105 protein-coding genes and 1 riboswitch (2 of these 106 running past the window's edge) are annotated in these 115343 nt (G+C 46.7%); of the genes, 17 read left to right on the forward strand and 88 right to left on the reverse strand.

What is annotated here, in order from left to right; all coding sequences use genetic code 11:
• From BM358_RS04840 to BM358_RS04860, 5 genes are all read right to left on the reverse strand, one after another.
• On the reverse strand, window positions 1-1166 hold the 5' portion of the coding sequence (locus BM358_RS04840; protein ID WP_023987577.1) for an HlyD family secretion protein. Its footprint begins 199 nt before the window's first position; 1166 of the gene's 1365 nt are visible here — the first part of the coding sequence; its start codon is at window positions 1164-1166; its stop codon lies beyond the left edge, outside the window.
• A 23-nt stretch (window positions 1167-1189) separates the two neighbouring features.
• Window positions 1190-1774, reverse strand: coding sequence for a TetR/AcrR family transcriptional regulator (locus BM358_RS04845; RefSeq protein WP_023987576.1), 585 nt, complete (start codon window positions 1772-1774; stop codon window positions 1190-1192).
• A 255-nt stretch (window positions 1775-2029) separates the two neighbouring features.
• Window positions 2030-3394: an ABC transporter substrate-binding protein gene (locus tag BM358_RS04850; RefSeq protein ID WP_028543064.1), complete on the reverse strand. Its 1365-nt coding sequence runs from the start codon at window positions 3392-3394 to the stop codon at window positions 2030-2032.
• 125 nt (window positions 3395-3519) lie between these two features.
• The gene (locus tag BM358_RS04855) at window positions 3520-4341 is read right to left on the reverse strand and encodes a carbohydrate ABC transporter permease (protein WP_023987574.1); all 822 of its coding nucleotides are present in this window, start codon (window positions 4339-4341) and stop codon (window positions 3520-3522) included.
• Entirely contained in the window at window positions 4338-5303 is a 966-nt protein-coding gene (locus BM358_RS04860) for a carbohydrate ABC transporter permease (protein WP_028543065.1), read from the reverse strand. Before BM358_RS04860 ends, BM358_RS04855 begins: the two co-directional genes overlap by 4 nt.
• A 192-nt stretch (window positions 5304-5495) precedes the next feature.
• Here BM358_RS04860 and BM358_RS04865 point away from each other — a divergent pair, with 192 nt between their 5' ends.
• Complete coding sequence (locus BM358_RS04865) at window positions 5496-5816, forward strand: hypothetical protein (RefSeq protein WP_023987572.1); 321 nt, start codon at window positions 5496-5498, stop codon at window positions 5814-5816.
• Window positions 5817-5931: 115 nt separating this feature from the next.
• Here the strand turns inward: BM358_RS04865 and BM358_RS04870 are convergent, their stop codons facing one another.
• Complete coding sequence (locus tag BM358_RS04870) at window positions 5932-6306, reverse strand: PH domain-containing protein (RefSeq protein WP_023987571.1); 375 nt, start codon at window positions 6304-6306, stop codon at window positions 5932-5934.
• 371 nt (window positions 6307-6677) lie between these two features.
• Between BM358_RS04870 and BM358_RS04875 the strand changes: the two genes are divergently transcribed.
• Window positions 6678-7466: a polysaccharide deacetylase family protein gene (locus BM358_RS04875; protein ID WP_023987570.1), complete on the forward strand. Its 789-nt coding sequence runs from the start codon at window positions 6678-6680 to the stop codon at window positions 7464-7466.
• Window positions 7467-7704: 238 nt separating this feature from the next.
• Here BM358_RS04875 and BM358_RS04880 read toward each other — a convergent pair whose 3' ends face one another.
• The 3 genes from BM358_RS04880 to BM358_RS04895 form a co-directional block, all read right to left on the reverse strand.
• Window positions 7705-9033, reverse strand: a complete 1329-nt coding sequence (locus BM358_RS04880) for a prolyl oligopeptidase family serine peptidase (RefSeq protein WP_028543066.1) — start codon at window positions 9031-9033, stop codon at window positions 7705-7707.
• Between the two features lie 100 nt (window positions 9034-9133).
• On the reverse strand, window positions 9134-10015 hold the full coding sequence (locus BM358_RS04885; protein WP_028543067.1) for an AraC family transcriptional regulator: 882 nt from the start codon (window positions 10013-10015) through the stop codon (window positions 9134-9136).
• Between the two features lie 1051 nt (window positions 10016-11066).
• A complete protein-coding gene (locus BM358_RS04895; protein ID WP_028543069.1) occupies window positions 11067-11474 on the reverse strand; it encodes a MerR family transcriptional regulator in 408 nt (135 codons plus the stop codon).
• Between the two features lie 172 nt (window positions 11475-11646).
• On the opposite strand from BM358_RS04895, the gene BM358_RS04900 reads away from it, so the two are divergent.
• Window positions 11647-12768, forward strand: a complete 1122-nt coding sequence (locus tag BM358_RS04900) for an NADH-dependent flavin oxidoreductase (RefSeq protein WP_028543070.1) — start codon at window positions 11647-11649, stop codon at window positions 12766-12768.
• A gap of 463 nt (window positions 12769-13231) precedes the next feature.
• On the opposite strand, the gene BM358_RS27100 is transcribed toward BM358_RS04900, so the two are convergent.
• Complete coding sequence (locus tag BM358_RS27100; protein ID WP_028543071.1) at window positions 13232-13477, reverse strand: WGxxGxxG family protein; 246 nt, start codon at window positions 13475-13477, stop codon at window positions 13232-13234.
• 151 nt (window positions 13478-13628) lie between these two features.
• Here BM358_RS27100 and BM358_RS04910 point away from each other — a divergent pair, with 151 nt between their 5' ends.
• On the forward strand, window positions 13629-14150 hold the full coding sequence (locus tag BM358_RS04910; RefSeq protein WP_028543072.1) for a DUF3231 family protein: 522 nt from the start codon (window positions 13629-13631) through the stop codon (window positions 14148-14150).
• 171 nt (window positions 14151-14321) lie between these two features.
• On the opposite strand, the gene BM358_RS04915 is transcribed toward BM358_RS04910, so the two are convergent.
• From BM358_RS04915 to BM358_RS04945, 7 genes are all read right to left on the reverse strand, one after another.
• A complete protein-coding gene (locus tag BM358_RS04915) occupies window positions 14322-15737 on the reverse strand; it encodes a helix-turn-helix transcriptional regulator (protein ID WP_028543073.1) in 1416 nt (471 codons plus the stop codon).
• A gap of 218 nt (window positions 15738-15955) precedes the next feature.
• Window positions 15956-16147: a hypothetical protein gene (locus BM358_RS04920; protein WP_226887785.1), complete on the reverse strand. Its 192-nt coding sequence runs from the start codon at window positions 16145-16147 to the stop codon at window positions 15956-15958.
• Complete coding sequence (locus BM358_RS04925) at window positions 16147-16926, reverse strand: M15 family metallopeptidase (RefSeq protein WP_028543074.1); 780 nt, start codon at window positions 16924-16926, stop codon at window positions 16147-16149. Before BM358_RS04925 ends, BM358_RS04920 begins: the two co-directional genes overlap by 1 nt.
• Window positions 16880-17371, reverse strand: a complete 492-nt coding sequence (locus BM358_RS04930; protein WP_028543075.1) for a phage holin family protein — start codon at window positions 17369-17371, stop codon at window positions 16880-16882. Before BM358_RS04930 ends, BM358_RS04925 begins: the two co-directional genes overlap by 47 nt.
• A 77-nt stretch (window positions 17372-17448) precedes the next feature.
• Window positions 17449-17640, reverse strand: a complete 192-nt coding sequence (locus BM358_RS04935) for a CD1375 family protein (RefSeq protein ID WP_028543076.1) — start codon at window positions 17638-17640, stop codon at window positions 17449-17451.
• A gap of 58 nt (window positions 17641-17698) precedes the next feature.
• Complete coding sequence (locus tag BM358_RS04940; RefSeq protein ID WP_028543077.1) at window positions 17699-18091, reverse strand: hypothetical protein; 393 nt, start codon at window positions 18089-18091, stop codon at window positions 17699-17701.
• 14 nt (window positions 18092-18105) lie between these two features.
• Window positions 18106-18873: a phage tail protein gene (locus tag BM358_RS04945; protein WP_143109549.1), complete on the reverse strand. Its 768-nt coding sequence runs from the start codon at window positions 18871-18873 to the stop codon at window positions 18106-18108.
• Between the two features lie 658 nt (window positions 18874-19531).
• Here BM358_RS04945 and BM358_RS04950 point away from each other — a divergent pair.
• Window positions 19532-20254, forward strand: coding sequence for a site-specific integrase (locus BM358_RS04950; RefSeq protein WP_049828514.1), 723 nt, complete (start codon window positions 19532-19534; stop codon window positions 20252-20254).
• Between the two features lie 99 nt (window positions 20255-20353).
• Here the strand turns inward: BM358_RS04950 and groL are convergent, their stop codons facing one another.
• The 7 genes from groL to BM358_RS04985 all read right to left on the reverse strand — a co-directional run bounded on the left by groL (window position 20354) and on the right by BM358_RS04985 (window position 25708).
• Window positions 20354-21982, reverse strand: a complete 1629-nt coding sequence (gene groL / locus BM358_RS04955; RefSeq protein WP_013309215.1) for a chaperonin GroEL — start codon at window positions 21980-21982, stop codon at window positions 20354-20356.
• Between the two features lie 73 nt (window positions 21983-22055).
• Window positions 22056-22337 carry a co-chaperone GroES gene (groES, locus tag BM358_RS04960; protein WP_007429271.1) on the reverse strand — a complete coding sequence of 94 codons (282 nt, stop codon included), beginning with the start codon at window positions 22335-22337 and terminating at the stop codon, window positions 22056-22058.
• A 360-nt stretch (window positions 22338-22697) separates the two neighbouring features.
• Window positions 22698-23465 carry a twin-arginine translocase subunit TatC gene (gene tatC, locus BM358_RS04965; protein WP_028543078.1) on the reverse strand — a complete coding sequence of 256 codons (768 nt, stop codon included), beginning with the start codon at window positions 23463-23465 and terminating at the stop codon, window positions 22698-22700.
• Between the two features lie 111 nt (window positions 23466-23576).
• The gene (locus BM358_RS04970) at window positions 23577-23828 is read right to left on the reverse strand and encodes a twin-arginine translocase TatA/TatE family subunit (protein ID WP_013309213.1); all 252 of its coding nucleotides are present in this window, start codon (window positions 23826-23828) and stop codon (window positions 23577-23579) included.
• Window positions 23829-23931: 103 nt separating this feature from the next.
• The gene (locus tag BM358_RS04975) at window positions 23932-24414 is read right to left on the reverse strand and encodes a MogA/MoaB family molybdenum cofactor biosynthesis protein (RefSeq protein ID WP_013309212.1); all 483 of its coding nucleotides are present in this window, start codon (window positions 24412-24414) and stop codon (window positions 23932-23934) included.
• Window positions 24415-24527: 113 nt separating this feature from the next.
• On the reverse strand, window positions 24528-25016 hold the full coding sequence (gene moaC, locus BM358_RS04980) for a cyclic pyranopterin monophosphate synthase MoaC (RefSeq protein ID WP_013309211.1): 489 nt from the start codon (window positions 25014-25016) through the stop codon (window positions 24528-24530).
• A 38-nt stretch (window positions 25017-25054) separates the two neighbouring features.
• Entirely contained in the window at window positions 25055-25708 is a 654-nt protein-coding gene (locus tag BM358_RS04985) for a 5-formyltetrahydrofolate cyclo-ligase (RefSeq protein WP_028543079.1), read from the reverse strand.
• Between the two features lie 270 nt (window positions 25709-25978).
• On the opposite strand from BM358_RS04985, the gene BM358_RS04990 reads away from it, so the two are divergent.
• Window positions 25979-27943, forward strand: a complete 1965-nt coding sequence (locus BM358_RS04990; RefSeq protein WP_028543080.1) for an ABC-F family ATP-binding cassette domain-containing protein — start codon at window positions 25979-25981, stop codon at window positions 27941-27943.
• A gap of 547 nt (window positions 27944-28490) precedes the next feature.
• Here the strand turns inward: BM358_RS04990 and tsaD are convergent.
• Genes tsaD through tsaE form a run of 4 tightly spaced genes read right to left on the reverse strand, consistent with a single transcriptional unit; the run spans window position 28491 to window position 31404 of the window.
• Entirely contained in the window at window positions 28491-29555 is a 1065-nt protein-coding gene (tsaD, locus tag BM358_RS04995) for a tRNA (adenosine(37)-N6)-threonylcarbamoyltransferase complex transferase subunit TsaD (RefSeq protein WP_028543081.1), read from the reverse strand.
• Window positions 29552-30067 (reverse strand): ribosomal protein S18-alanine N-acetyltransferase, encoded by a 516-nt coding sequence (gene rimI, locus BM358_RS05000; RefSeq protein WP_023987470.1) that lies wholly within the window; start codon window positions 30065-30067, stop codon window positions 29552-29554. Before rimI ends, tsaD begins: the two co-directional genes overlap by 4 nt.
• 17 nt (window positions 30068-30084) lie before the next feature.
• Window positions 30085-30921: a tRNA (adenosine(37)-N6)-threonylcarbamoyltransferase complex dimerization subunit type 1 TsaB gene (gene tsaB / locus BM358_RS05005; RefSeq protein WP_028543082.1), complete on the reverse strand. Its 837-nt coding sequence runs from the start codon at window positions 30919-30921 to the stop codon at window positions 30085-30087.
• Between the two features lie 3 nt (window positions 30922-30924).
• A complete protein-coding gene (gene tsaE / locus BM358_RS05010) occupies window positions 30925-31404 on the reverse strand; it encodes a tRNA (adenosine(37)-N6)-threonylcarbamoyltransferase complex ATPase subunit type 1 TsaE (RefSeq protein ID WP_028543083.1) in 480 nt (159 codons plus the stop codon).
• A gap of 134 nt (window positions 31405-31538) precedes the next feature.
• Between tsaE and BM358_RS05015 the strand changes: the two genes are divergently transcribed.
• The 5 genes from BM358_RS05015 to BM358_RS05035 all read left to right on the forward strand — a co-directional run bounded on the left by BM358_RS05015 (window position 31539) and on the right by BM358_RS05035 (window position 36021).
• Window positions 31539-32069, forward strand: a complete 531-nt coding sequence (locus tag BM358_RS05015; protein ID WP_028543084.1) for a cysteine hydrolase family protein — start codon at window positions 31539-31541, stop codon at window positions 32067-32069.
• Between the two features lie 612 nt (window positions 32070-32681).
• Complete coding sequence (locus tag BM358_RS05020; protein ID WP_028543085.1) at window positions 32682-33866, forward strand: acetyl-CoA C-acetyltransferase; 1185 nt, start codon at window positions 32682-32684, stop codon at window positions 33864-33866.
• A 55-nt stretch (window positions 33867-33921) separates the two neighbouring features.
• Window positions 33922-34662 carry an acetoacetate decarboxylase gene (locus BM358_RS05025; protein WP_023987465.1) on the forward strand — a complete coding sequence of 247 codons (741 nt, stop codon included), beginning with the start codon at window positions 33922-33924 and terminating at the stop codon, window positions 34660-34662.
• Between the two features lie 40 nt (window positions 34663-34702).
• Window positions 34703-35368: a CoA transferase subunit A gene (locus BM358_RS05030; RefSeq protein ID WP_023987464.1), complete on the forward strand. Its 666-nt coding sequence runs from the start codon at window positions 34703-34705 to the stop codon at window positions 35366-35368.
• A complete protein-coding gene (locus BM358_RS05035; protein WP_023987463.1) occupies window positions 35365-36021 on the forward strand; it encodes a 3-oxoacid CoA-transferase subunit B in 657 nt (218 codons plus the stop codon). Before BM358_RS05030 ends, BM358_RS05035 begins: the two co-directional genes overlap by 4 nt.
• A 240-nt stretch (window positions 36022-36261) precedes the next feature.
• On the opposite strand, the gene BM358_RS05040 is transcribed toward BM358_RS05035, so the two are convergent.
• The 3 genes from BM358_RS05040 to BM358_RS05050 all read right to left on the reverse strand — a co-directional run bounded on the left by BM358_RS05040 (window position 36262) and on the right by BM358_RS05050 (window position 37471).
• The gene (locus BM358_RS05040) at window positions 36262-36441 is read right to left on the reverse strand and encodes an H-type small acid-soluble spore protein (protein WP_023987462.1); all 180 of its coding nucleotides are present in this window, start codon (window positions 36439-36441) and stop codon (window positions 36262-36264) included.
• Between the two features lie 56 nt (window positions 36442-36497).
• Window positions 36498-36737: a hypothetical protein gene (locus BM358_RS05045; RefSeq protein WP_023987461.1), complete on the reverse strand. Its 240-nt coding sequence runs from the start codon at window positions 36735-36737 to the stop codon at window positions 36498-36500.
• 335 nt (window positions 36738-37072) lie between these two features.
• Window positions 37073-37471, reverse strand: a complete 399-nt coding sequence (locus BM358_RS05050) for a RidA family protein (protein ID WP_028543086.1) — start codon at window positions 37469-37471, stop codon at window positions 37073-37075.
• 422 nt (window positions 37472-37893) lie between these two features.
• Between BM358_RS05050 and BM358_RS05055 the strand changes: the two genes are divergently transcribed.
• Entirely contained in the window at window positions 37894-38808 is a 915-nt protein-coding gene (locus BM358_RS05055; RefSeq protein ID WP_013309197.1) for a non-homologous end joining protein Ku, read from the forward strand.
• A 22-nt stretch (window positions 38809-38830) separates the two neighbouring features.
• Here the strand turns inward: BM358_RS05055 and BM358_RS05060 are convergent, their stop codons facing one another.
• The 8 genes from BM358_RS05060 to BM358_RS05090 all read right to left on the reverse strand — a co-directional run bounded on the left by BM358_RS05060 (window position 38831) and on the right by BM358_RS05090 (window position 47688).
• Window positions 38831-40636 carry an ABC transporter ATP-binding protein gene (locus BM358_RS05060; protein WP_028543087.1) on the reverse strand — a complete coding sequence of 602 codons (1806 nt, stop codon included), beginning with the start codon at window positions 40634-40636 and terminating at the stop codon, window positions 38831-38833.
• Between the two features lie 142 nt (window positions 40637-40778).
• The gene (locus tag BM358_RS05065) at window positions 40779-42275 is read right to left on the reverse strand and encodes a nucleotidyltransferase domain-containing protein (RefSeq protein ID WP_028543088.1); all 1497 of its coding nucleotides are present in this window, start codon (window positions 42273-42275) and stop codon (window positions 40779-40781) included.
• 28 nt (window positions 42276-42303) lie between these two features.
• Window positions 42304-42792 (reverse strand): lasso peptide biosynthesis B2 protein, encoded by a 489-nt coding sequence (locus BM358_RS05070; protein ID WP_028543089.1) that lies wholly within the window; start codon window positions 42790-42792, stop codon window positions 42304-42306.
• Window position 42793: 1 nt separating this feature from the next.
• Window positions 42794-43096, reverse strand: a complete 303-nt coding sequence (locus BM358_RS05075) for a lasso peptide biosynthesis PqqD family chaperone (protein ID WP_025720436.1) — start codon at window positions 43094-43096, stop codon at window positions 42794-42796.
• On the reverse strand, window positions 43083-44126 hold the full coding sequence (locus BM358_RS05080; RefSeq protein ID WP_028543090.1) for a dephospho-CoA kinase: 1044 nt from the start codon (window positions 44124-44126) through the stop codon (window positions 43083-43085). The genes BM358_RS05075 and BM358_RS05080 overlap by 14 nt, the downstream gene beginning before the upstream one ends.
• A gap of 190 nt (window positions 44127-44316) precedes the next feature.
• Window positions 44317-44445: a paeninodin family lasso peptide gene (locus tag BM358_RS26180; RefSeq protein ID WP_023987454.1), complete on the reverse strand. Its 129-nt coding sequence runs from the start codon at window positions 44443-44445 to the stop codon at window positions 44317-44319.
• A gap of 52 nt (window positions 44446-44497) precedes the next feature.
• Window positions 44498-46423, reverse strand: a complete 1926-nt coding sequence (locus BM358_RS05085) for an asparagine synthase-related protein (protein WP_028543091.1) — start codon at window positions 46421-46423, stop codon at window positions 44498-44500.
• Entirely contained in the window at window positions 46420-47688 is a 1269-nt protein-coding gene (locus BM358_RS05090) for a sulfotransferase family protein (RefSeq protein WP_028543092.1), read from the reverse strand. Before BM358_RS05090 ends, BM358_RS05085 begins: the two co-directional genes overlap by 4 nt.
• A gap of 214 nt (window positions 47689-47902) precedes the next feature.
• Between BM358_RS05090 and ligD the strand changes: the two genes are divergently transcribed.
• A complete protein-coding gene (gene ligD, locus BM358_RS05095) occupies window positions 47903-48805 on the forward strand; it encodes a non-homologous end-joining DNA ligase (RefSeq protein WP_013309189.1) in 903 nt (300 codons plus the stop codon).
• Window positions 48806-48874: 69 nt separating this feature from the next.
• On the opposite strand, the gene BM358_RS05100 is transcribed toward ligD, so the two are convergent.
• On the reverse strand, window positions 48875-49819 hold the full coding sequence (locus BM358_RS05100; RefSeq protein ID WP_023987451.1) for a YitT family protein: 945 nt from the start codon (window positions 49817-49819) through the stop codon (window positions 48875-48877).
• A gap of 195 nt (window positions 49820-50014) precedes the next feature.
• A complete protein-coding gene (gene cls, locus BM358_RS05105; protein WP_028543093.1) occupies window positions 50015-51445 on the reverse strand; it encodes a cardiolipin synthase in 1431 nt (476 codons plus the stop codon).
• A gap of 146 nt (window positions 51446-51591) precedes the next feature.
• Between cls and BM358_RS05110 the strand changes: the two genes are divergently transcribed.
• Complete coding sequence (locus tag BM358_RS05110; protein ID WP_028543094.1) at window positions 51592-52623, forward strand: M23 family metallopeptidase; 1032 nt, start codon at window positions 51592-51594, stop codon at window positions 52621-52623.
• 45 nt (window positions 52624-52668) lie between these two features.
• A complete protein-coding gene (locus BM358_RS05115) occupies window positions 52669-53130 on the forward strand; it encodes a bactofilin family protein (protein ID WP_028543095.1) in 462 nt (153 codons plus the stop codon).
• 39 nt (window positions 53131-53169) lie between these two features.
• On the opposite strand, the gene BM358_RS05120 is transcribed toward BM358_RS05115, so the two are convergent.
• The 16 genes from BM358_RS05120 to BM358_RS05195 all read right to left on the reverse strand — a co-directional run bounded on the left by BM358_RS05120 (window position 53170) and on the right by BM358_RS05195 (window position 70132).
• Complete coding sequence (locus BM358_RS05120; RefSeq protein WP_023987447.1) at window positions 53170-54255, reverse strand: AI-2E family transporter; 1086 nt, start codon at window positions 54253-54255, stop codon at window positions 53170-53172.
• Window positions 54256-54498: 243 nt separating this feature from the next.
• Window positions 54499-55281 carry an ABC transporter permease gene (locus BM358_RS05125; RefSeq protein ID WP_023987446.1) on the reverse strand — a complete coding sequence of 261 codons (783 nt, stop codon included), beginning with the start codon at window positions 55279-55281 and terminating at the stop codon, window positions 54499-54501.
• Window positions 55274-56194 carry an ABC transporter ATP-binding protein gene (locus tag BM358_RS05130; protein WP_023987445.1) on the reverse strand — a complete coding sequence of 307 codons (921 nt, stop codon included), beginning with the start codon at window positions 56192-56194 and terminating at the stop codon, window positions 55274-55276. The genes BM358_RS05125 and BM358_RS05130 overlap by 8 nt, the downstream gene beginning before the upstream one ends.
• Window positions 56195-56303: 109 nt before the next feature.
• Window positions 56304-56795, reverse strand: coding sequence for a hypothetical protein (locus BM358_RS05135; protein ID WP_028543096.1), 492 nt, complete (start codon window positions 56793-56795; stop codon window positions 56304-56306).
• Window positions 56796-56926: 131 nt separating this feature from the next.
• Window positions 56927-57904, reverse strand: a complete 978-nt coding sequence (locus BM358_RS05140) for an LCP family glycopolymer transferase (protein WP_028543097.1) — start codon at window positions 57902-57904, stop codon at window positions 56927-56929.
• A 14-nt stretch (window positions 57905-57918) separates the two neighbouring features.
• A complete protein-coding gene (locus tag BM358_RS05145) occupies window positions 57919-59259 on the reverse strand; it encodes a UDP-glucose dehydrogenase family protein (protein WP_028543098.1) in 1341 nt (446 codons plus the stop codon).
• A gap of 51 nt (window positions 59260-59310) precedes the next feature.
• Window positions 59311-60120: a WecB/TagA/CpsF family glycosyltransferase gene (locus tag BM358_RS05150; RefSeq protein WP_028543099.1), complete on the reverse strand. Its 810-nt coding sequence runs from the start codon at window positions 60118-60120 to the stop codon at window positions 59311-59313.
• Entirely contained in the window at window positions 60098-61339 is a 1242-nt protein-coding gene (locus tag BM358_RS05155) for a glycosyltransferase family 4 protein (protein ID WP_028543100.1), read from the reverse strand. The genes BM358_RS05150 and BM358_RS05155 overlap by 23 nt, the downstream gene beginning before the upstream one ends.
• A complete protein-coding gene (locus BM358_RS05160) occupies window positions 61336-62577 on the reverse strand; it encodes a glycosyltransferase family 4 protein (RefSeq protein ID WP_028543101.1) in 1242 nt (413 codons plus the stop codon). The genes BM358_RS05155 and BM358_RS05160 overlap by 4 nt, the downstream gene beginning before the upstream one ends.
• A 698-nt stretch (window positions 62578-63275) precedes the next feature.
• Window positions 63276-64538, reverse strand: coding sequence for a hypothetical protein (locus BM358_RS05165; protein WP_028543102.1), 1263 nt, complete (start codon window positions 64536-64538; stop codon window positions 63276-63278).
• Window positions 64525-65868: a flippase gene (locus tag BM358_RS05170; protein WP_028543103.1), complete on the reverse strand. Its 1344-nt coding sequence runs from the start codon at window positions 65866-65868 to the stop codon at window positions 64525-64527. Before BM358_RS05170 ends, BM358_RS05165 begins: the two co-directional genes overlap by 14 nt.
• Window positions 65869-65945: 77 nt before the next feature.
• Window positions 65946-66935: a GDP-mannose 4,6-dehydratase gene (gene gmd, locus BM358_RS05175; protein WP_023987436.1), complete on the reverse strand. Its 990-nt coding sequence runs from the start codon at window positions 66933-66935 to the stop codon at window positions 65946-65948.
• Between the two features lie 21 nt (window positions 66936-66956).
• Window positions 66957-67895: a GDP-L-fucose synthase gene (locus tag BM358_RS05180; RefSeq protein ID WP_023987435.1), complete on the reverse strand. Its 939-nt coding sequence runs from the start codon at window positions 67893-67895 to the stop codon at window positions 66957-66959.
• A 36-nt stretch (window positions 67896-67931) separates the two neighbouring features.
• Complete coding sequence (locus tag BM358_RS05185; RefSeq protein WP_028543104.1) at window positions 67932-68630, reverse strand: sugar transferase; 699 nt, start codon at window positions 68628-68630, stop codon at window positions 67932-67934.
• A gap of 85 nt (window positions 68631-68715) precedes the next feature.
• A complete protein-coding gene (locus BM358_RS05190; RefSeq protein WP_023987433.1) occupies window positions 68716-69402 on the reverse strand; it encodes a CpsD/CapB family tyrosine-protein kinase in 687 nt (228 codons plus the stop codon).
• Entirely contained in the window at window positions 69383-70132 is a 750-nt protein-coding gene (locus tag BM358_RS05195) for a YveK family protein (protein ID WP_023987432.1), read from the reverse strand. Before BM358_RS05195 ends, BM358_RS05190 begins: the two co-directional genes overlap by 20 nt.
• 327 nt (window positions 70133-70459) lie before the next feature.
• On the opposite strand from BM358_RS05195, the gene BM358_RS05200 reads away from it, so the two are divergent.
• Entirely contained in the window at window positions 70460-70828 is a 369-nt protein-coding gene (locus tag BM358_RS05200) for a helix-turn-helix domain-containing protein (protein ID WP_023987431.1), read from the forward strand.
• A 53-nt stretch (window positions 70829-70881) separates the two neighbouring features.
• On the opposite strand, the gene BM358_RS05205 is transcribed toward BM358_RS05200, so the two are convergent.
• The 24 genes from BM358_RS05205 to thpR all read right to left on the reverse strand — a co-directional run bounded on the left by BM358_RS05205 (window position 70882) and on the right by thpR (window position 102583).
• Window positions 70882-71064 carry a hypothetical protein gene (locus tag BM358_RS05205; RefSeq protein WP_025720481.1) on the reverse strand — a complete coding sequence of 61 codons (183 nt, stop codon included), beginning with the start codon at window positions 71062-71064 and terminating at the stop codon, window positions 70882-70884.
• A 311-nt stretch (window positions 71065-71375) separates the two neighbouring features.
• The gene (locus BM358_RS05210) at window positions 71376-73670 is read right to left on the reverse strand and encodes a PD-(D/E)XK nuclease family protein (protein ID WP_028543105.1); all 2295 of its coding nucleotides are present in this window, start codon (window positions 73668-73670) and stop codon (window positions 71376-71378) included.
• A 48-nt stretch (window positions 73671-73718) separates the two neighbouring features.
• The gene (locus BM358_RS05215) at window positions 73719-75299 is read right to left on the reverse strand and encodes a glycosyl hydrolase (RefSeq protein WP_028543106.1); all 1581 of its coding nucleotides are present in this window, start codon (window positions 75297-75299) and stop codon (window positions 73719-73721) included.
• 13 nt (window positions 75300-75312) lie between these two features.
• A riboswitch (cyclic di-GMP riboswitch) is annotated at window positions 75313-75393 on the reverse strand.
• Between the two features lie 155 nt (window positions 75394-75548).
• Window positions 75549-76925, reverse strand: coding sequence for a sugar phosphate nucleotidyltransferase (locus tag BM358_RS05220; protein WP_013309163.1), 1377 nt, complete (start codon window positions 76923-76925; stop codon window positions 75549-75551).
• Between the two features lie 660 nt (window positions 76926-77585).
• Window positions 77586-78914, reverse strand: a complete 1329-nt coding sequence (locus BM358_RS05225) for a UDP-glucose dehydrogenase family protein (protein WP_028543107.1) — start codon at window positions 78912-78914, stop codon at window positions 77586-77588.
• 5 nt (window positions 78915-78919) lie between these two features.
• Complete coding sequence (locus tag BM358_RS05230) at window positions 78920-80020, reverse strand: glycosyltransferase (protein WP_023987424.1); 1101 nt, start codon at window positions 80018-80020, stop codon at window positions 78920-78922.
• A gap of 28 nt (window positions 80021-80048) precedes the next feature.
• Window positions 80049-81197: a glycosyltransferase family 4 protein gene (locus BM358_RS05235; protein WP_028543108.1), complete on the reverse strand. Its 1149-nt coding sequence runs from the start codon at window positions 81195-81197 to the stop codon at window positions 80049-80051.
• Window positions 81194-82381 (reverse strand): glycosyltransferase family 4 protein, encoded by a 1188-nt coding sequence (locus tag BM358_RS05240; RefSeq protein WP_023987422.1) that lies wholly within the window; start codon window positions 82379-82381, stop codon window positions 81194-81196. The genes BM358_RS05235 and BM358_RS05240 overlap by 4 nt, the downstream gene beginning before the upstream one ends.
• The gene (locus tag BM358_RS05245; RefSeq protein WP_023987421.1) at window positions 82368-83207 is read right to left on the reverse strand and encodes a glycosyltransferase family 2 protein; all 840 of its coding nucleotides are present in this window, start codon (window positions 83205-83207) and stop codon (window positions 82368-82370) included. The genes BM358_RS05240 and BM358_RS05245 overlap by 14 nt, the downstream gene beginning before the upstream one ends.
• 22 nt (window positions 83208-83229) lie before the next feature.
• On the reverse strand, window positions 83230-84609 hold the full coding sequence (locus BM358_RS05250) for a lipopolysaccharide biosynthesis protein (protein WP_013309157.1): 1380 nt from the start codon (window positions 84607-84609) through the stop codon (window positions 83230-83232).
• Window positions 84610-84614: 5 nt separating this feature from the next.
• Window positions 84615-86057, reverse strand: a complete 1443-nt coding sequence (locus BM358_RS05255; protein ID WP_023987420.1) for an O-antigen ligase family protein — start codon at window positions 86055-86057, stop codon at window positions 84615-84617.
• A 5-nt stretch (window positions 86058-86062) separates the two neighbouring features.
• Window positions 86063-86833 carry a WecB/TagA/CpsF family glycosyltransferase gene (locus tag BM358_RS05260; protein WP_028543109.1) on the reverse strand — a complete coding sequence of 257 codons (771 nt, stop codon included), beginning with the start codon at window positions 86831-86833 and terminating at the stop codon, window positions 86063-86065.
• A 4-nt stretch (window positions 86834-86837) separates the two neighbouring features.
• Window positions 86838-88175 carry an O-antigen ligase family protein gene (locus BM358_RS05265; protein ID WP_023987419.1) on the reverse strand — a complete coding sequence of 446 codons (1338 nt, stop codon included), beginning with the start codon at window positions 88173-88175 and terminating at the stop codon, window positions 86838-86840.
• A gap of 10 nt (window positions 88176-88185) precedes the next feature.
• Window positions 88186-89121, reverse strand: coding sequence for a glycosyltransferase (locus BM358_RS05270; protein ID WP_028543110.1), 936 nt, complete (start codon window positions 89119-89121; stop codon window positions 88186-88188).
• Window positions 89121-89819: a sugar transferase gene (locus BM358_RS05275; RefSeq protein ID WP_013309152.1), complete on the reverse strand. Its 699-nt coding sequence runs from the start codon at window positions 89817-89819 to the stop codon at window positions 89121-89123. Before BM358_RS05275 ends, BM358_RS05270 begins: the two co-directional genes overlap by 1 nt.
• Before the next feature lie 16 nt (window positions 89820-89835).
• Window positions 89836-90729 (reverse strand): UTP--glucose-1-phosphate uridylyltransferase GalU, encoded by an 894-nt coding sequence (gene galU, locus BM358_RS05280; protein WP_013309151.1) that lies wholly within the window; start codon window positions 90727-90729, stop codon window positions 89836-89838.
• A gap of 39 nt (window positions 90730-90768) precedes the next feature.
• The gene (locus tag BM358_RS05285; RefSeq protein WP_028543111.1) at window positions 90769-91407 is read right to left on the reverse strand and encodes a CpsD/CapB family tyrosine-protein kinase; all 639 of its coding nucleotides are present in this window, start codon (window positions 91405-91407) and stop codon (window positions 90769-90771) included.
• A complete protein-coding gene (locus tag BM358_RS05290; RefSeq protein WP_023987416.1) occupies window positions 91391-92134 on the reverse strand; it encodes a YveK family protein in 744 nt (247 codons plus the stop codon). The genes BM358_RS05285 and BM358_RS05290 overlap by 17 nt, the downstream gene beginning before the upstream one ends.
• 281 nt (window positions 92135-92415) lie before the next feature.
• Window positions 92416-93054 carry a response regulator gene (locus BM358_RS05295; protein WP_013309148.1) on the reverse strand — a complete coding sequence of 213 codons (639 nt, stop codon included), beginning with the start codon at window positions 93052-93054 and terminating at the stop codon, window positions 92416-92418.
• A 116-nt stretch (window positions 93055-93170) separates the two neighbouring features.
• Window positions 93171-94808 carry a sensor histidine kinase gene (locus BM358_RS05300; protein ID WP_028543112.1) on the reverse strand — a complete coding sequence of 546 codons (1638 nt, stop codon included), beginning with the start codon at window positions 94806-94808 and terminating at the stop codon, window positions 93171-93173.
• 321 nt (window positions 94809-95129) lie between these two features.
• Window positions 95130-99728, reverse strand: a complete 4599-nt coding sequence (gene gltB, locus BM358_RS05305) for a glutamate synthase large subunit (RefSeq protein ID WP_028543113.1) — start codon at window positions 99726-99728, stop codon at window positions 95130-95132.
• Between the two features lie 463 nt (window positions 99729-100191).
• Entirely contained in the window at window positions 100192-100875 is a 684-nt protein-coding gene (locus BM358_RS05310; RefSeq protein ID WP_028543114.1) for a metal-dependent hydrolase, read from the reverse strand.
• Between the two features lie 217 nt (window positions 100876-101092).
• Complete coding sequence (locus BM358_RS05315; RefSeq protein ID WP_023987413.1) at window positions 101093-101905, reverse strand: cell wall hydrolase; 813 nt, start codon at window positions 101903-101905, stop codon at window positions 101093-101095.
• Between the two features lie 111 nt (window positions 101906-102016).
• On the reverse strand, window positions 102017-102583 hold the full coding sequence (gene thpR, locus BM358_RS05320) for an RNA 2',3'-cyclic phosphodiesterase (RefSeq protein ID WP_028543115.1): 567 nt from the start codon (window positions 102581-102583) through the stop codon (window positions 102017-102019).
• A 227-nt stretch (window positions 102584-102810) separates the two neighbouring features.
• On the opposite strand from thpR, the gene BM358_RS05325 reads away from it, so the two are divergent.
• Window positions 102811-103767 carry a D-2-hydroxyacid dehydrogenase gene (locus BM358_RS05325; protein ID WP_028543116.1) on the forward strand — a complete coding sequence of 319 codons (957 nt, stop codon included), beginning with the start codon at window positions 102811-102813 and terminating at the stop codon, window positions 103765-103767.
• 4 nt (window positions 103768-103771) lie between these two features.
• Here BM358_RS05325 and BM358_RS05330 read toward each other — a convergent pair whose 3' ends face one another.
• The 7 genes from BM358_RS05330 to BM358_RS05360 form a co-directional block, all read right to left on the reverse strand.
• Complete coding sequence (locus BM358_RS05330; protein WP_028543117.1) at window positions 103772-104758, reverse strand: TRM11 family SAM-dependent methyltransferase; 987 nt, start codon at window positions 104756-104758, stop codon at window positions 103772-103774.
• A gap of 13 nt (window positions 104759-104771) precedes the next feature.
• A complete protein-coding gene (locus BM358_RS05335) occupies window positions 104772-105716 on the reverse strand; it encodes an MsnO8 family LLM class oxidoreductase (RefSeq protein WP_028543118.1) in 945 nt (314 codons plus the stop codon).
• A gap of 69 nt (window positions 105717-105785) precedes the next feature.
• A complete protein-coding gene (locus tag BM358_RS05340; RefSeq protein WP_028543119.1) occupies window positions 105786-107201 on the reverse strand; it encodes a deoxyguanosinetriphosphate triphosphohydrolase family protein in 1416 nt (471 codons plus the stop codon).
• 242 nt (window positions 107202-107443) lie between these two features.
• A complete protein-coding gene (gene nikC, locus BM358_RS05345) occupies window positions 107444-108355 on the reverse strand; it encodes a nickel transporter permease (RefSeq protein ID WP_023987407.1) in 912 nt (303 codons plus the stop codon).
• A 35-nt stretch (window positions 108356-108390) separates the two neighbouring features.
• Complete coding sequence (locus BM358_RS05350; RefSeq protein ID WP_023987406.1) at window positions 108391-109395, reverse strand: ABC transporter permease; 1005 nt, start codon at window positions 109393-109395, stop codon at window positions 108391-108393.
• Window positions 109396-109424: 29 nt separating this feature from the next.
• Window positions 109425-111080, reverse strand: a complete 1656-nt coding sequence (locus BM358_RS05355) for an ABC transporter substrate-binding protein (protein ID WP_023987405.1) — start codon at window positions 111078-111080, stop codon at window positions 109425-109427.
• A 452-nt stretch (window positions 111081-111532) separates the two neighbouring features.
• Window positions 111533-115343, reverse strand: partial view of a non-ribosomal peptide synthetase gene (locus BM358_RS05360; protein ID WP_028543120.1) — the 3' portion only. 59 nt of this gene lie beyond the right edge of the window; only the last 3811 of its 3870 coding nucleotides appear in the window; its start codon lies beyond the right edge, outside the window; it ends in the stop codon at window positions 111533-111535.

The following is a 115343-nucleotide window of genomic DNA, read 5'->3' on the forward strand; positions in this document are numbered from 1 at the left end:
TTAATTTGGACTGTATCCCCTGCTTGAAGACCGTTCAGAGACGTTTCAGGTACATAGAATTTAGCCCAACGTTGTGTCGAAGTTTCAATGGTATAGACCGGGAATCCTGCGCTAGCCATTTCACCTAAGCTAAGCGACTTGGATTTTATGATTCCATCTTCTGACGCATATAGCGTAGTGTAGCTCAAATAGGTCTGAGCCTCTTGAAGCGCGGCTTCCGCTTGGGCTACCTGAGCATTGGCACCTGCAACCGCAGATTGAGCCTGCTCAACTGTGGATTGCGCCGCCTTCACAGCGGATTGCGCTTGCTCTACCGAAGCCTGAGCAGCTTTGACATCTTCCTGTTGTACAGCAACTTTGCCCGCTCCTGCCTGTGCTTCCTTCACCGCAGCCAAGGCTTGACGGTATTGAGCTTCAGCCGCCGTAATTTCCTCCTTGCGGCTTCCCTCCCGTGCCATATCCAATTTTTGCGACTCTGCATTATATTTGGCCACTGCCTGTTGATGTTCCAATGTCGCTTGATCCAAAGATGCCTGGGTTGCTGCTCCGGCTTCTTGAAGCTTTTTGGCACGCTCCAAATTTTTAACGGTCAGGTCCAGCGTTTCCTTGGCTATCTTCACAGATACTTGCAATTGCTCAAGCTCCTGCGGTCTTGCCCCGCTCTTGAGGGCATCCAGTTTTGCCTTGGCGGCGTTCGCAGCCGCTTTGGCCTGTTCAATCTGGCTGGAGGAAGCCTCTGCGGTCACACTGACCGATGTCGTACCTTGGCTTTTCTTGGCCTGAGCAGCACTCACAGTGGCCTGTGCCTGGCCTACTCCTGCTTGAGCCTGCAACACTCCAGCTTTTGCTTTGGATACATTACTCTTGGCTGCCAGCAATGCCGCCTGTGCCTGCTTCACCTTATCTTCTAACTCGCGACTTTCCAGATGTGCTAACACCTGCCCCTTTTTAACCTGATCGCCTTCTTTGACGAGCATCTGGTCAATCCGTCCTGCCATTTTAAAGCTGGCATTGAGGGTATCCGACTCCACATAAGCCGTAGGAATGGAAGAAGACTGATCCGCAGACAAGCTGCTTCCACCCCGTGGAAAAGCAGTCAAGGCATATATTCCAACCGCGATTAAAATAATAAGTACGACGTAAATCGTATATTTTTTAGCTTTCATGTTCTCATCACTCCATCTGTCTATTAATGTTGCATGCCCAATGCATTACACACAAATACTTCAATACTTTCTCGAACCTCTTGCAGATTCATCGTTTCGCCCCAAACCATAGACCGCATCGGAGCGAAAATGTAAATCCCAAATAAGCAATTGGCTGTTGTTTTGGCATCCAGCTTACTTGAAATTTTCCCATATAACTTACCGGAATCGATCTCTGCCTCCATAAAATCAAAATAATCAGCCAGCACCTGCCTAATATTAAAATGCTGCTCTTGTGAAACCCAGCCCTTACTGACCAATAGACGGCAAAAGTCCGGCTCTCTCACAATAAACTCAATATGTACTTGGATCAGCTTACGAACCCTAAGCTCCACCTGATCTTTAGGAGTATGAGCCATTGCTTCATGGATATCCCGGACAAAACGCTCCATCCCCATCTTCAAAATATAAATGTACAAATCTTGCTTGTTTTTAAAATTGTAATACAGGGTGCCCTTGGCTATGCCGCATACCTTGGCGATTTCCTCCATATTTGTTTCATTAAAGCCTCGTTCGGAAAAAGCTTTGAGTGCGCCGTTAAAAATAATTTCCTTTGTCTGCTGTTTCATGCTTCCTCCTTTTTTGAACTGACCGTCCAGTACAAAAATTATGTATTTATTATAAGCCCATTTTTAGTTATCCAGCAATAGGAAAAATGAAAATAATTCATTTTAGACATTTCGTCTAAACACTCATTCTAAAAATGAAAATGCAAAAACGGATCGAATAAGTGAGGGGGTCACTCATTCGATCCGTTATGTCATAAAATCGGATGATAAGGGGGCCATTCTACAGATTATCAACCGATTTTAAGGGAAGGCCGACTATTTTTTTACGGTTTGATTGTATTGAGCAATTTTGCCTGTAATTTCTTGTGCAGCTTGATCCAATGCCTGTTTTGGCTGTTGCTGGCCACTCAGAACGGCCTCAATTGCACCTTCTACGATTTGACGCGCTTCTGGAAATACGCCCATCACCGCGCCCTGTGTAGCGGTGGATTGTGCCGATGCGTGCAATTGGTCAACCGCCGTCTGGAATTGCGGATATTTTACCATATTATCTTTGAGTACCTTCTCGTTATAGGCTGCTTTCGTGATCGGGAAGTACCCGGTATTTACACTCCATTGTGCCTGTACAGCTGGGGAAGCGACGAATTTAATGAACTCCCATGCTGCCTTCTGCTGAGCTTCGGGCTTGTTGTTCATGATGTACAAGCTTGCGCCGCCTACAACCACGCCGCCTTCTTTAGCTTCATTGGCTCTTGGCAGGAATCCTGTGCCTACTTCAAATTTATCGCCAACCTGCTCCACAATATTACGCAGCGAAGCGGTGGAATCCAGCGTCATCGCAATTTGTCCTGCGGAAAAAGCTTTTGCCGTGTCGTCCGAGTTACGTCCCAGATTGGATACAACCTTTTCATCGATCATTTTCTTCCACCACGTCAGCGTTTTTACACCGGCATCCGAATTCAGCATGGATTCCGTTGCCGCTTGATCACGACCATTGCCATTATTCACATAATCCGCGTTCTGATTGGCAAACAGTTGCTCCATAAACCAGCCGTAGATGGCAATGGAAGCACCGGATTTACCATCCTTGCTCAAGGCTTTTGCAGCCTTTTCGAACTCATCATACGTTTTCGGAGGATTAGCTGGATCAAGTCCTGCGGCTTTGAATGCGTCCTTGTTGTAATATAAAATCGGGTTTGACGTATTGAACGGCATGGCGTTCAATTTACCATCTATCGTGTAGTATCGTGTAATATTCGGCTCTAGCTGCGACAGATCGAACTTATCTGCATCAATAAATTGTTGTACAGGTGTGATCATTTTGGAGTCGATCATAAATTTACTACCGATTTCGTATACCTGAATGATGTCCGGTCCGCTGTTGGAACCAAGCGACGCTTTCAGCTTGTTCAAGCTGTCATCATATTTGCCTTGATATACTGGCTCTACCTGAATGTCCTTATGACTGGCGTTAAAGTCAGCAGCGATCTGCTTGATTGCTTTTTCACCGTTACCGGACATCGAATGCCACCAAGTCAGCTTCACTGGAGAAGCCGCTGCTCCCCCATCACTACCATTACTCGGCTTCTCTGCAGCAGTATTATTGCTACAACCTGCTGCAACCACCATGGCAGTCAGAATAAGCAGGGTCAATGCACTTTTCAGACGAAAAAATCTCATAATCTCTCTTCTCTCCCTTTGATTAAATGATTCTTGAATTGGCATTCTCTTGCGATATTTTTGTGTGTTGAAGCTCTGTATATGGGCTGCTTGCGCAGGTGTTGCTTTTCATTTGACATATGTGCTCAGCCTTTAAGCGCACCCGCTGCCATTCCACGAACCAACTGTTTTAATCCAAAGATTAGCAGGAGCAGAGACGGTAAAATGACAAGGGCCGTACCCGCAAATACCAGATTCCATGAAGTCGATTCCTGAAATTCGAGCATGGATATTCCGATCTGTACCGTGCGCATATTCTCGCTATTGGTGATCAGTAAAGGCCAGAGGTACGAATTGTACATATTCAGGAACGAATACACAGCCAGTGTTCCGAGCGCAGGGCGCGATAACGGAAGCACATGGAACAGAAAGTAACGGATATGCCCGCACCCATCCATACGAGCCGCCTCAAACAGTTCCTTGGGAAGCTGGAGAAAAAATTGCCTTAACAGGAATGTTCCGAATGCCGTCGCCAGAAAAGGAACCGTCAATCCTTGATATGTATCAAGCCAGTTCCAGCTTCGTACCGTCAGGTAGTTCGGAATAATGGTCACTTCCCAAGGGATCATCATCGTCGCTACAAACATGCTGAAAATGAAGTTTTTTCCCTTGAATTCCATTTTGGCAAAAGCGTAGGCCGCCAAGCTAGCTGTAATCAGCTGCCCAATCATGGTCAGACCCGAAATGAGAAATGTATTTCCAATAAAGGCTGCAATCGGAACAATTTCAAACACTTCAGTGAAATTCGCCAAATGAAAAGAATGTGGAAGAAAGCTTGGTGGATAAGCGCTTGCTTCCTCCGGCGACATGACTGCCATAAAAAACGTATATATAACCGGATACAAAATGAGAGCAGCTGCAATCGTAAGCAGCACATACAGCAATGTTGAATTCAGGTGTCTTTTCATTGGTAATGCACCTTTCTTTCCACCCATTTGAACTGAATCATCGTGAGCAGCAGAATGACAGCAAACAAGACAATCGCCTGCGCGCTCCCCGTTCCGAACCGGAAATTAACGAAAGCTTCCTGATAGATGGAATACACGAATACATTCGTACTGTTCACCGGGCCGCCTTTGGTCAAAATGTTAATTTGAGCAAAAGACTGGAAGGCTCCAATGATGGAAACTACTGTTACAAAAAAGATCGTCGGTGATAACAGTGGCATGGAGATACGCCAGAACGTGACGAGCGGGCCAGCTCCGTCCATTTTGGCACTTTCATACATGTCATCTGGAATTCCTTGAAGTCCGCTTGATAAGATAATGTAATTGAAGCCTAGATTCATCCAGATGGTCATCATGGCTACTGAGAACAGCGCCCAATCCGGGCTGGTCAGCCATGGAACCGGGTTGATATGTAGCAGGGAAAGCAGATAGTTGAACATCCCCAGTGTCGGATGAAAAAGAAATTTCCAAATGACCGCAGATGAACCGACCGACAACACCATCGGCAGCGAAAAGGCAAACTGGAAGATACGCATTCCCCGTAATTTACTGTGTGTAAGTGCAGCCAGTACCAGCGCCAATAAAATACCTACTGGTACTGTTAGCAGTGCAAACAGGAGTGTCACCTTAATCCCTTGCAGAAACAGTCCCGAGCTGAAAAGTGTAGTGAAATTATCTAACCCCACATAAGCTGCAACGTTTCCTGCGGGATCTGTAGAATGCAAGCTGAGATAAACGGACTTGATCATCGGATAAAACATAAATACAGCAAACAAAATAAGCGATGGAGCCAAAAAGGTATACGCCAGCGCGTTTTCGCGCAGTCTTTGAATTTTTAGCGAACCCGTGCGTATGCGGGCTTTAGACGAAGTCTGTTGCTGACTCCTCGTCCCCAGTCCCATAGATTTGTTAAGCTCACCCAAAACGGATCGCCCCTTTCTTTTCAAACCAACCTCAGTAAGTGTATCGTTTCGATGTAAAGGGAACGTCAAGTGGGCTGGAGTAAAATGTTAATGTTTTTTCTTTTTGTAAAAGCAACTCTCTATAGGTATGAGCACAAAGACATAGACTCCTGCATACGATGCATCATTACATGGTATGGAGGTTAGAGGCGAATGCCGTACAACACCGTCAGTCCGCAAACTTTATATCAAGCTAGACCGGAGTTACAGGCCGAACTCAAAAATATCCGCGATCATTTGCATTATCAATTAAGCCCCTACATGAATCACACGGTCAGGGTCCAAACGATGGATCATCAAGTATATGAAGGAACGATTGTGCACATCGATGCGGATCATTTGTATCTGAGAGTCCCTCAGCAATATCACTCACCCTTCTCAGGCACCACAACCCCTGATCGCTCCTATGCCTACAACAATGTCATTCTGCCGCTGGTATTATATAATTTATTGGTTATAACCCTATTGAGTTAGCGCTCGATCCATATCTCTCTCTAATTAAAAGACAAAAAAAACCTCCAAATTCTGTAAGGAGCCTTCTTGGCACATTACGAAGTTGGAGGTTTTAGTTATTTGTTTTCCATAATCATTAGTTCTCACAAGAGATACCTGCTTCTTGCTCTAGTACAGCTACAAAGCCCTCTATACAATCTCCACTCGGCAGGTGGGTGAACACCTCGTTCACACCCTGATTGATCAGCGTGATGTTCCCCCTAGAATCCGACAAATCCTTATCTAGCTTAGCCAGTGAAATATGGTGATAATTGATGAACTTGACCCAAGGAGTACCCATAGTGCAGGAATAAAAGATGATTCGTTCGGACGTCACTGCCAGCATTCCATGAAGCGATATCTTCTGGGAGCTCTGTTTCAAATCATACGTACACCCCATATATGATCGGATGTGTTCGCCCGCTTCTAACGTCAGACTAATAGCTCGCAACTCTTTTTCATTTGTTTTCATCCCGTCTCATCTCCTGTTCGAAGTTCAGGAACGAGTCGCAGCTCCTTGACCTCAGATCAGCTTTTGCGGCTTGTCCCGTCGACCTCTTCATTTTTCGTTAGATTAAGACTCTCACGAACTGGACAATGACCTACCTCAACTGCACATTGAAACCAAGGATGGATATGTACAACTTATCATGGGTACAGGATGTTATCAACAAGCAAGCTATCACTCTTTTTGAGCATAACTCCGTAATCTGCGCCTTGCTGAAGAAGCAATTAGATCTAATTTTAAGTGATTGGAATGGATGAATTTCAGAAACGAGGAATGGTATATGCTTCTTCTTGGCAAGCTAATGTGAGAATACGTTAGAACGGAGAAGAAGCCTTATGAAATATAACCGTTTGCTGTGCGCTGGAATCGCTGTTTCTTTACTGTGTATCAGCTCTTGCCCCACTCCATCTACCAATGCACAAGCCACATCATACGCCTCCCCTGCTCCTACAAAGGGAAGGGCCTATTACGAAGAACGGGGCGACATTGTATGGGAAGTTCCTACCCATCGTAAGCTTATCGCTCTCACATTCGATGACGGACCTGACGAAAGCAACACGCCTGCCATTTTGGATTTGCTTAAAGAATATGATGCTAAAGCGACCTTTTTTGTCGTCGGCAGTCGTGTCGAAAAGCTGCCTCACCTTGTCAAACGGGAACGAGAAGAAGGGCATGAAGTTGGCAACCATACCTTTCTTCACTCATCCTTTCAGTACATTTCCCGCAACAAAGCTCTGTCCGAATTGGATCAAGCTCAGGCGAGCATCGTTCAGGCAACTGGTACGGGAACCCATCTTTTTAGGCCACCCGGCGGCTCCTATACCGATTCGCTGGTTAAGCTCTCCAAGGAGAAAGGGCTGAAAATTATTTTATGGTCCTGGCATCAGGACACCTTAGATTGGCGAAAACCTGGTGTGCATCGCATCGCTAATAAAGTCCTTCGCAACGCCCGTAACGGCGACATTGTCCTCATGCACGATTATGTACATCAAAGTACACAAACCGTTGAAGCCTTGAAAATTATTCTACCCGAGCTCAAGAAGAGAGGATACACCTTCGTTACGGTATCCGAATTACTCTCTAATCGGGAAAAACCGGATGGGCTGATTGAAGTGAATAAGTGAAAGAGAACAATTAAACTCCGTCAATTATTTGTTGACGGAGTTTTATACATGAGGATTTTGCGAAAACCCAATAAGGAACTGATAATGCCGAGCGATAACGTGTTGTTAACGAATGACTCAGAGAATGTACGGTAAAGCTGGCTTCCCAAAAGCATAATCTATTTTTCAATAGTTTTTCATTGAACTTTAAAGAAGCCTATTACATCATATTGCTATTTTCATTTGCTAGCTATACCTTTCAGTCCAATGTTTTGGAGGCCAGCCATTGCATCATGGTTGTTTTCTTTCCGTCAATCACCTTCGATACTTCGTTGTTATACACGTAAATCCAGGACCAGTGGCCGTTGTATTCATACGGTGTTTGGTCGCTCTTCTTGTACAAACCAGAGGTATCCACTACGTTATCAAATAACGACATATGAACATCCTTTGCTCCGGCATTCACTAAACGGTTGTAGGTCGGAATCGCATAATCGTTGGGCGGTACTACGGTGTCGGTTTTGGCAGCCACAAACCAGATCGGCAGGTTCTTCATTTCGTTTATTTGTTCATCGGTAATAAGGCTGTCCTTTAAGGCTTCACAGGCCACCACAGCTGCTGCAAAATAATCTTTATAATCACGGATCATCAGCATAGTCATGTAACCACCGTTGGAGTCTCCGCCAATATAGATTCGATCTGTATCAATGTCTTTGTTTTGGGCCACGTACTCCTTAATTAAGGACATCAATGCTTGCTCGTACTTGGAGGTTCCGTCCCCAAAGCCTGTAAAGCCATCCATCCAGTAGGTTGGGGTCTGAGGTGCCAACACATAAGCCCCGCCAAAATAGGATTGGATATCCTTAGAAGCAAAATTCGCTGCTTTATTTCCGGAAATCGGAATCGTCGGATCGGTACCTCCCTCACCCATACCGTGCAGCCAGATCACCAAGGGGTTTTTCACTTTGTCTTTTGACGGTGCATAGTCCGCATAGGTTAAAGTAATCCCGTCAAAAGTAGCTTTGCCGGTTGAAAATTGATCAACCAGCTTCCGTATCTCTCCTGCGGAAGTATCGATCTTCAAGCCGGAAATCGTTCCTGATTTGGTTTTAATAACTTTTTGCTGCGTGATCGTGTATTTGTTATCATTCCATGCATTAAACCCAGAGCCTGCCGCATCATAATGAATAGCGGAGCTTAGTGTTAAGGCCGGGCCGATTTCCATTTCCAATACAACGTAGCTTCCGGTTTTATTTACAGGGTTGCCACTTTTGTCCGATACATAGGCCTTGGTGACTTTCCGGTTGCCATTCTCAATAAAGGGATTTACCAGCCTATTGTCGCTTCTTCCCACATGCACCTTAAATGTATCCTTTGTTATCGCATCTTTAGGTACTGGCTTACCCAGGTTAACAATGATCTTCGTAATGGCTGCTCCCCAATCCTTAACCTCCGCAACCGTCCGGTACGAGGTGGGCTGTATCTTTACATCCTTGGCCCATGCACCGGAATTGAAAGCAAGGGTCGTACCGATAGCTAAAGTGAATAACATAGTTGTTTTAGCAGCCTTTTGAAACCGTTTAAACATGATGTCTTACCTCCCGGGTCCATTAATAAAACGCTTACATTATTTATTTTAATGATTTTTTTATTTGTATCCTGTCTTTTATTAGCCTAATTCAGGTCAATTACTGACTCCTTGCTCCAGAATACCCCTTGTTCTCTTTTCGATATTGATGCGGTGTTGCCTGATAAACCTTTTTAAATACCCTGGCAAAAGACTTCTCGTTCGGAAATCCGTGCTCCAGCGCAATTTGTATAATGGAATGATCCGTATTCATAAGAACACGATAAGATCTCTCCAGACGGATGGCATTGATATATTGAAATAAGGTCATCCCTACATGCTTCACAAAAAACCGGGACAAATATTCGGGAGACAACCCAAAAACCTGAGCTATCGAATCCAAGGATAAGCTTTGATCGTAATTCTTTTTGATATAATCGGTTATCAACGTCAGCCGCTCCAAATATTTATCGGAGTTAAAGCCACGGATAGATTCATTATCCATTTTAAAATGCATTAATAACAGATACACCAGTTTATAAGATAGCGATGTTAAATGGATATGTGCTAAAGAGTCATTATGCTGGTTGAGATAAGCCACAAATAAGGTGTTTAGCAAATCACGCAGCTCCGCAAAATGCTGTAATCTCTGCTCGTTAGTTTCGAAAATGGATATACAGTCAAATGAAATGGGGTTACTGCCGTTAACATTTGCTCTAATAAATTCAGAAGGAATCAGAACGGTTATAGCCTTTCTTCTTTTTCCCTTAGTTACAGAAAAGGAATGAATGGCATTCGAATTAATAAGCACAATATCTCCTTCTTTGGAGCTATAACTCGCGCCATCAATATAGATGTTATCGATTCTTCCTGAAAGCACATAGGATATTTCGATGCTGTCGTGCCAATGCCCAGGTATGTACGCTGGTTCATTTGAGGAATGAACTATAATTTTTAACGGAAAATGATTGTCTGCCTGGACCAGCTCATATTTGTATTCCAAGTTTGTTGCTCCTCTCAGATGTGAACATATAAATAGAAGAAAATGGCTTCAGCAGAGTGCCGAAACCACTTGTATTTAACCTTCCTCTCTCTATAAACAAAAAAACCTAAGATAACAAAATACATAAGATCCTTGGATCTTAACATTTTGTTCCTTAGGTTTTGCCTGCGTAACAGTAACAATCCTAGAGCTATTCATTTAATTAAGCTAAGTATATAGCGGGTTAAAATACATGTCAACGCTTTCATTTTAAATGTAATGAACCGAAAAACCCTTATAGATCATGTGTAAATCTATATAACACTGCATTTTGGATCATTAAAAAGGCTGATTATGAGAGAGTCCATAATCAGCCTTTTGTTTTACGCTATGTGGTCAAACAGGGCGTCTAATCATAGAAGCCCTTGATGCATAAGGTTTTTCCAACCCTATTACATCATGCCGCCCATCTTTGATTCACTCTCGCAGAGGAACGTCGTAAAACTTATCTTCTATTGTATAGCTTGTTTGGGCTTATCTTCAGAAAGTTTTATTCGTCTACATCCGCCCTCATTCGCCGGAATTGTGATTTTTCATGTGATTTTTTGTGATTCAAATAACCATGTTGCCCCCCACATAATTCATTCTAATCAACAACTTCCTTACAATTGTATATTGGGGTATACAAAGTAGCAATGATATTTCTGAGAATTTAATATTCTCTAAAATGCCTCTCACCTTCTCTTGGCAGCATAGGTATGCTCTATCCCGCTCCCAGCCCTCCAGAATGGCGATATCCCGTAGTGTAAACTTATCAGTCCCCATAATATAGTTATCTTGCTCTAAAGCAAACAAATAACTTTTATGTTCTCTGTACGCCTCCGCGTCTTTATCTCCAGTTCCTTCATGGTGGGCATCCGTCGAGAAGGAAAATCGTGAGCCAAAATAAAATGAGTATTAGACTCTCCCTAAAATTGAAACAGCGGCAGCCATGGACGAGAAAATAAAGCCCTAGACCACCACTGTTTTTATTTAAGCTAACGTGTCCCGTTAGCTTAAGTACATTAATTCACTATTCCATACCGTGACATTTAAAGTTATAGTCGGGATTTTTCATAACCTCTTCTTTCTGAAGTTCATATATGGCTATTTTATAGTTTATTTCTTCTAAGTGTTTAAAACTTTCGTCAATTTTCTTCTGCACTTCCAATTTATGCTGCATCAACATTTCTTCTCTTTGTAAATAGGTAGTATTTCCCGATTCATAAAGTTCCTTGTAATTCTTTATTTTTGAAAGAGGCATGCCTGTCTCTTTGAGGCAACGAATAAAAGAAATCCAATCTATTTGTTGTTTGCTATAAACTCTACGGCCTTTTTCGTCACGAGATATATTTGGTAATATCCCTTGCTCTTCATAAAATCGAAGCGTCTTTGCAGATACATTTAAATTCTCCACTACATATGTCATTGAATACAACATCTACTTGCCCCCCTTTTTTTAGTTATAGTTACTGTAACTAAAAAAATATCATAAAGAGAATGACAACGCAACAAATCTATATTTAATCATATAAAAATAAATACTTGACTTGCCGTTACAGCAACCAATTAAACTGAAATAGAAAAGAAAATATGAGAGCGAGGTTAATGAAATGAATCAGAAATACAGTAGGTTATTTGAATCCTTCACATTCAGAAATGGAATAACAATTAAGAACAGTATCGTTATGGCACCTATGACAACCTGGTCAAGTAATGACGATCTTACCATTTCGGATGACGAAGTAAAGTATTACAAACAAAGAGTGAATGGAGTAGGACTCGTCATTACAGGGTGTACTCATGTTACACCTAATGGGCAGGGTTTTACGAATGAATTCGCTGGGTACAATGATGAATTTACTCCAAGTTTACGAAAATTAGCTGAGGCAGCGAAAAGTGGAGGCGCTCCTGCGATCCTACAGATTTTCCATGCTGGCAATAAAGCCGTGCCTGGATTGGATGTAGTTAGTGCGAGTGCATTGCAACCCGAAGTTACTAATTTAGGTTCAACTTCAGAAACAAGAGAACTATCACATGAGGAGATCTTGTCGATTGTACGTGCTTTTGGAGACACAACAAGACGAGCAATTGAAGCCGGATTTGATGGCGTCGAAATTCATGGGGCTCATGGATTTTTAATTCAGAATTTTTGGTCGCCAGCGACAAATCAACGGACGGACCAATGGGGAGGATCACTTGAAAATCGCTTGCGTTTTCCGTTGGCGATTATTGAAGAAATCAAAAATGTCATTGAAAAACATGCTACAAAACCATTCATTATAGGATTCCGACTTTCTCCTGAAGAATCCTCCAAAGTGGACGGATTACGTATGAAAGACACGTATGAATTAATTGATTTCCTTGTTGGACAGGATTTAGATTATATACATGCTTCATTGGATAATGTGTCTTCAAAGCCAGTAGATAGTCAAGATGAAAAAACACGACTTGAATTAATTCTTGAAAGAGCAAACGGTAAGGTACCTGTGATGGCTGCTGGTTCCATAATAACACCGGATGATGCTCTTAAAGCTATGGAATTAGGTTTGCCGCTAGTCGCCATTGGGCATGCGTTAATTATGGATCCTAATTGGGTTGAAAAGGTCGCAAATGGACGTGATGCCGAGGTAGATTCTGAATTGAACGTTTCGAAACTCGACCAGCTTAATATTCCAGAAAAACTTTGGAATGTATTTCAAGTAATGCCAGGTTGGTTTAATATTAGTAAATAAAGAGTAGTCCTAAAGGCTACTCAGATTGACGAGAAACCCAAGTCTTTTATGAGACTTCGGGTTTCTTTTGCTGATTCTAAGGTGCTCCGTCCATCCGTAGTTCGGTAGGGCAATTCTTGCTGTTGCGGACACACATACCGCGTATATTTCGATCTTGAAGGCCTTTGCAAATAGAGGGCGTTAAATAACCTGAATCTAAGGCTACCGCTCCAGAATATTGTTGCGTTAAAATGCCCGTTAGCTTAATGACGTATTCGTTATTCTAAGACTTCATTTCCTCAGAACAGATGCCACGTACTGGGGATGGTTTCAGAATACACGTAAAGCGCCTTACAAAAAAGTGTATAATAAACGACTTTCGACATATTCAGACTTAGCAGCAAATAGTTTAATTAAAAACAATCCCCGCCGACCAGTTAAGGTTAGCGGGGATTGTTAAGGTGTTTTTGAGTTGTATTTACGATTATCTTTTTTTGTGGTTTTCATGGTCGCGACGTCTTAAGCCTGCCAATCCAATTAATCCTAACAGACCAAGCCATCCCCAATTAACATTATCGTCATCATCATTATTATTAGTGGTCAGCATTTGTGTTCTACCATTGTCGTTTGTGCCCATATTGGTTTCACTGTTTTCAGCAAATGCTACTACCGATCCAAAACTTGAAATCATTAATGCAACAACAACCATTATCTTCATTTTTTTCAACATACCTAAACCACTCCTTTAAATTTGTGTTTCCAATCAGTTTTTAATGTATTTAATATGCCCAGTAGAACATATTTGGTATACACACATTAAATCTTCACTACTGGGAATCATAAATTTGTACACCATTAAAATAAGCAAGGAGTGGTTTTTTATAACGGGTATCCTAAGCGGGAATCCAAAAGACGAGCCCATGCATTACGGAGAAATTTATAGTGTGTGGCAGTTTTCAGCGTTAGCGAAAGGAAGCGTTTCATTTTACCAAGCATGTTTAAACCACGCTGGAGACAAAGAACTCAAAAAAATACTGGATGATCTTATTGATCAAGCTAAACTGGAAATCCAAGAATGCGATGCAATGCTTACTGATAATGGTATTGCCCCAGCTCCTATTTTGCCTGAAAGACCCCCTGTGAAACTTGAGGATATCCCGGCTGGTGCAAGGTTTACTGATCCCGAAATTGCAGCTAAAATAGCATTAGATACCTCTGTAGGATTGACATCTTGCAGCCAAGCTATGGGTCAATCCATTAAAGAAGACATCGGGGCTTTATTTGCGAAATATCATCTAACTAAGACTGCTTTAGGAGTTCGTATTCTAAAAATGAACAAAAAAAAGGGTTGGTTAATACCTCCCCCTCTTCAATTAAAAAGACCTGAACCAGTTAAAGCCTAAATTTACTGTACGATTCTTCAACACACTGTTCCTTAGATTGTTCAACAAAAATCCCCGCCGACCAATTAAAGGTTAGCGGGGATTTGCTTTGCTTACGTTTAAGCACCTCCATGCTGTACTTGTGGCTGTATATCATGCGAGTGAACAGGTACAGTAACAATAAACAAAAAGCTAGCCGCGACGATCAGGAGAACCATTTTTTTTAACATTGTTCATCCACACCTTTTCAATAAGATTTAAAAAATCTGCTTTGGTTTCAGGAGCCGCATAATCCTTGAAATGCAAAAACAAACCCATACAATTTATAAAATAAGTCTCATTATTTAGTGTATGATAACTTACCAATGAATACATCAAATGTTTAAAACCATCACTGTAAATGCCCTGATTTAAGTAATAGTAGGCTAATTCGTAACCACACCACGCAAAATAATCAGGTACCACTTGTTGAGTATACATATCACTTGATGAGTGTTGCGATAATGATGCAATGTCTGTTTCAAACCGTTTAATTATATCATTAACGTTGATCTTATATCGGTTCGCCGCTATCATAATATTCAGCAGTTGAATAACCCTATCTTCTTGAGTTGTATCCTCCGCCGCATCAATATATTCAACATAATCTTGTAACACTTTTATATCTCCAGATAAAAGCTTATTCGCAATAACGTTAGCTTGCACCCAGTGTTGAAACAACTTGACCCAATGTTGGGTGTTCTCATCTGTCTCTTTGACCCAATCTAAATTAGCATAGGCGTATGTATATTGTAGAGCTTGTTGATAATCGCCTTGGGCTTCATAGACACTTGCACACAGCAGGTCAGAATAGGAAATGTATACAAACAAGGGACGAGTTAGTTTCTTAGTAGATTCATTACGCTCTCGACTCTTCTGTTCATGCTTCAAAGTATATTGAATTTCCGCTTTAACTCTCATTATTCTTGCTACTTCCTCAACCTTGTCCCATTTACGCAAAGACCTGTACACGTTAGCTAAATCCTTCAGTGCGTCAAGCTGTTCTATTTCATCCAGACGTTCCACGAAGGGTTCAAATAGCGTTGCTGCCTTGAGATTACGGCTTTGATCGTCTCCAACTTGAATCGTAAATATACGATACTGACAGACTGCCAATCGTTCTGAATGTTGATATTTTTCCGCTTCAGCTACCCCCTCATAGAGCAGCAATGCAGCCGCATGTCGTTCCTGCGACAACAATTCTTCTGCAATTTCAAATAGTTTGGGCGAATACAGTAGATTGTCCATGATAGCTCCCACCACTCTACGGATCACACCCAGCTTGTCCAATTCCGCACAGCGATACAAAAATGGCTCGATTCGCCTCATATTCGAAGGATGGTCGATGATGTAGTTTTCTATGAACAAGTCATAAAAGTGACCTTCCGGTAAACCCATAGCCTCAGTAATTCGATCCAGTTGGTTAACAGACAAAGGCTTGTTTCCTGTCACGATAGCACTTACTGCTCCCCTATTCATATCCGCAATATGACCAAATTGTGTTAAACTCAATCCTTCTTGTTGTAGGTATCTGTCTAATTCTGCTCGAATCGTAGGTGTATGCTTCATATCATAGCAACCCCTCGCATAAAAATTCCAGTATTTTATAATCATTTACTATTTTTGTCCAGCATTTAACAGTTGTCAATCTTTTTTTGCGAATCATGTGGAAAGCCACGTTTGTCATAAGAGCACTCCTACAAACAAAAAAACACCCCGCCGGCATTAAGCCAGCAGGGTGTTTCGTATTCCCAAACGCCTGTAATTATTCCTCATTAGTTGGACTGTCAGTCGACTTGCCATCTACATAAGCCTCCGCCAGAATGTAAGCAATCACTGCGCCGAATGCACCGATAACGCCGGGTTACTTGAATAACCGTGTCATTGTTTGCACCAAAAGCAGTGAGCAAGCTCGTGAGCAGTGCGGCCAGCAACGCCCAAAACTTACGACTGGACAATTTACGTTTCCAATCTGTCATTATGCGACACCTCCCCTTTTGAATACTCCAGCTCGGTCAAGCAGCGTGACCATGCGATAAAAGTCGTAGCTACCGTCATTCGCCGTGTCCAGTACCCCTACGGCCTTGGCGTTGATACAGGCTTGCTCTGCCCATGCAGGTACTTTAGGCTGTTTAGCTGTTGTCTCTAACGTCTTGATACGGTCAGCTTGCTTCTGTACAGTGTTTTGCAACGCTTTAAACGCTGCTTTTTCTTCTGCTGTCATAGGCTCATCCTCCAATTTATTAAACTTAGCTAAAGCTGCATTAAGCTGCGCTTGAGTTGGGTGCTTGCCCGCCCGAAATTGAGCCGTCGTGATTCCAAAGACCATCTGCAGGTGGGGCATGTCCTTAAAGCTGCGCCAGTCTCCTCCCCACTCAAGCCCTAGTTTCTTCGCTTCCTCAACCACTTCCGACCAGTCTGGAAGGGAATCCTTATCATCATCCTTCAGCGTGTCCCAGGAAACTGTGCGGCCATCTCGTAACAGCAGAGCGAAATCGGCTGCAAACCCAAAGTTATGATTGCTATATCCGCCCCTGGCTTTTGTTACTTTGGGACGCTTATCTCCATTCCGTCCTTGGGCATAGAGTTCGTCCTGTTCCGCATACGTGCGGAATCCTTGAGTAATTACTATCCAAACACCACGGGCATAGCAGCGCTCAATTAATTTTTCCATTACAATTTTAAAAACTGGATTCAGCCCGACAAGTCGATTAAGAGACTTTTTTTGTATCTGTTCCATCGTCAGCACCTTTGTCATCTCCTTTCTCTTTCAACTGTTGCAAGAAATTTTTAAGCTTGAACGGCAATGGAATTCCCATTGCTCCCCAGTTCTCGGCCAAGGAAAGTCCTTCACGGCCAGCGTAGAAGTAAATAGCCGCCGTCCGGAAGATCGGTGCGCCTGGTTGTAGCCAATTGTCCAATTGTGCAGACAATCCCACCACCGTCAAAACCGTAGCCTTTCGAATGCCTCCCCAAAACATCACATCGCTGTCCATTTTTTTGTTTCTAATAGCTGCGGCTACTCCAAAAATATAATCCAATACCATCATCGTAAGCAGCACCTGAAGCGGCTTGTCCCACCCACCCAAAAATGTAACAATCAGACCAGTCAGCGCAGTCACTCCCCCTGCCGCCGCTTCCTTTTCCGATGCCCCGACCATTGCGGTCCATACGGTGCTGCCAAACATTTTAATTTGGCTCACTACCTTTTCCCCCTTAAAAATAAAGCCCCCGACCACTCCGAGGGCAAAGAAATAGCGCATCCGATTGGATACGCCCCTTACGCTTCTAGTTCTGTTGATTGTTCTGCCGCCTGTGTAGCTGCTGGAGTCACATGCGCAGGCTCAGTAATGCCCAAGTCTGCTTTAAGCTGATCCTGCAATCCGGCTGGTACGTCCTCGATTGTACGACGGCCAGCGAGGATAAGATGTACAAGTGTGGTCGCAAAAGCTTTTTTAATCTGCTCATTCATGCTATCACCTCCCTTCATGAGCTGCATGAGAATAAAAAATAGAACCCGATCCCGGATTCTAGGTAACATTGCTTTGTTCCATAACGAGCTGGATAAGCCCGGCTATGGCTTCTTTGTTGTCCAAATCAGCCAGTTTAAGTTCTGCTACCCGCTCCGTTAAGGGCTTTTGAAAAATCGGTTCTGTGGTAGCACTATCTTTGTATTTAAACTCTAACTTTTGAGTAGCGGGATTGACCCAATAAGATATGGCCTGTTCGAAGTCTTGTTTGTGCTGTTGATACCCGAGTTGGATCACGCCTAGCTTATCGAAATCGTAATCGCGCAACTGCGGATAGAAAGCTGCATCATCTTCCGCAGTTGTTACAACTACATCGCCTGCCGACTCCGGTGTTACAAAAATCACTTCGCCAGAGGCCTTGCGCCAGAATACTTTTGAACCAATTTCAACCATTATTATCCCTCCATTTATTCGTATGCAAACCATTCATGAGCCTCAATGTATGCTATTGGTGAACCCCCAGCGTATTCTCGTATGTTGCTAGTTTCTACCGTAGCAGTAAAACCGCATGGCTGTTTCGTTAAATTATACATACTAATATAGTTGTTAAAACGTCCGTATAGAGCCCATGTTCCGTCTGATTGTGGTACGGATGCGGTTGAAAAACATTCCAAATACAAAACGTTTCCGTTGTCTTTCAGTTTAAAGCGAACGAATATACGACTTGGAGAAAAACCCATATTATTAACGGAAAGACTCATAGTAGCTCCACTACTATAATTGGGCGCCCCTGCCGATTGACCGTTAAATGAGCCTCTTGCGAATCGTTTTACAGATGCATTTGTGATTACTGCCGCTATCTGATCGCTGTTCATGTCGGGACTGGCGCCTCCAAACTTGCCGTTGATCGCGCCCACAATTTTATTTTTAAGATCAACGGCTTGCGTAAAAGCTTGGTCTGCCAGGCTGTATGCTTCATTCGCTCGGTCATACGCCTGTTTAGTAGCGCTTGGTGTAGACGCCCGATCTTTAGCATCACTGGTTACTGAAGTATCGAGTATTGTAACGCCACGTGCTTGCGTAGTAGTGGAAGGCAGATCGGACGCAGAATGTGTATGATTCTTGCTGGCTAATCCGTCCCAAGGCAGCCACACTCCAGCGACTGTTCTAACCCGTTTGTATACCCCGCCAGTTTCATCAATATAAAGGTGGACGAGTGTCATGCCTTCTTCCACTGTGACAGATCCTACAAAAAGAACGCCTTTAGGGTTAGCCCCCGGCGGACTGTGATCCGAAGCTGGGTTTAAAGAAGCGACGTCAATCCTGTGCGTTCCGGGCAGAATGATAAAATTCCAGTCGACCGAAAACGGTTTGCCTCTGTCTACGAAAGATATGCTGTAAAGATCGGAAAGAGCTTTGCTGGTCGGTACAGTCAAAGGAGAAATTGATTTATAATCTGCGCTAAGTCGGACGATACCCTTAACTGTAGTGGTGGCTTCGTCTACCTATATTTTTAATAGCCTCGTCCAAAGCCTGATCGTTTTCGTAAAGCGTACATCTACAGCCCACATATCATAATGTTTGTTGATCTGGAACACATTCATATGTTCGTCCCAAAACAGCACATGATTTTCAACCTTGGGACTGGCTGAAGACCTATTCAAAAGGCAAGGTGAAAAAAAGTACCGTTAGAGTTAGAGAAAAAGAAATTAAAATCCTATTGAGGTATATTCCAAAGGTCATAATAGACAAGGTTACACATAAACAGCATCAGGACATCTTAAACGATTTAGATGATCAAGAGTATGCCAGGACAACCATTGAGGGCGTTCACGTAACTGCGAATATGATCATGAAATATGCAATAAAAAACAAAATGAGATTGGATAATCCATGTTCGGGTGCAATTATTCCGGCGAAAATGCTGACGGTAGAGGCATTGAAAATAGTACAATCGAGGATGGTTACTTAGAAAAACATGAGCTGGCTGAATTTTTAAATGCAGTGAAAGAACACGGTTTACCTTGTGACATTGAAATCTTTCACTTGCTTGCCTTTTCAGGGATGCGATCTGGGGAACTCTGTGCTTTAAAAGATACGGATTTTAACTTTGAGTTAAATGAGTTACGAATAACCAAAACACTTTACAATCCTGATAATAACATGCGTAAATACACTCTAACTCCACCCAAATCTACAGGATCTATTCGTAAATTTAATGTAATTGATATTGTTATGAATTTGCTTCAAGAACACATTGTTAAACAGCGAACGCTCAGACTTGAATACAAAAAATTATTTACTGACTATCATGAAAACAACTTTGTTTTTGCTCACAAGAATGGCTACCCGCTCATTCAGAAAAATATATTAATCCGAATGGAACGCATTCTCAAGAAGACCTCCATTACAAAGAAAGCAACTCCTCACATTTTTCGGCACACCCATATATCAATGCTGACTGAAGCTGAAGTCGATCTCAAAACAATCATGAAGAGAGTTGGCCATGATGACGCAAAAACTACACTTAAAATCTACACACACGTCACAGAAAAAATGAAGAAAGATGCCAATGAAAAGATTAAAAATCACTTTTCCGACATCCTTCAAATCTGACTCCGTGCAGAGAATGTGATTTTTATGTGATTTTATAGAAAAGGGCTCCCTCTCGGGAGCCTTTTAAATAGCGGTATTACAGGGTTTTGATACCCTTTGTTACATCATGCCGCCCATTCCACCCATTCCGCCCATGTCAGGCATTGCAGCCTTTTCTGGTTCTGGCTTGTCAGCGATAACCGCTTCGGTAGTCAGGAACATTGCTGCTACGGAAGCAGCGTTTTGCAATGCATAGCGAGTTACTTTTGCAGGGTCCACGATACCAGCGTCGATCATGTTTACCCAGTCGCCAGTAGCTGCGTTAAAGCCTACGCCAACTTCTTCGCGTTTCAGACGCTCAACGATTACAGAGCCTTCTTCACCTGCATTAGCAGCGATGGTGCGGATTGGAGCTTCCAGAGCGCGCAACACGATGTTCACGCCTGTTTGCTCGTCGCCTTGCAGTTCAACAGCTGCAACTGCTTTGTATACGTTCAGGAGCGCTACACCACCACCGGATACGATACCTTCTTCAACCGCAGCACGGGTTGCGTTCAGGGCATCTTCGATGCGCAGTTTGCGTTCTTTCAATTCTGTTTCAGTTGCCGCACCGACTTTGATGACTGCTACGCCGCCGGACAATTTAGCCAGACGCTCTTGCAGTTTCTCTTTGTCGAACTCAGAAGTGGTTTCTTCCAGTTGCGTACGGATTTGGCTAACACGAGCATCGATGTCGGCTTTGTTTCCAGCACCGTCAACCACAATCGTATTTTCTTTTGTAATACGCACTTGACGTGCTGTACCCAGTTGGTCTACGGAAGCTGTTTTCAGGTCTAGACCCAGTTCTTCCGTGATCACTTGACCGCCTGTCAGGGCAGCGATATCTTGCAGCATTGCTTTACGACGGTCACCAAAGCCTGGAGCTTTAACAGCTACAGCGTTGAATGTACCACGCAGTTTGTTGACAACGAGCATAGCCAGCGCTTCGCCTTCGATGTCTTCAGCGATCAGAACGAGTGGCTTGCCTTGTTGTACGATTTTTTCAAGCAATGGCAGGATTTCTTGTGTGTTTGTGATTTTTTTGTCTGTGATCAGGATATATGGATTGTCCAGTACAGCTTCCATTTTGTCCGTATCTGTAATCATGTACGGGGAAATGTAGCCACGGTCAAATTGCATACCTTCAACCACTTCCAGCTCTGTTGCAAAACCGCGGGATTCTTCAACCGTGATTACACCGTCTTTGCCCACTTTTTCCATAGCTTCAGCGATCAGTTCGCCTACTTCGTCATCAGCAGCGGAAATACCAGCTACTTGAGCAATGGATTGTTTGCTTTCGATTGGTTTGGAGATGGCTTGCAGTTCAGCAACAGCTGCTTTAACCGCTTTGTCAATCCCTTTACGGATACCGATTGGGCTTGCGCCCGCAGTTACGTTTTTCAGGCCTTCTGTGATGAGGGCTTGAGCCAAAACAGTAGCAGTAGTCGTACCATCACCAGCTACATCGTTCGTTTTGGTTGCTACTTCTTTAACCAGTTGAGCGCCCATGTTTTCAAACGCATCTTCCAGCTCGATTTCTTTTGCAATCGTTACACCGTCATTGGTGATGAGCGGGCTACCGAATTTTTTCTCCAGTACAACGTTACGGCCTTTCGGTCCGAGTGTTACTTTAACAGCATTAGCCAATGCGTCAACCCCGCGCAGCATAGAGCGACGAGCGTCTTCACTAAATTTAATATCTTTAGCCATTTGTGATAAACCTCCCTATGGATTATGAATGATTTGTTTCAATTCCTATATTCAGGTCTTGTCCGGGTTCCGGTTAACCGATGATCGCGTGGATATCGCTTTCTTTCATAATCAAATATTCTTTACCTTCATATTTGATTTCCGTTCCAGCGTATTTAGAGAAAATGACACGGTCGCCTTCTTTTACTTCCAGAGGAATACGGGCACCGTCTTTCAATGCGCCTGCGCCAACCGCGATAATTTTGCCTTCTTGCGGCTTTTCCTTGGCAGAGTCAGGAAGTACGATCCCGAAGGAAGTCGTTGTCTCTTGCTCAATTGCTTCCACCAATACGCGTTCACCCAAAGGTTTGATCATGAAAAAATAGCCTCCTTATTAAGTGTTTTATCCTGTAATTTGGTTGTTATGTTGTATGTATTAGCACTCGACAGTCGTCAGTGCTAACAACCAACTTTATGATACTCAACTTGAGATTGAATTTCAAGTCCCTAATGTATTTTTTATGGGAATTTTTATGGACAGCCCTTCCCGATTATATCCATCTATCTGAAAAATAACCGTTAACCCAAGGCTAATGGTTACTTTTAAGGCAGCTAAGCTGCTGCTGTTCATACTCTGTAAATAGTTATGATATACAAATGCTATTCATTATCTGCAAGTTGTCATGTAGCGCGGACCCGAATAAATTGTTTACTGAGCCATTCAGGTCCTGCCTTATTATTCCGAAGCTACACGCAACTGGGCCTCACGTTCCTCCTGCGCACGCAGCTGCCTGCGGTACACGACCGAAGACAAATACACGCTCACTTCATATAGCACCAGCAACGGAATCGCCACCAAAAAATCGGAAATAAAGTCCGGCGGAGTAATGACAACCGCGACGAACACAAGCAGAAAATAAGAAATCTTCCGCCATTTGCGAAGCCGCATTGGTGTTATAACATGAATCCCCGTCAGAAACATAATAAGCAGTGGGAGCTCAAACAACAGCGCTACAGGCAGTACAATATTAAACATAAAGGTGAAATATTGTGCGATCCCGTACGTTTCCTGTAATCCCATACTTTTGGTGACAGACGATGTAAACTGAATCGCCATTGGGAAAATAATGAAATAAGCAAAAGCTGCCCCAATGATGAACAAAAGCAGCACATAAGGCACATACCGCAAAGTCGCACTCCGTTCTTGCGGTCTTAAGCCCGGGCTGACAAACTTCCACAGTTGGTAGCAGGCAAACGGTAGCGCCACCGCAATCCCGATGATCATGGCGATCTTCATGTAGATACCAATCCCGTCCCAAAAGGAAAACGCGTTTAACTGAAAAGCTTGCGCCGAACCGGAGCGAATAAGCCAGTCATAGACAGAACCCGCCGCGAACAGACCACCAGCCAGTGCCAATACAAATACAATTAGCACATAAATAATTCTGCGGCGAAGCTCTCCCAGATGTTCCATTAACGGCATTTCATGCTCTGATGGGATCAAGTCCATTCCTCCTTTCTGAACGGAACGCAGCAGCGCCTCCTAAAAAATAAAGCCCTTCACTGAAGAAGAGGCTCTTGTTTATTGTACAAGCATCAAGAATTATAACTAAATCTATGACAAGCGTTTATCCTCAGGCTGAGGTTGAACTTCTGAAGACGTCGTTTGTGATGCTTTGACCACACTATCTTTGCTGTCTTTACGCTCAGTCCGTTCATCTTCTGATAAAATATCGCGTGCCCCGTTTTTAAACTCACGGAATGTACGCCCTACAGCTCGACCCAGCTCAGGCAGCTTGTTCGGACCAAATAACAGCAGCGCCAGAATAATCAACAAAATATAACCCGGTGCTCCAATATTGGGCATGTGTAGTAATCCTCCTTATGTTGACGGACAAAATAAGAATCTTTGCCCGTATACGGCCTTATAAATTCTTATAGGTATCATACCACACACGATGTGCTGCCTTCTACCGGAACTGGCCTGTCACCATAAGCAACGCTTCTGGAAGTTGGTCCATTATCGCTGCCAAATTTTCATGCACACCTTTAGGCGTTCCTGGCAAATTGACGATCAGTGTACGTCCACGTATTCCCACGATTCCACGGAATAGCATAGCCGCTGGATTTTTCTGCATCACGATCATTCTCATGGCTTCCGCCATGCCTGGCACTTCCCGTTCCACAACCCGCCTAGTCGCCTCGGGTGTCACATCACGGATCGCCAGCTCAGTTCCGCCCGTAGTTAGTACCAGGTCTGCATGAAAATAATCGGTCATTTCGATTAAAGCTGCAATAATTTCATCCGGTTCATCGGGAACGATCCGGTATTCCACAATCTCTCCGCCCAGTTCTTCTTCGATGAGTTCCCGGATGACCTGTGCGCTTGTATCCTCACGCTCTCCCCTTGCCCCTTTATCACTGGCTGTTAGGATCGCCGTTTTCCACACCATAAGATCACCCTTCTCCTATCATGAAAGAATACTTTCTCTTCTGAAAATCAGAAACAGCCACGCTGCATCCTCCATCACATCACAGTACCCTCTCGGCGACAATGTTGTCTATGTCAAGGTTCCCGGTGGTCCTCCCTTTGAAAATCCCCATGCTTGCCACCTGTTTTGGATTGCAGCATGGTAGGGCCGATGATCATATCTTTTTGCAGCGCCTTGCACATATCATACACGGTTAACGCTGCGGCTGAAGCCGCTGTCAAAGCTTCCATTTCTACACCTGTTTTACCTTCGGTCTTCACTTCAACTTCAATATGAAGCACATCATGTCCATTATCGGAAAAAGTAATGTTCACGCCTGTCAGGGCCAGTGGATGACACATCGGTATCCAGTCTGACGTTTTTTTCGCACCTTGAATCCCTGCGACCTGGGCCACAGCAAGAACATCACCCTTGCCGATTCTTCCTTCTTTTACAGCCGTCAATGTAGCCGGATTCATCGTAATCTGAGTCACGGCAACTGCTGTACGAATCGTAGACGTTTTACCCGAAATATCTACCATCCGAGCCCGTCCCTGTTCGTTAAAATGAGTAAAGGAATCCACGACTCCCTCACAGCTCCTTTCACATACCCAACTTTACTTCATTCATCATTTGTCAATTTTGCATAATCACAATCTAAGCGTCCATCCAGAGTAAACAGCACGTCCACTCGCAAATCCCTTGGCTCCATGGGCACCTGTATCAGCAATTGTCCCGGCAGCAGCAGCGAGACATAAAGCGGACCAACGTGGCTGTTGTTACGCTTCTCTGCCTCTACCTGTACGGTAAAGCGGTCATAATAGCCTCCGCCGTAACCAATCCTGCCCCCACGTCGATCAAAGGCCAAGCCAGGCACAACAACCCAGTCAATTCCCGCCCACATTTCAGGCGACCATTCCTTGCATGTCAAAGCAGGCTCAGGGATGTTCCAGATACCGGGTACAATATCTCCGTACTGATCCATCTCCCTCAGCTCCATAGTCCGGGTTACCGGATCCACTCTTGGGGCCAGGACACGATCTCCCTGTGACCAGCAATGCTCAATGAGGGGAGTCGTCGAAATCTCGCTGCCAAAAGAGAGATAACTAAATAAGGTTAGCTTATCTCCGTTTCTGTCTATTCTAAGCTGCTCCCATGCCTCGATTGCATGCCGACAGGCCACAGCCGATGCCTTCTGCCTTGTCAGCGGGTCCATGGAGTCACGCGCTTCCCGTTGCTGCAAACGCAGCGCGTTCTTCACATTACAGACATCCATCACATCCGCCCTCCCGCACAATCGTCGATAATCTTTAAAACGTTACTATTGTCCCATTTGTCAGTAAGTGCTGTACGTTGCAAGTTTTTTTCATTCTTTTTCACTTCTCGTTTAAGTTTATCATTGTTTATACAAATTGACTACACGCGGCTCAAGGGTTTACGGGGTGAAAGCAGTGCAATAGTGGGTAATTTCATGTAAACTGGAAGGAAGGTACCTGCGAAGAAAGCAGGTAGAACTGTGCAAAATGTAATGGAGGAACGATACGCTATGCTATTGCAAGTAACCGGAATTACTAAATCCTATGGAATTGAGCCCGTTCTGGACGGGATTAACCTTCAAATATTGGAACGTGAACGTATTGGACTCGTAGGTGTGAACGGTGCAGGCAAATCGACCCTGCTCAAAATCATTGCTGGTGAAATATCCTATGACAGTGGACAAATTTTCAAGGCGAAGGAGACCAGCATCGGTTATCTGGCGCAAAACAGCGGCTTGAATTCTGATCGTTCTATCTGGGGGGAAATGATGCTGGTGTTCACTCCCCTGATTGAAGCGGAACGGGAACTGCGGCAAATGGAACAGGACATCGCTGACCTGGCCAATGCTCAAAACGAAAAACGCTACGCAGATCTGCTGGAACGCTATGCACGTCGTTCAGACTGGTTCAAGGATCACGGTGGTTATGAAATGGAGACCCGTATTCGCAGCGTGCTGCACGGCATGGGCTTTGGTTCATTTGCACCTGAGACGCCTGTAGCTACTCTGAGCGGAGGACAGAAAACCCGGCTTGCGCTAGCACGCATCCTACTGCTCGCCCCAGATGTCCTTATGCTCGATGAGCCTACCAACTATCTGGATATTCAAACACTGACCTGGTTGGAGGACTATTTGCGCGGCTACTCCGGTTCTCTGCTGGTTGTATCACATGACCGTTATTTTCTGGACCGACTGGTAACGACGATTATTGAAATCGAACGCCATCGTTCTACCCGATATACAGGCAACTACAGCCGCTACATGGAGTTGAAGGCTGCCGAATACGAAACGAACCTGAAACATTACGAAAAGCAGCAAGGAGAAATTGCCCGTTTAGAAGCATTCGTACAACGTAATATCGTACGGGCTTCCACGACCAAACGCGCTCAAAGTCGGCGCAAGCAGTTAGATAAAATGGAGCGTATGGATCGGCCCATGGGAGACTTGAAAAAGGCTCATTTTTCCTTTGAAACAGCCCATATGTCAGGTAAGGAAGTGCTGGAGGTACGTGACCTCTCTGTGGGGTATGAAGGTAAAAAGCCTTTATTCCAGCACGCATCGTTCGACTTAAAACGTGGAGATACCGTGGCACTGATTGGTCCGAACGGGATCGGAAAATCGACGTTGCTCAAATGTCTGACCGGATCACTTAAACCTGTTGCTGGCTCCATCCACTGGGGCACAAAAATCAAAATCGGCCTGTATGACCAGGAGCAGACGAACCTGAACCCCGCCAATACCGTACTGGAGGAGTTGTGGAGCGAATACCCTCATATGGAAGAAGCACGTATTCGTACAGTGCTGGGTAATTTCCTGTTTAGCGGTGACGATGTACTGAAAAAAGTAGCTGCATTAAGCGGAGGGGAAAAAGCCCGCGTTTCTCTGGCCAAGCTCATGCTGCGCGAAGCCAACGTATTAATTCTAGATGAGCCTACCAACCATCTGGATTTGTTTAGCAAGGAAGTGCTGGAAGCAGCTTTGATGGACTATGACGGTACACTGTTGTTCATTTCCCATGACCGTTATTTCCTGAACAAAATGGCGGAACGTGTCATCGAGCTGCATCCTGAAGGGATAGAACATTTCCTGGGGAATTATGATGACTATGTAGCCAAAAAGCAGGAGTTAGAGGAAATTGCGCTGGAAGCTCTTGAGGCAAATCAGCCCACACGCGGCAAAACATCGGCTGCCTCTGCATCCGTGACAGACGAGACCACGTCCAAATCACGCGCCGCCACCTATGCGGCGGACAAACAAGCCAAAAGCGAGGAACGCAGCCGTCAACGCAAGCTGGAGGCATTGGAAAACCAGATTAAAACGCTGGAAGAACAAATTTTAGGGCTGGAGGAACAAATGACCCTGCCTGAGATTTATCAGGATTACACAGCGCTTCAGAATATTCAGGCACAACTCGACACCCATAAACAGGAATTGACTGAAACCTATACCGCTTGGGAAGAGCTGTTAGAAGAATAAACACTACTGCATAAAATCTCAGCCTTAAAAATTTCACATTTTCCTCTTTTGTATTTTTGTACACAAGATTATCCACAGCTTATGTGTATGAATGAGATTGAAAAATGGCCTTTTGGGCCATTTTTTTATTGATAAAAAGCCGTTTTCAAATGAAAACCAAATTTATCCACCCTTTTATCCACATTATCCACAGATTTCACAAGAACTAAAGGTGTTACATATCCCCCAACTTGCTATCTCCAAAAAGTCTTATCCTGCTTGCTTCGGGCTCGGTTATCCACATTCGAAGCGGTATATGTGGATAACTTTGTTCACAACTTGACAAATCACATCATTATTCGGGCAGTATCAAAATTCCAGATTTTTTTGATGAATCATGAAAAATCGTGAACAATTGTGACGAATAATGTGAGGGAATGAGATACTGCCATTCATTTGCTCAAACTCCTGTATTTTATCCTCTTGAATTTATATTTTTATGATAGTTATGGAACGGAACAAAAAAGACACGACTCAACTGTGCCGTGTCTTGCTCATTCTTCTTCAATTAAGTTTGGACAGACCATTCTTCCAGAGACAGTCCTGGATCAGCCTTCATATCCAATGAGGTAAATTCCCCGCGCTTCCATTTGGCGTAGGCCGCAGCGCCGATCATCGCTGCATTATCTGTGCAATATTTCATCGATGGTACAAGCAGCTCAATTCCTTCGCGCTCACAGCGCTCACGCAATGCTGTACGCAGTCCGCGATTAGCAGCCACACCGCCACAAAGCAGGAGCTGCTTCGCACCGTATTCACGCATGGCACGAATCGCCTTTTCCACCAGCACCTCGACGACCGACTCTTGAAAGCCTCTTGCGATCGCTCCGACATGAACAGTTTCTCCGCGCATTTTCGTCTGGTTAATTACATTCAGCACTGCAGATTTCAAACCGCTAAAGCTAAAATCATAAGAATCCGGCTCCAACCATGCACGCGGCAAAGTAACCACTTCCTCCGATTCATGAGCCACACGATCCACATGCGGACCGCCGGGATACGGAAATCCAATGGCTCTCGCTACTTTGTCGTAGGCTTCTCCAACCGCATCATCCCTTGTACGACCAATGAGTTGAAAATGACCTTCGGACTCCATCAGCACCAGCTCTGTATGTCCTCCTGACACAACGAGAGCAATGCACGGATATACGATATCATGCTCCAGCTGATTGGCATAAATATGTCCCGCGATATGATGCGTCCCGATTAATGGCTTGCCGAACGCCAAAGCAGCGCTCTTAGCGGCGACAATACCAACCAGCAATGCACCAACCAGTCCTGGTCCTTGTGTCACGGCAACCGCCGAAATCTCGCGTGGGGTAATTCCTGATGTTTGCATGGCCTCGTCCAGCATGTAGGTGATGCTCTCCACATGTTTGCGTGAAGCCACCTCTGGCACAACACCACCAAAGGCTTTGTGTGTTTCAATTTGACTGGAAATCAGATTCGAGAGCACCTCTGTGCCATTTTTCACGACAGAAACAGCCGTCTCATCACAACTCGTTTCCACTGCCAGTATATAGCAAGGCTCGCCGGAGGCGGAGCCTGTACCTACTTTTTCCTCTTGCATCATTGCTTCTGCACGCTTCCTTCCTGTTCACCGGATGCCCCATGCGCGGGAAGATCCGCCCACATGATCACAGCATCCTCGTTATTATCCGAATAATAGCCTTTGCGCACACCTGCGGGCTTAAAGCCTTTTTTCTCATACAAGCCTTGAGCGATCTGGTTCGTTACCCGCACCTCCAGCGTCATACGTTCCATCCCTAAATAAGAGGCGGTCTGCATCAGCTCATCCAACAGCTTGTCTCCAAGCTTACGTCCGCGATAAGCCTCACGAATCGCAATATTCGTAATATGGGCCTCATCCATAATCGTCCACATGCCTGCGTAACCAATGGCTTGTCCGTCTAGTTCCATAATCATATATTTAGCGAAATGATTCATCGTCAGCTCATTGCGGAATGCTTCCTCTGTCCACGGTAGCGTGAACGCTTCATGCTCAATCTCCAGCACATCGGGAATATCATTCAGTTGCATCAAGCGAAACTCAAGTTTCTCTTCCCGCTGTATGTTCTTTGCCATGTTGTTCACCGCTCTCTTCAGCGCTGGCGAAGCAGATTGGCTTCCGCCTCCGCCAGCTGGGTATAATTAGGAACCAGCGTATGTAGCTCGTCATGTTCTTGACGAAGCAGCTTATCCGCCCCAAGGCGGCCAACCCATCTTCCTTCCAGCTCATAAGGTACGCTACGAAGCTCGCTCCAAGCACGCAGGCGCTCGGCTGTTTCGGCGTGAACCGCCGTTTCACCGACTAGCCAAATGACTGGAGGACGCTCTTCAGAGGGCAAAGACTCCAGCCGTTGCAGCAGGTGATCGGTCCAAGCAGTCATCAACCGGATTGCATCTGGCTCCAGCCGTTGCGGACTCTCGACGTCGTCAACTGTACTCACGGCGAACAGCCCCGTGTAAACCTGACCACGGCGCGCATCCAGTACGGGCACAATCCAGTCTGCTGCCTGTGCTCCGGACGAACCGTTATTCACAGACTCATTTTTACCTTCTTGCCCCTTCATCTCGATGCCGCGATTCCAACCACCCCACGCCAAAGCGTGCAAAGTGGATATGGACGTCACCGGGACACCCCAGGCCCAAGCGAGTGTTTTGGCTGCGGTCACGGCAATCCGGATACCGGTATAAGACCCCGGTCCAACACCAACTGCAATGCCGTCTACATCATCTCGTGTCAGCCCTTCTTCATTCAGCAGTCGCTCCAGCTCGGAAATCACATGCACGGAGTGATTACGTTCGCCATAGACGTTGCTTTCTCCCAGCAGTTCTCTTCCGTTCATCAGAGCGGCCGCCATCACGGTCGTCGCTGTATCTAACGTCAAAAACCGCTCACGCGGCTTTACATTCACATCTGTATGCTCTCTTTGCATGGTTCAAACTCCATTCTCCCGCAAACTGCGGCACCATTGTTCATAAGGCTCGCCGTACCCGGTCAGGTGAATCAAGCGCTCCCCGACATCCGTTGTTTCTATATGCATGTGAAGCCGCTGCTCTGGCAATATATCCGGTATAATACTACCCCATTCCACCAGACATACTCCTGTCCCGTAAAAATATTCGTCCAGCCCGAGATCCTCCGCCTCGTCCTGGGAAATCCGGTACACATCCATATGATACAAAGGCAATCGGCCCTCGTACTCCTTAATGAGGGTAAAGGTTGGACTATTTACGATGCCCGGCACACCTAAATGGCCGGCAAAAGCCTTGGAAAAAGCAGTTTTGCCCGCTCCCAGATCTCCATCCAGCACAATTACCGTTCCGGGAACCGCTTTGGCTGCCAAAAAACCTGCCAATGACCCGGTCTGTGCCTCTGAGACAGAACGGAACGTAAACTGCTCCTGCGAAATTGTCATATATTTTAATCACCTTTCGTCCGAATCGGACCGTTCCAACTTGTTCTTTATTATATAGTTCACCTTATGTCGCCGCAAGGCATGAAGACATGCTATTGTAAGTTAGATGATACACACAGGGAGGGATTGAAACGATGGGGCAAACCGTTTTACTCATGATTGATGTTCAGCAGGCTATGTTCATGTATGATGAGAAGCTGTATCGTGAACAGGAAGTTGTAGCGCATTTGCAGCAGCTTTTGGACAAAGCCAGAGCTACAGGTACACCGGTGATTTTTGTACAGCATACCGATGAAGCGGATGAGGATTTTCGGGAAAACAGTGTAGGCTGGGCCATCGCCGACGTGGTGCGTCCTCTTCCTCATGAACGAATTGTCCGTAAATCATCTTGGGACAGCTTCTACCAAACTGAATTGGGCCATGTGCTAAAGGAACTGGGGGCCGATCAACTCGTAATCGCGGGGATGCAGACCGAGTTTTGCCTCGACACGACTTGCCGAAGCGCCTATAGTCTGGGATACCAGAACAACGTGCTCGTATTAGATGCGCATAGTACATTTGATAGCAAGGTGCTGAGCAGTGAACAAATTGTAGCGCATCATAATGGGATGCTTGGCAATCGTTTTGTGCGTTTACTCGCGACAGCGGATGTACATTTTTCGTGAGTTGTTGAAGTTTTATGTTCCAAGCCGATTGCTTTCAAGCAAGTCGGCTTCTTTTATTGTTCATACGAAAAAACCGCCCTTTCAAGTGACACCGTTAACAAGAAGCAAGCTGGCACAATATAACGAAGATTATGAATATTGAAAGGCAAATCCGTCTTCAGAACATTCTGGAGACTTTTTTTATTTCCCAGCGATGAGTTAGATGATATTTGCGAGGAAAACTTTTTCACGTATGGATTGTAACTTTCATTTTTAACAGAAAATTCAATTTATGATCATGATTTTCAGAAAAATTAAGAAATTAACAGAAAACGTTAGAATGGCCTAATTATTGTGGCCTATATGGCTCTATAAACATCTGTACATAGATATGTGTATATTTTTGAACATTGAGCAAAATCTGCATTAGAACTATGATGAAACTGGTTTTAATTTCCAACGAGAGAAGGCGATCGAACCCTCACACTCACTGTCTTAGGCACCATGATATGCCCGCAAGCAAATGTATCTTGCAGTCGCTACATCTCGTAGGTTAAGAACGGAAATTACGAATTGAAGTGCAATCATGGATGTATTGTGTCTTGAACACAACGAAAGGAATGTGAGTTTTTAATGAAAAAAGTAGCTTTAGTAAGCCCGTTGAGAACAGCGGTCGGCTCTTTTAACAAAACCCTTGCGCCTCTAAGCGCTCCTGAACTGGGAGCAACTGTGATGACAGCATGCCTTCAGCAAAGTAAATTAGAGCCTTCTTTGATTGATCAAATTTATTTGGGAAATGTTCTTCAGGCGGGCAATGGCCAAAATCCTGCCAGACAGGCGGCACTAAAAGCCGGTATCCCTATTGATGTACCCGAAACAACGATAAACACAGTTTGCGGTTCAGGACTCCATGCCGTTGCTTTAGCTTACAATTCAATATTGGCTGAACAAGGCAACATCGTCTTGGCCGGAGGCATGGAGAGCATGTCGAATGCCCCTTACCTGCTAAGAAATGCAAGAAACGGCTACAAACTGGGCAACGGTGAGTTGGTAGACTCCCTGGTGGCCGACGGTCTTACGTGCCCGATCAACCATTACCATATGGGAATTACCGCAGAAAATGTTGCCGAGAAATATGGAATTTCAAGACTTGAGCAGGATGAATTTTCCTATCAAAGCCAGATAAAGGCCGTAGAAGCTAAAAACAAGAAGCTTTTTGAAGAGCAGATTGTTCCAGTCATGATTAAAAATAAAAAAGAAACTATATCTTTCACGGAGGACGAACACATAAGAGGAAATACAACGAAAGAAAAACTTTCTCAATTAAAACCTGCCTTTAAGGAGAACGGAACAGTTACCGCCGGAAATGCTTCAGGAATCAATGATGGCGCGGCGGCTATGCTTGTAGTGTCGGAAGACAAATGTAAGGAACATGCGTTAAAGCCGTTGGCATATATCAAGGGTTATTCACTTGTTGGCGTTGACCCTGCATATATGGGAATGGGACCGGTGAAGGCCATTTCGTCACTTCTGAAGCAACAGGGAATGTCTATTGATGACATCGATCTTTTTGAAATTAATGAAGCGTTCGCCGCACAAGCACTAGCGGTATTGAAAGAGCTTGGAATCAATCCTGAGAAGGTGAATGTCAATGGCGGCGCGATCGCGATCGGGCATCCTGTCGGTGCAAGCGGTGCTAGGGTATTGGTTACGCTGGTTCATGAAATGGTGCGAAGATCTTCACGTTACGGCATCGCCTCGTTATGCATCGGAACGGGAATGGGAATAGCGATGCTAGTTGAAAATGCACTCATTTAAAGTGCGAGTTCAGGATGACTTTTAGAACTATCTCTTAAAAGGAAGGGAGATCGCTATGAATCAAAAAGATGTACTTTCACTCCAATCCATGCCTGCGGCCAGCGGCAGTTATGGGCGCCCGCCATGTCGCTTCATCAACCGGGAATTTTTCATCATTACCTATGAATCCGATCCCGCTGCGATTAGACAGGCGGTCCCGGAACCTCTTCAGCCGGATGGAAGCAATACCGTTTCCTATGAATGGATCAAGATGCCCGATTCATCCGGGTTAGGAAGCTATGAGGAAAGCGGTATTGTCATTCCGTGTACTTTTCATGGAGAACCCTGTAATTTTGTTGCCCAAATGTATTTGGATAACGCGCCTGCTATTCTGGGAGGACGTGAAATCTGGGGATTTCCGAAAAAATGGGCGAAGCCTCGCTTGATCGTTGAGGAGACGGAAACGCTGACGGGTACATTGCATTACAACAACGTCCTGGTGGCCACGGGAACCATGCCTTTCAAATATAACATTCTTGATGAAAAGGAAACGGCTAAAGCCATCGCAAAAACGCAAGTTAATTTGAAATTAATTCCTGATGTTGACGGTACCCCTAAAATTGCTCAGTTGGTAGCGTATAATCTCGAAAACATTACGGTTAAAGGCGCCTGGTCAGGGCCTGCGAGGTTAAGCCTGATTCCCCATGTCAACGCTCCTGTGGCAGATTTGCCGGTAAAAGCTTATATTGGCGGAAAACATTTTATTGCCGATTTAACGCTTCCATATGGAAGAGTCCTCTATGATTATCTCCAATAAAGTTGCTTTCCTAAAAATATATATATAAGGAGAAGGAACCATGAATAACAAAGTAATCTCCGCTGAAGAAGCAGTTAAGCAGATCAAAGACGGAGACACGGTGATGGTCGGAGGTTTTCTGGCAGGAGGCTTTCCGGAGGAACTTGTACGTGCGCTTGTCGACACCAATCCCGCCAGCAATCTTACGATTATATCCAATGATACAGGCACACCGGAATTATCTATCTATAAGCTTGTAAAAAGCGGCAGAGTAAAGCGGATTTTTGCATCCTATATTGGCTCTAATCCGGAAACGGGAAGGCTCCTGATGACGAAAGAAGCGGAGGTTCAACTCTTCCCGCAAGGTACGCTCGCTGAAAAAATACGTGCAGGAGGAGCAGGCTTGGGCGGTGTTTTAACGCCTGTAGGTGTAGGCACCATTGTAGAGGAAGGAAAAAAGAAAATCCAAATTGACGGGAGAGAATATTTGCTCGAACTGCCGCTCAAAGCGGATGTGGCGCTAATCAGAGCTCATAAGGCTGATGAAGCGGGAAATCTTGTCATCAACGGCTCTTCACGTAACTTCAATTTGGTAATGGCTACAGCGGCAGAGTATGTAGTTGCTCAGACAGACGAATACGTAAAGACGGGAGAAATTGACCCCAATCATGTCAACGTTCCCGGAATATTTGTCGACGCAATTGTAAAGGTGGGTGAAAACGCATGAATAACAGAGAATTCATTGCTCGAAGAATAGCCCAGGAATTTAAAAATGGCGAAGTTGTCAACCTTGGTGTTGGAATGCCTACAATGGTGGTAGACTATATCCCCGAAAACATTCATATTATGCTGCAGGCTGAGAACGGAATCCTCGGTGTAGGCCCAAAAGCGACTCAGGGGAAAGAAAGACTCGATTGTATCGATTCAGGCGGAAACTATGTTACAACTATGGAAGGAGCTTGCTTTTTCGACAGTTCGCTTTCATTTTCTATCATCCGTGGAGGGCATGTGGATATCACCGTGTTGGGCGCCCTGGAGGTCGATGAGAAAGGCAACCTTGCAAGCTGGATGATCCCAGGGAAAAAGGTTCCGGGCATGGGGGGAGCCATGGATTTGGTGGTCGGAGCCAAGAGAGTGATTGTAGCCATGGAGCATGTGAACAAAAATGGAGCGCCGAAAATACTGGAACAATGTAAACTACCCCTGACCGCTGTAAATGTTGTAAAGACCATCGTAACCGAAAAGGCTGTCATCGATGTTATTCCAGGTAGTGGGCTGATGCTGAAGGAAATTGCGCCGGGTTTATCGGTGGAAGACGTTCAATTGGCAACTGAGGCTAAACTGATGATTTCACCACATTTAAAGGCCATTGCAGTATAAAGTCATGTAAAGGAACCAACTCCACCTTCAAATTAACTTGTCTGGCGTTTAACTTGTTCCCTCGACTGTATTCATTATTACAAATAAGGTTCGCTAATTGCTCATTGAGCAATTGCGAGCCTTTTAGGGTTGAAGCGGGATCATTCAAGCAGCATTCTACGATGAAAGCCTACAGCTGTCCAAGATCTTTCTAAAGCTATACCCCATACTATGGGAAAAATCTGGTTTGGTGCCCCTCTTCTATTGTTCTTCCAGACGATCCACACGGACGGTTTGGGTATTGCCGGGTCTGCTACCTATCTGTACCGTTGCCATACCGTTTGCTTGGTCTACATGCTCAATCCAGATCGGTTTACCATCCAATTGTACGGCAATATTTTCGGATGAATCATAAATAGCTTTTGCTCGTTCCACGTTCATGTTATTCTTCCCCTCCTGTTTGTTGTTGTGTGCATTCATTCAGAAATATAGTTCACCTAGTCTTCATCTATAATCCGTTCAACGTCTAATGAAGGGATGCTATGAGAAGGCGAAGTTGAAACTACAGCCTCCAAATCCACATGAGCCACAGCTACGGGAAAAGGCGGACGGATTCCATGTGAAAGAGCAAACTCGGGCGGCAATGCATCCTGTTCGCCTCCAGCTGGGCCCCGAAAGGCGATTTGGCTTTGACCCACACGATGCCTGATTTGCTGAGGATAGGATTTTCCGGACATAAATTGTGTACCCCCTTTTGAATCGGATATGCCTTACTATGTACCAAAATTACTGTAACCATGCGCACGCGGGAGCAATTCGCTGTCTTCATTCACAACTCATACAAATCCTTTGTACGAAGCATAAAAATGATTTGCTCACAACCAAGGCGTTGGAATCGAAGGATGCAGATGCGGATAGCTCATCACTATGCGATGCTCGGTAATCGTTTAGTGCGTTTGCTTGCGACGACGGATGTACATTTTTCGTGAATTTAAACATAAAACAGCCCCAGCTTCTCACGAAGACCGGGGCTATCTATGATTCCATCCCATAAATGAGGTGCGTATTATTTTTATGCTTTAGCTGCCCAAATTTCAATTTCAATTTTTATTTCAGGCAATCCTAGAGCAGTAAGGTAGCCGATAGTCATTGCAGGATAATCATTCCCGAATAACTTTTCCCATTGGGAATACATGTAATCCCAATCTATCTGCTCAGTTGCCCATACATTTACTTTTATAATATTGTCAGCGGTTAATTGTTCGGCGTCCAAAACTGATTTAATGTTATTAAAAGTATTGCTGATTTGTAGGTTAAAGCTTTCTGGGAATTGGCCATTCTGATCTACTCCAACTTGACCCGAAGTCACGAATAGCTCTGAATTTCTTGGAACTTTAGTTATATGTGTGTAATTCCCTACTGGTTTCGGCATAGCTGCCGGGTTTTTTCTAGTTATTTTTTCATTTTTCATTTAATCGACCTCGTCATTTTTAAATTTTTCTACCGTTTCTTCTAACCACTTTTAGGCAGACTCCACCAATAAAAATGATTTTAGAAAAAAACAGCAGTAGAGTATCCATATCCAAAAGATATAAAGTTTAATGATCTTTTCTTCATGACATGAACACTCCTTTCTTTAAAATGTCAAAATCGTTGGTTATCCCTTATCTTAATATAACTAATGTAACTTAACAAGTTCATATCATTGTGTTATGCGATGTAGTCATACCTCAGAATGCAGATTAGTTGGCTTGCTCTTTTCTTTACACCTCATACATTCCTTTCTCCGAAGCATACTAAGTGAAAAATCTAAGTGAAAAATGGATATGCTCACAGCCGAGCGTTGGAAACGAAGGATACAAAATGCGGATTTAAGAAAAGGAGGACTGCGGTATGCATACGGTCTGGAAAGGCGCGATCAGCTTTGGGCTGGTTCATGTGCCCGTTAAAATGTTTTCTGCGACTGAGGATAAGGACATTTCCATGCGTTATATTCACAAGGAGTGTGGAAGCCCACTTAGCTATGTACGAAAGTGTCCCGTTTGTGACAAGGAGGTCGAATGGGAGGAAATTGGAAAAGGATACGAATATGAAAAAGGAAAATTTGTCATGTTCGACAAGGAGGAACTGGAGCAAGTTAGCGGACAAGCGGATAAAAATATTGTTATTTTAGATTTTGTGGATTTGCAGGAAATTGATCCGATTTACTTTCAGAAAACGTATTATCTGTCCCCGGATCAAGCTGGCTCCAATGCGTATAAGCTGCTCATGAATGCGATGAAGGATACCGGGAAAATCGGGATTGCCCAAATCTCCATCCGCTCTAAAAGCAGCCTGGCGGCTATTCGGGTGTTGGATGAATGTTTGGCGGTGGAGACGATGTTTTACCCCGATGAAATTCGCCCCATTGCTCAAGTGCCTAACTTACCGGGGCAGGAGGAGGTTAAAGAGAAGGAGCTGACCATGGCAAAAATGCTAATCGAGCAGCTATCTACACCTTTTGATGCAGCAAAGTATACGGATCAGTACCGCGAGCGTCTGCTGGATCTCATTCAACATAAAGTGGCTGGTGAAGAGGTGCGAATCGCCCCAACACAGCCTCAGACCAATGTAGTAGATTTAATGGCCGCCCTTCAGGCCAGCATCGAGGCAGTGCAACCTGTCGTTACCGATCCCGGCCCTGCTGCGAAAAAACGCCCTGCGCGTAAACCAGCGGCCCCAACAGCACAGCAGGCTGTTGCAGGCGAGAACATCTCTCCGACTCCAGTCAAAAAGAAAAGAAGCACTGCCAAACGTAAAGAAACTTAAGCTGAGTTACAGAAAAGTCTGGTTAAGGGGTGGCGGTGACACTGCTTTGATACGATAGTAGCTGACTGAACGCCCCCCGCTCCTCTTGTTCCAGTTGGTGGTAGTTCCCCTGCTGTATGACCTCGCCTTGATCCAGTACGACAATTTGATCCGCATGTCTGATAGTTGACAGGCGGTGAGCAATGACGATCAACGTCATTTGACCTTTCATCCGTTCCAGTGCTGCCTGAATTGCGGCTTCATGCTCACCATCCAGCGCACTTGTCGCTTCATCTAGTATAAGTACCGAAGGATGATGCAAGACAGCCCGTGCTAATACTAGCCGTTGACGTTCTCCTCCAGACAGACGAATCCCGCGATCTCCAATTACTGTGTCCAGCCCTTCGGGCAATCTGGATACAAAGTTGTCTGCGGCGGCAAAATGTAACGCCTCCCATAGCTGCTGCTCACTAGCATTCTTATCTGCCAGCATCAAATTTTCGCGGACAGTCGCGTGAAATAAAAATGGGTCTTGTGACACGTAGCCAAACGACTGCCGCCACTGGAGCAACAATTCGTCGTCCAGAACAAGCCCGTCTATTGTAATCTGCCCCCCAGTTGGACGTAAAAAACCCATCAGGACATCGACCATTGTACTTTTACCTGCTCCCGATTTCCCTACAATGGCTGTCATTCCCCGAGCGGGTATGAACAAGTTAATATGACGCAGCGCAGACTCTGCTGCACCATCGTAGCGATAATCCAGATGGCTGCATTCGATCCCATGACGAAGGGACAGGGGTTGCCGTACAAATGCAGATACAATCAATGACGGATCTGTGAAAGCTTCGCACTCCTGTTGCACCTTGGTGACACTTTCAAAAGCGGAGATCATAGACATGATGTATTCCAGACTCGCTTGAATAAGAGCAAATCGGGGCCATAAGCGGGAAAATATAAGAATCAGCACAATCAGTTTTTCAGGAGTAACATGCAGCCACTGCAGCGATGTAAATATGACACAAGCGACAAAAACAGCTGCCGCTGTACGATGAAAAAACTGTGTGGTCGCATTTTGCCGGACAAATTGGGTCGTATTATCCTCCATGCGTTGTGTCAGGGAGCGAAACCAATGGATATTCGCCGCTTCCAACAGATTGCTTTTAATATCTTTCATGCCGTTCATGTGATCCGTAATCCCAGCAAAATAAACCTGCGACAGCTCAGTGGTACGATCACCTAATTGTTTGGCATTTCGAATGGAGCGGCGGAACACGACAAACAGCCCCAATCCACTCAGAAATACCAGCCCGGTTAAAGAGGGGGATAACCAAAAAGCCAACGCAATCTGGATCATCGTAAACATGACAGCAGTAGTCAGTTGAAGAAGCAAATTCGTTCCCTGACTGACACGCGCCAGCTCGGTCGTCATCACATGGCTAAAATCAGATTTACGCTGACGCAAATAAAATGCCCACTGCGCCTTCATAAAGGAAGTGTACACGTCTATTCGCAAAGAGCGCATAAAACGCTGCTGAATCCGCGAATTCAGGATGGATTGGTAACGCTGAAGCAAAGCCTGCCCTGTAAGCAGCACTATAAAAACCATCAACATCCCCGGCAACAGCCAGCTTTTAGGAATGAACGGCAAAAAATGTTCCAATCCACCAGACAGAAATGGCATCCCTGAATGACCAACAAATACGCCGATAGCCGCCAGCATAGGAACAAGCATATAAATGCCAAAACCCTCCAGCAGGCTGACAATGATCATACATCCAATATTGAGAAATAACGCACCGCCGTTCACGCTATACAGCTTTGTCATATATAATCGCAGGTGAACCATAATGCACACTCCTTATCCAGGATTTTGAAAAATTCGATTCCAGTCGCTCCAAAGTGCAATATATAGACGAACTAGACCATTTCGATCTATATATTGTTCATTGAAAGTCGCTTATTGGATTTTTGCAAAATCCTCTATCGAGTCAGTGCTTTGAAAATCGCCGCTTCAGCCAAAGAAATGGACGTAAAGGGATATACAAAAAATGCAGCTGGCGAGGCAGTGGAAAAACGGCCGAATCCCCCGTAGAAGGAAACAAACGGCTGATGAGGTACCATAGTCTGTGTCTTGGCTCTTTTAAGGAAAGCAAGTAAGTGCGGCTGACCGGCTGATGGGCAGCCGCCGTGTTTCTGGTCATGACTTGGCTGGAGGCGACAGCTGGAGTAATGGGGGCACAACTGGTAGCAGTGCTCATCGGGCTATGATCGGCGTTACTGGCATCTTCCGTGATGCTAGTAACGCCACTGGTGGCAAGCATGGCTGCTTCGCCACAGGTACCGCATACCGAAGCACCGCCATCCGGAGGGGCGGCCTCCGCTTGCTCCGCCAAAGCTCTGCTATGCAGCAGCTCTGATGGAGCAAGCCTACCTGTACTCGGCCCGTGGGCAATCGGGTACGGTGCGGGAACGCTGGCCTGCATGAAGGCCAGCGCGCTCAGCGCGAGCCTGTGCGCCTGCCGGGTAGCCGATGCCGGACGCATCGGCTCCGGTATCGGCGTACCCAACAGCGCAGCGGCGAGTGCCCAAGCCTGCCCCCCAGCAGGCAGGCCCCCGTAGCGGCGCATCATCGGCAGTAGCGCCTCCCAATCGACAGCACATACCGCAAGCCTGTCGATGTCAACCAGCCAGCGCAGCCTTAACCAGCCGTGACGCGCACCATGCGCGCTCAAGTACAGAAATTGATGCTCGCTGCCAAGCGTATACATACAGGACGTCATCACAGTCCTGTTGTCGGCAGGTCCCAACGGTACCTGCCGACTGGTTCCTGCAGCTTTGCCCATTTTCCGGCAGTTCCACAGCTCGTCAAAAGAGGGTTCCCCACCCCCATCCGGGTGAAGCCGCCAATGCAGCTCAATCTCTACCCGTTTTTGGGGATGGAGGTAGGATGCATGATGGTCCTTCCATTTCCAACTACCAAGGACACGCACTTCTCCGCTCTTGGACGCATATCCGGCTTCCTTCATCCAATGCTCAGCCTCATCCATATCGTCAGGGGCAATGAGTAAATCTATATCCTTGGAGGTACGCAGAGAAACATCCCCGTACAACTGCTGCGCCAGAGCAGGACCCTTCAACATAAGCACACGAATTCCATTAACTATGAGCAGCCTGGTCAGACGCTCGGCTTCTGCTTGAAGATGGAGCATGCGAAGCGTGTTTCGATGATACTGCGCCTGAAGGTTTCGCAACAATTCTGCGGGAATGAACGGATGATTCAATGTTTTCAGTTGGAGATACACCGTAGGTACCACTCGATGGTGCTCGGTCAGACGTAAAAAGCGGACCCAATCCATCTCACGCAGCTGGGTAGCAGCAGTCTTATCCTGCCAATGAGAAACGTCTTTCCCCAATAGAGAGAGTAACAACGTTAATTCTTGATCCTCATTCCAATTCGCAAGTTCCAAAACAGACTTGGTGGGCATGCATTCTTCTCCTTCTTGTCTCATCGCATTAAAGCAAAGAACTGCCTTTATCTTTCATTTTTTTTGTATTTGTAGCCATCACAGCACGTCTCCCGAATATCCCCACCACCGTAAATGCTTCCATCTCCCGTTTCCCCGTAACATAAATCGGTCCGCTACGTACCCATGCATGTGCGGCCAAGCGTCCAGCGGCATTTTTGGCTGTGCCCAGATACAGCGTGCAGTCCAGTTTTCTGCGCCCCAGCAACGTCATCGCCGCAGCGGCTTGTACAAGACAACTACTGCGCCAAGGAGTATAACGGCTTGCCAGCTCCACAGCGTGCGAAATCTGCTGAATGGACTTCTCCTGCCTGACATCACACTGCCATGGAGTTTCTTCCATACATATGCCCCAAACACTTGAGTAATCCCCAAAAGAACGACGCTGGCGCAGCCTCGCCCATCCCAGCTCCAGCCAGGCTTCCGGCAACAATTTCCTGACCTCTGGAGACAGGAGAAGAAGCCGTTGTATCCGCATGTTATACCGACTCCCGTAGAAGCTTTAACAGTCCTTCCCGCTCCAACTCAGCCACAAAGGTATGTACCTGCTGTCTGCACTGTTCCTCGTCCACCTCATATTCATTCGTCAGGACAGTTACGATATCGCCAAGTGAAGGACCGGATTCTGCCAGTTCCCAGATTCGTCCTCCTGTGAAGCCTAAGTTATAATATTTACCAGTGTTAATGCTCATCATCACTTTTTCTCCGTCCATATCACTGACATAGACCTCTTCACCGTAAATGACGCGATAATGGTCTTTAGCTGGATTAGTGGCTGCCATAACTCTTTTCCTCCTTACGAATGATATCAAGTACCCGTTGTACAACCTCGGACGCAGTAAAGACGGAACTATCCCTCAGCAGCCGCCAGCCCTCTACTTTACGAGCCATCCTAGCCGATGTATCAAACGACCATTCACTCAAACCCATTCGCGGAATAATCACCCTACGATATGTATGTTGTAGTAATGTATGCAAGCACTCCAGAACGTTCAAGGGCTGTTCCGTAACCGCCACTAGCTCCCCTTCGCGCATCAACGCACGGATTGGAGAATCTGCCACAAGCTCGAATACGCCCCCTAAGGGCAGCGGATCGTTAAAAAATTCATCTACGGCGGGTACAGCATATTTATTCAGCTCACCTGCAAGCATACGCAGATCACTGTATTGTGGCATTACAGAATTGCCATCAGTTAGGGACCGTATGTTATTTCTTTTGCGTGCATGCTTGTTCTCCCGTAAAGCCTCCAGTTGGAGCAAGCTATCCAACCCCAGCTTTTGCTGCGGATAAGCTGGATACACGATGGCTGAGGAAGCCGTAGCTTTTACAGCAATCACGTCATCACTAACCATCTGATAACCTGCCTGCCTAAAAGCAGCAGCCAGTGTCGATTTGCCCGTACCCGATTCACCCACAAATGCATAGGCCCTCTCCCCGATGACGACCGCACTTCCGTGAATAGGTAATATTCGTCTTTGCATCAGCAGAACACCCATGCATGTACCCAGCACAAACAGCCGCACGGTGTCAGGATCGGCCCCGGAGAATATGCTTACCTCGATCTCCTTGCCTTCCCTGACGGCATAAATGGCCGTGCCTGGTATTTGGAACATAAATCGCTCATCTAGCATCACAAAATTGGCCTGCTCCAGCTGACCACTCCATGCAGTTAAATCAGCCTGTCGAATGACTACATCCTCTACTGCTTCCGGTGCTGCCAGGATCAGCTCAGGCAGATTCAGCTCACTGGCAATTCTGAGTCCAAAGGCTATATATTTCGTCCAACTGACATTTGCACTCCTGTCATGCACGATAGGACTCACTCCTCTGTCCTTAAAAATCCCGTCTTTATTTCTTGGGCAGTACCTCTAACCCGAAGAAATAAAGACGGCTTTGTATTGAATACGAGTCCAATGGATTATGCTATTCTCGTTCATTCAGTCGTTATCGGACCAGTTTTTTTGCTTCCAGCCCAACATCGGCTGCATGTATAACCATGTGTTAGCTTGGATTATGAAGATCGGCATCGTGGTCAGACACCCAGTCAATCTGTTTCCAGCCTTTACCCGCCATAGTCTGGTTAATATCCAGCACCTCTATCGTCGGTTCCTGCCATTCTTTTTTACTCATCTCATCACCTCCCCTCCAACGAATGGCGAACTGTCTGACCGGATAGGTTCGATCAGTTCAATCTACAGAGAAAACGGTACACGATCAGGCTATGCATTAGTAGTCGTATATTCGGATCAGACGCCTGCTCAGGGCGGGGGTGGTGAAGTTTCGCCATAGCCGTCTTAATAAACTCAATATTGAGATATTCGGCGGCTCGTAAATCATGACACATCAGTTGAAGCTCTCCCATAAACGTATCCCAGCAAGGAAGCATTCGATGTAACCAATCTGCAGGCTGTACACCGCGTACCCGCTGGTTCAACCGAACATCATCAGGTAGATGATCACGCATGGCCGTACGAATGAGGGCACGGTCCCGACCGTTTTGCACATACTGTTCAAAAGGCACCGATAAGCAAAAGCGAATCACTCGGCTGTCTCCGGTCGGATCACGTTCCCACAGGCCATACCGTAGTGAAAGTTTGGTCGCGACCACACCATTTTTGTTAGCAATCGCCAAATTCGAAAATTTCTCTTTTCTCGTCTGATCGGCGTTTTTCATCCAGCCTGTTCCGCTCAATACAGGAATATCTTCTACATGCATCCGTTTGGCAAACTCCGGGTGGATCAGTGAAGGAACGGGACTTCGATTGCTACGCCGCAGCCATGAACGAGATTCAAGCGAAGTCGCTTTTTTCAACATCACAGGGAGTAGATGAGACATACGCCTGCCCGTAAGCTTGCTGTACCGCCACAACCCCTGAAAGGATTGCAACCAGTGCAAACGACGAAACTGCCGGGCATAATAGTCTAGTGCAGGGCCCCACGATACGGTAAAATTGCCTCGTGCCCCGGTCAACAGTACACCGACATTGTGCTCCTGTGCTTTTTCATAAAAACCTCTGATCCAGAAGGAGTTTTCAAAATATTTGTAGGGTGCTTCCATGAGTTCCAGCCAAATATCAATTTCAGAAAACGGACTTTTACCCTCAAAATCCATATAATTCTCGTGAATGTTGCCCACATAGCGAGCCGTAGACTGAATATAGCTTCGTTCGTTCGCCATCAATGTAGGCGGTGTCCAGTCTGTAAAATCTTGAACAGGCACATAGCTGTAGGCATGCAGTGGCTTTTGTTGCAAGTGCAGCGATGGCGCGGCAAAGCTGGCAACCGCCCCGGAATCCAGCCCTCCGCTCAAGGCAGCCCCTACAGCGCGATGCGTCCGTAGTCGGGCAGTGACCGCCTGTGTGAACACCTCGCGGAAAGCTTCTATGTACTCGCCCCCTGTTTTGAGCCGCAGTGGCTCTACCTCATCCAGACATGCATATTTATGAAGGGTTCGCTTCCCCTCCTCCATAGTGAACCAATGTGCAGGAGGAAGCTGGTTGATATGCTTGTATGCGGTCGTTCCGATATCGACGGATTCCTGCATGGCACGGATGGACAAAAATTCGGCTAGCCACGGTTCATGCAGTTCTTTTCGCAGAGAGGACAGGGCCAAAAGTGGAGCGACTACCGTGCTAAACGCGAATCCTCGGTCATGTTGGTAGATGTACAGCGTACGATTTCCTGTCATATCTCGAGCACCATATAATCGATGTTCCTTGGCATCCCAAATGACAAAGGCAAAATCACCTATCAGATAACTGGCTGCTTCCACTCCCCATTTGTCATATGCCAGCAAAATCAGCTCGCTGTCTGTGATATCTTGCCGCCGTTCCTGCTCAACTCCCAGCCGTTCAAACAGCTCGGAACGATTGTCAATAATCGCATCCGCCGTGATTGCCAAATCTCTTAGCTCATCATAGAAGGGAAGACGCTCATGAACAGATTCCGGGGTCACATGCTGGGCATGACAACCCAAAAAAATTGAGCCTTCGCACCAAGCGCATACGCGGTCAGCGGGATATTTTCGCAGGGCTTGCATCATTTTCCCGCCTTCTTCGGTGCTTACGGACTCATGTCCAAAGCTATAGATTCCGGCAATCGCACTCACGTTCTTCCCCCTTTTTCTTTTCCTATGCTTGATAACGCTACAGACGCCAAGCGCCCGAGCTTACGGGCAAAGAGGCTGCGAGATCGGAGACCTTGATTTGGGCGTTGATAGCTTTGGAGCTGAGCGATAAGACGGTTCCGCTCCTCATAGCTATGTGCCAACCTGTTTTCCAGTGATTGGATCCGCCGATCGTTCACGATCTGGTCCACCTCCATCCTTGCCAGATCTTGAGGTACAGTATGATGGGTTGCATTTATCACAAGTTCTCTGTTATCTGCATCCCGGTCTTCCAGCATCCGATAAGCTGCCTTCCATTCAAAGCCGCTTTGTTGGAGAAATTGTTGTGTACGTTGACTCAGCAGCTCTATATCCGGCTCCTCTTCAAAGCGGACTCCAGTCATCTGCTCAGCCTGCTCCAACGCTTCCGCGTAACCAAGCTGCCTAAACATGCGGGACCCAATGCTTCTGCAATATAGCTCAATTTCCGTTTTACTCAACAAATGTTGCCAGCTATGTACCGAATCCTGATGCGCCTGCTCATGCTCTCCTACGAATGGATCACCCGCTCCCATACTATAAAAAAGACTGGATTTGGGCGTATCCGCAAAGTCTCCGTACTTTTCCATCCCCGGCTCATACTTGATCCCCAGAAAACCGCACAGCTTCTCGATCTCCATCGTTGGATTGGATACGAGTTGTTCATACCTAAGCGGGTATGCAAGTGGATGAGGTGTAGCAAAATAATGAGCATAACGGAACAAACCAACCGTAATATCCGTCATTTTCATATTAAAATGCGGACTCCCCAGTTCCTCCAGCAGTTGAAAACGTCCATTCCGTAGCTGATTGACCTTTTTGAATGAGGCCACAATGGCTAAAGGATTCCGGATAAGCCACAGCCTGCGGGCATCAGGGAATAAACGGTCTATAAATTCCAGCACCGTATAGTAACGCGGGGATTTGTCGATAAGCATATCTGCTGTAGTTCCTTGAAGCAGACCATTATATATTTCAAGTGCATACGAACGGGAGGCCTGCTCCAGTACATCGGAGGAAACCATACCTTTAAAAAATTGCCGAAGTATCCCTGTTCCTCCATATGGCCGTGCATGTGACTGAGGAAGATCATATAAACTGAGCAGAAACCACATTTCCTGTGTGGCAAACAGGCGGGAATGGTTTTGCAAAATGGCGGTAAGCAGCGAGCTTCCACTCCGAGGGACACTTAACAGGAATACCAGCCCTCCGCCTTGCTTTTCAATCAAGCAAACTCCTCCTCTACCTCTGCTCAAGACACTTTAATAGATACATATCGTATTTTTTATTATAAATTTATGATACATAATGTATCTTGTCAATCCCTTTGATGGATAAATTCAGCACTTCACGTTCATGTTAAACCATATGTAGATCTATAAGCTCAACAATCAGCCTGTAAATAAAGATTTTTCTGCATGTTAGCCCAAGGAGGATAGCATTATGGGACAAGCTGTTAAAGGTACTATTACCATTGAAGGTCAGGAAATTCCTATCACCAACCCGGATAAACCACTGTGGCCTGAAGCAGGCGTGACTAAGGCGCTATATCTTCGCAAGCTCGCGGTATTGGCTCCCTTCCTGCTCAAATATTGCCATCATCGTCTGCTGACCGTCATCCGCTGGCCACATGGGATTCACGGTGATTTTTTTTATCAGAAAAATGCCCCACGTCCTCGGCCGGACTATATTGAAACCGCTCTGCATGATGGTATTGAATATATCGTGCTCGGCAAATTGCCACAACTTCTCTGGCTTGGTAATCAAGCTGCGTTGGAATTCCACCCCTCTCTGCATGAAGCGGGAAGCAAGCTGCCCTGTGAATGGATGATTGACCTTGATCCATCCAGAGAGGTGGAGCCACGTATTATGGAGGCAGCCTCTATTGTCGGTGAAGTACTGGCTTCGCTTGGTTTGGATTCCGTCCCCAAAACTTCCGGGGCCACAGGTGTACAAATTATCGTTCCGATCCGTACAGGCATAACCTTCGACGAACTTCGCAGCATCGGGCTATTAGTTGGACAGTTTGTGACAGAAAAGCACCCGCATCTGTTCACACTCGAACGGTTAAAGAAGGATCGGGGAACAGCCATCTATTTTGATTATTTGCAGCATTATCAGGGGAAAACTCTGGCCGCTCCTTATACCCCGCGGGCACGCCCTGGCGCTACGGTCTCCACTCCGCTAACATGGGAAGAGGTACGGCAAGATGTATCACCACTTGACTACCATTTGCTGAATATTGAGGAACGACTAAACCAGGTAGGCGACTTGATCGACAAGGTTCCTCCCCAGCCCGTAGAAGACGTCCTCAAGCATATGCGCACCAAGGCACACCGAACCTGATCCATGCTTGGAAGAACAAAAAAGGGGACGAACCCCGCAGCCATTAGGCTGAGAAATTGTCCCCTTGCGCTAGTGTATTCCTTTTTTCTTAAAGCGTCCGCCCTTCACATCGTGAATGTTACCGATCGCAACGAAAGCGTGCGGGTCCCAATCTTCAACGATGCTCTTCAGCTTCGCTTCCTCCAGTCGGGTAATGACGACGAAAATCACTTTCTTGCTTTCGCCCGTAAAGCCGCCTTCACCTTCCAGATAAGTTACGCCCCGTCCAAGACGATCCGTCAGGGCATCCCCAATATCACGGTATTTTTCACTAATAATCCAGACCGATTTGGACTGATCCAGACCTTCAATCGTAATATCAATCATTTTCATGGCAATATAATAAGCAATCATGGAATACAGGGCATTCGGCCAACCGAACACAAAACCTGCACTTCCCAGAATGAAGATATTAACGAACAGTACGATCTCACCGACCGAAAAAGGAGTTTTTTCACTGACGAGAATAGCTACGATCTCTGTTCCATCCAGCGAGCCGCCGGACCGAATCACAAGACCCACCCCAACGCCGAGAATGACGCCCCCAAAGATAGCACCCAATAGTGGTTCGCCAGGAGTCAATGCACTTACATTGTGAAGTAACGCGGTACCGATGGACATCACGATAATGCCAAATAATGTGGATAAAGCGAAGGTTTTACCGATTTGTTTGTATCCGATAAGTAAAAATGGAAGGTTCAACAGGGTCAGGAAAATACCGAGTGGATAGCCAGTAATCTTGGAGGCCATAATGGAAATACCTGTGACGCCTCCGTCGATAACGCCGTTAGGAACCAGAAATATTTCGAGGCCCACTGCCATAAGCGTCGCACCAAAAATAATCATGGCCGCACGCTGAAACAGGCGTTTTGCTTTGTTCTTCGGATTAGCTGGAATTTTGCTGATCTTGGTCAACTCTCCGGTTACATCTGTGATTTCAGACAGATTTTGAACTTCCTTGCTCACTACACTCATATATAAATCCCCCCGTTACAGTATGGTATATTGGACCGAAAAAGGGGCTGCTATTCGCAGTCCCCTCTCCTTTACCGCGCTTGTGTTATATGAATAGTATACCATAAAACTGTGATTTTGCGCAAAAAAGTTAGCAAAGAGCACATAAATCACAATAAAGCGGGATTATATCGATAAAAACGGCGAAAACCGCCTTTAAAGGAGTGGAGAGAGCATGCGAGTTAGAATTTCAGCTATTTTCTGAGATCGAGGCCGTCTGCGGAACACGTTTAAATCTATGCGTGAGGAGTTGGAAATGTCCTCTACAAAATCTTCCGAAAGCCGTTCCAGTGCTGAATTAGCAAAAACTATAGCGGTCAACTCAAAATTATAGAAAAAGCTGCGCATGTCCATATTGGCGGTCCCGACCGAGCCGAGTAAATCATCGACAATCACCACTTTGGCGTGAATAAATCCTTTTCGATATTGGTAGAACTCCACCCCTGCCTCCAGCAATTCTTGCACATAGGATAAAGACGCCAGATGAACCAGCTTCGAATCGGATTGGTAGGGAATAATAATTTTCACATCTACGCCACTGACTGCTGCTAGCTTGAGCGCCTCATAAATCCCCAGATCGGGAATAAAATACGGCGTCGTAATCCAAATCCGCTTTTTGGCAACTGTGAGCGCTCCAAAACACATTTCCTGAATCGTATCCCAAACCTGATCGGGACCGCTGCTCAAAATCTGTACTTCCTCATCCCCAGTGCAGGTATGTGGAGGAAATAAATTCACATCCATCAGCCTTTCCCCTGAGGCCAGCTTCCAGTCGCTAAGAAATGCATTTTGCAGAAAATAAACGCTATCTCCTTCAATCTGCAAATGCGTATCCCTCCAAAATCCCACTTTGGGGTATTTTCCGAGATAATCGTCGCCTACATTAATCCCTCCCACAAATCCGATCATGCCGTCCACCACCACGATTTTCCTGTGATTGCGATAGTTAATCCGGCGGTCCAACGTGGCGAAAAACGGAGGTAGAAAATAATGAAATTCCACTCCCGCCTCACTACAGGTACGAATAAAGGAATAGGGCAAATGGTAGCTTCCTACACCGTCCACAACGAATCGTACCTTTACTCCCTCACGTGCCTTGCGGATCATGACCTCTTGAAACTTTCTTCCGATTTCGTCGGCCCGAAATATGTAAAACTCCACATGGATATGATGTTGTGCATGTTCCATCGCTGTCAGCATAGCCTCGAAGGTTTCTTCACCGTTCGTCAGCACACGTGTGCGATTACATCCAGTCAACGGGTTTTCTGACATACGAATTAACTGGTTAAACAGACGCTCCTGATGCTTGAAATGAGGATTATGCATTTGCTCCACATGTTCAATCACCTTGGATTGCGCCCACAGACGCTCGCGAAATTCACGAAACAGCTGCGATCCCCCTTTTCGAACCATTTTGCGCTTCTGATAATCCTGTGCAACAAAGTAGTACACGACAAAGCCAATGAGCGGGAAGCAAAACAAAATAAAAAGCCAGGCTACCGCTTTGGACGGCTTGCGAAATTCAAAGAGCAGGATCGTCCCGGTCTGAAAAATAAAAACAATTAAAACCAACAGCAACCACAGCATGTCTAAGCCTCCTTATATATCTCAGGATTTTGCAAAATCCTCATCTACGTTTTATACTAAGCTCCAATTTTTTTGACATGTTTGCCTCTTAAGCTGAATAGATAGTAACCAAGCACTATAGGAGCGATGTCCGGAAAGGAGCGATTATGAAAAAAGGAAGCCTAAATCGCCGGATGACCCTGCTTGTTATTCGGGATGCACAGCAACCGCCCAAGCAGCTACAATGCTCTACAGCCGCTGTCATTCTCGTCCCAACTCTTGTGATCGCGTCTATCTCTACACTCGTGATCGGGCTGCAAATCCATTCTTCCCATATTATCTCCCAAATGGAAACGAATCTTGCTGTCCAGAGTTTGCAGATGGAGGTCACGGTAGCGGACAAGGATGCAGCCATTGGGCGACTACGGCAGGAAGTCATGGAGCTGACGAATCAAGCCACCAATATTCGTGAACGCCTCCAGCGTGTAACGGAGCTGGAACAGCAAATGCAGCAATTCATTCGTAAACACGGAAACTCATCTGCCACAAGTAACCATAAAAAGACCATGACGCCGCTCTCCTGGGATGCTTCCGGCCATATCGGGGGCGAGCTGATCGCAGTGCATGAAAATACTGCCCTCCTAACTCGCCAGGCAATGGATGATTTTCAGGAGATCGAATCTCTGTTGGACACGGTGGAACGTACGGTTCCCCGCTCTATTCAGCAAGCAAATGCCGTACAGCAGAATCTGGAGCGCAAACAAGCCGCACAGCTACTCCAGACTCGTAGACTGGCTCTTGCCGAGCAAGGGAATCCCTCCGTTTGGCCTGTAGGTTCACGGCGAATGACCTCCAGCTTCGGCTATCGCAGCGACCCTTTTACAGGCAGATCTGCCTTCCATTCAGGCGTGGACATTGCCGGACAAACCGGTGATCCTGTCTATGCAGCAGGAGCTGGCACCGTCTTGGAGGCTGCTTCTAGCGGAGCCCGCGGCAAGTGCATCATCATCCAGCATCCTGACGGACTCCAGAGCTGGTATATGCACCTGAGCGGCATGCAGGTGGCTCCGGGGGATCGTGTCCACAAAGGACAGACCATCGGTCTGCTGGGAAGTACTGGGAGAAGCACAGGACCTCATCTTCATTTTCAGATCGTCAAGCATAACCAACCTGTCGATCCATTACTGTATGTACAATGAGGATTTTTGAAAATATTTACAATAAAAGATTGGGGGAAAACCATCATGTTCAAGGAATCCAAAAAAAAGCTCTCCGCCCCAGCTATGGATACACTGCTCGCTAATGGCACCAGCTTTGAAGGTACAGTTGAGGCAGAGGCCAATATTCGGATTGACGGTCATTTTCAGGGCGATATCCGCAGCACTCGTACTGTCGTCATTGGAGAATCTGCTGTTGTACGTTCGGATATCATCGCACAAGACGTCATTCTTGCCGGTAAGGTGTTTGGCAGCATTACTACAGAAGGACGACTGACCATTACGCCGACAGGTGAACTGTACGGAAATACCGCGACCACTGCATTGGTCATTTCTGAAGGCGGTATACTGGACGGCACAATTCAAATGAACCGAACAAAGGATGTAGAGTTGTCAACTTCTACGGATGAGTCAAACGACGAAACCCAATCTAGTTTCAGCAAAAACAAGGAGCATAGCCAAGCCGCTCTGCAATCCGAAGCAGGATAAAGTCAGTATATACTCCTTTAAATCCAGTGCATTCTCCATTCATTCCATAATATCCTCCACTCTGCGTTCCAAAAATAATTGGTACACCTTGCGTATGACGATTTTTCCGCACATATACAATGGAATCACCAAAATGATACCCAGAATCCCGAGCAGGTCGCCACCAACTAACAGTAAAATAACGACAGTCAACGGATGAATATCCAGCTGCTTGCCAAAAACTATAGGTGACAGCCAATTATCCTGAATTTGCTGTGCAGCGATCACCACGACCAGGGACCAGAGTGCCATCGAAGGTGATTCGAGTAATCCAATAATAACCACAGGTATAGAAGCAGCCACTGCCCCCACATAGGGAATAAAATTAAGAAAAATCGAAATAACGGCAAGCAGCAAGGCATAAGGCAAGCCAATAATTAAAAATCCAAGAAACATCATCACACCCAACGCGACATTAATCAGCACCCGACTCACGATAAAGCTGCTGAGTGCACTATCGATATCTTCCATAACCTCCAATGCGTCCTTGTGATATTTTTTTGGAAAGAAGTTTAGCATTTTAGGGCCAAACTTGCTCCCTTCCTTCAGCATGTAATAGAGCAATATTGGAAAGGTAGCCAATACAATAAAAAAGTAGGACACGAACGATACCAGCTTTACCGAATAATCAGACAGTGTCGAAAAAGCTTCGTTCAACGTATCTGACAGTTGTGACAGCGGGTCTTCACCCGGAGGCAGCACTTGTCTCAAGGATTGATTATGCCGCCATTGGCTCAATTGATCAACCAGACTTTTAATGAGCTTCGGCGCATTTTCAAATAAATTGGTAACTTGATCACGCAGCGTAGGCCACACACCCCATGAGAAAACAAACAATAACACTCCAATGACCAAATAAATCAGCAAGATGGAGATAGATCGTTTGATTTTTCTCCGTTCCATTACATCTACAATCGGCCTCAATAAATAATAGAGGAAAAAAGATAGCATCAACGGTACAACCAGCAAGCTGACCAAAGATACGAGAGGACTGAATATAAAGCTTACTTTGGTGCCCAAGTAAATGATGAGTAATAGCATGACAATACCCGTAGTCAGACGAAAAAAACGATTATTTTGCAGCATATCATGCGGCCCCTCTCTATTCTGTTTCTCTCTACCTCTTTAAACGCAAAATGACCCTATTGATTGATTCTTGCTGAAAATAGATTACAATATACCCCTGCACGCAGAATGTGTAGTAAAAAATGACATAGATACAGGATAAAATAGTCTTAAATGAGGATTTTGCAAAATTATGAGATAACAAAAGGACGTCCAAATGCTAGGCATTTGAACGTCCTTTGTGTTACTCTATGGCACTTCGATTTAGGTCGAAACATCCCGTTTTACGAAAACCACCCAGGCAATGGCGATAAAAATCACATAATAGGCGGCCAGCACGGTGAGCGAAAAGGTTAGACTGGAACTTACCGTACCCGGCGGCATATCTAAATATTTTTTCAGATCCATATGCGTAAATAGAACGTATTTGGTCCATTCAAAACGATCTGTGCTGAACAAGCCAATCGTGTTATAAACTGTTTTGGTGAACATCATGAACAGTGACAGCCCAATCGCCAAGGCACTGGAACGGAAAACAGCGGACAGCATAAAAGCAAAGGCCATCGTCACGAATAAGGCGATATAGCTATACAAGAAGTTCAGTGTTACGTAAGATATCGGATCACTGAACAGCGGAACAGAACCCGCTGGTGCATCCTTGGATAACATCAGCCATGAGGACAGCGTAACCATCAAAATCAAAATGATCGTTCCGAGCAAACTGAACAAAATCACGGATATATACTTGGACAACAATATTTTGCTGCGAGTCCAAGGTCGGATGAGCAGCAGCTTAATCGTTCCCCAAGTAAATTCACCAGCCACCGAATCAGCGGCTACAATGACCGTAAACGTCGTATTGAGGAAAAATGTAAACAACGTCGTCAACGCAATCCCATCCCACACACTGACCTGATCGGAAACCAGGGAAATCAGCATCGGAATCACAGCAGTGATGACCGCCAGCAATCCCAGCATAATCCATGTGCGCACACGCAGGTAAATTTTCAGATTTTCGTTATGTACCAGCTTGAAGAAATCACCCAATGACCCCGCCTCCCGTCACTTCCAAAAATTGATCTTCCAGCGTACGGGCAACCGGGCGAATCGCATATACTTTAATGCCATTTGCAGCCAGCAGGCTGTTCATCTCTGCAATCTGTTCCCGCTCCAGGTGAAGCAGCAGTTGATTACCTTCGACGCGCCCTGCTCCAGCAAGCGCATAAGCTTGTTCGGCATCATTTACCTCAAAAGCAATTTCCGCCTTCTGCACTTCCTCCCCTGTATTCTTCAGTTGCTTGATATCAACCAGCCGTCCGCTCTGAATAATAGCTACACGGTCGCACATCAGCTCCATCTCGGACAACAAATGGCTTGATACGAATACAGTAATTCCTTCCGTACGGGTCAATTGACGCAAATAATCCCGCAGTTCACGAATACCCTGCGGGTCCAAGCCATTGGTCGGCTCGTCCAGCACAAGCAGCTTCGGTCGATGCAAAATCGCCTGAGCTACCCCAAGTCGCTGCCGCATCCCGAGCGAGTAGGTTTTTACTTTATCGTGAATCCGATTTCCGAGTCCCACCAGACGAATCGCTTCTTCCACGCGCTCTTGGGTCACGCCAGGAGACATTCGCGCAAAATGCTGCAAATTTTGATAGCCTGTCAAAAACTTGTACATCTCCGGGTTCTCAACAATCGCGCCGACATGGGCAACGGCCTTTTCAAAATCGGTATTGATGCTGTCTCCACAAATATGAATATCGCCCTTGCTGATCGAAATCAGGCCAACCATCATACGGATGGTGGTCGTTTTTCCCGCACCATTGGGTCCAAGGAAACCAAATACCTGCCCCGCCGGAACCTCCAGCGTCAGATCATCCACGATCGCTTTTGAGGAAATGATTTTACTCACACCCTCCATACGTATGACGGGAACCTGTCCTGTCGCTTGCTGCATGCTTTGAAACTCCTTCCATCCGGAGTGAAGCTGTGATCCATTTTACTGTACATTTCCGGTTTTGGAAGTATTGTACCATATTTAACCTTTTAGAAACACCACGCAACCTCTATTCCTTGTCCTTATATATCCAAAGCACCCGCCACTTCTCATCTTCCTGCGTCACATAACAAGGCTGTACGATATCAAAGTTGCCGAATCGGGTCTTGTAATGCTGAGTGACCGTAATACGGTAAACTTTCCCTAACTCTTCTCCATTCTGATCGGTACGAATGTCATATTCAGCCTGCGGCTCCCCCAGTTCAAACGTGAACGTATCCGTCCCCATATCCTGCATAAAAACGTGCGCACGCTGCTGTACATACGTGGACTTCTCGAATTTCTTTTTCATTTGCGAATGAAAAAACTCCCATGAGCCTCCGAAATTTCCCGATTGCTCCATAGTGTAGAACTCGTTCAGTGCTTCTACCGCTTGATCGCCCTCGCCTGTAGACATCACCCCATGCAGACCCAGCCACAGCAGCCATAACAATCCACATATGATTGCAAAATATAATAGCTTACGGACGAACGCCGAAGCCGCTCTCCTTCTAAACAGCACACATTGCCCCTCCCTCTGTTGGACTATACCGAATTCTCTACAGATGTATGTGGGACAAGCCTTTTTTAGAAGACTTTATAAGAAAATAACGGGTGACCTCCCAATAGGGCACCCGTCTACATAAGGCTTACCTAAGGCGATATGGCCTCGGTAAGCATGTGCTTCTCCAGCACTCCATGGATACGCTGGCGTTCCTGCTCATCCACAATGTAATAATACACACCGTTGATTTTACGCCCATGTCCCTTCAGCTCAACGGTATCCATCTGCTTGAGGGACGGACCGATCCGGGTCAGGAAGGTGGTCATATCGTCAAAGGTAATGTCTGTGCGAATCTGCTCCCCCGCTGCCTCCAGTATCGGTTTTACCCTCAACAGCCCTTCCTTGCTGATGGACTGGGCAAGAATTTGCTTGAGTAGCTCCCGTTGGCGAGCATTTCTTCCGAGATCCCCACGTGGATCATCAAAACGCATACGGGCGTAGGCCAACGCCTCAGCCCCGTTCAAGTTCAAATTACCCTGCGCAAAATGATGGCCCTCATATTGAAAATCAAGTGGGTTATGAACCTCGACTCCCCCCACAAGGTCCACCATTTTCGCAAACCCTTCCATGTTCATCTGTACATAGTAATCTATCGGATGGTTCAAAAAATGCTCTACCGTACGGATCGACATATCCACGCCCCCAAAAGCAAAAGCGTGATTGATTTTGTCCTCACGCCCCCTGCCGATCAACTCTGTTCGCGTATCACGTGGGATGTTGAACATCAACATAGAGCCTTCGGCAGGGTTAACAGACAAGACGATCATCGTATCCGATCGTCCTGGATCGTGAGACCGCCGATCTACGCCCAGTACCAGCACGGTGAACGGCTTGAACTGGGAGATGGCTGCCGGATTGGGTGTACTTGATCCAGAGTCTGTATCTACGGATCGCCCTGCTCCGCCCGTTGCAAGGGTAGAAACCGCCCCAGGCTGCACGATGCTGCGCGGATGATACATCGCATTCGCCGCTGTTTTAAAGGAATGATACACATAAGCGGTGTAGGCAGTAGCCCCTACGACCAATAACGCCGCAGCCCCCAATGTCATCTTCAGCCATCGTTTCATATGCAGCCTCCCCTTTACGGATTTACTACAGACTGATGACGATCTACATCCAGATTGTTCATCTGTGGCCTGCCGACAGAATAGTATGCAAAGGCGGATTGTCTGATTTGCTCCTCGCTGTACACATTGCGTCCGTCAATCATAATTGGATACTTCATAAGCTCATTCAGCTCACCCAACCCGATATCACCAAACTCTTCCCATTCCGTCAATAGACACAGTGCGTCACATCCCTCTGCCGCTTCTCGTGCGCTATCTGCCCACGTTACTTCCGAGCTGTCCAGCAGTCGGCGGAAGTTAGCGGTAGCGATCGGGTCATATGCACGAATTTGCGCCCCTGCCTCCAGCAGCGACTGCATGATATCCAGCGCCGGGGCATCTCTTACGTCATCTGTATTCGGTTTAAAGGCCAGCCCCCATATGCCAATCGTGGCTCCTTCCAGATCACCCAGCGCCTCTTTTAGCTTACGAATCACGTTAAAACGTTGCCCCTGATTCACTTCTACCACAGATTTCAGCAGCTTGAATTCATAGTCCACGTTGCCAGCAATTTGGATCAGAGCTTGTGTATCCTTGGGAAAACAGGAACCCCCATAGCCAATACCAGCAGACAAAAAGGAGGAACCGATCCGCTGATCCAGCCCCATACCGTGTGCCACGCGTGTAACGTCTGCGCCCACCTTTTCACAAATATTTGCAATCTCATTAATAAACGAAATTTTGGTCGCCAAAAAAGCATTCGACGCGTACTTGATCATCTCCGCCGAACGGATATCCGTGGTTACGATATTTGTCGTCAACGGTTCGTGCAGTGTAGTCAGCACAGTGGACACATGCGGATCGGAAGCTCCGATGATGATTCGATCTGGCTGAAGGGTGTCTATGACTGCTGAACCTTCGCGTAAAAATTCAGGAACCGAAGCCACACCAAAAGGATAGTTTGTGCGGCTCGCAATCCAATTTTGAATACGTTCGTTCGTTCCGACAGGCACCGTGCTTTTGGTGACAATTACTTTGTAGCCATTCATGGCGTCTGCCACCTCGCAGGCGGCTTCTTCAATATAGGACAGGTTCGCTTCTCCGCCTGGCAGCGAAGGTGTACCGACCGCCAAAATAACAATTTCGGCTGCCTCCACCGAAGCAGCCGTATCTGTTGTAAAGCTTAGTCGGCCTTGTTCTACATTATCTTTAATTAGAGCCTTTAATCCCGGTTCATAAATCGGCACCCCACCTGCACGCAGCTGATGAATTTTGTCCTCATTCTGATCTACACAGACGACGGTATTCCCGAGTGCGGCAAAACAGACCCCCGACACCAGCCCGACATACCCTGCACCAATTACACATAGCTTCAAAGCAACTCCCCCTTTTACATGCTGTCTCATTGCATCCTGCTTTTACCGACTTCACTTCTCTATATCTCTTCCTGCAAGCCGATTATGATAAAGCGTAAGCCGTTTGTTTTGCCGATAAGATTTTAGAAAACGGTATACATACATCGGATTGTTATAGGCATACCTCTTCCATAATCGCTTCGGTTCACAGATCAGACGGTACAGCCACTCCAGCCCCAGCTTTTGTATCGCTAGTGGCGGTCTACGAACCTTTCCAGTGATATAGTCAAAGGCCGCCCCTACTCCAATCATCACGCCATGAATGCGGTCTTTGTTTCGATGCATCCATATTTCCTGCTTCGGGCAGCCTAAGCTGACGAATATGATATGCGCGCCGGACGCATTGATTTCATCAATGATCCGCTCCTCCTCATCTGGGTGAAGCTCACGAAATGGTGGTGAAAAGCTGCCCGCGATGCGGATTCCGGGGTAATCCTGTTCTACTCTTTCTTTTAAGCTATCCAGCGTATCCGGCGTACTGCCGTAAAAATATATACTCACCTTCGTCTGTGGCGCACGTTCGCACAACTTGAGCATCAGACTGGGACCATCTACCCGATCCTGACGCTCAAATCCGTACAGCTTAAGCGCCCATACCAACGGCATACCATCCGGAGTACACAAATCGGCTTGAGTGAGCGCTTCGTGGAACTCGGAATGATTCCCGGCTGTGACAATGGAATGCGTGTTGCAAATACAAACATAGCCGTCCTTTCGTTCGACTGCCCATTGTTCCAGCATGTGTACCGTCTCCTGAAACGTAAGTGCTGCAATATCTGCATCCGCAATCCTTCCGACTCTATATTGGGGCAGCTGCTTCATAATCACGCTCCTCCATCGCCTCGCTATATATCGCCATCAGCTGCTTCACATTCACTTCTTCCGTATAGCGTGCAGCGTAGTTTTCCGACACCTTCTGTCTCATAGCTGCATAGTTTTCATAAGCTACTGCACAGCGAATCACAGTCTTTATATTTTCCAAATCATCATGTTGAAAATGGAAACCCGTCACCCCGTCCTCCACGACTTCCTCCAGTGCGCCGAGCCGGCTGCATAATACCGGGGTTCCAACAGAAAAAGACTCTACAATGGTCATGGGAAATCCTTCATACCAAATGGAAGGTACCATGACATACATGGCCCGGCTCATGCAATCCAGTACCGTGTCTCCATCCTGCTTACCGAGAAACCGAACATCTTCCTGCGGATAAGCAGCGGCCAATTCAGCCTTTTCCGGACCATCCCCAATGATGACCAGTCTAAATCCCCCCCGATCTTCCAACTGTGACCAGGCTTGCAGCAGATTGCGAACCCCTTTTTCAGCAGAAATCCGCCCCACGAACAACAAATAACGATCATTCGGGTCATACTGGGTTTTCACTTTTTTATGATGGATAAAATTCGGCTTTACCGCGATACGATCCAGCGGAATACCGCTTTCGGCAAATTTGCCCCGTGCAAACTCCGTCAGCGCAATATAGCGACTTACCTTGTGCTGCCATGTGCCGATCAGATCGTTGAACTTAATCATCGCCGCCACCGGAATCGTCTGAAGCTGTGAACCTCGATAGCATCCATGACGGATGGAGTGCAGCAGCGTGCCGTGCAGACATTTTTCACAAACCTTATTCCCTCGCATAAAGGTTGCCGCCGGACAAATCAGCCTGTAATTATGCAGTGTCTGGACAACCGGAATCCCCAGCCGTTCACAAGCATGATAGACCGAAGGAGATATAACTGGGAAAAAATTATGCACATGCACCACATCCGGCTTCACCTGTAAAAGCAGCTTCTTAATTCTTTTGAATTCCGGCAGGGACCATGCCGCCTCTACTGCCAGCTTTGCCATGTTCGCTAGCCCTCTGCTTTGAATGCTGTCGTTGTGCACATAGTAATGCTCTGTCTCTATTCCTCTGGAACGCAGCATAGCCGATTCTTGCTCGACAACCTTGTCTTCTCCCCCGCTTTGCTGATAAAAGTTATGGATGATCAGCACCTTGCTTACAGGAGGGTTCATCTGTCTGCTGACCTGTTGGCTCACGTGGCTGCCCCTCTTTCCTGCGTTGATTGCATAACGTGGTTAGAATTCCCGGGCTTGATCCCTTGATGGCTTACTATTTCATCCGCAATGCGATCCCACGACATACGCTCGACCGTAAGGAAGGCCTTCTCCGCCATACTTCGTCTCAGCTCAGCATTATCCAGCAAAGCGCCTATCCGACCAGACCATTCCTCTTCTGAAAAGCTTCTCAGCATGACTCCGCTCACTCCGTCCTCAATCAAGGTAATCGAGCCCCCGTTTACCGAAGAGATAATCGGGACGCGAAACAGCATGCTTTCCAGCAGCACCATACCAAAAATATCGTATTGGGTCGGAAACAGCATCACATCCGCCGCTCCATAAACCTGCCACAGATGACGTTGCTCCACTCTTGAAAAATGTATAATACTGTCCGTTATTCCCAGTTCATGAGCATATGTCCAATAGCGGTCTGTGTCCGTCTTCCGTCCATTCCCGACCATTAACAAAAGGCAGCTAGGATGCTTTTGGAGTACCCTTTTGAACGTACTCAGCATAAAACGTATATTTCTCCGTTCCTCCAGTACACCAACATACAGTAGCACCGGACGATCTCCGATTCGACGCAGCTCATTCGCGACCTCACGGTTTTCCTCACGTTCTCCGCTTATGTCTTCACTGTTGTTACTGGTGTTACTGGTGTCACTGTCGAATGCTCTCTCTACTTTACTGCGATCCAGTCCGACCCCAATCGTAACCACGTTGTCAAAACCTTTTTTCTCCAAATAGCACTTGGCAAGATCGGATTTGACATAGGTACGGCGTAGAGATTTTGCTACCTTCGGCAGCAGCATAATATCGTACAGTTTGCGGATCAGCGCGTGCGTGTTATCCCGGTATGGGCCGTGATACAACGCCAGCTTATCAGGGCATTTGCGGGAAAGCAGATAGGTCATGATCTGGTTGTATTCTGTAGTAATGACCAGACCATAAGCATCCAGAAAAGAATCTTTGAGAACATCTCTGTAGATGCTGTTGCTTAAGAACTTAAACCCGTGGAGCCAGATAATACGCAGGGTGCATCCTTCGTGACGGTAGACCTGTTCCAGATGGGTTTCCTTACGATCGTTGTAGTAAACAATATCGCAATCATAGCCTTTTCGAACGAGTGCTTTGCCCAAACCGACTTCCTGTAAATTGTATGAGTCCCCGTTCACCTTGCTAGCAAAATTGCGGAGATACAATATTTTTTGAATCATCATCAGGGCTCCTGCCATTTCATATTGGGTGAGTTATGGAGCACGGAGGGTTCAGAGAACGCTGCGCGTTCCATTTGATCTTCCGATCGCTGTTGCAGTGGGATTCCTGGATATATAAAACATTCCGATGTAAGAATCCCACTGCAAAGGCGAACGCTAGCGCTTCTTCAGATTCAAATGGAACGCTCCGCTGCTGACCGCCGTTTCCATAAAGTCACCCCATTTAAAAAAGGGAATGCTGGGCATGAAGTGCCTTCGCTGCGCGGATATACGCGAGCGAATGCATGCAGCCGTTGACTACGCTAACTTGTATACCGGTCACATAGCGATAAACGATTGAACAGCATAGAGCTACTACCACTGGGCTGACACAAGACCTTAACGATGACTAGATTGTCGCCTGCTAAAAGATTGCTATCCACCAAACGCTGTCACCCTGACAGAGAACGGTACAGAGCATTAATTTCGCCGGCATGCATGCCCGACGAGAAGTTCGCGGCGATAGGGCGAAGCTATCGCCAGGCAGTTCTTACCTCCCCCACCTTATGGGCTGGGGGAAATTCTTTTTGGCTGCGGTGGGTAGCGGAGGGTAAGGGTTTGAATCTGAAGAAGCGAAGCGGTCGCCTTTGACGAGGGATTCCGCCCTCTGTAGGGCTTTATTCAAACAAAGGAATCCCACGTCAACAGCGATCGGAAGATCAAACCCGTCCCGAAGCGGCCTTTCCCCTCCAACTTGAATGTTCACGCTGCCTTTCCTCCATCATCTGCATATTAAAATGGTCTGCCCCTTTGAGCTGGGCAGCTGCCATATCCGCCACTAAAGTCACACTCGATTCCATCGGCACAAAGCGGTATTTGTAGGCCGTAAGCCGATGATCGGTTTCGTGAAATAAAATATCCTGAGCGTAATTCCCCCATCGGTCCTTGGGCATCAAATCAATGGTCATGCCAGCATGCGCAGAGGGCAGCAGCATATTAGAGCCGTGGATGCCGATCACTAATCGGCTGGCTGCGTATACCTCGCAGACCCGCAGCTCACTTTCCCGGTCAAAGCGTGTGACACGCTCATCAGAAATCCATGCCGGGAAGCTCCCGGTACGCCCAAGTCCAGCGACTGTAAAACGATGATCTGGGAAGCTTTCTCTCAGCCTGCGGAACAGTCGTATGATTTTACTGCGCTGATGATAAATTAGCGGTTTTAGCCCACGTTTGAGCTGCGGAAATTTCTGTACCGCTCTTGCGATATGATGGCTGCCGCTCCACAAGCGGTCTTCCCTCCATACAAAGGTAATGCGCGGCTCCGACTCACGCCCCTCGTCATAGCGGGAGACACCTGTAAACTGCTCAATATCAAACTGATTGGGATGTGAATATGCCGGGCTGACATACACCTCATCAAAACGCATCAGTTCCTCAATCATCCGATGATGTAGTACAGGATAAAAGTTTCGTGCCTTGCTGAACGGCACATCAACCATCCAAATTTCAGACACATATGCTGGCACCATCCATTCCAGCGACTTTTGCACAATGACGATGATGCCCAGGTCCGGCGATTGCTCGTATTCGCGTTGCACATTGAGCAGCTTGAGCAAAGCATGGCCATACAAATAATCCATTGTGTTGATGATAATCACACGTGTAGAAGCTTTCATTTTATGCACAGTCATGCCGACTGCTAAGTCATAGGAAGGATTCATCAACGATTGCCGCAAAGGCTCTCCGAGCCATTTTCTCGACTTCGCATCACCGGTCAGAATATAGTCAGGCATTTCTACACGATAAGGTGAATACGTGGCATGACCGACCCTCATGTCCTCGAGATATTCGCGTCCGCACCCCTCACACGCAGTGCTGACACATACATGGATTCCCTGCCACAGCACCTCTCCACCACGTACCTTACTTCCACAATGCGGGCACTGTTCCTCATGCCGAACAAACGGTTTAATGGGTATCATGATTGTTCTCTCCAACTTTCGGTACTGTAATATGAACACGCCAGAAGGTCAGGATGGACTTCATCATCCAACCCAAATTAGATTTAACTTCCTTAAATAGCAAATCTAATAGAAATACAGATATCGTAAAGGACAAGATCGTCGCCACTAACGACCCTCGGACACCAAGCAACGGGATTAGCGCGTAATTGAAAGCGATATTCGTGACCGCCCCCACCACCGAGGTCAGCAGCGTGTATCTGAACAAATTTTCATTGGTAATAAACAAGCTTTTAGCAACACTGAAGTTAGTGAAAAACAGACGAATCGCAAACAGAGACAACAGCGAACCTGCTTCGGTAAATTCTTTCCCATACAGCACAACCACTACCCATTGGGATAGAAAAAATAAAGGTACCGAGGTCACAAGAAAGCATATAAACATCAGGCGATACACCGTAGACAATGTCTGTCTGTATTCGTCGCTTCCTTTCTGCTTGGAGCGGGTTACTACTGGAGCATAGGCCGTTGTCAGAACAACCGGAATGAAGCCCAGCACTTCGATGAGTCGGAGTGCAACGGAGTATTGCCCAACCGCAGCGTTCCCCAGCAGTTCACCGATAATGACTTGATCGATCCGTGCCTGTACATATACAGCGGAAGATGACAGTATAAGCGGCCAGCTGTGATTCATAATTCGCCGAGCTGTGGCTAAGCGGAACGTCCATCGCTTCACACGTCGTCCTTCCTTACGGAAGAAATACAGCAGCAGCAGGCTCCCCAATAGAAACTCTCCATGAGCACACAACGCCACCACCCATATCGGAACACCGGACAACAACAGAATGATTTTGATGGTGGAGCCGAGAACAAAGGCGGTATTCTTGGCAACGACCGTGTATTTGGACAGCATCTGCGCACGAAACCAGTAGTCGATGATATCAAACAATTGAAATACCGAGGCCGTAGCCAAGATCAGATTGATCAACCGCACCGAACTGTCTTCCGGTCTGAGCAGTGAAATGAAAGAATAGGACAGTACAATGGCCATCAAAGTACCTACCAATTTCAGCAGAACCGCCGTACCCAATAGCTCATGCTCATCCTTGGGGTCTTTGACAAGATCGCGTACTAATATAGAATCAAAGCCAAGGGTCGTGAAAATCAGAAACATCCCGAAAAAGGATTCCGCATAATTCCACTTTCCCAGTTCCTCTGGTCCCAACACTCTCGCCATGATGATGCTGACTGCCAGGCCGAACACCATGCGAATCATTTTGTCACCGAACAGCCATGATGTATTCACCAGCAAACTTCTGCGCGGTTTGGCGCGTTTTTCGACTAATGTCATAGGTTTTACTCCATCTTGAAAAATGACCTTGCGTACAGCGAAGAGACCCCCGCCCAGGCGGATGGCCTCTCCATCTCTTACACGACGACAGAAGCTTCAACTGCAGCCTGCCTTTTTACCCGCTCCAAGTCTGTATCCACCATCATATGAATGAGCTGCTCGAAGCCTACTTCCAATCGCCAGCCCAGCTTTTCTTTCGCCTTGGCACAATCGCCGAGCAATAGATCTACCTCTGCCGGACGGACAAATTGAGGATCGATCACGACGTAATCCTCATAATTTAGGCCTACATGGGAAAAGGCAATTTGCAGCAGTTCACGCACAGAATGCATTTCTCCCGTGGAAATGACGTAATCATCCGGTTGATCCTGCTGAAGCATCAGCCACATCGCCTTTACATAATCCCCTGCAAAACCCCAGTCTCGCAGTGAATCCAAATTTCCCATGCGCAGCTCCTGCTGCAACCCCAACTTGATGCGAGCTACCGCATCCGACACCTTACGCGTTACAAATTCCAGTCCTCGGCGTGGGGATTCGTGATTGAACAAAATGCCAGAGCAAGCAAACATATTAAAGCTTTCGCGATAGTTCACTGTAATCCAATGGCCGTATACTTTGGCGACACCGTAGGGACTACGTGGGTAAAACGGAGTCGTTTCTGTCTGCGGTGTCTCCAGCACCTTACCGAACATCTCGCTGCTTGACGCCTGATAAAAGCGCGCTTCCGGTTTGGCAATTCGAACCGCCTCCAGCATATTGGTGACAGACAGCGCTGTAATCTGACCTGTAGCCAACGGCTGCGGCCATGAGGCCGCTACGAAGGATTGAGCAGCCAAGTTGTAGACCTCATCCGGGTCGGACTGACGGACGGCTTCGATCAATGAAGCCAGATCAGTCATATCACCGGAAAGCCAGTGGATGTCATTCTGGATATGCGCTACATTTTCAAAGTTCGGTGTGCTGGTTCGTCTGCGCACCCCGTACACCTCATAATCCTTGGACAGCAGCAACTCAGCCAGATAGGACCCGTCTTGTCCGGTAATCCCTGTGATCAGCGCTTTTTTCATTCCCATTCCCCCACCGTTTTTTTATTGTTCAACCAGATCCAGACCTTGAAATGCCTGATACACAGACTTTAATCCCTCTTCTAGTGAAATACGCGCCGACCAACCCAGCTCGGAAATTCGGGATACATCTACCAACTTACGCGGCGTTCCATCAGGAGCGGAGGTGTTAAAGGTAATTTCTCCCTCATAGTCGACTACATTCTTCACTCGTTCAGCCAGCTCACGAATAGAGATATCCTCACCTACGCCGATATTTACAATTTCATTTCCCTCATAATTGTTCATCAGGAACAGACAGGCTTCAGCCAAATCATCAGAATGAAGAAATTCTCGCCGCGGCGTACCTGAGCCCCATACTTCGACAGTCGGGGATTGATTCAGCTTGGCTTCATGAAACTTGCGGATGAGCGCAGGCAGCACATGAGAGGTCTGGAGATCAAAGTTGTCGCCCGGACCGTATAAATTCGTCGGCATCACAGAAATAAACCGGGTTCCATACTGACGGTTGTAAGACTGACACATTTTAATCCCGGCAATTTTAGCAATTGCATAGGCCTCATTAGTAGGCTCCAGTTCACCTGTAAGCAGATATTCTTCCCGCAACGGCTGCGGAGCAAATTTAGGATAGATACAAGTAGAGCCGAGGAATAACAGCTTGCCTACATTCGCCCGGTATGCCGCATCAATCACATTCGTTTGTATAAGCAGATTGTCACGGATAAAATCAGCCGGATATTCGTTATTCGCCAAAATCCCACCAACCTTGGCCGCTGCCAGAAATACATAATCCACAGGCTCTGTTTCAAAAAAATGATCTACTGCCTCTTTATTGCGTAGATCCAGCTCACGGCTTGTGCGAGTAATAATATGACGGTAACCCGCATCCTGAAGCGCTCGGACAATAGCGGAACCCACCAGTCCGTTATGCCCTGCTACATATATGTTGGAATGAAGATCCATACTTATCCCCTACCTTCTTCGTGAAAATGAAAGACTTTAATACGCATCCTTGGAGCCTAGCAGCACACGAAATGTTTTCAGCATAATGATCATATCTGTGCGGAAACTGCGTCTGGATATGTACTCCAAATCCAGTTCTACCATCTGGTTAAAGCTTAGATGATTACGACCGCTGATCTGCCATAGACCAGTGCAGCCCGGTGTAACCGTCAGACGCAGCTTATCCCTCACTGTGTAATCATGGACTTCTCTTGGCAATGGGGGTCTGGGTCCTACCAGACTCATCTGCCCACGTAGTACATTGAACAGTTGTGGCAGCTCGTCGATGCTCGTTCTGCGAAGAAAGCGACCCACACGGGTAATTCGGGGATCGTCCCGCATTTTGAACATCGCACCCTCAATTTCATTTTCCACCAGCAGTGCAGACAATCTGGCTTCGGCATCAGACACCATAGAACGAAATTTGATCATGCGAAACGGCCGCTCGTTTTTTCCAATACGTACTTGATAAAATATTGCACTGCCTTTTGGGTCCTCCAGCTTAATCAGCAAAACGACAAGCAGAAATACCGGGCATAGCACGATGATTCCAATGAAAGACAATATAATATCCATGCTTCGCTTCACGAACGGGTATACGTTCCATCCTTGCCGCCGTTCAAGCCCATGAGCAACCGAATAAACATCCACTGACGCGCCCAGCACTTCGGCCTCGTTCGAGCGGGAAGAAGACACGTCTCATCACCTCGCTCCTTATTGATAAGTATTATTTATACATTGTTAAAAGAATTTTATATACTATCATTTTCCTCCTTTTTATTCATGTCAGATTGCGTTCCTCCATCCCCCGCTCGGCGCGGGTATTCGAACGCTTCACATTATTAAGTACTACACCCAGAATGCGCGCCTTTACTCTTTCCAAATTCGCTTTTGCTTTCTTGACGATATCCTTTTTGACTTTCCCTGCCTGCACCACCAGAATGACTCCGTCACACATAGCGCTTATAATTAAGCCATCCGGAAAGGACAGCAACGGCGGCGTATCCATTAAGATCACGTCATAATGTTCTTTTAGGTCAACCAGCAGAGCATTCATTCTGCGGGAACTGAGCATCTCGGACGGATTGGGCGGGTTCGGTCCGGCTGTAATTGCATGCAGATGGTCAATCCCGGTTTCCTGAACCACATCCTGCCATGCCTGTTGATTGGCAAGCACCCGTGTCAGCCCCGTGTGATTACGCAAACCAAACATATGGTGCAAAGAGGAACGACGCAGATCCATATCCATAATCAGCACCTTTTTCCCCTCTTGCGCATAGGTTACAGCCAAATTGCTAATCGTGACCGTTCTACCTTCACCCGCCTGAGCGGACGCCACCATCATAACCTCAATCGGCTCGTCTATAGAAGAAAACTGGATGTTAGTACGAAGCATGCGGTACTCCTCCGAAACGGAAGACTGAGCATGTAGGGATGTAACGAGCTGATTATTGATTAATCGCGGCATATTGCCCTTCACCTACCTGTTTAGGAGTTGTAGTGGAGCTGTCGGAGCGTTTATCTTCTTTTTTCATTTTCGTAATCAGGGATAGGGTAGGCAGACCGAGTTCTTTTTCAATATCCTCTTCATTCTTAAATGTATCATCCAGTACCTCCAGCAAAAACGCCAAGCCTATTCCCAACAATAAAGAGGTGGCAAAAGCAATAAATATCTGTATAGCGGGATTACTGTTCACGGGAACTGCTGGATCATTCAGACTGGCTTCGCTTAGGATGGTGACATTGTCCATTTTCATGATAGAGGGGATTTGCCGTTTGAATACTTTGGCTACCGCATTGACGGTTTTCACAGCCTTCGTATACGATAAATCGCGGATTGTTACATCCATGACCTGTGAATCACCTGCGGTGTTCACTCTTAATTTTGACGCCAAAGCTGACGGAGTGACCTTAAGGTCGGGGAAGCTGGCGACCACCTGATCCATAATCGCCGAGGAGATCATAATTTGCTTATAGGAGTTCGTTAAGGCTATATTCGTTTGAACTACACTGTAATCAACGACACCTGCACGATCCGGTCGTGGCGTCTGGTTGATAATGAGCTTTGCGGTAGCTTCGTAAATCTGCGGGGTAAAATATACATTTTTTATGCCCACTACAGTACATACCAGCAATACGATGCTACCAATCAACCACATTCTTTTACGGATCAAACGGATGTACTCTTTCAACTGCACAAGACCAGTCCTCCCTGATTGACTTGTTTTCGATGCAATAACGCTTGTACTGATCCTCTGCATAACGGGGAAAAGAACGATGCATGACCCTCTAATCTATAGTAAAATGTTGTATAATAGCGCATAGAAGGTCCAGCCAGCGAATAAGCACAAAATGCTCAATCATCGGTGGCCTCTTAGGGTATATAAACGAAGACATAAGTGAAAACTATGAAATAAAGATACGTTATGTAACTTACATAACTAATTTATGATACAAAACGTATCTTGTCAAGCGTAAAATTGCTTTTTTACCTTTCTTAACCTTGCCTTCAGGAGGAAAAACAGATGAATTATGGCACCCGCATCGCTGAATTACGAGAACATAAGGGATTAAAACAAGAGGAGCTAGCGCAATCCCTCGGAATTACGCGGGCAGCTCTTTCTCACTATGAAAAAAATAGGCGCAAGCCAGATTTTGAGATCCTGACCAAGCTCGCTGATATTTTTGGGGTAACGATTGACTACTTGGTGGGACGTACGAGCCATCCGGCGGCAATATTGGATTCAGATGTGAGGGAATTTGTGGACCAGCTTGAACTGTCCGACGAGGATATTCTGCGACGTTTCAACCTGACCATTGACGGACGCACCTTGTCTGAGGAAGAAGCCAAACGTTTTATTGCATTTGTCCGAATGGAACGAATGATGGAATAAAGAACGCGGCCGACTGCCTTACGTCTCGCTCAAGTAAGACCAGCCGTTGGAATTTACACGCGCTTGTCCTTCCGGTATGTGGTTCCATCAGCGTCGCTTTCTAGCCATTCTGGTATCGTGATACCACATTGGAGCAAAATGTCCCGGATGTCCAAGTGGATGGCAGCTTTGTCTGCTTTCTGTACGTTGTTTCGAAAAAGAGGGTTGTTCACCCCTAATTCTGTCTCCTTGTTCATTCAGCACTAACCTCGCTTTATTATTCTTGGTCACCGGAAAGAGATTTCCCACAAACCATGTATGTATAGTCATGAACAAAACTATTATATATGAATACATACCTGCAATGTTGTCGTCTTATGACGAGAATATAAAAGGATTTTCTTATTTTTTTCTTCATTATACGTAAAGTATTGGCAAATCAGAACGATTTTCCAACAAAAAAGAACCTGTCAGGTCCTATTTTCTCCTGATAGGTTCTTTTTTGTTTTATTTCGAAATGATGTTAGGTATTCGTTATCTAAGGTCCTATATACATTCCGATCTGATATTAAGCGACCTCGGCTGCCTGGGAAACCTGAGTGCCTCCGGTCGCCCGAACTTTGTAGACATAGTGACCTCCGGCTTTTACCGTCCGATCTGTATACGTGCTTCCCGCTACTTGCGAGGCAATCACCTGATAAGCCCCGTCGGTCCCGTCAGCACGCAGCACATCATAGGAAGATACGCCTTCTGCCTGAAGCCAATTAATCTTTACTGCCCCATCCTGAACAGAGGCTGCCTTCACCCCTGTTGGAGCTGAAGCTGCGGTTTGATCTGTACTTTTTAATTCCAAAATATATTGTACCGCTTCACCAGGACCCAGCTTTTCTTCAAAATCAAGGGCAGGAGAAGCCTTGAGTCCTGATATGGAACGTTGTGCCTGACTGTAAGTAGAACCCGCTCCAAAACGTTCACCCGTGTACAAACCGGCTTTCGGCATCGTTACCCGTACACGAACTGTCTGCGTGGTAGCTTCGAAATTCACTAGATTCACCAGCAATTTGTCTGAAGTAGCGCCGCTACCTGCCAGCGGTTTAAGCTTGGACGTATCCACCGCACGAACATACACCATCTTATCCTTGGTATCCTCTGGATTCAGCACTGTATAAGTCAGAGGTTTTCCATGGGTGGCATAGGCTAAGCTCAAGCGTCTCATGATCTTAACGCGGGTGTCCTGCCCTTGCCCAAACGGATAAATTTCTGTGTTGGCCGGATTATGACTTTGCAGATCGAAGCCTGTTTTAAACAGCGTATAATCTTTATAAAAAGCAGCGTGCTGGATAAACATATCGGCAAACCCAATTTGCGAACGCATAATCCGGTCGAATGCGGCTGCTTGTGGCTGACTAGCCCCGTAATCTGGATTGTCTCGATGCGTATCATTGGTACCGAACTCCGTATTCAGCATCTTTTTCGCCAGTCCATTGCTCGAACCGCCGAAGGTTTTCAAATTTTGGACGAAGCTACCCCCGCCCTCTTCATTATACGATTCACCATAGGCGTGTCCATTGGTCAGATCGGTGACTTCCTCCAGCTGTTTACGTTGCGCCGGGTCCCGTTCCCATCCATCTGGGTCACCGCATTTTTGCGTACCTCCGGTTTGATTTTTGCATGCCTTAGTAGAGTACGTTGGCCAGTAGGCCCAGCCCGGTGCTACGGTTTTGAGATGCGGTGCCAATTGCTTGCCTTCTGTATTCAACCACTTGGCCACAGCCAGATTTACCGCCTTGGAGCGATTAAATAATCCAGGTTCATTATCTACTTCATAATATTGAAGATAAGAACCGTATTTTTTTACATAATCGCGCAACTTTTGCTTGGCCGTCTCTGGTAGAGAACCATCTTTTTGCAGCTTAATATCACCTGTATATAAATACAAAGCAGACGATTGCATATTATACTGCTTTAACGTTTGATAGTAATCATCCACGTCTGTACAGGCCTTGCCCACATTACTGGCACAGGTGACCCTCATGACGTTGCCACTATAAGCAATGCCCAGCCACTTGAGAACGTATGGTAAATGCTTAACTGCACCCTGATCATAATAAAATTCTTTATTGTTCACATTTGTTCCGGTCAGTATATATTTACCGTGTACCGGTTCGGTCGCAGGTGAAGCTAACGTCTCCAAGCTCAAGTCATCCCAAGTCCACCACACATTTTTATCTTCTGCAGAGGAGCAGTATAGGCAGCGCGCTGTCTTTAGCTTGAGTACGTTAACACCGCTTTGCAATTGCTCTTTGGGTATATACAGCTCGTAGTTGTTTTTGAAATTATAAGTACTCCCAGTACCGGAAACCCCGGCAATCTGAATAATACCGGACAGCTGATGATTTGAAAATACAGCCATTTGCGGGACTGCTTTGCCCGCATCCAAAATCCGAACACGGAATATCATACCATTGGGAGGAATCTGATTCAGCTTATACTGGAGTGTCAGTTCAGGGTTCGTGGACGCATTCAAACCGGGAGGAATATCTCCACTGCTGAGCAATACCGGAACTGTTGTACTCTCTGCTTCCGACAATGCTGACAATGATCCTTTAGCAGACGATTCGGTAGAGGCAGCTGCTGTAGAAATATCGATATTATCCCTACCGACCACACCTTTGAATTCCGCTGAAGAGTCATCCCTCTGACCCAGCTTCCATACTGGACTGGCAGCCGCTACTTTATCCGTCTGCAATTCTGCGCTTCTTGAAGGCGTGTATATAAACCAAGCGATCATCGCTATAGCTACGACCGCTAGTAGTCCAGATAAAACTACTGAATACCTATGGGATAACCATTTTTTTATCATATGATCCACCCTCTCTCCTCAAATTTTTTGACCGGGAAAGAGTATCAATCAAGGAAGAAACAAAGCGTTTCCGGGAATCACCGCTTTCGCTTCATGCTGACTTTCCCACATTAGACGTGCCATCGCGTCGCCTTTTTCATCATAGTATTCCACTTTTAAATCTACCATTTTGCCTGCTTCCAAAGTAATACTACCTTTACGCTCTGTCCAGCTTTGTTTGAACCAGCTGTCAATAACCAACTTGCCGTCTACCCATACACGGATACCGTCATCGGATATCGTTGTGAACGTATATGTCTCGCTATATTGCGGTTTGATTTTACCCGTCCAGCGAACCGAGAACTGATCGGCATTCACCTTTGGATCAGCTGCATTGGCACGCCAGTTGTAGTCCAGCTTGCTATCTGTACGGATCAAAGCAGGACTTCCGCTCAAATTCATATTGTTAAAATATTCGCCCTGCAGCCCGTTCACATATACCCCATCAGGAACGGAAGGAGGAGCCGGAGTCGGAGCCGGGATAGGCTCACTTTGCCCCTCGTCCGGTAAGGTCGGTACGTCTGTCCCAGGTTGTTCGATTGCTGCCAGCCCATTTTTCACATCATCCCGCGTCAAACTCTTCGAATCATTCATATAATCCTGAATTTGATTTGTTGTGTTATTCTCAGTCAGCATCTTGCCCCAAGTCATGGAATATACCCATTTAGGTTGAGCCTGCAATACCTCAGAACTAGGCATCTCACCGTGCTCCCCAATGGCAATCGGCTTATTCCGTGCCAGCCCGAGCAGACCTTCGTAATGACTTTGCTTAAAATCATTGTTGTAAATGTCTACTGCCAAAATGTCCACTTTGTCATCCCCCGGGTATTTTGGGGTATACGGGACAGTATACGAATTGGGCGCATTCGGACTCCATACCCACAGCAGATTGTTCAATTGATGTGTGTTTGTAAAACGGTCATACATGATATTCCATAGCTGATTGAAATTAGTTTTGTTTCCCCACCAGAACCAGTCACCATTCATTTCGTGGTAAGGTCTCCACAAAACCGGAACCCCTGCATCACGAAGCTGCTTTAACGATACAGCGACCTTATCCAGATCGGCAATGAGGAGGTTATACTGCGCAGTACCTGGAGTCACGTATTTGTTGAACTCTGCCTGACTTACTTTCGCCTGTACATTGGCCCAAGTCAGTGGCCTACCTGGTAGCGCTTCATGAAAAGTCATCGTCACAATTCCACCGGATCTGTCCCAACGGATAGCACTATCGACGACATTTTTACGTTGTGCTGCTTCCGTAGCGTCAGATTGACCAGAGATAGCTCCCATCTCATAGCCGTGTACACCAACATATGCCTGACTGATTTTTTGGACCTTGTTACTTAATTCATCTGGACTTTCCAAATAATCATGCTGACCGGTGACTATTTTTTTCCCTGAGATGTTGAGTAAATAATTGTATAGTTCACGGGCCTGAGTAGAAGCGTCCGAATTAACAGGTTGTAATGAAGCGGCATTCGCCACCGACAGAGAATCTCCAAAACCGACGGGCAACAATGAAAAAAGCATAACAACAGGGAGTACATGACGTATCAGTCGATACAGAGGAATAAAATTGAATCTCACTTTCGCTCTTCCTTTCGGTAGCCAGGCTGCCATCCTTGTGGAAGGCCCTTTAGCTTTGCGTACCTGCCTTTCGACAGGGCTGCGTTTATCGTTGGAAGGAGTTTGGATTCCTTCTTACCCTAAGTATCGACTTTTTTTTACCAAAATTTAATAGGTCATGTTCATGAATTTACAGGTTTTCGCCCAATTTCGACAGTTTAGGCTATGAATTTTCATGAATTCGTCTTTTTTTCGTTTTTACGAAAATAATTAGGAGATAAATTGGTGACGGGAAATTTCATTCCAATCCATACAAAAGCGGACAATATCCTCTTCAACCAACTCAGAGCCAGTCTGCACCTCAATAAAATCCACATCGGTCACTGCCAAAATGCTATGCTTCGTCCCTTCAGGGATACGTACTACGTCACCAGCCTTCACTTTGTGCAGCTTCTCATTCAAAATAATTTCCGCTTCACCGCTAATAATGGTCCAGATTTCACTTCGTTTGAAATGAAGCTGGTAGCTGATATTTTTGCCTTTCCGTACGCGGATTCGTTTGGTCAATACCTCGTTACCCTCGTCATACTTGACATAATCCACAACCCGATACTGTCCCCAACGACGTTCTTCATACATTGGACGCTGATCATGAGCCTTGAGCACTTCCTTAATACGAGGACTTTCTGCCTTATTGGTCACAAGAATGCCATCCGGGCTAGCGGCTACGATCAGATCATTCGTTCCAATGATCGCCACAGGAATGTCTAACTCGTTAATAAGGCTCGTATTGACGCAATCCTCCGTTACTACACCTCTGCCCACTTGTTGATTAGACATTTCTTCTGTGAGCGTATTCCAGGTACCCAAATCCTTCCAAAAACCATCATACGGAAGAACTACGATGTCCTTTTCCTTCTCGACTACTTCATAGTCAAAGCTGATTTTTTCCAGAGATGCGTATTGCTTTTGCATTTCTTCATAATTAAGCGGCAACCCCTTGGATGCCAAGATATCCAGCAAATAACTTAATTTGAATGCAAAAACCCCGCAGTTCCATAGAGCATTGCGTTCAATCAGACGCTCCGCCTGCTCCCGGTCGGGTTTCTCTTGAAAATGGCTCACTTCACGGTAGCCTGTGCTACCTTGAGTGGCATCGTTTTTCGGAATAATGTAACCATATTTCTCTGAAGGATAGGAAGGGACAACCCCGATTAAAGCAAGCTTGCCTTCACTCTCCTGAAGCGTATGTTCCAGCTGGGCTACGGAAGCGAAGAAAGCATCCTCAACATAAGGATCTACAGGCAATATTGCTATAATTTCATCAGGTGAAACACCTGCAATGGAATATAGATAAGTCGCTGTCAGCGCAATCGCAGGAAAGGTGTCTCTGCGTTCCGGCTCAACAATAATGCGCGTATTCGGCCCGACCTGACTCTGGATCATTTCGACCTGTGCTCTCCCTGTCGCAATAAACGAGGATTCTGATAATCCGTTGTCTCCCAATTGTCTCCATACCCGCTGTACCATGGATTCCGAAATCCCCTCCGGGCTCTCCAGTACCTTCAAAAATTGTTTGGAACGGGAATCGTTGGACAAAGGCCATAATCTTTTACCGGAACCACCAGACAAAAGTACGAGCTTCATAACTCTCCACTTCCTCTCTATATTGGTTGGATGATCGTTCTGATGATGAGTTGACTACCCGCTACGGTATGAATTTAATCTTATGATCGCTGTTGGACCGGGATTCACTCGATTATATAAAATCGTATATAGGTTTGAATCCCACAAAGCTTATGCTTCCGATGCGAGCTTTCCTTTGGAAAGCTTTCAGGCGAACGCTCCGCTTCTCCAGATTCAAATCCATCCCTGCGCTACTCAAAAATGCATCATGACGATCATACCGTTTATTGCAAAAGGCACGACCGGACATTATTAAGTCCAGTCAGCCTGTAAAATCTCACGCTTGGCGTTTACCTGCCTTGCTTCACAGGAGCGGCGCCGCGGTACAGCCGCATGGCGCTTTGATCGGAAGGAGCGGCATCAACCGCGCCGCTCCTTCCGATACGCCCTTCCTACTCCCACCCCATAAGGTGGTAGTTTAAAAACTGTGACTCTATGCTGGAAAAGCAGCGGAGCGGTCCATTTGAATCTGGAGAAGCGCTAGCGTTCGCCTTTGCAGTGGGATTCTTACCTTGGAATGTTTTATATAATCCAAAGAATCCCACTGCAACAGCGATCGGAAGATCGAATGGAACGCGCAGCGCCTCCAACCCGCCACAGTCACTTTTTAATCTGTCACTTTTAAACCTCTACCTTATCCCGATTCCACCCACTCATCCGCGGACGACCCACGGAGTAGTATTCCAGCCCGGAGCCTTGGATCTGTTCCTCACCGAATACGTTACGACCGTCAATGAGAACCGGTTTGTGCAGAATGGAGGCCAGTTGTACGAGATCAACTTTTTTGAACTCTTCCCAATCGGTCAACAGGCACACAGCGTCGCTACCTTCAGCGGCTTGCTGTGGGGACAAGCACCATACAATATTCGGGTGATCCACGCGCTCCTTGAATTTATCCATCGCAATAGGATCATACAGCTTGACAATAGCGCCTGCCTGAATGAGCGTTTCTACGATTTCCAGTGCTGGAGCTTCGCGGATGTCATCTGTATTGGGCTTGAAGGCGAGGCCCCAAATGCCAATGGACACACCGTTCAGTTGACCCAGCGATTCGCGCAGCTTGGATACAATCATAAAGCGCTGGTCGGTATTCACCTCGACCACCGATTTCAACAACTTAAATTCATAGTCTACATTACCTGCAATTTGGATAAGCGCATTTGTGTCTTTTGGAAAGCAAGAGCCACCATACCCGATCCCTGCTTGTAGGAAAGAGGAGCCAATCCGTTTGTCCATACCCATACCGTCAGCCACACAGGTTACATCGGCGCCAACCTTTTCGCAAATATTAGCGATTTCGTTAATGAACGAAATTTTAGTTGCCAGAAACGCATTGGACGCGTATTTGATCATTTCAGCACTACGGATATCCGTCACATAGATTTTATCCGTGAAGACCTGATGCAGAGTGACCATGGTTTCACGCAATCCTGTATTGTCCAAACCAATAATGATGCGATCCGGATGAAGCGTATCATTGATGGCTGAGCCTTCTCTCAGAAACTCCGGCGCGGAGACGATATCGAAAGACAAGCTCGTGTGGCGAGCCAATACGTCCTTAATCTTTTCGTTCGTTCCGACAGGTACAGTACTCTTGGTCATAATAATCTTATACCCGTTCATGGCTTTCCCAACATCAGCGGCCGCCTGTTCAATGTACGACAAATTCGCCTCGCCGTTAGCCAGAGAAGGCGTACCTACCGCCAAAATTACGATATCCGAGCGGCGTACCGCATCGGCCAAATCCGAGGTGAACTCCAACCGGCCCGCTTCCAGATTCAACGCGATCAATTCCTCAATACCCGGTTCATAAATCGGAGATTCTGCCCGGTTCAACATGTCGATTTTGTGCTGCTCCAGATCGACACAAATCACCTCATTACCTTTTTGCGCAAAACATACACCCGAGACGAGCCCAACGTATCCAGTACCGATTACAGCCAGCTTCATTCCGTTCATCCTCCTTTTAGAAAGTTCACATAGGCTTGTTCTACATACTTTTTTAATTGATCCTTGAAGTTTTCTTCATCAAATTTGCGGGCATGGGTAATGATATCGTCCACATTCCATGCATGTTGCTCAACCTTTTCGACGGCCTCCAGCACATCCTCTACTTGATGCTTGCGGAAAAATACGCCGTTCACATGAGGAACAATCGTATCCAGCGCTCCCCCACCCTGAAAAGCGATGACAGGCCGTCCGGCCGCATTCGCCTCCAAAGGCGTAATACCGAAGTCCTCTTCACCAGGAAAAACGAGCGCTCGGCATTCTGCCATCAGCTTGTTAACCTCTTCATCCTCAAGCCTGCCGAGGAACTCAATGTTCGGAGCAGCCATACCTTCGAGTCGTTTACGGTCCGGTCCTTCACCCACAATGCGCAGCTTGAGACCGTTACGTTTGAATGCTTCGATCGCGAGATCGATGCGCTTGTAGGACACCAATCGGGATACGATCAGGTAATAGTCACCGATGTTTGTAGCGCGTTTAAAACGGGATGTATTAATAGGTGGGAAAATCACATCCGAATCCCTTTGGTAATAGTGCAAAATTCTTCGTTTAACAACCGAAGAGTTGGCAACAAACTGGTCTACGTTGCGAGAAGTTTTGGCATCCCATGTTTTCAACCGGTTCATGTACAGCTTGAGCATGTTTTTGAGCAGGTTGGATTTGGACTGCCGGGCCATATATGTATCGTAATCCCAGGCAAACCGCATCGGTGTGTGACAATAACAAATGTGAAACGTATGTTTGGGTACCTGGATGCTTTTCATAAATGCACTACTGGAGCTTAAAACAATGTCGAAATCCCTAAAATCAAAATCACGGATAGCAATGGGATACAGCGGCAGCACTCCTTTGAAGTTGTCCTTCACCCCTGGGACTTTTTGTAGCCAAGTGGCTCTAATATCCGCATCCTTCAAGTTACGCGACAGGCGGTCGTCGCTGAACACCGTTGTGAAGATAGGAGCCTCCGGATACATATCGTGGAATACCTCTACTACCCTTTCCGCTCCGCCCATTTGGATTAAGTAATCGTGTGCTATCGCTATTTTCATCTGAATCATCCTTTAACGCGAATGTCGGTCAGACTCCTGCCAACAAACCCTTATAGTAATGAACTATATCCTTAACTGTGTTCTCGATGACAAAATGCTTTTTGACCCGTTCCATCCCTCTCTCACCCATCTGCTGACGTTCTTGTGGATGCTCCAACATCCAGCGGATGGCTTCTTCCAGCTTAGCCGGATCACCCGGTTCAATAAGCAGCCCGGTTTCATGGGGTACCACCGTTTCCTTGGGTCCACCCTCATTGGAAGCAATCACTGGGAGACCCGCAGCCATGCCTTCAATAATGACCTGACCGAATGGTTCTGGTGTAATAGAGGTATGAATCAGCAAATCACAACGCTGCATCAGGCCTTGAATGTCATCGACGTGTCCCAGCAGATTGACGTTAGCCAACCCGTATTCGCGCATCGTGGACTCTAATCGTTGCTTGTATTCCTCTTCTCCGAACAACGCATCTCCAGCCAGCCAGAATTTCACGCGCTGATCCGGTAAAAAGGAGCGTGCCGCTTCCAGTAAAATATGCTGTCCCTTCCATTCCGCCAATCTGCCGACCAATACGACGTTAAACGAGTCATCACCACGTGAATCCGCAGCCGTGTCACGTGCTGTAATTGCTTTGGCAAAAGCAGAGTAAACGACGAGCGTCTTTTTGTCCGGGGGTAACTCCAACGCACTCAGCGTGGATTTGGAATTTGCAATCACTCCGTTGGGCAAAAAGCGGGACATCAGCCGAATCCCTTTGGCCACAATCGGCTTCAGATACGGCGGACCGATGTGGTCACGGATATGCCAGATCAAGGGCAGCTTCGCCGATTTGGCGGCTACTGTACCATACAGTGCAGACTTGAGCGAGTTCGTGTGAACGCACACGACCTTTTCCTCACGCAGCAAGGGCGCAAGTTTTCTACCGTAAGCCAGCAAACGAAAAGCTGCTGCAGGCGCACCTAGATTCACGGCATTCCGTCCCCGATTGCGAATCGAATCGTCCAATGGAACGATGCGCACATCAATATCACGCTGCCGAAGCCGATCTGCTAAATCGCCCTCCTCTGCCAAAATAACGAGCGGGTCGATATGTTCCCCGATATTCGTCAGTATGTTATACAAAGCGACTTCGCCGCCGCTCCATCTTGCCGTATGGTCAATATAAGCTACTCTCATCATTTCGCCGCCGCCTTTCTATCAAGGACCTGTCGGAACACCTCTTCCACCTGCTCCGCTACATGTCCCCATGTATATCTGCTCAGGACATGGTCCCGGCATTCCCTTGCATTCGGTAGAAGTTCACGATGATCCAGCACACGCAGCAACCCTTCAGCAATGGCTTCACTATCCGTTCCCTTGAACAAAAGCTCGGGACGGAATCCTCTTAAAATCTCCTTATTGCCACCCACAGGAGTCGCCAGCACCGGCAGTCCCGAGGCCATCGCCTCCACTGTGATCAGACCGAAACCTTCCAGTGCCTGTGTAGGTACAACGAACAAATTCGATGCTTGGTGGTACAGTGGAAGCTCCTCATCTGACACATAACCGAGCAGCCTTACATGGTTATGAAGATTGTATTCCGCCACCTTGGAAGCCAATTCCTCCATCAAGGGGCCCTTCCCTCCAATCAGCAACACATGATCAGGATGACGCTCGGTTACTCGTCGCCATGCTTCCAGTAGCTGTAGCAGTCCCATTCGATTAACAAGACGACGAACGGTGAGCACAATCGTCGCATTTTGCGGCAAATTCAGGCGCTTCCGCACCGCTTCTTGATCCTCTGCCGGGTGGAACCTTTCTACATTCGCCGCACCAGGAATAACATGAATTTTGCTGAGTGGAACCTTATAGTGCTCATGCAAAATATCCCGAAAGGTTTCGCTTAGCACTATAAATTTATCCGCCAATCCGTAGGCCTTCATTTCAATGGATTTAGCCAATGTCGTTTTTAGCAAATGCTTGATGCCCTGTCCTTCAATCTTCATTTCCTCCGTCCACGGTCCGTGAAAGGTGGTAACTACCGGAATTCCTCTTTTTTTCGCCTCCAGCGCCGGTCCGACACCATAGGGAGCAAAATGGGAATACAGTACATCCGTCGGTTGCTTGTCAAACAGCTCTGCTGCATATTTTTGCATTAGCTCTCGACGCTTCCACATGGATTGCTGCTTGCTGCCAATCGAATGAATCCGAATACGGTCGGGCGCCTGCGGCTGCTCGTCACTACAGATTAGAGCATCCAGCGTATTGCGCTCTAACGTAAGCTGCTCACAGATGGATTTGAAATATGTGTTGAGGCCTCCTGGCTGCAAGGACGGCCAGCTAAGCCCCGTTGCCGCAATACGAAATCCGTTATTGTACGACATAGCTGGTTTCTCCTTTCTGCTCGGTATGTCCGTCATCCACGATTTCTATCTTTTTTCGCCGCTTGGTTAGCTCATAATGCTTGAAGCAGACGAGAAACTCATACATCACCCAGAATACTGCTACGGCAAAACCCGCCAATCCCTTGCGGTATAAGCCTTGGACAAAATACTTCTGCACAAAGCGGGCAGGAGGCCGCCACAACAGTCTGGTAATCCGAAAGGATCTTCCTTTGTTAAATGCCGTCTCTGCTTCCAGATCTGTATATTTGTTAAAACGGGTCATATGATCACTGATGCTGCGGAAGCCGTAGTGCCATAACACGCCCTCCAGATTGACAATCTGGGAAGAGGCTACATCCGGCATTTCATGAACAAGACTATTCGTAATGCCATAAATACGCCGATTGTACAAACGAACCAGGTATTCGCCTTTGTTCATCCATTTGCCGAGAAAATCTCCAATCCGGAATACGGAATATGCTTTGGCCGGATCGTGGAGCGTTTCCTTTACTTTCAACAAGTCTCCAAGCAACTCTGCATCCACTACTTCGTCCGTATCAATCAGGAATATCCAATCAAATTCCGCTTTTTCAACACCAAACATGCGCTGTTTGGCATAACCGGGCCACGGGTTGGAAAACACCCGACAGCCCAAGGATTCAGCTACCTGAATCGTATTGTCCTTGCTCCCTCCGTCAATGACGACGATATCGTCCGCAAAGGGCTTGCAGGATTTAATGGCGGCTGTGATTCGAGTGCCATCATCCTGAGCGATAATAACTACGGATATCCGGTTGTCCGCGGGAACGCTAGACATGTGGTTCATTAGCGGGTGCCTCCTTCTTTATCTAACCGTTAACTGGCTTTTTCCGGATGTAGTGTGACATCGTTGATCGGAGCCATTGAAAATCTTGTTTGGAAATAAGCAGTCTTGGAATCTTCATTTTTAGAACGAATTTAACATTACATAAAATGAAAATGAACCGTAGAATCCCCGAAGACAGCATTGCTATCCCTGCACCCGTCAATCCATATTTCGGTACGAGTATGGACAGCAATGGAATGACGAGCGCCAATCCGACACCCTGTAGAATGGTAACCAGTTTGGGCTTACCCAACGCCATAAATTGTTGTGCCAGCACCATGGTTCCCCCACTGATAGCAACCTCAAGCACCAGGAACCGGAATACCGTAAGCGCTTGTTTAAACTCTTGACCATATAACAATGTAAATACGAACGGAGCAATCAGCATCAGCATCACCGCAGCCAGAAAGGTTGCCGTTGATGTCACTCGAAATGCCCGAAATGTTATGGCCACCGCCTCTTCCTTATTCAGACCGGAGGCTTTGGGAAACAGCACGACAATGATCGAGGTAGAAAATACATTCACCATCCTGGCCAAGCTGACCGCTACTGCATATAAACCGAGATCAGCGGGTCTGAGCAGACCCGCAATCAAAATCTGATCAATATAAGTGGAAACCTGCCCCATGAGATCATTTCCGTATGAACCCATACCGTAGGTAAAGAGATTTTTAAATTGCGTCCAGCTGTTCTTTACCTTTGGTTTGTACAGCCGAATCATTCGTATCGTGACACCAATATAAATCGGCAAGCCCGGCAGTAAATAGGCCAATGCCGAGGTGTACGGATTCATATTTCCGGTTAAGATCAGAATCGCCAGACCCAGCAGTGTACTTAGCGGTACCAGATACCGGAATAAATTGTACTGCTTATATTCCGAGCGAACTTGAAGCAATGCATTATTGATCTGTGAAATCGCTATGAGCGGACACATCATCATGGAGCACTGCGCGAAAAGTATGACCGATGAAGAAAAAGAGCGCAGCCAATAAGGAATTAGAAAAACTCCGACGAGTGTCGCCAAGCCCCCGAACATGGTAGCCAGCAGCAAGGCCAGACCATACAGCTTGCCCGTTTCCTCCGGTTTCCTTTTCGCATTGTAAATTAATGCAGATGGGACACCGAAGCTCATGCAGAAGGCGAGAAATTGGGACCAGTTCACCATCGCTGTCTGTTCCCCGCGTCCAGTAGGACCCAGGAATCGTGCCGTTAGCACACCAGTCAGCATATTCACGACGAGAATCAGCATACTGAATATCATCGTTTTTACTGCTGCAGAGCTGTTATCCTTGCTTTTGGCAAACCGAATCACCGTGGACCATAGTGTCCGGACAGGTGCGGATAATGCTTGTAAGTTTTGCACAGCCTTTACCTTCTTTCCGCGATGACATCTTTTGCCCATAGTCCTATTCCGATCATCATCCAGATCAGATAGCCGCGCATACCGGGGAAACCATTATCTGATATGAGACTGGCTACAGCTCCGGCCCACGTAGCCAACGCCAGTCTGATATAAGGCTGACTGGCATCTCGTGCGGCAATACGGGCGAGAAGACGCTTGATGATAACGAAGAGACCACCGAAGAAAAAGAATGCCCCGAAAATACCGAAGGTGAGGAAAATGGCGATATATCCATTATCCATAATCCCAAGTTCGCCGAGATCGCCGCCGTTATCAAGCTTGGTTCCGATTCCTACACTCCCAATCCCCTGCCCGACCGGATTGCCAGCAATCGCCGGAAGCATCGTATGCAGTAAATCCAAACGTTCATTGTACGAATGATCCTGCTGAATATCCGTCAGCGTCTGCATGCGAGCCACCAAACCTTCTGCCCCTGGAAGTTTTGGAACAATGATGTAGAGAAGAAGGCCAACTATAGCTAGTTGAAACAAGGTTTTCCACTTTCCCTTGGAAGACGAACTGAGAATGTAAGCCAGTAACATGACGAATGCAATTAGCCAGGCTGAACGTACCAGCGTGATTAAGAGACAAACGACCGTCAGCAGGATTCCGATCCATCCCAAAGTGCCACGCCAACGTTTTTCCATTAGCATGGGTACAAGTGCCATCGCCAGGAAAATAGCGCAGGGACCGGGCGAGTTCATGGAAGAAAATACTCTGATTTGAAGTGGTTCTGGAACACCAATGGAATTCATTTCTACATGATTCATCCAAAATGCATCCCACGGAGGCACCGTCAAGTACTGAATAATGCCGTAAATTGCCACAAGAACAGCAATGTTGGCATATGAATACAGCAGTCGGTCCAGCTCCTTCGCCTTCATGGGCTTAATCGCAAGATAAGGCAACAGGATCAAAGGAACCACATAATTGGCTAAATCATAAGCAAAAACAATACCATTTTTGAATAACCCGACCACACTTCCGTAGGCCAATTCTATGCCGAAAAATACAGCAATTCGGGTCAAGGGTTTTTCCGCCTGATGAATGCCTCGCAACACAGGAATAATCAACATACTGCTTACCAGCAGCGGTGCCACGCTCAACAAGGAAACCGAGTGATACGTTCCCTCCATCCAATCCGCAATGCGGCGGATTTCCGGGCCTACTGCCCACACTGCCAGTGTGTAAGGAATCAGTAGCCGCGATTGCAAGATCGCCAGCAGGAAGGCCGGAAAAACGAGCGCCAGCAATATGGCTCCCTGCTGGCTCATGGTGGGATTCATCTTGGCGCTGACAAATCCGATGGCGAGTGGCAACATACAAGCCAGCAACCCCATGCCGATCATGCTGATTCCACGCCGATTTCCTAGCCAAACGGAAATCTGCTGATCTGCCAACCGACTCATGTTTCTCACCCCTGACCTCCCTTCATCCGCTTCCGCTTGAACATCTCCTTAAACAGCAGAACGAGAAATTGGGAATCCTCAATCAAATATCTTTTCCACAATCGTTTAGGCTCCTGAGACAACCTCCAGAACCATTCAAATCCCGTCTTCTGCATCAGCTCCGGTGCTCTTTTCACATTTCCCGACAGGAAATCAAAGGTCGCTCCCACCCCAATCGAAATCGGAGCGCGGTAAGTCTCGTAATATCTGTAGATCCATTTTTCCTGTTTAGGGGCGCCTACACCTACAAAAACGATGTCCGGGCGAGCCTCTTGAAGCAGTTGGATAATGTGCCTATTCTCCTCCTCGTTTTTCTCAAAACCATAAGAAGGAGAGTAACAGCCCACCACATTCATGTTCGGATAAGATTCCTGGAGATTGAGCATAGCCTTCTCAGGAATACCGTCAGCTGCACCCAGAAAAAATAAACGATAGCCTCGATCCTCAAAAGCCTCTCCCAACCGAGTGAACAAATCTGACCCGGAGACCTTTTGTTTGAGGGGTTTTTTCAGTAACTTGGACGCCCATATGATAGGCATCCCATCGGCCACTACAGCTCCGGCATCCGAATACACCTTGCGGAATTCATCATCCTTGCGAAGCTTGATCACATGATCGACATTACAGGTCAAAATGTAGGAATGACGCTGATGTTCAATAGAGGTATCTATAAATTCGAGTAGATCATTAAAATCGTAATTATCAAAGTTGACATCGAACATGTTCACTCTGCTCATCGTATCACTTCTCTTTGCGAAAATCGGTTTGAGTAGATGTCTGGTATAACGCGTTCAAATACCAGCAAAATGGAATAATCATCTGAACCGTCGACAACGTATTATCTGAAAACGAGTAGATCAGAAAGCCTGCAATTAAGCTTACAAAATAAGGTTTGATAGACTTGGCAAGCGACCGGTAAATGAGAGCGAACACGATCAGCAATGAAAGCATTAATAGCCCGCAACCGATATATCCCGTGTCAAAATAAAAGCGTATATACTCGTTATGCGGTACAACAAAGCCATTGAATAATGTCCCATCGTTCGCGACCGTTACCGCGCCAAGACCTCTCCCTGACCAAGGGTAATCATGTACTCTGTTCAAAAAATATTCCCATGCCTCCGAGCGTCCCGACAGGTCAATGCCTGTATCGGTCTCCCGTTCGAAGGAGCGTTTTTTTAAATTGTTCCATTGCAGGGCCACCGCCCCCAGAGCAACCAAAAACGATCCGGCCAGCGGTAGCAAATAATTGACTTTCCCCTTGAGGTACTGACGGGCAATATCAAACAGATACACAGCAAACATTAATAACAATGCCAGAATCGGTCCACGTGTACCGGTGGCGATCAGAATCAGAAAGTTCAGTGCCAACACAGTGTAATAAAATGCGGCTTGCTTGGGTTTACGCTTGACCTCAATTAGAGAGACGGCAATTCCGAGAAAGGAGAGCATTGCCAGATGCGGCGGTATATTCGCTCCTTGTACTCTGACTGCGCCCGTAAATTCTACATCCGTAAACGAATGCAGCCCTAGAACCTGCAAACCCAATCCAATGACCACACTAATAATTGGCAACAGACTGATCAGTCGGATATGCTTTTCTGCTACATCCTTTTTCCACTGGATCAGTAAAAAAAAGAAAGGGAGTGATAAACCGACGAACGCCTTAACGGCAATCGAGGTCGTTAACAAAGGCAGCCATGCTGAAAATCCAAATGTGATCCCCAGCATGATCACCAATGCCCAGACCGGATAGCTGAACTTGAGACGTATGCCATACACGAGCATGCACGGCACCAGCAGAGCCAAAATGCCCAATTTGTACAATGACAAAATCTCAATACCGAACACGCCACCCTGATACAGAGAATCGACTGAGACTGCTGTACTTAGCAAAACAGCGTAGCTGATGCGCTCTGGATGATGGATAGAAACAGCCAGCAAGAGCAGTAAACATACCGCCGCAATACTGACCACCGGCTGATAGGTAGCCGCAATTCCTACAGCAAGAGCGCCCAGTAGAAAAATAAAAACATGCTGTATGGTGTTTATTCTAGTAGTCCAAGGATAGTTACTCATGTTCCATCTTTCACCCCGCAGCTGACTCGCTTTTCCGGTTGCGCAGTGTATCCAGTGTCCCACGGATACTTTCAAGCCTGCACCGGTTCAACAGCTTCCTGCCCTCACTACGTGCCAGCAGGGAATCCAAAGTGATGTATAACACTTTGGCTGCCGTCTTCGCCATCAGCATCGCGTTGCCGCGCAGACCTACGGCCTGAGCAGCGTTAGACAAGCCCTGACAATAGTAGCGGTTCATGATCCATTCTTTCGTTAACCGTGAAGCCGGCACAAAATGTTCCACAGACATGTGTGGATGATACATAATCGTTCCACCATTTTTACGGATTTGCTCGAATACCCACGATTCTTCACCTGATAGAAGGATATCTCCCTTTCTGCCTAGATGAAGCGGGAACATAACGGCGGCAAAAGCCGTTTTGCGCATCGCCATATTCGCTCCAAATGGATTCAGTCCAGACGGATATTCACGAACGGCTTTGCCCAGATCAATAATCGTGTAAGGCAGTTCAAGCGGGCCTGTTAGCCAACCCGGTCGTTCCGTCTCAAACATAGGGTCAATTTTCCCACCCATAGCCGTCAGCTCAGGATTGTTCCCGAATGCTGACATAATCGTTTGCAACCATGTAACACACGGAATTGCATCATCATCGAGAAAAGCAATGACTTCCGCTCTTGATAACGTAATGCCTGCATTGCGAGCAGCAGACAGTCCTTGTTCGCGCTCATAATGATATCGGAGATGGATATTCTGACCATGGGCGACGGTGAACCTTTTGATCGTCGCTGCTGTATGATCGGTGGATCGGTTATCGACCACAATGATCTCAGCCAGTGCAAGGTCTTCCAGCTCCAGCAGGGACATTAACGTTTTCTCCAGCAGGTCCGCCCGGTTATAGGTGCAAATAACGACGGACACTGCGGGACATCGCTTGAATGCATCCATCAGTAAGCATCCTTGGAGAACAGCATTTTAACGCCTGTTTTCATGATGATTTTCAAATCGAGCCACGTATTGCGAACATGAATATACTTCAAATCCATTTGCACCATTTCTTCGAAGCCTACACTGTTACGTGCGCTCACCTGCCAGTAACCCGTACATCCCGGTGTTACAATCAGGCGTTGCTTATCATAATCAGAATATTGCTCGACCTCGCTGGGCAACGGCGGACGCGGACCGACTAAAGTCATGTCGCCGACCAACACGTTCCACAGCTGCGGAATCTCATCAATACTCGTCTTGCGCAGAAAACTGCCAATTTTCGTGATCCGAGGATCGTTTTTAATTTTAAACATGGCGCCGCTCACTTCATTCAGCTCCATCAAGTCCTTTTTCAGTTCCTCTGCATTGGACACCATTGAACGGAATTTATACATATCGAATAACTTCTCATTCTTGCCCACCCGAGTTTGCTTGAAAAACACGCTTCCCTTTGGGTCTTCGAGCTTAATCAAAACGCCTACCACTACAAAAAGCGGAAGCAAGACGATCAAGCCCACGAACGACAGCAGCATATCAAGGAGGCGTTTTGTGACCAGGTAGGACGTTTTATCCTGAATTTGTGTATTTCCGTATGGCATGTAAAACGCTTTACCTGACATGACAGCCTCGCCGTCCTCCGGTAAATTTTCCATGCTCATGCTGACGCACCCCCTCTCAACCTGCCGTGGTTGCTTTCTCGGTCTTTTTCAACCATTCATTCATGGCCTCCATAACCGGATACTTCAAATCATCGCTGGCAAGTGCAAATTCAAGTGTGGTTAAAATATATCCAAGACGCTCACCCACGTCATAACGAGTGCCTTCAAAATCATAGGCGTACACACGCTCACTCTGATTCAGCTTTTGGATCGCATCCGTCAACTGAATTTCGCCGCCAGCTCCTTTTTCCTGAAGATCAAGATATTTGAAAATTTTCGGCGAGAACACGTAGCGACCCATAATAGCCAAATCAGATGGCGCTGTGCCTGGAGCCGGTTTTTCTATAAAATTATTCACTCGGTACAAGCGTCCGTCCTGCTGATCCGGTTCAATGATGCCGTACCGGTTCGTAAATTCCTGCGGTACCCGCTGCACACCGATAACCGAATTTTGAGTTTCCTCATACTGATCCATCAGCTGGCGCAGGCAAGGTTTTTGACCTGTTACGATATCATCGCCCAGCAGCACACCAAACGGCTCGTCCCCGATAAAGCGTCTTGCGCACCATACCGCATGTCCAAGACCTTTGGGTTCTTTTTGGCGAATGTAGTGAATTTCCACTCCCGAAGAACGCTGTACTTCCTCCAGAAGTTTCAGCTTACCGTCCTCGAGCAGTTTGGATTCCAGCTCAAATGCGTTGTCAAAGTGGTCCTCAATGGCACGTTTGCCTTTACCCGTAACGATAATAATGTCCTCAATACCCGAAGCAATCGCTTCTTCCACGATATATTGAATCGTAGGCTTATTGATAATTGGAAGCATTTCCTTAGGCATCGCTTTTGTGGCAGGGAGGAAGCGCGTACCTAACCCTGCTGCTGGAATAATGGCCTTTTTCACTCTTTTCGTCATCGCACTCATTCTCCTTGCTTCATCGAATTTTGGTGTTGCTTACTTCACCTGATTCATCACAATTCCAACCAGCGTCGCACTGGCCTGCTCCATGAGTTGCTTTGTTTTGCGTAGATCTTCCCGTTTGGTACGACCATGTCTAGCAACGAGAATCACACCATCCGTCAAGCCTGCAATCAAGCGAGCATCCGTATAATTCAACGCCGGAGCCGAATCAAGCAAGATGATGTCATATTCACGTTTGAGCTCTTCCAGCAGCTCAGCCATACGTTCGCTACCGAGCAGATCTGCTGCGTTGTACAGGGTGTCTCCACCGGGAACAACCGATAGCTCCAGCCCACCATGCCTAACGATAGACTTGGAAGAAGCCCCACCGCGCAAATAAGCCGATAGACCTGCGGTATTCTCCATTCCGAATATTTCGTGCAGCGCTGGTTTATGCAGATTGCAATCCACCAGAGCCACCTTCTTGCCTTCTTGTGCAAAGGAAACTCCGATGTTGGCGAGCAGTGTAGTTTTACCCGCTCCGCTTTCCGGCGAGGTCAACAATAGAACCGTGCCACGGTCCTTTTGCCCAATCACCTGCTGCCGGATGTATGTACGGAGGGATCGAAATGATTCCGAGATATACGATGATGGATTACTTTCTGTAATCAACATGTCATTCAATCGCAGCATATTTACGCTCCCCTACCCGTTCTTTGGAATTTCCGGCTGCTCCATCGACGTCTTTCTTGCGAATGACTGGAATCGATGCGATTACCGGAATGCCGATGTCCGCGTCCGCTTCTTTCTCCGAGCGCAGCGTGCCGTTAATGCTTTCCAGGAACACAATCGTGCCCAATGCAATCATCAGCGATACGAGAAAACTAATCGCAATATTCATGAGCGGGTTCCCATTAATCGGGTCAGGATTGGCCTGAGGGTCCGCTTCATTTAAAATTTTCACATTATTCAATTCCATCAATCCCGGAACCGTCTGTACGAATTTCTGGGTTACCGCGTTTACAACCGCTGCGGCCTGTGGATAGCTCCCTGCCTCAAACGTCAAACCGATAACCTGACTTTTATCCGAGGATTTAATCTGCAGCTTCTCTGCCAACTTCTGCTGCGTCAAACCGAACTCGGGATGAGCCGCTACAACAGCGTCCATAATTTTAGGTGAAGTGAGAATTTGCTTGTAGCTTTCCACCAAATTAAGACTTGTGTTGACGTCGTTCAGATTGTTACTCCCCTGCTTGGCGGAAATATGATTAACCAGCAGTTGGCTTGAAGCGGAATAGACTGGCTTCACAACATTGTCGCTCACAAAGTATGTTGTTACACATGAGAGAATGACAAAAATTGCGATCAGCCACAATCTTCTTTTGATCAGGACTAGATAATCCAAAATGGTTTTCTCCACAAAAATCCTCCCTCCTATACAATTTCTCTTCATATTTAAGTATGACTTTATTGTAACAATTGGCTCTGTGAACGACATGGAACCGAATGGCACTTTCTCCCTCACTATGGGGGGAGGGAAATGTATACTTTCGGATACGGCATGGTATACTTTTGTACCATGCTTTGTCGATTATGGAAAAAGAAATCGAAAAAAGCCTCAAAATCACAAAGCTTGGTGATTTTGAGGCTTTTCTTTCCACTCGCATATAAAAGTGCAGCGCAGCTTATAGAGTCAGCGCATCATACCATGTTTGTTGGCTCGTACTTCGCCAGACCAATGGCATTGGCATACAATGCTGCCTGCGTACGATCCGCCAGCCGCAGCTTGGCCAAGATCTGACTGACATGCTTTTTGACTGTGAACTCACTGATAAATAACCGCGATGCAATTTCACGATTGCAGGCTCCTTGTCCCAGCTCGACCAGCACTTCCTTTTCCTTTGGCGTCAGGTCGTCCGACAGATTGCCCGCATCTTCACGCAGCTTGTTTTCGAGAATAGCCGGATCATAATATTTGCGTCCTTTGTTGACAAGATGAATCGCGTAAATTAATTCCTCAGGCAATGCTTCCTTAAGCACATAACCATCCACGGAAGCTTCCTCTGCTTTCAGAAAATCTTCACGTGTTGCGGAAGAGGTCAGCAAAATAAATTTGCTTCTGAAACCACGTCCGCGCGCTATCTTGATAATATCCAGCCCCGATTCATCAGCTAGTTTCAAATCCAGCAGCACCAGATCCGGATCTGTTTCCTCGATCACCACAAGTGCTTCCTGTTGATTCTGGGCCTCTCCCGCAAACTGAACATTGGGCTGCATGGATATAACCGCAGCGAGTCCTTTCCGTACTAAAGGATGATCATCGACAATGACAATTTTCATGATTCGGCCTCCTGTCTACAGTTCAGGATTTGCATAATCCCTATGTATCCGATTGTTACCGCAGATTTTGTATTGCAGAATGTTCACGCATTTTATTCGAGGATTTTGCAAAATCCTCATTCATAAGCATTTACCGGAATGGACAATCGGATCTGTGTTCCCTCTCCGATTCGACTTGAAATATCAAATTCGCCTCCCATCGATTGAGCTAAATATTCCATATTCATCATGCCCAGGCCCCCGCCTGCACTGACCGCCTCACCTCCTGCTACCATTCTCGCCGTCTCAAACCCTACTCCGTCGTCATGAATAGACAGTCTAATCACTTGGGGCGTCAATTTTAACTTCACATCAATTCGCTTGGCCAATCCATGACGGATTGCGTTCCCCGCCGCTTCGGAAATGATGCGGAACAAAGCTTTTTGGTACAAATACGGAAGTGAATAATGATCACCATGAATGTCAAAATCAATTTGTACATGGTTCAGCTTGGAGAGTGTATGGAGATGACTTTTCACCGTCCCTAACCAAGTTGAGCCTCCGCTTTTTTTCGAGCTTAAACTATGAATCGCCCCTTTCAGCTCTCTAACCGCTTGGTTAGCAGATTGCTGAATTAGATCAATTTGTTCCTCCACCTGCTCCTTTGGCTGATGACACCAGGTTTGCCGGAGAGAATGCGTTGCGTACACAATACCAAAAAGACTTTGAGAAACATTGTCATGCATTTCATTTGCAATTCGGTTCTGCTCATTCGTCACAATCAGCTGATTTTCAATACGCTCCAGCTCATAGCGCTCCAAGAACACAGCGCTCAGCTCAGCCAAGAATATCAGTTGTTGCACGAGCCAGCGTCTTCCTGTCAGACTTTGATCCGGGCCCAGCTTGAGGCCAATCGTCGCTACAAAACGGGTCGTCATCGGTACTGTGATCATGAGGAAATCGCCCCATTCTGGCAGATGTCTGAAAAATGGTTCACGCTCTTCCCTGAATTCCTCCCGATAATTCCCCAGCTCCTCAAATAGCTGCTCCTCCTCCTCTACCGTCCAGCCTGTCTGGCTACTTTCCGGTGCATCCTCCTCCTGACTATCCAGCCAGAAAAATGCACGGCTCTGCTTTGTTAGCTTGACAGTATAGTCTGAGATGACCTGGCCGAGATTTAAAGCCTCATTGTGGCTGGTCGTCTCCATGATGTGGTAAATCGACTTGATATGATCCATCGTCTCATTGGCTTGTTCTTTAGCCACCTTCAGTTCGTCCTTCATGACGCCGATAACCTGCATTGCCATCGTAGTTACGATCAGTACCAGAAACAAATTGATATTCTGCAATATAAGATCCCACAAAAAATATTGACCTGGTGTAAAAAAGATATAACAAAATGTAAGCACCAAGCCGATATAAGAAAGGAGGAGTGTCCAACTGTATCTCATAGACAGATGAGCACAAGCCACCAGCATGGGGGTAATCACATACCATTTGAACGGGCTATCCATCCCTCCGGTTGGGAATAACAACAAAATGATCCCTGCTGTTTCTAGTGCAATGCTGCATTTCAATACCATATCATGAAGTCTGTATTTACGGTAAATCCAAGTAAATGCTGTAACGGATAAAAATAGAAAACCAATCAGTAATAGCTTCTGCCACACGATTAACCTAGATGATTCGAACAGAAAAACAAGTGACGTTAGAGATAGTGATACATAACGGTATAAAAAAATCATTTTGTCTTCTGCTGACTTCCTCAACTTCATCCTGTCACCCTATTCTGTGTTTTGAAGGGACGATGGGCATATTAGGTTTGTTTGTGTACTCTAAAAAAATCATAACCAATCCAAAAATAAATAACAAGACATAAACTCTTACGTAAACGGTTACATTCCAAAAAATTTGGTACTTTTTATAACATATTTACCGTTTCAGGAAAACATTTTGGGGGTAATGTCAGAATTTATGACGTTTGTCAAGGAAATGAATCACATTTTTAGCAACCTAAAAAAGACTTGCTGGTACCACCGTGATTATAACAGCGGTATTCAGCGAGTCCTTTTTTAGTAAATTTGGTAGTCTACATTTTAGCCCCCGGCACGCGCCAATTCACGCATATTGGCTTCAAATGCTGCCAACAGAGCTTCATCTCCGCTCAAACCAGTTGCCTCTTCTTTTTGGATCTGTTCAACCATACGCTTGTAATCCTTTGGAATCACCCGTACAAACTGCTGAATCGCAGTCTGCCAATCATCCAAAATACGTTGTCCCGCTTCACTACCCGTGTAAGTGACATGGCGTTGAATCAAGCCGCGCAAATCCGCTGCTTCTGCAGGTTCTTCCACACCTTCCAGCAACACCATTTCCAGATTACAACGGCTCAGGAACGTCCCCTCAGGGTCATAGACATATGCAATACCTCCGGACATTCCGGCTCCAAAATTCCGTCCGGTTCCACCCAATACCGCTACACGTCCGCCCGTCATATATTCGCAACCATGATCCCCAACGCCCTCAACTACAATTCGTGCGCCGGAGTTCCGAACGGCAAAGCGCTCGCCTGCGATTCCGCTAATGTAAGCTTCACCGCTGGTCGCTCCATACAAGGCTGTATTTCCGATAATAATGTTCTCTTCTGCCTTAAAGGTTGCTTTGTGAGACTTTTTCACTATAACCTTACCGCCAGATAGCCCTTTACCGACATAGTCATTGCTATCGCCTTCCACGCTCAGCGTGATGCCTTTCGGAATAAATGCCCCGAAGCTCTGACCTGCCGATCCAATAAAGTTAAAGCGAATCGTATCCTCTGGCAGACCCGCCGCTCCATACTTACGGGTGACCTCGCTGCCCAGAATCGTTCCTACCGCCCGATTTACGTTTGTAATAGGTAAGGTACCCTCAACAGGCGTTCCGTTCTCCAGCGCTTCCGCAGCCATCGGTACGAGCTGCTGCATGTCGAGTGTTTCTTCCAGACCGTGATTTTGGCGTTGTACGCGGTAACGTACACTACCTTCTTCCAACTCAGGAACATGCAACAGCAAGCTCAGGTCTACGCCCTTCTTCTTCCAATGCGAATCGGCGTTCACGGTATCCAGACAATCCGTACGTCCAATCATTTCCTGAATTGTACGGAAGCCCAATTCCGCCATAATTTCACGGACATCTTCTGCGATGAAACGCATAAAATTCACCACATGGGCAGGATCGCCCATATAATTTTTGCGCAGCTCCGGATTCTGCGTAGCCACACCAACCGGACATGTATCCATTTGGCATACCCGCATCATAATACAGCCCAACGCCACGAGCGGCGCTGTAGAGAAGCCGTATTCTTCCGCGCCCAACAGGGCAGCTACTACCAAATCGCGGCCAGACAGCATCTTGCCGTCTGTCTCCAATACCACGCGGTCGCGCAGGTTGTTCAACATCAGCGTCTGATGCGTCTCCGCCAGACCCAGCTCCCAAGGCATACCTGCATGGCGAATGGAGCCTTGCGGGGAAGCGCCTGTACCACCGTCGTAACCGCTGACCAGAATAATGTCAGCACGGCCTTTTGCTACCCCTGTAGCAATCGTGCCTACGCCTACTTCTGACACCAGTTTCACGTTAATGTCAGCACGCGGATTGGCGTTTTTGAGATCATAGATGAGCTCTGCCAAATCCTCGATAGAATAAATATCGTGATGCGGCGGTGGTGAAATCAAACCTACTCCTGGCGTAGAACCACGTACCTCAGCAACCCAAGGGTATACCTTACGTCCTGGCAGTTGTCCACCTTCACCCGGCTTCGCGCCTTGCGCCATTTTGATCTGAATTTCGTCGGCATTCACCAAGTAATTCGATGTTACACCGAATCGGCCTGACGCTACCTGCTTAATCGAACTGCGACGAGAATCGCCATTGGCATCCGGAATGAAACGTGCAGGGTTCTCCCCACCTTCACCCGTATTGCTCTTGCCACCGATCCGATTCATCGCAATCGCCATATCTTCATGCGCTTCCTGACTGATCGAGCCAAAGGACATGGCTCCTGTCTTGAAGCGACGCATAATGGATGCAGCGGATTCCACTTCTTCCAGCGGCACAGGCTCACCCGTAGGCTTCAACTGAAGCATCGAGCGGATCGTTAAATGCTGTTCCGTTTCGCCCTGCACCAGCTTGGCGTATTTCTTGTATAACTTGTAGTCTCCAGAGCGAACCGACTGCTGGAGCAAATGCACCGTTTGCGGGTTAAACAAATGCTCTTCCCCGTCGTTACGCCATTGATAGTCGCCGCCCGAATCCAGCACTTTGTCGTTGCCGTCCTTGTCGGTGAAAGCACGGTTATGATGAACGAGCGCTTCCGTAGTCACTTCCTCCAGACCGATACCGCCAATGCGGGAAGGTGTCCAGGTGAAATAACGGTCAACAAAATCCTGTTTCAGACCTACAGCCTCAAAAATTTGTGCTCCACGGTACGACTGAATCGTGGAAATACCCATTTTGGACAATATTTTAACGACACCCTTTGTTGCCGCTTTAATATAATTTTTAACTGCCTTTTCGTGCGAGATGCCGCGCAGCAAGCCCTGCTGAATCATGACATCCAGCGTTTCAAAAGCCAGATAAGGATTAACCGCGCTCACACCGTATCCAAGCAGCACCGCATAATGGTGAATATCCCTTGGCTCCCCGGACTCCAGCAAAATGCTCACACGTGTACGTGTACCCTGCTTAATCAGATGGTGATGCAGGCTGGAAACAGCTAGCAACGCCGGAATGGCCGCATTTTCCGCATCCACTCCACGGTCGGACAAAATCAGGATGTTATGACCTTTGTCAATGACACGGTCAGCCGCCTCAAACAATCCTTCCAGCGCCTTGCGTAAGCCCTCAGCACCTTCCTTCGCTTCAAAGAAGATCGGAATTGTCATTGATTTGAAGCCCGGACGGTGTACGTGGCGAATTTTGGCAAACTCCTCATTCGACAACACCGGCGAATCCAAACGAATCTGACGACAGCTTTCCGGTTCTGGATGCAGTAAATTGCGCTCTGGCCCAATCGTAGTTGCGGTTGACGTTACAATCTCTTCACGAATGGCGTCAATCGGCGGGTTCGTGACTTGGGCAAACATTTGTTTAAAGTAATTGTACAAACGTTGCGGACGATCAGACAGCACCGCCAATGGTGCGTCGTACCCCATTGAGCCAATCGGTTCTGCACCTGTAAGTGCCATCGGCTCCAGAATTTTGCGCAGTTCTTCAAACGTATATCCAAAAGCGAGCTGAAGCTGATTTACATTTTCATGTTTAGGCTCCGGCTGTTCTAGTGCTTCTGGCAGCTCATCCAGATCAACCAAGTGCTCATCCAGCCATTGCTGATAAGGTTCCTCGGAAGCGATACGTTCCTTTAACTCTTCGTCAGAAACGATACGGCCTTCTTGGGTATCAACCAACAGCATACGACCCGGACGGAGACGATCCTTATAGAGCACATTTTCAGGAGCAATATCCAATACACCCGCCTCTGAAGACAGTGCGATCAGATCGTCCTTGGTCACATAGTAACGTGCAGGACGCAGACCGTTGCGGTCGAGAATGGCTCCGATTTGGATACCGTCTGTAAACGCCATCGCAGCAGGTCCGTCCCACGGTTCCATCATGGTGCTGTGATATTCATAAAATGCTCGCTTCTTCGGGTCCATGGTTTCATGCTTGTTCCAAGGCTCCGGCACCATCATCATGGCTACATGAGGAAGGGAACGTCCGCTCAGATACAGAAACTCCAGCGTATTATCAAACATGGCTGTATCGGAGCCATCTGGGTTAATGACTGGTTTTACCTTCTTGATATCTCCACCAAACGCTTCGCTTTCAAACTGCGCCTGGCGAGCATGCATCCAGTTCACGTTGCCGCGCATAGTATTGATTTCACCGTTGTGAATCATAAAACGATAAGGATGCGCACGGTCCCAGCTCGGGAACGTATTCGTGCTAAAACGGGAATGGACCAGCGCGATCGCCGATGTCATCCGCTCATCCTGCAAATCCAGATAAAATTTGCCTACCTGCTCGGTTGTCAGCATTCCTTTGTATACAACCTTGCGACATGACAAACTTGGAATATAGAACGACTCACCGTTCTCATCCTCTTGGTTATAGCGAATAGCAAGCTCTGCACGTTTGCGAATGACATACAGTTTCCGTTCAAAGTCCAGCTCTTCCTTCAGATCGCTACTGCGACCGATGAATACCTGACGCACGCCCGGTTTAGCTGCTTTTGCCGATTTCCCCAGCATTTCGTCATAAGTTGGAACATCGCGAAAACCCAAACAATTTTGACCTTCGTCCACGATGATATCTCTTAGCTTCTGCTCATGCACCTCACGAACTTTTGGATCATTGGATACAAAAAGCATACCAACGCCATAATGTCCGGCCTTTGGCAATTTGAAACCCAATCGCTCCGCTTCCTCTTGAAAAAACAGATGAGGGACCTGAATCATAATCCCTGCTCCGTCACCGGAGTTTGGTTCACTTCCCTGACCGCCCCGATGCTCCATATTCACGAGCATGGTCAAAGCCTGACTTACAATATCGTGCGATGGTTTTCCCTTGATGTGGGCAACAAAGCCCATGCCGCAGGCGTCTTTTTCGAATTGGGGATCATATAGTCCCTGTTTGGGTGGTAAACCTGTCTGTCTCATGGAACGCAACCTTTCTGTTATAAAGTCATGCTGGCCTGAAATACAGGCGGCCGAATAGAAGACAGTGGCAACAAGAGGTAACTCAAAGAACAACTACGAGGAATGGGGGACAAAACATGTGACGTATTCAAGGCGGTACGGTCCGCTGAATGCGTATGTTTTTCAATAATTATGCAATGGCTTGACTTGAAAAATACGTCGATTCCACTGATGAATCTAATTAGTTCTATCATTTTATCATTGACCTATCATGTTAGCAATTCAAAGTTTTTATGATTGTGATAATAAATCTTTTACATTACAGCTTCAACGTATCAATGCAAAAATATCTCATTTTTATGTATAAATATTCACTTTTAAAAAACAGCCTTTCCTATTCCTCTAAGGAACAGAAAAGGCTGACAAAGGAGATTTGATGAGTTTATAGACCATCAAGTGTATTCCCGCAAATCAGATATCCGTATTAAAATTCGAGACTTTCGCCGGGCTTCAATGCTTTCCCTTCAATGCCTTCTTTGTGTAGACGATCACAGAAGCCGTCTCCGTCCTGCTCAATACCCGGGAACGTATTGTAATGCACCGGTATTACGCGGCTTGCACGCAGCCATTTTGCTGCCAACAGTGCATCCTCCGGTCCCATCGTATAACCATCTCCGATCGGCAATACCGCAGCATCGATGGAGTTAGTTTCCCCAATGAGACGCATGTCGCCAAACAGGCCAGTATCCCCTGCATGGAAAAAGGTTTGGCCTCCCATGGTCAATAAAATCCCCGCAGGCTCTCCCATGTAAATGGTTTGTCCGTCCACCGTCAAAGATGAGCTGTGGAATGCAAGTGTGAATTTCACATGGAAACCGTCAAAGTGGTGACCCCCACCCAGATTCATACCGTGAGCTTTGGCTCCCAAGGATGAACAATATTCAGCCAGTTCCGCGACCGCGATTACTGGACAATCATTGCGCTTGGCAATTTCAACAGCATCTCCAAAATGATCAGCATGACCGTGTGTCAACAACACGGCATCCACCTGAATATCCTCAGCTTTTACGGTTGCCTTAGGATTTCCCGTCAAAAAAGGATCAATAATAATCCTTTTCCCCTCTGCCTCTACCAGTACAACTGAATGTCCATAATATGTGATTTTCATATCATCTAAGCCTCCTTTGTCACTTTCATTATTTTGGTTACTTTCCTTTACCTATTATACCTCTTTTGCATACTGGCTTCACCTGTACCACAAAATCCGTTCACAAAGCTGAACCCTATTGTTTAGAAAGGGCTGTTATTTGTAGAAGGCTGCCAACTAAACCGTTTCAATCTATACATTACTGATTTGAAACGCTCAGGGGTTTTATGCCAAATGCTCATTTATAAAAGGTATGATGACCGATAGTTTTCACCTTGGTACGCGAATGATGAACCGTAAGGTCCTGGGCTAACGTAAGCGACAGGAAAAAACAGGTGTTATCAGGCACGGCTTTATGGCCGTTCAAAGCAGCAGTAACCGCACGGATGCTGTCCTGGTTGGGCTGAACACGACGAAGACGCCCGTTCGCGACCGGACTAAATTGCGCTTTTTGATAAATCACTGCCTGAATCGTATCGGGAAATGGGGCTGACCGCAGCCGGTTTAAGACAACGTTGGCAACTGCCACTTTGCCTTCGTACGGTTCGCCTTCTGCTTCTGCCATCACTATTTTTTGCAGCAGGAGCAGTTCTTTAGCGGAGACAGGATAGCTCCAGGTAGACAACGCCTTGTCATCCTGAGTGAGCATTTTTGTCTTCGTAAAGTAGATGGTTGTAGGAGGGGTTAGGATTGCGGACTTGCTATGCTGGACCTCAAGCTTTTTCTTGCCTGTAGCAACGTTATTCCGAGCTTGTTCCGCCTGCTTCATCTGGGAAGCGGGTAACGGTGTCGGCATGATTTCTTTCCAGCTTGGCTGCCCATGAGCAGCGACAAAGATGGGGCTTGTCCTGTTTGACCCGTTATGGGTCCCCATCCTGTCGCCATATGAAGGAGCCGAAGAGTTCCCTGACCAGCTCAGAGATTGCATAGGTGTATTTTTATGATTTTTCTGTGTTTGCTGAACCTCAGCGTAGAGGCCTATCCCCAATATACAAACAAGCAGCACACTCAAAAGAGGTGCAAACCAACGATGTTCTTTAACGATTTCCATAATGTTCCTCCCGTTAACTTTAAGCACATTCCTCAGATATGTAACCCAAAATGCGCCTTTTGAATAACGCTGAAACACTATATCACTAAATTCGCTGATAGATCAAGGCTTTCACCTCATTAATGGGAATGTTTGAATTATTTGGTACATTGGTTTTTGACCCATTCGGGTTGCATATAAAACAAATTCTCCCACTTCCCACGGCTCGCTGCATCGGTCATTTGACTGCCAAATAGACGGTGGAATAGGCTTTTCTCCTGTGTACGAACGTGCTAGGGTGATATGAGGTCGATAAGGTCGTTCCTCGGGTTTAAAACCCAGCGGTTCCGTAGCCTGGAGTATGGACTGGTACAGTTGATCCAGTGACTCACGCTGCCCGGTCACTCCCCTCCACAGTACACGCGGAAATTCTTCACGGCCAAAAAAACCTGCTTCTCCAATGCCGAGTGTGAACGGGCCATGCTCAGCTGCAGCTTGAACTAAAACCTGCTCAAGTTTCGGTATAACCGAGGTCTCCACATCACCCAAAAACTGAAGTGTCACGTGGTAATCTCTGAAATCACTCCATTTGCGAAAAGTCAGGTCTTTTAAATCCTGCTCCACCCAATCATGTAATTTCTTCTTATGCTCATTTGGGAGAGCAATAGCTGTAAAAAGTCTTTGCGATTCATTTTTCATCAATCTATACCTCCTTTCCTAATAGATATTTGTGGATATCTCAAAAAGTAGCTGTTTGGATTGTCCCTAATCAGGGTAAAGCCATTTGTTGTTATATATAGTGACACCGCGAGCTCGTTTTTACCCTAATTATGCAATTTTTTCGGCAATCTGTTATTCTTGAAAGGATGGTTCGCCAGAATATATTGGAAACTCCAAGGAATCAAAAATCGAGGAGGCTATGAACTATGGGAAACATTTTAAGCTTACATCAACTTACGGAAGAGCAAAAAAAACAAGTTCGTGCAACAGCTCCGGGCTACGAATTGATTATTGGCAAAGCTCAGGAATTGGAGCCTAAACAAATCCGGGAGGCCGAGGTTATTCTAGGCTGGTCCAAGCATATTGCCGAAGAGGCGTTACACCCAGACAGCAAACTGAAGTGGATACAAACCTGGTCGGCTGGAATTGACAAGCTACCGCTTACCGAATTGGAAAAGCGTAACATTTTACTCACGAATACGAGTGGTGTGCATGCAATTCCAATTACAGAGCAGATCTTTGGCATGCTGCTATCGCATACACGTTATTTACAGCAAGCAGCTCTCTTGCAACGTCAGAAAACATGGCAGCCACCGAAAGGCCAACTGACGGAATTACGTGGCAAAACGCTGTTGATTACAGGCGTTGGCGAAATTGGCCGTGAAACAGCGCGGATTGCAGAAGCTTTTGGCATGCGGGTGATCGGAGTCCGTCGTTCTGGCAAGGAAGCTCCCCATGTAGAGCATATGTATACTAACGAACAACTACACGAAGCATTGGGAGCAGCGGATATCGTGGTAAATATATTGCCATTCACCAAGGAAACCCATCACTTCTTTGACGAAAAAGCATTTGCAGCTATGCGTAAGGGAGCCTTCTTCATTAATGTAGGCCGCGGTGGCACCGTTCATACGGATGCGCTTGTACGCTCTTTGGAGCAAAAGCATATTGCCTTTGCCGGACTGGATGTATTCGAGGAAGAACCGCTACCTGCTTCACATCCGCTATGGAGTCTGGACCATGTCTTGATCACACCGCATATTGCAGGCGATACGGACCGATATGCCGAACGGGCAGTAGATATTTTTCTTACTAATTTGAATGCCTATGCCGCTGATCAGAAACTGCCGCTGAATGTGGTTAACTACAAAACTCAGTATTAACACACTACTTACAGATCCAAATTTCCCGACTCATACCTGTCTTATGTATGCGGCATTGCTCCGTAAGGGTCCAATCTGAGTCGGATAACAATGTTTCCATCGGCTCCGTGCTCACGACCACTGCCCGCGCGGCCAAGCGTCTCAGACTGCGCAGCATCTTCTTTTGTTCATCAGCCGGGAGCACGGAGCACAGGTTATAGGGCATATCCAATATGGCTGCATCGTATGTGCCTTCGAGCATATTCATATCCCCGAGCTTCACTAGATCTTCTTCATATCCAAAATGACGCAAATTCACTCGTGCCCCACGCACCGCCAACGGGTTGATATCACAACCGCGAATATCCTTTCCCATACTCAATGCCTCAATCATTACATTGCCCATACCACAACACGGGTCTAGCAGTTTCAATGAGCCTGACTCTCCCTTTGCTGCTGTTAGATCAGTTGCTGCCAAATTCACAAGTGCCCTAGCTACCAGAACGGGTAGTCCAGTAGAATAATTTTGCGGCTTCTGACGACGCTCCTGCCACGATCTGTCGCTATACTGACACGTGCCCAGTAGCCACCGTTCTCCTATCCGAATAACACCAAGGGTGATATCCGGTGTCTTCATTTGCGCCTGCCCATGAATGCGTGCACCCATTCGGCGTTCGATCCCGCGCCGCTCGTCATAGTCAGCCTCATGGTCACCTTCTTTAAGGCACAACACCTTGAAAGTCTTTCCTTCCTCAAGTTGTAACATAGAAGCTGCTTCGCATAGCTCTTCCAGCGTTCCCGCATCTGTCATTACATCCAGCCTAAGATGAATAAACGGGCTCGTCCCCGGCTCCAGACGCCGATGGGACAATAGGATGGAGTCCTGCACGGGCGGCTGACCGAACAAGCATTTTAATTCCAAAAAACACAACTCACGCTCTGTTTCATGACACGCATAGGTATATATGTAGCTTGGTTTCATTTCTTCGATATTCGTTTTCTGTTTATTCATGTCATATCTCTTTTCATTTGGAATCAAGGTTAGAATTTACAGCCTCCGCTATTAGACGGTAGGAGTGAAGCCGCTGCTCATAATCGGGAATCAGTGTGACCAACAGAAACTCATCATTATCATATTTAATCTGCAAGCCGCGTAACCGTTCGGCAATATCCGACGGCGTTCCCACCAGCCAGCTGGCTCGCATTGCCGGGTCGCCCAATGAAATCTGACCAGCCCATTGCTGCGCCAGTTCATTCGTCAAGGCACATACTGCTCCTACAGCAACCATGGTACGTGGCTTGTCCATCCGGTTGGATGGCTGAAAGCTGGAGCGGTAAATGCTTAGCATTTCTTCCGTTTGCTGTTCACTCATAAACTGACCGAATACATAGCCTGTTGAATACTGGGCGGCATATTCGGCACTTTTTCGGTTTGTACCCAGCATCCACACTGCTGGCGGCTGTTCAGGCATCGGCCGGGCAAACACAGGCACCTGTTCATATTCGTATGTACCTTCCAGCAAAGCCAATAGAGCTTCCATCGTCTGTGGCAGCTCCGTCACATGTTGAAGAAAATTACCGCTCAGTGCCATTGAAGCATGAGGTCCACCACCAGGTGCTCTCCCCAGGCCCAATTCGACTCTGCCAGGATATAGAGCAGCCAGCAAATGAAACCATTCCGCGACCTTGACTGGACTATAATGCGGGAGCAAAATAGCACCCGCACCCAGTTTGATTGTCTTCGTCACCGCCCCGATATGAGACAGCAGCACTTCCGGGCTGGAGGAAGCCAGCCCCTCCATATCATGGTGCTCCGAGGTCCAGTAGCGTGTATATCCCCATGCTTCTGCCTGTCTCGCTAGTTCACCAGCTCGTTGAACCGCCTGCTCCGGACGGTTACCGGGCAGCAACGGCACCATATCGAGCACACCGAGATTCAACCTTTTCGTAGATAAAGACTGAGATTGCATAGACACATTCCTCCTTCCTGCTATCCATTACAAACCAGTTCCTTCTACTATATAGGGGTAATTTAAAGGTCAATCCAGATCATAAATCGAACCCACCTTCAGGCCGTATAACTCATTATAGATTTTTTCAGCAAAAGCATCGGTCATGCCTGCAATATAGTCTATGACCATATGCTCCCATGTCCAGATCGGTTTCGCCTTGGCTTGGTCGCGCTCATAGCGCTGGAGCCAGTCGCTTGGAATAATAGATTTGGACGTTTCCGGGTCTAGAAAAGCTAACCACAGCCGTCTGAGCATCCACTCACTCCGTTTTTGCAGTCGCTGTACGCGCAGATCGCGGATCATCGTAACCCAAGCAAAGCTTTTCAACACACTCACAGTGCGCAGCATATCCAAATCTTCGCTTCCATCTCGTACGAAGGTCACCTTTTTCCAATTTCCATCCTCAATTACACCCAAGCTGCTGACAAACAGGCTGACCCAGTATGCCTTCACTTCACGGCGGGTACGGGAATAATCGTGTTCACACATCGGCATCTTGCCGTTCCACACCTTCAAAAATTCGCTCAGCACAGCCGCTACCTTCTGCTCAATCTGAGCCAGTTGCCAGCCTTGCCAGAAGCTATCCTCCAACGTGGTGATTTTCTCCGTAATCAGACGAATTAAATACGGATCATATAAGAAGTGCTCATGTACCTCGATTTTCCCAGCCTTAATCCCGTCCTCCAGATCATGCGCAGAATAAGCGATATCGTCGCACAGGTCCATAAGCTGGGCTTCCAACGTTTTTTTACCATCAGGGATACCCCAATCCTCGCGGATGGAACGTATGTATTCCCACTCATGCAGGTACAACCCTTTTTTGTTCAGAATCCCCGGGTACGGGTATTTGTTGATCCCCAGTAACACAGCGTCCGACAAATTCAAACCATCCACGTTCTCACGCTTCTCCAAAAACATAATCAGCCGGAAATTGTGCGCGTTCCCTTCAAAATGCTCATAAATTCGTCGCTCACGCGCATAGGCCTCCTGTCCACGCTTAGACTCCGGTGTGAAGCCTCCGGCAGAGGATATCTTTTCTACCTTTGTTTCAATCAGTTGATCCAAAATCCCGTCCAGCACCTCTTCCCCCTTGTGTCCGAACGGTGGATGCCCAAAGTCATGTGCAATGGAAGCACATTCTACCACCTCAGGGTCAATGATCAGTCCTGCGTTATCTGCTTGTTCCAGCTCTACTTCGGGATGGCGGCGCAGCAAGCTTCGTGATGCTTCACGCGCAATTTGCGCTACCTCCAAAGAATGCGTCAGTCGTGTGCGGTAATAATCGCCCGTGCCTGCGCCAAACACCTGTGATTTACCCTGCAACCGACGGAAAGTCGGTGAATGGATTAAACGGGAGTAGTCCCGTTCATATGCGGCCCGTGAAGCGTCGCTTCGTGTCTGTTCCGCAAATTGCCGATGCTCTCTCTTGTCCTGCCATGTCATAAAGCCCACTCCCTACGTACTCAATTGGAGTGATTATACATTTTTTTTGCGCCTCAGGAAAGCTCACATGACTTTCAACTGTAAAAGTTACTTTTAGCGTCACTGCGCAGTCGGATTGTGCTTTCGAAGCGAGTATCCTACGGAAAGCTCTTAATGTCATATAAAAAAGGTGTTCCCCAGCCATTTGATTCAGGCCAGAGAACACCCCTTTACTCAACTTTATATACCTCACCACTTTTGCTCTAACGCTTCGCCCTCGGGTCAAGCACATCCCGCAGGCCGTCCCCCATTAGGTTAAAGCCCAATACGGTCAGCATAATAGATACCCCCGGAAAAATAACTGTCCACGGCGCGTTCTGGATATATTGCCGCGAATCGGACAACATTTTACCCCACTCTGGCTCAGGAGGTTGTGCACCCAAGCCCAGAAATCCAAGCGCTGCCGCTTCAATAATGGCCGTTCCGATCCCCAACGTTCCCTGTACGATGATCGGTGTCAGGCTGTTAGGCAAAATATAACGGAGGATGATTCGTGTATTATTGGCTCCAAGCGCTCTGGCAGAAGTGATATACTCCTCCGTTTTGACACTCAGCACCTTAGATCGAACCAACCGTCCATATGTTGGCACATTGACAATGGCAATGGCATACAACGCATTTTCCAATGAAGGTCCTAGAATGGCCACAATGGCAATGGCCAGCAAAATCCCCGGAAATGCCAGTAAAATGTCGAATAGCCGCGAGATGACCATATCTGCCCATTTTCCGTAAAATCCTGCGATTAAACCTAAGGCTGTTCCTACAATCATTGAACCAATAACAGACAAGAAACCGACCCACAACGAGATTCTGGCTCCATACAGCGTGCGAGTCAGTAAATCTCGACCGAGATCATCCGTACCGAACCAATGCTCCGCAGAAGGAGGCTGCAAACGGCTCACCAAATTTTGCTCTTTATAGTCAAAAGGAGCAATCCACGGCGCGATCAAAGCAATGATGACAAAGAAGATAATAATGCTCAGGCCGACGAACGCCATTTTATTGTGACGAAAAGCCCTCCATGCGTCTCTCCAAGGGCCAGTCACGACAGGCAAATGAGCCAATGTGCTGCGTGTCGTCGGTATGTTGTTGGGTTCCATTGAAAATTGTGACATCGGACAAGCTCCCCCTTGAACAATTGGCGACTTGATTACTGATAACGGATACGCCGGTCGAGCACCGCGTACAGCAAATCGACAATCAGATTAATGATGACGAACAGGAACGCAATGATCAGAATTCCGCTTTGAATAACCGGATAGTCACGCGAGCTGATCGCTTCAAAAATGTACCGTCCGATGCCAGGCCAGGCAAAAATGGTTTCTGTCAGTACCGCGCCTCCCAGTAGTGAGCCAGTCTGAAGACCGATGACAGTAAGTACGGGGATCGCAGCATTTTTAAGCGCATGTTTGTATACGACTTGAAAAGATGCCAGCCCCTTCGCCCGAGCTGTACGGATATAGTCCGCATCCATAACCTCCAGCATGCTGGAACGGGTAATGCGCGCAATGACCGCCATTGGAATCGTTCCCAGTGCGATACTGGGCAGGATCAAATGCTTGATGACGGTCCACACCTGATCCATACGTCCACCTATGATCGCATCAATCACGGCTAAATGTGTCACAGCTTCCACCGGATCACGAGAATTCATGCGTCCGATGGAAGGAAGCCAATGCAGTTTATTTGCAAAGATCCATTGCTCCATCAAGCCCAGCCAAAAAATCGGCATCGATACTCCGACCAGGGCAATGACCATACTGACATAGTCAAACCAGGAATTTCGCTTCCAGGCACTCACGATGCCGGCGTTCATTCCGACTACTACAGCAAAAAACATGCTTGCTACTGTCAACTCCAGCGTAGCCGCCAGATAAGGAAGCATTTCCCGGGCAATCGGCTGCCTGGTACGAATGGAATCGCCCAAGTCCCCTTGTGCCAGCTCACCTAAATAGGTCCCATATTGCTGTAACCACGGCTTATCCAGCCCCAATTGCTCACGTAGCGCCTGCTTGGACTGTTCCGTAGCCTTATCTCCCAGTATGGTTTCCGCCGGATCTCCCGGAATGGCATGAATAATGGAAAAAACGATGAGCGTCATGCCCAGTAATACAGGAATCAATATAGCCAGTCTTTTTACAATATATGAGTTCATATCCTATTCACCGCCTGCTTGCGTTTGGGCTATTCAAAATAAATATTTCCGTACGCTTCAATACCTGCCGGAGAAGGTACAAAACCCTTGAGGTTCGCTTTACCTGCCATCAGCGGTGTGCTATGAACCAATGGAATCCACGGCGCATCCTGTTTAATAATCACTTGTGCTTGTTTATACAGTTCCCCACGCTTGTTCTGGTCGACCTCAACCTGAGCCTTCACCAATATTTTATGAAGTTCCTCATTCACATAAAAACTGCGGTTATTGCCTGGAATCGTATCCTTGTCCAGCAATGTATAAAGAAAATTATCCGGGTCACCATTGTCCCCGTTCCATCCCAGCATATACAGATCATCCTTTTCCCCCGCCTTAACATCATCCAGATACGTAGCCCATTCCGGGGATTGGATGTTTACTTTGACGCCTATTTTTTCAAAATCGGCTTGAATGGCCTCTGCCACCTTTTTGCCGTCAGGCATATAAGGACGAGATACGGGCATTGCATAGAAGGTTAACGGCTCGGGAAGCCCGTTAGGAAAGCCCGCTTCCGCTAGCAAAGATTTAGCCTTATCCAGATCATAGGCATAGTCCTGAATACTATCGTTGTACCCCCATAACGTAGGTGGCATCGGATTGACCGCAGGCTTAGCCTGCCCTGCAAACAATGCATCAATAATGGCCTGCTTGTTCACTGCATGATTCAGTGCCTGCCGCACCTTGGGATTATTGAAGGTTTTTTTCTTTAAATTAAAGCCAATGTACGCCACATTAAAGGAGGGACGTTCAATTTTCACCAACTCGCTATTACCGTCTAACTGCTTTGCATCATCCGGGTTCAAATCCTCCATCAGGTCAATTTCCCCGTTTTGCAGAGCATTAAATCTCGCGGTATTGTCGGGTATGGAACGAACAATGATCTTAGCCAGCTTCGGCTGCCCCTCTTTCCAATAGTTTGGATTCTTCTCCAGCGTGATGGTATCGTTCCGTTTCCATTCCTTAAATACAAAAGGACCCGTGCCGACCGGATTACTCTTGAAATCAGCCTTTTTCTCCTGAATAGCCTTGGGACTTGAAATACTAAAGGATGGCATAGCGATATTTTGTAAAAACGGCGCCTGCGGCTTGTTTAGTGTAAACTGGACGCTGTTCGCATCTACCGCTTTAACCTCCTTAATCACCCTACTTCCTTCAGGACCGAACATAGAATCATAATAGTCAAACGAGTCACCTTCAAATTTGTATGGACTTTTCGGATCAGCCCAGCGGTCAAAGTTAAACACAACCGCTTCTGCGTTAAAATCACTTCCGTCATGGAATTTTACACCCTGACGCAGCTTGAACGTATAGACCAGTCCATCTGGTGATACTTCCCAGCTCTCTGCAAGCCCCGGTTGGATCTCCGTTGTGTTTTGCTTATATTCCAGCAGTGTGTCGAACACTTGCATTCCGATTTTTAGCGACTCGCTTTCAGTCACAATGGCAGGATCTAGCGCCACGGAATCTCCGCCGCGTCCATAAATGAGTGTGTCCTGCACGCCCTCTCCTGCTCCGCTTGGTGTTTTCCCTGCCTCTGGCTTTGCTCCTTCACCTGATCCCCCACAACCGGAAAGCGCCAAAACAGCTCCTAGCGCAAGCACCAGCAGAACGGTCCAGATTTTGTGTTTTGCATACTTTTTGCTCATGCAGCAAACCCCTTTCACACCTTATATATTGTTAATTCGTTGATACCGGATGAATGCCAATTCCTTTGGATTGACATGACAAGCTTGTCCTCAAGCTGTGGTCCCAAGTTCCGAGTTCATCAAATAGGTGTAGTAGGACAGAAGTTTTCATAATCTAGTGGTGTAAGAGATGCTGTAGGGTAATGAATAGATGTGATGTAATAAATAGAAAGAGGAGTATGTGAGGTCGTGGTGAAAGTGTGATATATACTCACAAACAGTGAATATTATGCTCAAACAAAGTTGATTATTGGATACTTTACTATAAAATCTGGAAGCATACAAGGGGGTTTTTCATACATTACGATATGTTTTTATACATCATGTCAATTAATATTACAAACCAACTTACACGATCATATCAAATAAATACTCCTGCTTGGGGTCTTCAACCTCCAAGCAGGAGCATAATCTTACCTCAAAAATGTATTCAGCACCAAACCTACAGACACGGCTTGGGCTCCTTTTACGATAGAGAAATGATCGCCAGGCACTTTATGCGTGAACATTTCCCCCTTACAATACAATTCCCATCCTTTATATCCTAATTCCCAGGTATGTTCTGAAATAAACAAACATACAGGGGCCTTTACAGCTCGATCGGGCTGGTAGACATGCTGCATTTTCACCCAATGATTCACACTTTTAAAGCGTTCTAGTAATTCACTCCGTCCCAACTCATTAAATTCCGGTAGCAAGGGGAGTACACTGGCTGGAAATGCTCGCTTCCACTGCGAAAAATCCAACGTTTCTTCCATCCTCTCCAGTTCCTGAATATGGTGGTCCCAGTGATCTTCCTTGCCATACTTCAAAGGTGGCAGTGTGTCCAGAATGGCCAAAAGTTCGACACGTTCTTCTTGTTCTTCCAATTGTCGGGTCATTTCGAAAGCAAGCGTTCCCCCCATACTCCACCCCGCAACATAATACGGGCCTGTTTTCTGAATACTTTTCAATTGATTCACATATCGGTGTGCCGCTTCCTTCATCCCGGCTGTTTTATTTTCAGCAAGAATCGAAGCATCCATTTTTATGCCCCAATAATTCCAAGTAGCTGTAAGTCCGTTGACCAATTCCATGTAGCAACTGACATCCAAGCTTCCATCATGGATGAAAAAAAGGTGCTTATCCTGCGCTGTGCCGGGCTTTAAGAGAACAAGCGTGTCTGCTCTGGCTGGAAACACACTTCTTTCCTTTCCCTGCAATGCACTTGCCAGTTGGCGGATGGTAGGAAAAGTAAATAATTTGGTGAGCGGTAGGTCTATCCCTAACTCACGCAAAACTAGCGAAACCAGCTTGGTAGCCTTGAGCGAGCTTCCTCCCAGGGTGAAAAAATTGTCCGTTACGCCAATGCGATCCGTCGGCAGGTTCGTGGGCAGAACCATCGACCAGATGCGAACCAGCTCCTGTTCCAGTTCATTGCAAGGAGGGACATATTCATTCTCCCGCAGTGCTTCAAGATCAGGCTCTGGCAACGCGTTCCGATCAACTTTGCCATTCACATTCAGTGGCAAACGCGGAAGTCGGATCAGACAGGCAGGAATCATATAATCCGGCAAATATGTAGCCAGCTCCAGCCGGACTTCTGCCTGTGACATTTCTACGTCGGAAACAAAGTAAGCACAGAGGTATTTGATCCCGTCGCTGTGCTGACGAACAAGCACGACTGCTTCCTGAATCCCCTCTATATGTGCAAGCCGAGCCTCAATTTCGCCGGTTTCAATACGAAAGCCCCGAATTTTGACCTGGTGATCCATGCGACCCAAAAATTCAAGCGTTCCGTCAGCCAGCCATCGGGCACAATCTCCAGAACGGTACATACGCTCTTCTGGGAGCCAGGGATGAGAAACAAATTTGGCTGCCGTTAATTCCTCCCGAGCCAAATAGCCACGCGCCAATCCTTCACCTCCAATGCACAGCTCACCCGGTACTCCAATGGGCTGAAGTTGATTGGACGCGCTCAGGATATAGACCTGTGTATTGGCGACAGGCTTGCCAATCGGCACGTTATGGTCATAGTCCTCCTGAATCGTATGGAACGACGTAAAAATAGTATTCTCCGAAGGACCGTAGGCATTGACAATCGTTAAATCCGGCTGGGCGGCGCGAAGGAGCTTCATATGCTGCGGAGACAAGGCGTCTCCCCCGGTCATGATCAATCGAAGTCCAGTAAAGATGGAAGGTTTCTCATCAATCAGCTGATTTAGCAAAGGAGCCGTGAACCATGCCATCGTGATTCCATACTGTGCCATCCTCTTGCCGAGTATATCGGCAGATAAAAGCTCTTCTTTTTCAATGAGATACAAGGTTGCCCCGCTCAGCAGTGTTCCCCACAGTTCAAAAACCGACACATCAAAGGCCAGGGAACACGTCTGCAATATTCGATCCTCTTGCGTAATAGCCAACGGCCCTGGCTCTAACACTAGGCGAGCAAAGGATTGATGCTCAATCATTACACCCTTTGGTTGTCCTGTAGACCCTGAAGTATAAATAATGTACATCACATTGTGCGCCTGATTGCTGTCCTCCAGATTACGGGGTTCTCCCGTATAGAGACTCTGGTCTGTGAGCAGTAACATGTCCACTCCAGGAAAGCGTCTAGTGCTGGCAGTCGGTAGAAGGCATATTTTCGCCTGACTATCCTGTAATAGATATTGAATCCGTTCATCTGGGTAGAGCGGATCAATCGGTAAATAAGCGGCCCCGGCCTTCAAAATAGCTAAAATACCAACAATCATCTCCAACGCAGGCGTAGCTAAAATACCGACGACATCTTCTGCCTGAACTCCCTTTTGCCGTAAAACCCGCGCCAATTGATTGGCACGTTCATTTAATTCATCATACGTTAGTTGCTTTTCTTTCCACCTCACGGCTGGATGGTCAGGCGTCCGTATCACTTGCTGTTCGAACAGTCGATGGATGGTTACCCCATGCGAATTTTTTTCGTATGCATTTTTGCTGTGGGTCTGATTAAAAGTATGAAGTAAAACGGTGCGCTCTTCTTCTGTAACCATATCAATGTCTTCAATCCGAATATCGGGTTGTTCGCCAATGATTTCGACAATTCTGGCAAAATGTCGTAGCATCCGGCGGGCGCTTTCCTCCGTAAACAACGCTTTGCGATATTCCAGTTCCAGCCCGATACCCTCCTGCATTTCGTATGCATACAAGGTGATATCAAATTTAGCGATTTTATGTTCAAAAGTATAAGGAGAAAACGTGACCTCTGTTGCCTGCACGACAGGCTGCGGTACATTTTCCAATACAAAGCAAGCATCAAATAAGGGATTACGACCACTGATCCGTTCAGGATTGACCTGCTCCACCAGCATATCAAAGGGGTAGTCCTGATGCTCAAACGCAGCAAAAGTTTGGTCTGCCACTTCTTCCAGAAAATCAGAGAACCGCTTGGTTCTCTGCGGTTTCTGACGCAAGGCGAGCGTGTTCACGAACATGCCCACAATCCCTTCAAACTCGGAATGAGTCCTTCCGGCGACAGGTGTTCCGATGACCAGATCCTCCTGTCCGGCATATTTGGACAGAAGGATGCTGTACGCGGCGAGTAGAACCATATACAACGTAACATTGTGCTGCAAGCATAATGCACGCAAGGAGTGAGCCGTATCAGCTTCAATCGAGTACGATACGATCCCACCGCTGTAATCAGACCTTAAGCCTTTTTCATCCGTAGGCAACGACAGCAGAGGAACATCCTCTGTAAATTGGTTCAGCCAAAATTCACCCTGTTTCTGAATATGAATATCGCTTAATTGATCGTTTTGCCAGATCGTATAATCGACATACTGAAACTCTAATGGAGCAAGCTCCTGTCCCTGATATAGAGCCATCAGCTCTTCAAATATAATGTTGATGGTTACCGCATCCGCGATGATATGGTGGATATCAAACAGGAACAGAATCTCCCCATCAACCAAAGGTACAAGCTCAGCCCGCCATAGAGGGGCCTCGTTCAGATTGAACGGACGGATAAACTCGTTAACAAGCTTATCCGTACTCTGATCCGAACGTTCTCTATAGGGAATCGATACATCGATGGATTCATGGACGAGTTGTAAAACCTCGCCGTCCTTTTGAATAAAGGACGTTCGCAAGCTCTCATGACGTTCTGTCAGCCTACACCATGCTCTGTACAGCCGCTCTGGCTCCAGCGCTCCTTTGATGATTCGAATGCTGGGCATGTTATAGATAATGTTAGGTCCGAGAAGA

Origin of the sequence: Paenibacillus sp. cl130 (genome assembly GCF_900116035.1) — a bacterium.
Taxonomy (GTDB): Bacteria; Bacillota; Bacilli; order Paenibacillales; family Paenibacillaceae; genus Paenibacillus; species Paenibacillus polymyxa_B.

Bases quoted from the DNA above. Each gene is read 5' to 3' on its own strand.
- BM358_RS04845 (WP_023987576.1), bottom strand. From the start codon at position 1,774: ATGAAACAGCAGACAAAGGAAATTATTTTTAACGGCGCACTCAAAGCT.
- BM358_RS04850 (WP_028543064.1), bottom strand. From the start codon at position 3,394: ATGAGATTTTTTCGTCTGAAAAGTGCATTGACCCTGCTTATTCTGACT.
- BM358_RS04855 (WP_023987574.1), bottom strand. From the start codon at position 4,341: ATGAAAAGACACCTGAATTCAACATTGCTGTATGTGCTGCTTACGATT.
- BM358_RS04865 (WP_023987572.1), top strand. From the start codon at position 5,496: ATGCCGTACAACACCGTCAGTCCGCAAACTTTATATCAAGCTAGACCG.
- BM358_RS04870 (WP_023987571.1), bottom strand. From the start codon at position 6,306: ATGAAAACAAATGAAAAAGAGTTGCGAGCTATTAGTCTGACGTTAGAA.
- BM358_RS04875 (WP_023987570.1), top strand. From the start codon at position 6,678: ATGAAATATAACCGTTTGCTGTGCGCTGGAATCGCTGTTTCTTTACTG.
- BM358_RS04880 (WP_028543066.1), bottom strand. From the start codon at position 9,033: ATGTTTAAACGGTTTCAAAAGGCTGCTAAAACAACTATGTTATTCACT.
- BM358_RS04895 (WP_028543069.1), bottom strand. From the start codon at position 11,474: ATGTTGTATTCAATGACATATGTAGTGGAGAATTTAAATGTATCTGCA.
- BM358_RS04900 (WP_028543070.1), top strand. From the start codon at position 11,647: ATGAATCAGAAATACAGTAGGTTATTTGAATCCTTCACATTCAGAAAT.
- BM358_RS27100 (WP_028543071.1), bottom strand. From the start codon at position 13,477: ATGTTGAAAAAAATGAAGATAATGGTTGTTGTTGCATTAATGATTTCA.
- BM358_RS04915 (WP_028543073.1), bottom strand. From the start codon at position 15,737: ATGAAGCATACACCTACGATTCGAGCAGAATTAGACAGATACCTACAA.
- BM358_RS04920 (WP_226887785.1), bottom strand. From the start codon at position 16,147: ATGACAGATTGGAAACGTAAATTGTCCAGTCGTAAGTTTTGGGCGTTG.
- BM358_RS04925 (WP_028543074.1), bottom strand. From the start codon at position 16,926: ATGACAAAGGTGCTGACGATGGAACAGATACAAAAAAAGTCTCTTAAT.
- BM358_RS04935 (WP_028543076.1), bottom strand. From the start codon at position 17,640: ATGAATGAGCAGATTAAAAAAGCTTTTGCGACCACACTTGTACATCTT.
- BM358_RS04940 (WP_028543077.1), bottom strand. From the start codon at position 18,091: ATGGTTGAAATTGGTTCAAAAGTATTCTGGCGCAAGGCCTCTGGCGAA.
- BM358_RS04950 (WP_049828514.1), top strand. From the start codon at position 19,532: ATGTTCGGGTGCAATTATTCCGGCGAAAATGCTGACGGTAGAGGCATT.
- groL (WP_013309215.1), bottom strand. From the start codon at position 21,982: ATGGCTAAAGATATTAAATTTAGTGAAGACGCTCGTCGCTCTATGCTG.
- groES (WP_007429271.1), bottom strand. From the start codon at position 22,337: ATGATCAAACCTTTGGGTGAACGCGTATTGGTGGAAGCAATTGAGCAA.
- BM358_RS04970 (WP_013309213.1), bottom strand. From the start codon at position 23,828: ATGCCCAATATTGGAGCACCGGGTTATATTTTGTTGATTATTCTGGCG.
- BM358_RS04975 (WP_013309212.1), bottom strand. From the start codon at position 24,414: ATGGTGTGGAAAACGGCGATCCTAACAGCCAGTGATAAAGGGGCAAGG.
- BM358_RS04985 (WP_028543079.1), bottom strand. From the start codon at position 25,708: ATGGATGTCTGTAATGTGAAGAACGCGCTGCGTTTGCAGCAACGGGAA.
- BM358_RS04990 (WP_028543080.1), top strand. From the start codon at position 25,979: ATGCTATTGCAAGTAACCGGAATTACTAAATCCTATGGAATTGAGCCC.
- tsaD (WP_028543081.1), bottom strand. From the start codon at position 29,555: ATGATGCAAGAGGAAAAAGTAGGTACAGGCTCCGCCTCCGGCGAGCCT.
- rimI (WP_023987470.1), bottom strand. From the start codon at position 30,067: ATGGCAAAGAACATACAGCGGGAAGAGAAACTTGAGTTTCGCTTGATG.
- tsaB (WP_028543082.1), bottom strand. From the start codon at position 30,921: ATGCAAAGAGAGCATACAGATGTGAATGTAAAGCCGCGTGAGCGGTTT.
- tsaE (WP_028543083.1), bottom strand. From the start codon at position 31,404: ATGACAATTTCGCAGGAGCAGTTTACGTTCCGTTCTGTCTCAGAGGCA.
- BM358_RS05015 (WP_028543084.1), top strand. From the start codon at position 31,539: ATGGGGCAAACCGTTTTACTCATGATTGATGTTCAGCAGGCTATGTTC.
- BM358_RS05020 (WP_028543085.1), top strand. From the start codon at position 32,682: ATGAAAAAAGTAGCTTTAGTAAGCCCGTTGAGAACAGCGGTCGGCTCT.
- BM358_RS05025 (WP_023987465.1), top strand. From the start codon at position 33,922: ATGAATCAAAAAGATGTACTTTCACTCCAATCCATGCCTGCGGCCAGC.
- BM358_RS05030 (WP_023987464.1), top strand. From the start codon at position 34,703: ATGAATAACAAAGTAATCTCCGCTGAAGAAGCAGTTAAGCAGATCAAA.
- BM358_RS05035 (WP_023987463.1), top strand. From the start codon at position 35,365: ATGAATAACAGAGAATTCATTGCTCGAAGAATAGCCCAGGAATTTAAA.
- BM358_RS05040 (WP_023987462.1), bottom strand. From the start codon at position 36,441: ATGAACGTGGAACGAGCAAAAGCTATTTATGATTCATCCGAAAATATT.
- BM358_RS05045 (WP_023987461.1), bottom strand. From the start codon at position 36,737: ATGTCCGGAAAATCCTATCCTCAGCAAATCAGGCATCGTGTGGGTCAA.
- BM358_RS05050 (WP_028543086.1), bottom strand. From the start codon at position 37,471: ATGAAAAATGAAAAAATAACTAGAAAAAACCCGGCAGCTATGCCGAAA.
- BM358_RS05055 (WP_013309197.1), top strand. From the start codon at position 37,894: ATGCATACGGTCTGGAAAGGCGCGATCAGCTTTGGGCTGGTTCATGTG.
- BM358_RS05060 (WP_028543087.1), bottom strand. From the start codon at position 40,636: ATGGTTCACCTGCGATTATATATGACAAAGCTGTATAGCGTGAACGGC.
- BM358_RS05065 (WP_028543088.1), bottom strand. From the start codon at position 42,275: ATGCCCACCAAGTCTGTTTTGGAACTTGCGAATTGGAATGAGGATCAA.
- BM358_RS05070 (WP_028543089.1), bottom strand. From the start codon at position 42,792: ATGCGGATACAACGGCTTCTTCTCCTGTCTCCAGAGGTCAGGAAATTG.
- BM358_RS05075 (WP_025720436.1), bottom strand. From the start codon at position 43,096: ATGGCAGCCACTAATCCAGCTAAAGACCATTATCGCGTCATTTACGGT.
- BM358_RS26180 (WP_023987454.1), bottom strand. From the start codon at position 44,445: ATGAGTAAAAAAGAATGGCAGGAACCGACGATAGAGGTGCTGGATATT.
- ligD (WP_013309189.1), top strand. From the start codon at position 47,903: ATGGGACAAGCTGTTAAAGGTACTATTACCATTGAAGGTCAGGAAATT.
- BM358_RS05100 (WP_023987451.1), bottom strand. From the start codon at position 49,819: ATGAGTGTAGTGAGCAAGGAAGTTCAAAATCTGTCTGAAATCACAGAT.
- cls (WP_028543093.1), bottom strand. From the start codon at position 51,445: ATGCTGTGGTTGCTGTTGGTTTTAATTGTTTTTATTTTTCAGACCGGG.
- BM358_RS05110 (WP_028543094.1), top strand. From the start codon at position 51,592: ATGAAAAAAGGAAGCCTAAATCGCCGGATGACCCTGCTTGTTATTCGG.
- BM358_RS05115 (WP_028543095.1), top strand. From the start codon at position 52,669: ATGTTCAAGGAATCCAAAAAAAAGCTCTCCGCCCCAGCTATGGATACA.
- BM358_RS05120 (WP_023987447.1), bottom strand. From the start codon at position 54,255: ATGCTGCAAAATAATCGTTTTTTTCGTCTGACTACGGGTATTGTCATG.
- BM358_RS05130 (WP_023987445.1), bottom strand. From the start codon at position 56,194: ATGCAGCAAGCGACAGGACAGGTTCCCGTCATACGTATGGAGGGTGTG.
- BM358_RS05140 (WP_028543097.1), bottom strand. From the start codon at position 57,904: ATGAAACGATGGCTGAAGATGACATTGGGGGCTGCGGCGTTATTGGTC.
- BM358_RS05150 (WP_028543099.1), bottom strand. From the start codon at position 60,120: ATGAAGCAGCTGCCCCAATATAGAGTCGGAAGGATTGCGGATGCAGAT.
- BM358_RS05160 (WP_028543101.1), bottom strand. From the start codon at position 62,577: ATGATTCAAAAAATATTGTATCTCCGCAATTTTGCTAGCAAGGTGAAC.
- BM358_RS05165 (WP_028543102.1), bottom strand. From the start codon at position 64,538: ATGATACCCATTAAACCGTTTGTTCGGCATGAGGAACAGTGCCCGCAT.
- BM358_RS05170 (WP_028543103.1), bottom strand. From the start codon at position 65,868: ATGACATTAGTCGAAAAACGCGCCAAACCGCGCAGAAGTTTGCTGGTG.
- gmd (WP_023987436.1), bottom strand. From the start codon at position 66,935: ATGAAAAAAGCGCTGATCACAGGGATTACCGGACAAGACGGGTCCTAT.
- BM358_RS05180 (WP_023987435.1), bottom strand. From the start codon at position 67,895: ATGGATCTTCATTCCAACATATATGTAGCAGGGCATAACGGACTGGTG.
- BM358_RS05190 (WP_023987433.1), bottom strand. From the start codon at position 69,402: ATGCCGCGATTAATCAATAATCAGCTCGTTACATCCCTACATGCTCAG.
- BM358_RS05200 (WP_023987431.1), top strand. From the start codon at position 70,460: ATGAATTATGGCACCCGCATCGCTGAATTACGAGAACATAAGGGATTA.
- BM358_RS05205 (WP_025720481.1), bottom strand. From the start codon at position 71,064: ATGAACAAGGAGACAGAATTAGGGGTGAACAACCCTCTTTTTCGAAAC.
- BM358_RS05210 (WP_028543105.1), bottom strand. From the start codon at position 73,670: ATGATAAAAAAATGGTTATCCCATAGGTATTCAGTAGTTTTATCTGGA.
- BM358_RS05220 (WP_013309163.1), bottom strand. From the start codon at position 76,925: ATGAAGCTCGTACTTTTGTCTGGTGGTTCCGGTAAAAGATTATGGCCT.
- BM358_RS05225 (WP_028543107.1), bottom strand. From the start codon at position 78,914: ATGAAGCTGGCTGTAATCGGTACTGGATACGTTGGGCTCGTCTCGGGT.
- BM358_RS05230 (WP_023987424.1), bottom strand. From the start codon at position 80,020: ATGAAAATAGCGATAGCACACGATTACTTAATCCAAATGGGCGGAGCG.
- BM358_RS05235 (WP_028543108.1), bottom strand. From the start codon at position 81,197: ATGATGAGAGTAGCTTATATTGACCATACGGCAAGATGGAGCGGCGGC.
- BM358_RS05240 (WP_023987422.1), bottom strand. From the start codon at position 82,381: ATGTCGTACAATAACGGATTTCGTATTGCGGCAACGGGGCTTAGCTGG.
- BM358_RS05245 (WP_023987421.1), bottom strand. From the start codon at position 83,207: ATGAACCACATGTCTAGCGTTCCCGCGGACAACCGGATATCCGTAGTT.
- BM358_RS05255 (WP_023987420.1), bottom strand. From the start codon at position 86,057: ATGAGTCGGTTGGCAGATCAGCAGATTTCCGTTTGGCTAGGAAATCGG.
- BM358_RS05260 (WP_028543109.1), bottom strand. From the start codon at position 86,833: ATGAGCAGAGTGAACATGTTCGATGTCAACTTTGATAATTACGATTTT.
- BM358_RS05265 (WP_023987419.1), bottom strand. From the start codon at position 88,175: ATGAGTAACTATCCTTGGACTACTAGAATAAACACCATACAGCATGTT.
- BM358_RS05270 (WP_028543110.1), bottom strand. From the start codon at position 89,121: ATGGATGCATTCAAGCGATGTCCCGCAGTGTCCGTCGTTATTTGCACC.
- BM358_RS05275 (WP_013309152.1), bottom strand. From the start codon at position 89,819: ATGAGCATGGAAAATTTACCGGAGGACGGCGAGGCTGTCATGTCAGGT.
- galU (WP_013309151.1), bottom strand. From the start codon at position 90,729: ATGACGAAAAGAGTGAAAAAGGCCATTATTCCAGCAGCAGGGTTAGGT.
- BM358_RS05285 (WP_028543111.1), bottom strand. From the start codon at position 91,407: ATGCTGCGATTGAATGACATGTTGATTACAGAAAGTAATCCATCATCG.
- BM358_RS05295 (WP_013309148.1), bottom strand. From the start codon at position 93,054: ATGAAAATTGTCATTGTCGATGATCATCCTTTAGTACGGAAAGGACTC.
- BM358_RS05300 (WP_028543112.1), bottom strand. From the start codon at position 94,808: ATGAAGTTGAGGAAGTCAGCAGAAGACAAAATGATTTTTTTATACCGT.
- gltB (WP_028543113.1), bottom strand. From the start codon at position 99,728: ATGAGACAGACAGGTTTACCACCCAAACAGGGACTATATGATCCCCAA.
- BM358_RS05310 (WP_028543114.1), bottom strand. From the start codon at position 100,875: ATGAAAATCACATATTATGGACATTCAGTTGTACTGGTAGAGGCAGAG.
- BM358_RS05315 (WP_023987413.1), bottom strand. From the start codon at position 101,905: ATGGAAATCGTTAAAGAACATCGTTGGTTTGCACCTCTTTTGAGTGTG.
- thpR (WP_028543115.1), bottom strand. From the start codon at position 102,583: ATGAAAAATGAATCGCAAAGACTTTTTACAGCTATTGCTCTCCCAAAT.
- BM358_RS05325 (WP_028543116.1), top strand. From the start codon at position 102,811: ATGGGAAACATTTTAAGCTTACATCAACTTACGGAAGAGCAAAAAAAA.
- BM358_RS05330 (WP_028543117.1), bottom strand. From the start codon at position 104,758: ATGAATAAACAGAAAACGAATATCGAAGAAATGAAACCAAGCTACATA.
- BM358_RS05335 (WP_028543118.1), bottom strand. From the start codon at position 105,716: ATGCAATCTCAGTCTTTATCTACGAAAAGGTTGAATCTCGGTGTGCTC.
- BM358_RS05340 (WP_028543119.1), bottom strand. From the start codon at position 107,201: ATGACATGGCAGGACAAGAGAGAGCATCGGCAATTTGCGGAACAGACA.
- nikC (WP_023987407.1), bottom strand. From the start codon at position 108,355: ATGTCACAATTTTCAATGGAACCCAACAACATACCGACGACACGCAGC.
- BM358_RS05350 (WP_023987406.1), bottom strand. From the start codon at position 109,395: ATGAACTCATATATTGTAAAAAGACTGGCTATATTGATTCCTGTATTA.
- BM358_RS05355 (WP_023987405.1), bottom strand. From the start codon at position 111,080: ATGAGCAAAAAGTATGCAAAACACAAAATCTGGACCGTTCTGCTGGTG.